The sequence below is a fragment of the Tessaracoccus aquimaris genome (genome assembly GCF_001997345.1).
GTDB classification, from domain to species: domain Bacteria; phylum Actinomycetota; class Actinomycetes; order Propionibacteriales; family Propionibacteriaceae; genus Arachnia; species Arachnia aquimaris.
Genome location: NZ_CP019606.1, coordinates 628,098 through 738,950, shown reverse-complemented (window position 1 = coordinate 738,950; position 110,853 = coordinate 628,098). Strand labels below are relative to the sequence as shown.

Annotated in this window: 113 protein-coding genes, 2 tRNA genes, 3 rRNA genes and 4 pseudogenes (2 of these 122 running past the window's edge); 23 read left to right on the top strand and 99 right to left on the bottom strand. The window is 68.9% G+C overall.

Features of this window, described 5'->3' with window-relative positions:
* Window positions 1-1,444: the 5' portion of a tRNA (N6-isopentenyl adenosine(37)-C2)-methylthiotransferase MiaB gene (gene miaB / locus BW730_RS03475; RefSeq protein WP_077685036.1), read on the bottom strand. Its footprint begins 26 nt before the window's first position; 1,444 of the gene's 1,470 nt are visible here — the first part of the coding sequence; it begins with the start codon at window positions 1,442-1,444; its stop codon lies off the left edge, out of view.
* 104 nt (window positions 1,445-1,548) lie between these two features.
* Between miaB and BW730_RS03470 the strand changes: the two genes are divergently transcribed.
* On the top strand, window positions 1,549-2,427 hold the full coding sequence (locus BW730_RS03470) for an aldose 1-epimerase family protein (protein ID WP_077685035.1): 879 nt from the start codon (window positions 1,549-1,551) through the stop codon (window positions 2,425-2,427).
* A gap of 9 nt (window positions 2,428-2,436) precedes the next feature.
* Here BW730_RS03470 and rny read toward each other — a convergent pair whose 3' ends face one another.
* The 4 genes from rny to BW730_RS03450 form a co-directional block, all read right to left on the bottom strand.
* On the bottom strand, window positions 2,437-4,044 hold the full coding sequence (rny, locus tag BW730_RS03465) for a ribonuclease Y (RefSeq protein WP_077685034.1): 1,608 nt from the start codon (window positions 4,042-4,044) through the stop codon (window positions 2,437-2,439).
* 216 nt (window positions 4,045-4,260) lie between these two features.
* Window positions 4,261-4,779: a regulatory protein RecX gene (locus tag BW730_RS03460; protein ID WP_077685033.1), complete on the bottom strand. Its 519-nt coding sequence runs from the start codon at window positions 4,777-4,779 to the stop codon at window positions 4,261-4,263.
* Window positions 4,769-5,812 carry a recombinase RecA gene (gene recA, locus BW730_RS03455; RefSeq protein ID WP_077685032.1) on the bottom strand — a complete coding sequence of 348 codons (1,044 nt, stop codon included), beginning with the start codon at window positions 5,810-5,812 and terminating at the stop codon, window positions 4,769-4,771. The genes BW730_RS03460 and recA overlap by 11 nt, the downstream gene beginning before the upstream one ends.
* 181 nt (window positions 5,813-5,993) lie before the next feature.
* Window positions 5,994-6,188 carry a DUF3046 domain-containing protein gene (locus tag BW730_RS03450; RefSeq protein ID WP_077685031.1) on the bottom strand — a complete coding sequence of 65 codons (195 nt, stop codon included), beginning with the start codon at window positions 6,186-6,188 and terminating at the stop codon, window positions 5,994-5,996.
* Between the two features lie 163 nt (window positions 6,189-6,351).
* Between BW730_RS03450 and BW730_RS03445 the strand changes: the two genes are divergently transcribed.
* Window positions 6,352-7,173: a DeoR/GlpR family DNA-binding transcription regulator gene (locus tag BW730_RS03445; RefSeq protein ID WP_077685030.1), complete on the top strand. Its 822-nt coding sequence runs from the start codon at window positions 6,352-6,354 to the stop codon at window positions 7,171-7,173.
* Here the strand turns inward: BW730_RS03445 and BW730_RS03440 are convergent.
* The 5 genes from BW730_RS03440 to BW730_RS03420 form a co-directional block, all read right to left on the bottom strand.
* Window positions 7,123-7,398, bottom strand: a complete 276-nt coding sequence (locus BW730_RS03440; RefSeq protein ID WP_077685029.1) for a helix-turn-helix domain-containing protein — start codon at window positions 7,396-7,398, stop codon at window positions 7,123-7,125. The two genes, BW730_RS03445 and BW730_RS03440, sit on opposite strands and share 51 nt — an antisense overlap.
* An 88-nt stretch (window positions 7,399-7,486) precedes the next feature.
* The gene (locus BW730_RS03435; protein WP_077685028.1) at window positions 7,487-7,966 is read right to left on the bottom strand and encodes a CinA family protein; all 480 of its coding nucleotides are present in this window, start codon (window positions 7,964-7,966) and stop codon (window positions 7,487-7,489) included.
* Between the two features lie 31 nt (window positions 7,967-7,997).
* Window positions 7,998-8,606, bottom strand: a complete 609-nt coding sequence (pgsA, locus tag BW730_RS03430) for a CDP-diacylglycerol--glycerol-3-phosphate 3-phosphatidyltransferase (protein ID WP_226997031.1) — start codon at window positions 8,604-8,606, stop codon at window positions 7,998-8,000.
* Entirely contained in the window at window positions 8,603-10,015 is a 1,413-nt protein-coding gene (gene rimO, locus BW730_RS03425; protein ID WP_077685027.1) for a 30S ribosomal protein S12 methylthiotransferase RimO, read from the bottom strand. Before rimO ends, pgsA begins: the two co-directional genes overlap by 4 nt.
* Window positions 10,016-10,030: 15 nt before the next feature.
* On the bottom strand, window positions 10,031-12,547 hold the full coding sequence (locus tag BW730_RS03420; protein WP_077685026.1) for an FtsK/SpoIIIE family DNA translocase: 2,517 nt from the start codon (window positions 12,545-12,547) through the stop codon (window positions 10,031-10,033).
* 161 nt (window positions 12,548-12,708) lie between these two features.
* On the opposite strand from BW730_RS03420, the gene BW730_RS03415 reads away from it, so the two are divergent.
* Window positions 12,709-13,614: a hypothetical protein gene (locus BW730_RS03415; RefSeq protein ID WP_145952703.1), complete on the top strand. Its 906-nt coding sequence runs from the start codon at window positions 12,709-12,711 to the stop codon at window positions 13,612-13,614.
* Between the two features lie 4 nt (window positions 13,615-13,618).
* On the opposite strand, the gene BW730_RS03410 is transcribed toward BW730_RS03415, so the two are convergent.
* Genes BW730_RS03410 through BW730_RS03395 form a run of 5 tightly spaced genes read right to left on the bottom strand, consistent with a single transcriptional unit; the run spans window position 13,619 to window position 17,410 of the window.
* The gene (locus BW730_RS03410; protein WP_077685024.1) at window positions 13,619-14,542 is read right to left on the bottom strand and encodes a thiamine-phosphate kinase; all 924 of its coding nucleotides are present in this window, start codon (window positions 14,540-14,542) and stop codon (window positions 13,619-13,621) included.
* A 1-nt stretch (window position 14,543) separates the two neighbouring features.
* Window positions 14,544-15,656 (bottom strand): D-alanine--D-alanine ligase family protein, encoded by a 1,113-nt coding sequence (locus tag BW730_RS03405; protein WP_269466650.1) that lies wholly within the window; start codon window positions 15,654-15,656, stop codon window positions 14,544-14,546.
* A gap of 50 nt (window positions 15,657-15,706) precedes the next feature.
* Window positions 15,707-16,474, bottom strand: a complete 768-nt coding sequence (locus BW730_RS03400) for a lysophospholipid acyltransferase family protein (RefSeq protein ID WP_158522461.1) — start codon at window positions 16,472-16,474, stop codon at window positions 15,707-15,709.
* 5 nt (window positions 16,475-16,479) lie between these two features.
* The gene (locus tag BW730_RS18420; RefSeq protein ID WP_158522460.1) at window positions 16,480-16,815 is read right to left on the bottom strand and encodes a hypothetical protein; all 336 of its coding nucleotides are present in this window, start codon (window positions 16,813-16,815) and stop codon (window positions 16,480-16,482) included.
* Between the two features lie 10 nt (window positions 16,816-16,825).
* Complete coding sequence (locus tag BW730_RS03395; protein WP_077685021.1) at window positions 16,826-17,410, bottom strand: hypothetical protein; 585 nt, start codon at window positions 17,408-17,410, stop codon at window positions 16,826-16,828.
* 99 nt (window positions 17,411-17,509) lie between these two features.
* Here BW730_RS03395 and BW730_RS03390 point away from each other — a divergent pair, with 99 nt between their 5' ends.
* Both BW730_RS03390 and BW730_RS03385 read left to right on the top strand, forming a co-directional pair.
* Window positions 17,510-18,121, top strand: coding sequence for a ClpP family protease (locus BW730_RS03390; protein ID WP_077685020.1), 612 nt, complete (start codon window positions 17,510-17,512; stop codon window positions 18,119-18,121).
* On the top strand, window positions 18,118-18,708 hold the full coding sequence (locus BW730_RS03385) for a ClpP family protease (protein ID WP_077685019.1): 591 nt from the start codon (window positions 18,118-18,120) through the stop codon (window positions 18,706-18,708). Before BW730_RS03390 ends, BW730_RS03385 begins: the two co-directional genes overlap by 4 nt.
* Window positions 18,709-18,730: 22 nt before the next feature.
* Here BW730_RS03385 and BW730_RS03380 read toward each other — a convergent pair whose 3' ends face one another.
* From BW730_RS03380 to leuC, 6 genes are all read right to left on the bottom strand, one after another.
* The gene (locus BW730_RS03380; protein WP_077685018.1) at window positions 18,731-19,069 is read right to left on the bottom strand and encodes a helix-turn-helix domain-containing protein; all 339 of its coding nucleotides are present in this window, start codon (window positions 19,067-19,069) and stop codon (window positions 18,731-18,733) included.
* Between the two features lie 85 nt (window positions 19,070-19,154).
* Window positions 19,155-21,191 (bottom strand): prolyl oligopeptidase family serine peptidase, encoded by a 2,037-nt coding sequence (locus BW730_RS03375; RefSeq protein ID WP_077685017.1) that lies wholly within the window; start codon window positions 21,189-21,191, stop codon window positions 19,155-19,157.
* A gap of 22 nt (window positions 21,192-21,213) precedes the next feature.
* Window positions 21,214-22,266: a hypothetical protein gene (locus BW730_RS03370; protein WP_077685016.1), complete on the bottom strand. Its 1,053-nt coding sequence runs from the start codon at window positions 22,264-22,266 to the stop codon at window positions 21,214-21,216.
* Entirely contained in the window at window positions 22,263-23,093 is an 831-nt protein-coding gene (locus BW730_RS03365; RefSeq protein ID WP_077685015.1) for a TIGR02452 family protein, read from the bottom strand. Before BW730_RS03365 ends, BW730_RS03370 begins: the two co-directional genes overlap by 4 nt.
* A 114-nt stretch (window positions 23,094-23,207) precedes the next feature.
* A complete protein-coding gene (gene leuD / locus BW730_RS03360) occupies window positions 23,208-23,813 on the bottom strand; it encodes a 3-isopropylmalate dehydratase small subunit (protein WP_077685014.1) in 606 nt (201 codons plus the stop codon).
* Window positions 23,814-23,828: 15 nt separating this feature from the next.
* Window positions 23,829-25,226, bottom strand: a complete 1,398-nt coding sequence (gene leuC / locus BW730_RS03355; RefSeq protein ID WP_077685013.1) for a 3-isopropylmalate dehydratase large subunit — start codon at window positions 25,224-25,226, stop codon at window positions 23,829-23,831.
* A gap of 104 nt (window positions 25,227-25,330) precedes the next feature.
* On the opposite strand from leuC, the gene BW730_RS03350 reads away from it, so the two are divergent.
* Window positions 25,331-26,056, top strand: a complete 726-nt coding sequence (locus BW730_RS03350) for an IclR family transcriptional regulator (protein ID WP_077685012.1) — start codon at window positions 25,331-25,333, stop codon at window positions 26,054-26,056.
* A 111-nt stretch (window positions 26,057-26,167) separates the two neighbouring features.
* Here the strand turns inward: BW730_RS03350 and BW730_RS03345 are convergent, their stop codons facing one another.
* From BW730_RS03345 to cimA, 6 genes are all read right to left on the bottom strand, one after another.
* Window positions 26,168-26,968 (bottom strand): siderophore-interacting protein, encoded by an 801-nt coding sequence (locus BW730_RS03345; protein WP_077685011.1) that lies wholly within the window; start codon window positions 26,966-26,968, stop codon window positions 26,168-26,170.
* Window positions 26,969-27,193: 225 nt separating this feature from the next.
* Window positions 27,194-27,266: transfer RNA gene (locus BW730_RS03340), tRNA-Glu, on the bottom strand.
* Between the two features lie 28 nt (window positions 27,267-27,294).
* A tRNA-Gln gene (locus BW730_RS03335) sits at window positions 27,295-27,366 on the bottom strand.
* An 80-nt stretch (window positions 27,367-27,446) separates the two neighbouring features.
* Window positions 27,447-28,370: a CPBP family intramembrane glutamic endopeptidase gene (locus tag BW730_RS03330; protein ID WP_145952702.1), complete on the bottom strand. Its 924-nt coding sequence runs from the start codon at window positions 28,368-28,370 to the stop codon at window positions 27,447-27,449.
* Entirely contained in the window at window positions 28,367-29,170 is an 804-nt protein-coding gene (locus tag BW730_RS03325; RefSeq protein WP_077685009.1) for a fumarylacetoacetate hydrolase family protein, read from the bottom strand. The genes BW730_RS03330 and BW730_RS03325 overlap by 4 nt, the downstream gene beginning before the upstream one ends.
* Before the next feature lie 34 nt (window positions 29,171-29,204).
* On the bottom strand, window positions 29,205-30,785 hold the full coding sequence (cimA, locus tag BW730_RS03320; RefSeq protein WP_077685008.1) for a citramalate synthase: 1,581 nt from the start codon (window positions 30,783-30,785) through the stop codon (window positions 29,205-29,207).
* Window positions 30,786-30,916: 131 nt separating this feature from the next.
* Between cimA and BW730_RS03315 the strand changes: the two genes are divergently transcribed.
* Both BW730_RS03315 and BW730_RS03310 read left to right on the top strand, forming a co-directional pair.
* Complete coding sequence (locus tag BW730_RS03315) at window positions 30,917-31,969, top strand: 3-isopropylmalate dehydrogenase (protein ID WP_077685007.1); 1,053 nt, start codon at window positions 30,917-30,919, stop codon at window positions 31,967-31,969.
* A gap of 68 nt (window positions 31,970-32,037) precedes the next feature.
* Window positions 32,038-32,388 carry a hypothetical protein gene (locus tag BW730_RS03310; RefSeq protein WP_145952701.1) on the top strand — a complete coding sequence of 117 codons (351 nt, stop codon included), beginning with the start codon at window positions 32,038-32,040 and terminating at the stop codon, window positions 32,386-32,388.
* Here BW730_RS03310 and mgtE read toward each other — a convergent pair.
* On the bottom strand, window positions 32,385-33,662 hold the full coding sequence (gene mgtE / locus BW730_RS03305) for a magnesium transporter (protein WP_077685005.1): 1,278 nt from the start codon (window positions 33,660-33,662) through the stop codon (window positions 32,385-32,387). The genes BW730_RS03310 and mgtE overlap by 4 nt on opposite strands.
* Window positions 33,663-33,774: 112 nt before the next feature.
* Here mgtE and BW730_RS03300 point away from each other — a divergent pair, with 112 nt between their 5' ends.
* Window positions 33,775-34,260 (top strand): RNA polymerase sigma factor, encoded by a 486-nt coding sequence (locus BW730_RS03300; protein ID WP_077685004.1) that lies wholly within the window; start codon window positions 33,775-33,777, stop codon window positions 34,258-34,260.
* A 16-nt stretch (window positions 34,261-34,276) separates the two neighbouring features.
* Window positions 34,277-35,002, top strand: coding sequence for a hypothetical protein (locus tag BW730_RS03295; RefSeq protein ID WP_077685003.1), 726 nt, complete (start codon window positions 34,277-34,279; stop codon window positions 35,000-35,002).
* A gap of 70 nt (window positions 35,003-35,072) precedes the next feature.
* On the opposite strand, the gene BW730_RS03290 is transcribed toward BW730_RS03295, so the two are convergent.
* The 3 genes from BW730_RS03290 to BW730_RS03280 form a co-directional block, all read right to left on the bottom strand.
* A complete protein-coding gene (locus BW730_RS03290) occupies window positions 35,073-35,339 on the bottom strand; it encodes an HPr family phosphocarrier protein (RefSeq protein WP_077685002.1) in 267 nt (88 codons plus the stop codon).
* Window positions 35,340-35,380: 41 nt separating this feature from the next.
* Window positions 35,381-36,349, bottom strand: a complete 969-nt coding sequence (locus BW730_RS03285) for a 1-phosphofructokinase family hexose kinase (protein WP_077685001.1) — start codon at window positions 36,347-36,349, stop codon at window positions 35,381-35,383.
* A gap of 99 nt (window positions 36,350-36,448) precedes the next feature.
* Entirely contained in the window at window positions 36,449-37,228 is a 780-nt protein-coding gene (locus BW730_RS03280; protein ID WP_226997029.1) for a DeoR/GlpR family DNA-binding transcription regulator, read from the bottom strand.
* Window positions 37,229-37,337: 109 nt separating this feature from the next.
* On the opposite strand from BW730_RS03280, the gene ptsP reads away from it, so the two are divergent.
* Window positions 37,338-39,002 carry a phosphoenolpyruvate--protein phosphotransferase gene (ptsP, locus tag BW730_RS03275; protein WP_077684999.1) on the top strand — a complete coding sequence of 555 codons (1,665 nt, stop codon included), beginning with the start codon at window positions 37,338-37,340 and terminating at the stop codon, window positions 39,000-39,002.
* Window positions 39,003-39,143: 141 nt separating this feature from the next.
* Here the strand turns inward: ptsP and BW730_RS03270 are convergent, their stop codons facing one another.
* The 10 genes and pseudogenes from BW730_RS03270 to BW730_RS03230 form a co-directional block, all read right to left on the bottom strand.
* Window positions 39,144-40,190: a zinc-dependent dehydrogenase gene (locus BW730_RS03270; RefSeq protein ID WP_077684998.1), complete on the bottom strand. Its 1,047-nt coding sequence runs from the start codon at window positions 40,188-40,190 to the stop codon at window positions 39,144-39,146.
* A 3-nt stretch (window positions 40,191-40,193) separates the two neighbouring features.
* Window positions 40,194-41,195 carry a PTS sugar transporter subunit IIA gene (locus BW730_RS19020; protein ID WP_226997027.1) on the bottom strand — a complete coding sequence of 334 codons (1,002 nt, stop codon included), beginning with the start codon at window positions 41,193-41,195 and terminating at the stop codon, window positions 40,194-40,196.
* Window positions 41,186-42,199, bottom strand: coding sequence for a PTS transporter subunit EIIC (locus tag BW730_RS19015; RefSeq protein WP_226997025.1), 1,014 nt, complete (start codon window positions 42,197-42,199; stop codon window positions 41,186-41,188). The genes BW730_RS19020 and BW730_RS19015 overlap by 10 nt, the downstream gene beginning before the upstream one ends.
* A gap of 216 nt (window positions 42,200-42,415) precedes the next feature.
* A pseudogene (ilvC, locus tag BW730_RS03260) lies at window positions 42,416-43,440 on the bottom strand (ketol-acid reductoisomerase).
* 24 nt (window positions 43,441-43,464) lie between these two features.
* Window positions 43,465-43,968 (bottom strand): acetolactate synthase small subunit, encoded by a 504-nt coding sequence (gene ilvN / locus BW730_RS03255; protein WP_077684997.1) that lies wholly within the window; start codon window positions 43,966-43,968, stop codon window positions 43,465-43,467.
* Window positions 43,965-45,707: an acetolactate synthase large subunit gene (locus BW730_RS03250; RefSeq protein ID WP_193432359.1), complete on the bottom strand. Its 1,743-nt coding sequence runs from the start codon at window positions 45,705-45,707 to the stop codon at window positions 43,965-43,967. Before BW730_RS03250 ends, ilvN begins: the two co-directional genes overlap by 4 nt.
* Window positions 45,708-45,974: 267 nt before the next feature.
* Window positions 45,975-46,472 (bottom strand): hypothetical protein, encoded by a 498-nt coding sequence (locus BW730_RS03245; RefSeq protein WP_077684996.1) that lies wholly within the window; start codon window positions 46,470-46,472, stop codon window positions 45,975-45,977.
* 113 nt (window positions 46,473-46,585) lie between these two features.
* On the bottom strand, window positions 46,586-46,984 hold the full coding sequence (locus tag BW730_RS03240; protein WP_077684995.1) for an HIT family protein: 399 nt from the start codon (window positions 46,982-46,984) through the stop codon (window positions 46,586-46,588).
* Window positions 46,985-47,001: 17 nt separating this feature from the next.
* Entirely contained in the window at window positions 47,002-47,763 is a 762-nt protein-coding gene (gene hisF / locus BW730_RS03235) for an imidazole glycerol phosphate synthase subunit HisF (protein WP_077684994.1), read from the bottom strand.
* 16 nt (window positions 47,764-47,779) lie between these two features.
* Window positions 47,780-50,530: a DEAD/DEAH box helicase gene (locus tag BW730_RS03230; protein WP_418082044.1), complete on the bottom strand. Its 2,751-nt coding sequence runs from the start codon at window positions 50,528-50,530 to the stop codon at window positions 47,780-47,782.
* A gap of 85 nt (window positions 50,531-50,615) precedes the next feature.
* Here BW730_RS03230 and BW730_RS03225 point away from each other — a divergent pair, with 85 nt between their 5' ends.
* Window positions 50,616-51,623, top strand: a complete 1,008-nt coding sequence (locus tag BW730_RS03225) for an endonuclease/exonuclease/phosphatase family protein (RefSeq protein ID WP_226997021.1) — start codon at window positions 50,616-50,618, stop codon at window positions 51,621-51,623.
* A gap of 16 nt (window positions 51,624-51,639) precedes the next feature.
* Here BW730_RS03225 and BW730_RS03220 read toward each other — a convergent pair whose 3' ends face one another.
* From BW730_RS03220 to BW730_RS03195, 6 genes are all read right to left on the bottom strand, one after another.
* The gene (locus tag BW730_RS03220; protein WP_077684991.1) at window positions 51,640-52,554 is read right to left on the bottom strand and encodes a diacylglycerol/lipid kinase family protein; all 915 of its coding nucleotides are present in this window, start codon (window positions 52,552-52,554) and stop codon (window positions 51,640-51,642) included.
* Window positions 52,551-53,420, bottom strand: a complete 870-nt coding sequence (gene tatC, locus BW730_RS03215; RefSeq protein WP_077684990.1) for a twin-arginine translocase subunit TatC — start codon at window positions 53,418-53,420, stop codon at window positions 52,551-52,553. Before tatC ends, BW730_RS03220 begins: the two co-directional genes overlap by 4 nt.
* 3 nt (window positions 53,421-53,423) lie before the next feature.
* Entirely contained in the window at window positions 53,424-53,597 is a 174-nt protein-coding gene (locus BW730_RS03210) for a Sec-independent protein translocase subunit TatA/TatB (protein ID WP_237267982.1), read from the bottom strand.
* Between the two features lie 92 nt (window positions 53,598-53,689).
* Window positions 53,690-53,875, bottom strand: coding sequence for a hypothetical protein (locus BW730_RS03205; protein WP_077684988.1), 186 nt, complete (start codon window positions 53,873-53,875; stop codon window positions 53,690-53,692).
* 9 nt (window positions 53,876-53,884) lie between these two features.
* The gene (locus BW730_RS03200) at window positions 53,885-54,817 is read right to left on the bottom strand and encodes a helix-turn-helix transcriptional regulator (RefSeq protein ID WP_077684987.1); all 933 of its coding nucleotides are present in this window, start codon (window positions 54,815-54,817) and stop codon (window positions 53,885-53,887) included.
* Window positions 54,814-55,746 carry a helix-turn-helix transcriptional regulator gene (locus BW730_RS03195; protein ID WP_077684986.1) on the bottom strand — a complete coding sequence of 311 codons (933 nt, stop codon included), beginning with the start codon at window positions 55,744-55,746 and terminating at the stop codon, window positions 54,814-54,816. Before BW730_RS03195 ends, BW730_RS03200 begins: the two co-directional genes overlap by 4 nt.
* Window positions 55,747-55,845: 99 nt before the next feature.
* On the opposite strand from BW730_RS03195, the gene BW730_RS19690 reads away from it, so the two are divergent.
* Window positions 55,846-55,956 (top strand): glutamate--tRNA ligase family protein, encoded by a 111-nt coding sequence (locus BW730_RS19690; protein WP_237267981.1) that lies wholly within the window; start codon window positions 55,846-55,848, stop codon window positions 55,954-55,956.
* Window positions 55,956-56,762 (top strand): glutamate--tRNA ligase family protein, encoded by an 807-nt coding sequence (locus BW730_RS03190; protein ID WP_226997020.1) that lies wholly within the window; start codon window positions 55,956-55,958, stop codon window positions 56,760-56,762. Before BW730_RS19690 ends, BW730_RS03190 begins: the two co-directional genes overlap by 1 nt.
* Here the strand turns inward: BW730_RS03190 and BW730_RS03185 are convergent.
* From BW730_RS03185 to BW730_RS03160, 6 genes are read right to left on the bottom strand one after another with little or no spacing between them, the layout of a single operon-like run.
* Window positions 56,723-57,694, bottom strand: coding sequence for an FKBP-type peptidyl-prolyl cis-trans isomerase (locus tag BW730_RS03185; RefSeq protein WP_077684985.1), 972 nt, complete (start codon window positions 57,692-57,694; stop codon window positions 56,723-56,725). The genes BW730_RS03190 and BW730_RS03185 overlap by 40 nt on opposite strands.
* 51 nt (window positions 57,695-57,745) lie before the next feature.
* Window positions 57,746-58,483, bottom strand: coding sequence for a pseudouridine synthase (locus BW730_RS03180; protein WP_077684984.1), 738 nt, complete (start codon window positions 58,481-58,483; stop codon window positions 57,746-57,748).
* The gene (scpB, locus tag BW730_RS03175; RefSeq protein WP_077684983.1) at window positions 58,476-59,066 is read right to left on the bottom strand and encodes an SMC-Scp complex subunit ScpB; all 591 of its coding nucleotides are present in this window, start codon (window positions 59,064-59,066) and stop codon (window positions 58,476-58,478) included. The genes BW730_RS03180 and scpB overlap by 8 nt, the downstream gene beginning before the upstream one ends.
* Window positions 59,063-59,899 carry a segregation and condensation protein A gene (locus BW730_RS03170; RefSeq protein WP_077684982.1) on the bottom strand — a complete coding sequence of 279 codons (837 nt, stop codon included), beginning with the start codon at window positions 59,897-59,899 and terminating at the stop codon, window positions 59,063-59,065. Before BW730_RS03170 ends, scpB begins: the two co-directional genes overlap by 4 nt.
* Window positions 59,896-60,231, bottom strand: coding sequence for a hypothetical protein (locus tag BW730_RS03165; RefSeq protein ID WP_077684981.1), 336 nt, complete (start codon window positions 60,229-60,231; stop codon window positions 59,896-59,898). The genes BW730_RS03170 and BW730_RS03165 overlap by 4 nt, the downstream gene beginning before the upstream one ends.
* Window positions 60,224-61,138, bottom strand: coding sequence for a ParA family protein (locus tag BW730_RS03160; RefSeq protein WP_077687499.1), 915 nt, complete (start codon window positions 61,136-61,138; stop codon window positions 60,224-60,226). Before BW730_RS03160 ends, BW730_RS03165 begins: the two co-directional genes overlap by 8 nt.
* Before the next feature lie 134 nt (window positions 61,139-61,272).
* Here BW730_RS03160 and BW730_RS03155 point away from each other — a divergent pair, with 134 nt between their 5' ends.
* On the top strand, window positions 61,273-62,538 hold the full coding sequence (locus tag BW730_RS03155; protein ID WP_077684980.1) for a GNAT family N-acetyltransferase: 1,266 nt from the start codon (window positions 61,273-61,275) through the stop codon (window positions 62,536-62,538).
* Window positions 62,539-62,553: 15 nt separating this feature from the next.
* Here BW730_RS03155 and xerD read toward each other — a convergent pair whose 3' ends face one another.
* The 10 genes and pseudogenes from xerD to BW730_RS17985 all read right to left on the bottom strand — a co-directional run bounded on the left by xerD (window position 62,554) and on the right by BW730_RS17985 (window position 71,323).
* Entirely contained in the window at window positions 62,554-63,471 is a 918-nt protein-coding gene (gene xerD / locus BW730_RS03150) for a site-specific tyrosine recombinase XerD (RefSeq protein ID WP_077687497.1), read from the bottom strand.
* Entirely contained in the window at window positions 63,468-64,073 is a 606-nt protein-coding gene (locus tag BW730_RS03145) for an NUDIX domain-containing protein (RefSeq protein WP_077687498.1), read from the bottom strand. Before BW730_RS03145 ends, xerD begins: the two co-directional genes overlap by 4 nt.
* A 21-nt stretch (window positions 64,074-64,094) precedes the next feature.
* Window positions 64,095-65,734: pseudogene (locus BW730_RS03140) on the bottom strand (CTP synthase).
* Window positions 65,735-65,787: 53 nt separating this feature from the next.
* Window positions 65,788-67,134 carry a DNA repair protein RecN gene (locus BW730_RS03135; RefSeq protein WP_335340902.1) on the bottom strand — a complete coding sequence of 449 codons (1,347 nt, stop codon included), beginning with the start codon at window positions 67,132-67,134 and terminating at the stop codon, window positions 65,788-65,790.
* Between the two features lie 245 nt (window positions 67,135-67,379).
* Window positions 67,380-67,430, bottom strand: a pseudogene (locus BW730_RS20135) (hypothetical protein); the annotation flags it as partial.
* A gap of 32 nt (window positions 67,431-67,462) precedes the next feature.
* A complete protein-coding gene (locus BW730_RS03130; RefSeq protein WP_077684979.1) occupies window positions 67,463-68,359 on the bottom strand; it encodes an NAD kinase in 897 nt (298 codons plus the stop codon).
* A 9-nt stretch (window positions 68,360-68,368) separates the two neighbouring features.
* A complete protein-coding gene (locus BW730_RS03125) occupies window positions 68,369-69,085 on the bottom strand; it encodes a TlyA family RNA methyltransferase (RefSeq protein WP_077684978.1) in 717 nt (238 codons plus the stop codon).
* On the bottom strand, window positions 69,082-69,291 hold the full coding sequence (locus BW730_RS03120; protein WP_077684977.1) for a hypothetical protein: 210 nt from the start codon (window positions 69,289-69,291) through the stop codon (window positions 69,082-69,084). Before BW730_RS03120 ends, BW730_RS03125 begins: the two co-directional genes overlap by 4 nt.
* A complete protein-coding gene (locus BW730_RS03115; RefSeq protein WP_077684976.1) occupies window positions 69,288-70,277 on the bottom strand; it encodes an HAD-IIA family hydrolase in 990 nt (329 codons plus the stop codon). Before BW730_RS03115 ends, BW730_RS03120 begins: the two co-directional genes overlap by 4 nt.
* Window positions 70,274-71,323 carry a hypothetical protein gene (locus BW730_RS17985; RefSeq protein ID WP_145952699.1) on the bottom strand — a complete coding sequence of 350 codons (1,050 nt, stop codon included), beginning with the start codon at window positions 71,321-71,323 and terminating at the stop codon, window positions 70,274-70,276. The genes BW730_RS03115 and BW730_RS17985 overlap by 4 nt, the downstream gene beginning before the upstream one ends.
* On the opposite strand from BW730_RS17985, the gene BW730_RS17980 reads away from it, so the two are divergent.
* On the top strand, window positions 71,267-72,595 hold the full coding sequence (locus BW730_RS17980) for a hypothetical protein (protein WP_145952698.1): 1,329 nt from the start codon (window positions 71,267-71,269) through the stop codon (window positions 72,593-72,595). The genes BW730_RS17985 and BW730_RS17980 overlap by 57 nt on opposite strands.
* An 85-nt stretch (window positions 72,596-72,680) precedes the next feature.
* Here the strand turns inward: BW730_RS17980 and rrf are convergent.
* The 4 genes from rrf to BW730_RS03090 all read right to left on the bottom strand — a co-directional run bounded on the left by rrf (window position 72,681) and on the right by BW730_RS03090 (window position 80,282).
* Window positions 72,681-72,797: ribosomal RNA gene (gene rrf, locus BW730_RS03105) — 5S ribosomal RNA — on the bottom strand.
* 95 nt (window positions 72,798-72,892) lie between these two features.
* Window positions 72,893-75,987: ribosomal RNA gene (locus BW730_RS03100) — 23S ribosomal RNA — on the bottom strand.
* Window positions 75,988-76,312: 325 nt separating this feature from the next.
* A 16S ribosomal RNA gene (locus tag BW730_RS03095) occupies window positions 76,313-77,831 on the bottom strand.
* Together the 16S, 23S and 5S rRNA genes form the textbook arrangement of a ribosomal RNA operon.
* Window positions 77,832-78,869: 1,038 nt before the next feature.
* Window positions 78,870-80,282, bottom strand: coding sequence for an IS1380 family transposase (locus tag BW730_RS03090; RefSeq protein WP_077684975.1), 1,413 nt, complete (start codon window positions 80,280-80,282; stop codon window positions 78,870-78,872).
* Window positions 80,283-80,416: 134 nt separating this feature from the next.
* Between BW730_RS03090 and BW730_RS03085 the strand changes: the two genes are divergently transcribed.
* A complete protein-coding gene (locus BW730_RS03085; protein WP_077684974.1) occupies window positions 80,417-81,634 on the top strand; it encodes a CapA family protein in 1,218 nt (405 codons plus the stop codon).
* 3 nt (window positions 81,635-81,637) lie between these two features.
* Here the strand turns inward: BW730_RS03085 and tyrS are convergent, their stop codons facing one another.
* The 8 genes from tyrS to argC are packed head-to-tail and all read right to left on the bottom strand — an operon-like array spanning window position 81,638 to window position 89,080.
* Window positions 81,638-82,891, bottom strand: coding sequence for a tyrosine--tRNA ligase (gene tyrS / locus BW730_RS03080; protein WP_077687496.1), 1,254 nt, complete (start codon window positions 82,889-82,891; stop codon window positions 81,638-81,640).
* A gap of 42 nt (window positions 82,892-82,933) precedes the next feature.
* Window positions 82,934-84,292: an argininosuccinate lyase gene (gene argH, locus BW730_RS03075; RefSeq protein ID WP_237268013.1), complete on the bottom strand. Its 1,359-nt coding sequence runs from the start codon at window positions 84,290-84,292 to the stop codon at window positions 82,934-82,936.
* Between the two features lie 50 nt (window positions 84,293-84,342).
* The gene (locus BW730_RS03070) at window positions 84,343-84,837 is read right to left on the bottom strand and encodes an arginine repressor (RefSeq protein ID WP_077684972.1); all 495 of its coding nucleotides are present in this window, start codon (window positions 84,835-84,837) and stop codon (window positions 84,343-84,345) included.
* Window positions 84,830-85,018: a hypothetical protein gene (locus tag BW730_RS20130; RefSeq protein ID WP_335340880.1), complete on the bottom strand. Its 189-nt coding sequence runs from the start codon at window positions 85,016-85,018 to the stop codon at window positions 84,830-84,832. The genes BW730_RS03070 and BW730_RS20130 overlap by 8 nt, the downstream gene beginning before the upstream one ends.
* Window positions 84,997-86,001 (bottom strand): acetylornithine transaminase, encoded by a 1,005-nt coding sequence (locus BW730_RS03065; RefSeq protein ID WP_335340879.1) that lies wholly within the window; start codon window positions 85,999-86,001, stop codon window positions 84,997-84,999. The genes BW730_RS20130 and BW730_RS03065 overlap by 22 nt, the downstream gene beginning before the upstream one ends.
* Before the next feature lie 3 nt (window positions 86,002-86,004).
* Window positions 86,005-86,904, bottom strand: a complete 900-nt coding sequence (gene argB / locus BW730_RS03060; protein WP_077684971.1) for an acetylglutamate kinase — start codon at window positions 86,902-86,904, stop codon at window positions 86,005-86,007.
* Window positions 86,901-88,052 (bottom strand): bifunctional glutamate N-acetyltransferase/amino-acid acetyltransferase ArgJ, encoded by a 1,152-nt coding sequence (argJ, locus tag BW730_RS03055; protein ID WP_077684970.1) that lies wholly within the window; start codon window positions 88,050-88,052, stop codon window positions 86,901-86,903. The genes argB and argJ overlap by 4 nt, the downstream gene beginning before the upstream one ends.
* A complete protein-coding gene (gene argC / locus BW730_RS03050) occupies window positions 88,049-89,080 on the bottom strand; it encodes an N-acetyl-gamma-glutamyl-phosphate reductase (protein WP_077684969.1) in 1,032 nt (343 codons plus the stop codon). Before argC ends, argJ begins: the two co-directional genes overlap by 4 nt.
* A 97-nt stretch (window positions 89,081-89,177) precedes the next feature.
* On the opposite strand from argC, the gene BW730_RS03045 reads away from it, so the two are divergent.
* Complete coding sequence (locus tag BW730_RS03045; protein WP_077684968.1) at window positions 89,178-90,089, top strand: hypothetical protein; 912 nt, start codon at window positions 89,178-89,180, stop codon at window positions 90,087-90,089.
* A 5-nt stretch (window positions 90,090-90,094) separates the two neighbouring features.
* Here the strand turns inward: BW730_RS03045 and BW730_RS03040 are convergent, their stop codons facing one another.
* From BW730_RS03040 to BW730_RS03030, 4 genes are read right to left on the bottom strand one after another with little or no spacing between them, the layout of a single operon-like run.
* Window positions 90,095-90,436 (bottom strand): hypothetical protein, encoded by a 342-nt coding sequence (locus BW730_RS03040; protein WP_158522459.1) that lies wholly within the window; start codon window positions 90,434-90,436, stop codon window positions 90,095-90,097.
* Window positions 90,437-90,455: 19 nt separating this feature from the next.
* Window positions 90,456-91,016: a TetR family transcriptional regulator gene (locus BW730_RS03035; RefSeq protein ID WP_077684966.1), complete on the bottom strand. Its 561-nt coding sequence runs from the start codon at window positions 91,014-91,016 to the stop codon at window positions 90,456-90,458.
* Entirely contained in the window at window positions 91,003-91,179 is a 177-nt protein-coding gene (locus BW730_RS18415; protein ID WP_158522458.1) for a hypothetical protein, read from the bottom strand. Before BW730_RS18415 ends, BW730_RS03035 begins: the two co-directional genes overlap by 14 nt.
* The gene (locus BW730_RS03030) at window positions 91,176-92,081 is read right to left on the bottom strand and encodes a GNAT family N-acetyltransferase (protein ID WP_077684965.1); all 906 of its coding nucleotides are present in this window, start codon (window positions 92,079-92,081) and stop codon (window positions 91,176-91,178) included. The genes BW730_RS18415 and BW730_RS03030 overlap by 4 nt, the downstream gene beginning before the upstream one ends.
* Before the next feature lie 35 nt (window positions 92,082-92,116).
* Here BW730_RS03030 and BW730_RS03025 point away from each other — a divergent pair, with 35 nt between their 5' ends.
* Window positions 92,117-92,734, top strand: a complete 618-nt coding sequence (locus tag BW730_RS03025; RefSeq protein ID WP_077684964.1) for a hypothetical protein — start codon at window positions 92,117-92,119, stop codon at window positions 92,732-92,734.
* 111 nt (window positions 92,735-92,845) lie between these two features.
* Here BW730_RS03025 and BW730_RS03020 read toward each other — a convergent pair whose 3' ends face one another.
* From BW730_RS03020 to BW730_RS03010, 4 genes and pseudogenes are all read right to left on the bottom strand, one after another.
* Window positions 92,846-93,397: a cysteine hydrolase family protein gene (locus tag BW730_RS03020; RefSeq protein ID WP_077684963.1), complete on the bottom strand. Its 552-nt coding sequence runs from the start codon at window positions 93,395-93,397 to the stop codon at window positions 92,846-92,848.
* Between the two features lie 21 nt (window positions 93,398-93,418).
* Window positions 93,419-93,907 carry a PfkB family carbohydrate kinase gene (locus tag BW730_RS19925; RefSeq protein ID WP_250637757.1) on the bottom strand — a complete coding sequence of 163 codons (489 nt, stop codon included), beginning with the start codon at window positions 93,905-93,907 and terminating at the stop codon, window positions 93,419-93,421.
* 92 nt (window positions 93,908-93,999) lie between these two features.
* A pseudogene (locus tag BW730_RS20245) lies at window positions 94,000-94,353 on the bottom strand (PfkB family carbohydrate kinase); the annotation flags it as partial.
* A gap of 42 nt (window positions 94,354-94,395) precedes the next feature.
* Window positions 94,396-94,938, bottom strand: coding sequence for a TetR/AcrR family transcriptional regulator (locus tag BW730_RS03010; RefSeq protein ID WP_077684962.1), 543 nt, complete (start codon window positions 94,936-94,938; stop codon window positions 94,396-94,398).
* Window positions 94,939-95,002: 64 nt separating this feature from the next.
* On the opposite strand from BW730_RS03010, the gene BW730_RS03005 reads away from it, so the two are divergent.
* The gene (locus BW730_RS03005; protein ID WP_077684961.1) at window positions 95,003-95,611 is read left to right on the top strand and encodes a DUF2867 domain-containing protein; all 609 of its coding nucleotides are present in this window, start codon (window positions 95,003-95,005) and stop codon (window positions 95,609-95,611) included.
* A gap of 94 nt (window positions 95,612-95,705) precedes the next feature.
* Complete coding sequence (locus tag BW730_RS03000; RefSeq protein WP_077684960.1) at window positions 95,706-96,527, top strand: rhomboid family intramembrane serine protease; 822 nt, start codon at window positions 95,706-95,708, stop codon at window positions 96,525-96,527.
* A gap of 530 nt (window positions 96,528-97,057) precedes the next feature.
* Here BW730_RS03000 and BW730_RS02995 read toward each other — a convergent pair.
* The 8 genes from BW730_RS02995 to BW730_RS02960 form a co-directional block, all read right to left on the bottom strand.
* Window positions 97,058-97,339 carry a GIY-YIG nuclease family protein gene (locus BW730_RS02995; protein ID WP_077687495.1) on the bottom strand — a complete coding sequence of 94 codons (282 nt, stop codon included), beginning with the start codon at window positions 97,337-97,339 and terminating at the stop codon, window positions 97,058-97,060.
* Between the two features lie 726 nt (window positions 97,340-98,065).
* Window positions 98,066-100,558: a phenylalanine--tRNA ligase subunit beta gene (gene pheT, locus BW730_RS02990; protein ID WP_077684959.1), complete on the bottom strand. Its 2,493-nt coding sequence runs from the start codon at window positions 100,556-100,558 to the stop codon at window positions 98,066-98,068.
* On the bottom strand, window positions 100,555-101,664 hold the full coding sequence (pheS, locus tag BW730_RS02985; RefSeq protein WP_077684958.1) for a phenylalanine--tRNA ligase subunit alpha: 1,110 nt from the start codon (window positions 101,662-101,664) through the stop codon (window positions 100,555-100,557). Before pheS ends, pheT begins: the two co-directional genes overlap by 4 nt.
* A 14-nt stretch (window positions 101,665-101,678) precedes the next feature.
* A complete protein-coding gene (locus tag BW730_RS02980; protein WP_077684957.1) occupies window positions 101,679-102,479 on the bottom strand; it encodes a TrmH family RNA methyltransferase in 801 nt (266 codons plus the stop codon).
* A gap of 11 nt (window positions 102,480-102,490) precedes the next feature.
* Entirely contained in the window at window positions 102,491-102,859 is a 369-nt protein-coding gene (gene rplT, locus BW730_RS02975; RefSeq protein ID WP_077684956.1) for a 50S ribosomal protein L20, read from the bottom strand.
* A gap of 62 nt (window positions 102,860-102,921) precedes the next feature.
* Window positions 102,922-103,128: a 50S ribosomal protein L35 gene (gene rpmI, locus BW730_RS02970; RefSeq protein ID WP_077684955.1), complete on the bottom strand. Its 207-nt coding sequence runs from the start codon at window positions 103,126-103,128 to the stop codon at window positions 102,922-102,924.
* Window positions 103,129-103,166: 38 nt separating this feature from the next.
* Window positions 103,167-103,907, bottom strand: coding sequence for a translation initiation factor IF-3 (infC, locus tag BW730_RS02965; RefSeq protein WP_077684954.1), 741 nt, complete (start codon window positions 103,905-103,907; stop codon window positions 103,167-103,169).
* 296 nt (window positions 103,908-104,203) lie between these two features.
* Entirely contained in the window at window positions 104,204-104,746 is a 543-nt protein-coding gene (locus tag BW730_RS02960) for an SseB family protein (RefSeq protein WP_077684953.1), read from the bottom strand.
* Window positions 104,747-104,803: 57 nt separating this feature from the next.
* On the opposite strand from BW730_RS02960, the gene BW730_RS02955 reads away from it, so the two are divergent.
* On the top strand, window positions 104,804-105,319 hold the full coding sequence (locus tag BW730_RS02955; protein ID WP_077684952.1) for a hypothetical protein: 516 nt from the start codon (window positions 104,804-104,806) through the stop codon (window positions 105,317-105,319).
* Here BW730_RS02955 and BW730_RS02950 read toward each other — a convergent pair.
* From BW730_RS02950 to BW730_RS02915, 8 genes are all read right to left on the bottom strand, one after another.
* Window positions 105,312-105,770 (bottom strand): hypothetical protein, encoded by a 459-nt coding sequence (locus BW730_RS02950; protein WP_077684951.1) that lies wholly within the window; start codon window positions 105,768-105,770, stop codon window positions 105,312-105,314. The genes BW730_RS02955 and BW730_RS02950 overlap by 8 nt on opposite strands.
* 92 nt (window positions 105,771-105,862) lie before the next feature.
* Window positions 105,863-106,402, bottom strand: coding sequence for a PH domain-containing protein (locus BW730_RS02945; protein WP_077684950.1), 540 nt, complete (start codon window positions 106,400-106,402; stop codon window positions 105,863-105,865).
* On the bottom strand, window positions 106,390-107,184 hold the full coding sequence (gene hisG, locus BW730_RS02940; protein ID WP_237268012.1) for an ATP phosphoribosyltransferase: 795 nt from the start codon (window positions 107,182-107,184) through the stop codon (window positions 106,390-106,392). Before hisG ends, BW730_RS02945 begins: the two co-directional genes overlap by 13 nt.
* A gap of 85 nt (window positions 107,185-107,269) precedes the next feature.
* A complete protein-coding gene (locus BW730_RS02935) occupies window positions 107,270-107,533 on the bottom strand; it encodes a phosphoribosyl-ATP diphosphatase (protein WP_077684948.1) in 264 nt (87 codons plus the stop codon).
* A 17-nt stretch (window positions 107,534-107,550) separates the two neighbouring features.
* The gene (mshC, locus tag BW730_RS02930) at window positions 107,551-108,798 is read right to left on the bottom strand and encodes a cysteine--1-D-myo-inosityl 2-amino-2-deoxy-alpha-D-glucopyranoside ligase (RefSeq protein ID WP_077684947.1); all 1,248 of its coding nucleotides are present in this window, start codon (window positions 108,796-108,798) and stop codon (window positions 107,551-107,553) included.
* A 16-nt stretch (window positions 108,799-108,814) separates the two neighbouring features.
* Complete coding sequence (locus BW730_RS02925) at window positions 108,815-109,552, bottom strand: SCO1664 family protein (protein WP_077684946.1); 738 nt, start codon at window positions 109,550-109,552, stop codon at window positions 108,815-108,817.
* Entirely contained in the window at window positions 109,549-110,070 is a 522-nt protein-coding gene (locus tag BW730_RS02920) for a DUF3090 domain-containing protein (RefSeq protein ID WP_077684945.1), read from the bottom strand. Before BW730_RS02920 ends, BW730_RS02925 begins: the two co-directional genes overlap by 4 nt.
* A gap of 10 nt (window positions 110,071-110,080) precedes the next feature.
* Window positions 110,081-110,737, bottom strand: coding sequence for an MSMEG_4193 family putative phosphomutase (locus tag BW730_RS02915; RefSeq protein WP_077684944.1), 657 nt, complete (start codon window positions 110,735-110,737; stop codon window positions 110,081-110,083).
* 77 nt (window positions 110,738-110,814) lie between these two features.
* Here BW730_RS02915 and BW730_RS02910 point away from each other — a divergent pair, with 77 nt between their 5' ends.
* Window positions 110,815-110,853 carry the 5' end (the start) of an undecaprenyl-diphosphate phosphatase gene (locus tag BW730_RS02910; RefSeq protein ID WP_077684943.1) on the top strand. It continues 786 nt past the right edge of the window, so the window shows 39 of its 825 coding nt (coding positions 1-39); it begins with the start codon at window positions 110,815-110,817; its stop codon lies off the right edge, out of view.

The window sequence follows — 110,853 nt, the reverse complement described above, 5'->3', positions numbered from 1 at the left end:
TGCCGAGGCCGACGCCGACCGGGGCAGGCGCGTTGGTGGCGGCCTCCCAGGCGTCGCCTCCGCGGGTGCGACGCAGGTTCGTGAAGCCGTCGTCGGCGTTGAGGTGGTGCGGGGCGGCGTGCGTGATGCGAGCCGTCGCGATGTCGCCGGGGCGCGGCCGCTCGGCGCCCTCGCCCGGGGCGGCGACGTGGACGAGTCGGTTGTCCTTGGCGCGGCCGCTGAGCCGGTTGGTCTCCGCGTCCTTGCGGCCCTCCCCCGTGGCGAACATCACCTCGACCTCTTGGCCGACGAAGCGCTTGTTCTCCTCCCATGACAGGTCGTTGACGAGGCCGACGAGGCGCTCGTAGCGCTCCTGCACGACCGCCTTGGGGATCTGGTTCGGCATCGTCGCGGCGGGGGTGCCGGGGCGGATGGAGTACTGGAACGTGAACGCGGCGGAGAACCGGGCCTGACGCACGACGTCCATCGTGGCTTGGAAGTCCTCCTCGGTCTCGCCGGGGAAGCCGACGATGATGTCGGTGGTGATGGCCGCCTCTGGCATCGCCTCGCGCACCCGGTCGAGGATGCCGAGGAACTTCTGCGACCGGTAGGAGCGGCGCATCGACTTCAGGATGGCGTCCGAGCCGGACTGGAGCGGCATGTGCAGTTGGGGCATCACGTTCGGCGTGGCCGCCATCGCCTCGATGACGTCGTCGGTGAAGTCCTTCGGGTGCGGCGACGTGAAGCGGACGCGCTCCAGCCCCTCGATCCCTCCGCAGGCGCGCAGCAGTTTCGCGAAGGCCTGCCGGTCGCCGAACTCGACGCCGTAGGCGTTCACGTTCTGGCCGAGGAGGGTGATCTCCTGGACCCCTTGGGCGACCAGCATCTCGATCTCGGCGAGGATGTCGCCGGGGCGCCGGTCGGCCTCCTTCCCGCGCAGCGCAGGCACGATGCAGAAGGTGCAGGTGTTGTTGCAGCCGACGCTGACCGACACCCACGCGGAGTAGGGCGACTCGCGACGGCTCGGGAGGTTGCTCGGGAACGTCTCGAGCGCCTCCTTGATCTCGATCTGCGCCTCATGCTCGACGCGGGCGCGCTCCAGTAGGCGTGGAAGGGCGCCGACGTTGTGGGTGCCGAACACCACGTCGACCCATGGTGCCTTCCGCAGGATGGTGTCACGGTCCTTCTGGGCCATGCAGCCACCGACGGCGATCTGCAGGCCGGGATGCTTCGCCTTGACCGACGCCATGTGGCCGAGGTTGCCGTAGAGCCGGTTGTCGGCGTTCTCGCGCACCGCGCAGGTGTTGAACACGACGACGTCTGCCCCGGCGCCGAGCGCGTCGGAGGCGGCCGGGTCGACCCTGGTCAGGCCCGCCTCCTCGAGCAGTCCGCTGATCCGCTCGGAGTCGTGAACGTTCATCTGGCACCCGTAGGTGATGACGTGGTAGGTGCGCTCGGTAGTCATAGCCCGACCATGGTAGACGCCCGCGGCGGAACGCCCCAAGAATCCCCGGTCCCGATCGGCGGGGTCGGGCGCACCCCTCCCCCGGGCGGCCGTAGGCTCGGGGCATGACAACTCTCCCCACCGGGCAACAGTTCCTGATCTCCTCCGGCCGGTACGCGGCCGTCATCACGGAGGTCGGCGCCACGCTGCGAAGCTTCACGGTCGATGGTTCCGAGGTGCTGTGGACGTTCGCGGAAGACGAGGCCCCTCGCGGCTCGATGGGCAGGCAACTGGTGCCGTGGCCCAACCGGATCCGCGACGGTCGCTACAGCTTCGACGGCGTCGCGCACCAGTTGCCGATCACGGAGGTGCCCCGCAACACCGCGCTGCACGGCCTGGGCGAGGGCATGGCGTGGCGTCTCGTGTCGCACACCGACGACGCCGTGACGCTCGCCGCGACGATCTACCCGCAGGCAGGCTGGGCCGGCGTGCTGGACGTGCACATCTCGCACGCCGTCGACGAGGACGGTCTCCGGGTGACGGTGGAGGCCCGCAACATCGGCGCCGCCCCGGCCCCATACGGCTACGGCGCGCACCCCTATGTCGCCGCCGACCTGGCGACCGCCACGCTGACGCTGCCCTTCGAGCACGAACTGGCGGTCGACGCTGAGCGGTTGCTGCCCATCCAGGTTGGCCCCCTGAGCGCCGAGCACGACTTCGTCGAGCCGCGACTGGTGGGCGATGCGGTCTTCGACTCGGCCTTCGTCGACCCGATCGGCGACTGGGAGATCACGCTGGAGACCCCCGAACGCCGAGTGGTGTTCTGGGCGGACCACACGCAGCGCTGGGCGCAGGTGTTCACCACCCCGACGCGCGACGCCATGGCGATCGAGCCGATGACGTGCGGGCCGGACGCCTTCAACGAGGGGCCGACGCACGACGGCGTCATCGTGCTGGAGCCGGGCGAGAGCACCTGCTCCGTGTGGGGCATCCGCGTCGCCTGACGCGGGCGGTCAGTGCGCGGTCTCGGTGGCCCGGGACTCGCGCACGACCGTGATGCGGATCTGGCCCGGGTAGCTGAGGTTCTTCTCCACCTCGGCGGCGATGTCGCGGGCGAGCGCGTGCGCGCCCGCGTCGTCGATCTCCTCGGGGGCGACCATGACGCGCATCTCGCGGCCGGCCTGCATGGCGTAGGCGCGCATCACGCCCTCGTGGGCGGTCGCGATGTGCTCCAGGTTCTCCATCCGCTCGACGTAGGCCTCCAGCGACTCGCGGCGCGCACCGGGGCGGGACCCCGAGATCGCGTCGGCGGCCTGGACGAGGACGGCCTCGACGGTGCGCGGCTCGACCTCGTTGTGGTGGGCCTCGACCGCGTGGACGATGTCCTCGTGTTCGCCGTACTTGCGCAGCAGTTCCGCGCCGATGATGGCGTGGGGGCCCTCGACCTCGTGGGTGAGCGCCTTGCCGATGTCGTGCAGGAACGCGGCCCGCTTGACCACGACGATGTTCAGTCCGAGTTCCGCGGCCATCACGCCCGCGAGGTGGGCGCTCTCCACGAGGTGCCGCAGCACGTTCTGCCCGTAGGACGTCCGGAAGGCGAGCGACCCGAGGATCGGGACGAGTTCCGGGTGCAGGTCGACGATGCCGACCTCGGTGAGGGCGTCCTCTGCTGCACGCTCGACGCGCTCCCCCATCCTGCGCTGGCTGCGCTCGTAGACCTCCTCGATGCGCGCCGGGTGGATGCGCCCGTCTGCGACGAGGTCGACGAGGGTGAGCCGTGCCGTCTCGCGCCGCACCGGGTCGAAACTGCTGAGCAGCACGGACTCGGGTGTGTCGTCGATCAGCAGGTTCACGCCGGTGATCTGCTCGAAGGCGCGGATGTTGCGACCCTCGCGCCCGATGATCCGGCCCTTCATCTCGTCACTCGGCAGGTCGACGGTGCTGACGACCGACTCGTTCGTCTGCTCGGAGGCGACCCGCTGGATGGCGGTGACGATGACCGAGCGGGCGCGCCTGTCGGCCTCCCGCTGCGCGGTGGCCTCGATGTCTCGGGCGATGCCTGCGGCGGTCAGCTTGGCCTGCCGCTCCGCCTCGGCGATCACCTCGTGCTTGGCCTCGTCGACCGATAGGCCCGCGACCCGCTGCAGTTCGTGTTCGACGGCGTCGCGCTTGGCGACGACATCCTCGCGCTGCTCGCGCAGGCTGAGCTTCTGGGCCTCAAGTCGTTCCGCGCGGACGGCCAGGGCCTCAGTGTCGGCCGCGACGCGATCCTCGCGCTCGTGCAGTCGGGTCTCGCGGCGCTCCTGGGCCGCGCGCTCCTCGCGGAGTTCTGCCCGCTTGGTCTCGTGGTGTGCGTCGGCGTCCGTGCGGCGCACCTCTGCCGCCTCGATGATCTCGGCGGCGCGGACCTTTGATTCCTCGACGTTGCGCTCAGCGTCCGCGCGAAGCTGATCGGCGGAGGCCTGGGCCGAGGCCCGCAACTGCGTCGCCTCCACCGTGGCGGCCTCGTTGAGGCCTGCGCGTTCGCGTCGGATCTGCCCGCCTTGGCGCACCAACAGCACGGCCAGCACCACCGCGCAGCCGAGGGCGAGAGCGGCTAGCAACCAACCTAGTTCTGGCACGCGCTTCTCCTCCTGGCAGGTCCTGACTGCACAGGAGACGCACAATCCACGACGCGAGCCACCTTCGGCGGTGGGCACTGCTTCGGCGCCGATTGGGGACAGCGCCGCCTAAGGATGTTCGTGCGGCAACAAGCCGCTGAAGAGATTTTCGGTTCAGCAGGCCAGCTCGGGGCTGGCCGTCAGTTCATGCGGGGTCCTGTGACCTTGCACTAGAGCCTATTGCTCACCTGTGGAAAACTCAACCGGATCTTGCGCGGTGACCTCCGCAAGCACGGCCGCCGTGACCGAGCTGGAGAAGCCGCGCCTGGCCAACACGCCCGCCAACCTGCGCCGCGCGACGTGGGGCTCGAGGCGCGCCATGCTGCGCGCCTTCCTGCGGCCCAACTCGAGCGCCGCGGCGAGCTCCTCCTCGGGGTCGAGCTCGGCGAGCGCCTCCTCGGCGGTCTCCCTGTCGACGCCCTTCTCCCGCAGTTCCTGGCGGATCCGGGCCTTCCCGCGCAGGCTGTTCCTTGCCCGGGATTGCGTCACCGCGGCGGCGAAGGCTGCATCATCGACCAGGCCGACCTCCGTGAACCGCTCGAGGATCTCCTCTGCCACGTCGGCCGGCACGTTCCGCTTGTCCATCGCCTGTCGGAGTTCCTTGGCGGAGCGCTGCCGCACGGCCAGTTGATCGAGCGCGATCTTGCGGGCCACCTCGATCTGGGTGGCCCGCTCGTCGCCCTGCTCAGAAGTCAACTTCGCCCGTCTCCGGGTTCACGCCCTCGGGGATGTCGGACTTGTCGACGCCGAGGTGGAGCCTGATCCGACGCTCGATCTCGTTGGCGACGTCGGGGTTGTTCTTCAGGAACGTGCGGGCGTTCTCCTTGCCCTGACCGAGCTGGTCGGACTCGTAGGTGAACCACGCACCGGCCTTGCGGATGATGCCGGCGTCGACGCCCATGTCGATCAGGCTGCCCTCGCGGGAGATGCCCTCTCCGTAGATGATGTCGAACTCGGCCTGCTTGAAGGGCGGAGCGACCTTGTTCTTGACCACCTTGACGCGGGTGCGGTTGCCGACCATGTCGGTGCCGTCCTTGAGCGTCTCGATGCGACGCACGTCGAGGCGCACCGACGAGTAGAACTTCAGCGCGCGGCCACCGGTGGTGGTCTCGGGGCTGCCGAACATCACGCCGATCTTCTCGCGGAGCTGGTTGATGAAGATCGCGGTGGTGTTGGTGGTCTTGAGCGCGCCGGTCATCTTGCGGAGCGCCTGGCTCATCAGGCGGGCCTGCAGGCCGACGTGCGAGTCGCCCATCTCGCCCTCGATCTCGGCACGGGGCGTCAGGGCGGCGACAGAGTCGATGACGATCAGCGAGAGCGCGCCGGAACGCACCAGGGTGTCGGCGATCTCGAGCGCCTGCTCGCCGTTGTCGGGCTGCGAGACCAACAGTTCGTCTGTGTTGACGCCAAGCTTCTGCGCGTAGTCGGGGTCGAGCGCGTGCTCGGCGTCGATGAAGGCGCAGATGCCGCCGCCGGCTTGGGCGTTGGCGATCGCGTGCAGGGCGACGGTGGTCTTACCGCTGGACTCGGGGCCGTAGACCTCCACGACGCGGCCGCGCGGCAGGCCGCCGATGCCGAGCGCGACATCCAGGGCGACCGATCCGGTGGGGATCACGTCGATCGGTTGGCGGTTGTCCTCCCCCAGCCTCATGACGGAGCCCTTGCCGTGGGCCTTCTCGATCTGGGCGAGCGCTGCCTCGAGCGCCTTGTTACGGTCCGCAACGGCCATCGGATTTCCTTCCTGGGGCTGACCCGGGCGGGCCAGTTATGTCGTCGTCCATCACTCTAGGAAGAGGCACCGACATTTCTTTCACGGCGCCTGGTTCCTGTGGAGAACTGCGCGTCAGCTTACCGAACACCCGTTCGAATGCGTAAGCGACACGCGAGTTTTTTTCGGCGCGGCACTATTTTCAGCGCAGCGTCTCCGGCAGTTCGAGTTGCGCCCAGACGGCGCGCCAGATCCGCTTGCACGGGATGCCCGCGGCGAGCGCCTCGCGCACGGTGCGGCTTCCGAGGGCCTCCATCACGACCTGGTCGGCCCACGCCGCGGCATACCCGCCAGGCAGCACCTCGTTCAGTCGCTGCCACAACTCCACCTCACGCACCCGCCTACCGTACCCGCTGCTGGACGGCGCTGTTCACGACGCTGACCGAAGTGAGTAAGCTATCGCTCACCCGAGTGAGCAGAGCGCTCACAGTGATGGTTCGCGCGAAGGAGCCCGCCGGATGAATGCGCCTGGAACCCCCTCACACAAGCGTTCGGACCGGATGGTCGCGCTGCTCGCCCTGCTCACCGAGCGGGGTCAGTTGCCGCTGGCGTACCTGGCGGAGGCTCTCGACGCGTCGGCCGCGACGATCCGCCGCGACGTGGCGCTGCTCGCCGCCCAGGGCCTCCTGGAGCGCACCCACGGCGGGGCGCGCCCGATGAAGGGGAACCGGGAACTACCGGTCAGGCTGCGCGATGGGCGTAACCAGGAGTCGAAGCGCCGGATAGCGCGGACGGTCGCGTCACTGATCCCGCACGGCAAGCACGCGATAGGGCTGACGGGGGGCACCACCACCGCAGAGGTGCTGCGCGCGCTGCGCAGCCGCGACGACCTGACCATCATCACGAACTCGCTCAGCATCGGCCTCGAGGCCGCCGAGCAGGGCCAGGCGCGTGTGTTGATCGCGGGAGGCGTGCTTCGCTCAAGTTCACTCGAACTGGTCGGCTCGCTCGCCGAGTCGACCATGAAACTGGTCAACGTCGGCACGGCGGTGATCGGCGCGGACGGGGTGAGCGCAACGGGTGGGCTCACGACGCACGACGAGATCGAGGCCCGCACCAATTACGCGATGATCGAGCGCGCACAGCGCGTCATCGTGGCCGTCGACTCGAGCAAGATCGGGAACCGGACGCTGGCGAAAATGGCCGACGTCACGGACTTCCAGGTCCTGGTCACCGATTCGGGTGCACCCGAGGACGAACTGGAAGCGTTCCGTGACGCCGGCATCGAGGTTCATGTCGTCGACGCGGGTCGCGGCGACGAGGGCCCTGTCTCAGGCGGCCGCGGCAACTCGCGGCATGCGCTCGGCTTCGAGGGTAGCTAGCTTTCCGCTGATGCTGATCATCAGATCGGAGAGCGACACATCAAGGGCAGACGCAATGGAGAACAGCACCTCGCTCGACGCCTCCTTGTGACCGCGCTCGATCTCGGACAGGTATCCAAGTGAGACCATGCTGGCCATGGAGACCTCACGCAGGGTCATGCCGGCCGCCATCCGGAGTTCCCGGAGAGTCTCGCCCATTACCTTACGAATAAGAATCGTCTTCACGGCTACCTACCTTGCTGGCGGGCCGGATGCCCGCCGTCGGGTGGTACAACACGAGCGATTCGGGTTTTGTTCCCCGCTGGCGAAACGCTCACAAAACGCGCAGCAACATCTCCATCGAGTAGTCGATCGCGGCGGAGCGGATCTGCTCCCGGTCGCCCTCGAACTGCTTGAGTTCCGTGTACTGCGGCCAGTCGGACATCCCGACGCGCGGGCCGACCACGGCGAACCACACGGTGCCGACCTTCGCGCCGTCGGTCTCGGTCGGGCCCGCCACGCCGGTGGTGGACACGGCCCAGTCGGAGTCGCACGCGGACTGCGCGCCGAGCGCCATCTGCAGAGCCGTCAACTCGTTGACGACGCCCTCGTTCGCGATCAGTTCCTCGTCGACCCCCGCGAGGGAGGCCTTCAGTTCGCGGGCGTAGGTCACCAGCGCCCCGCGGAACACCGCAGATGCGCCGGGCACGGCCGTGAGCGCCGCGCCGATGCCGCCGCCGGTGAGCGATTCACACGTCGACAGGGTGATCGAACGCCCGGTCATCTTCTTGATGACGTCTTCGGCCAGCGACATGTTTCCTCCAGGTCTTAGGTGGTTACCCCATTCAGGCTACCGACTCGTCCGTCCCCTTGAGCGCGTCGCGGCGGATCCGCCAGGCGTGCCGCAGGTAGTCGAACCCCGTTACGACCGTCAGGATCAGTGCGGCCCACATCAGGACCCAGGCGAGCACCTGGAGCGGGCCGGGAAGGAAGTCCAGGTTCAGGTTGAACAGGATCAGCGCGACGGTCTGGGTGACCGTCTTGGCCTTTCCGCCCTTGTTGGCGGCCATCACGGTGCCGTACTTCTTCAACCGTTCGCGCACCCACGTGATGCCCCACTCGCGGAGCAGGATGATGATGGTGAACGCCCACGGCAGTTCACCGAGGATGCTGAGGCAGATGAACGCCGCGCCGGTGAGGGCCTTGTCGGCGATCGGGTCCCAGAGCTTCCCGAAGTCGGTGATCAGGTTGTACTTGCGCGCGATGAAACCGTCGGCCAGGTCCGTCAGCATCGCGACAAGGAACACGATGGTGGCGGCGAGGCGCCAGGAGAACACCTCGGGTCCCATGAACAGCAGCACCACGTAGACCGGCACCAGGATGATCCGGATCACCGTCAGGATGTTTGGCACATTCCAGTTGCTCGGCTTGGCTGCCACCGTGTTGTCGCTCACTTCGCCTCCGCGATCAGGTCGATGCCGTCCGAGTCGGTCACGCGGGCGGAGATGATGTCGCCCACGGCTGCGGGCAGGTCGAGGGTCACGACGCCGTCGGTCTCGGGCGCCTGGTGCATGGCGCGACCGGTGCCGTCGGCCTCCTCAACGAGCACGATCACGTCCTCGCCGATCCGGTCGTCCGCACGGGCCTCGCAGACCTCGATGGCAACGTCGGCGAGCATCGCGCGGCGCTCCTCGATCTCCTCCTCCGGCAGGTGACCGGCGAGGTCGGCCCCCTCGGTGCCCTCCTCGTCGGAGTAGCCGAAGACGCCGAGCACGTCGAGGTTCGCGTCGATGATGAACTGCCGCAGGATCTCCACGTCGGCCTCGGTCTCGCCGGGGAATCCCGCGATGACGTTGCTGCGGATGCCAGCGTGGGGCGAGCGGGAGCGGATCATGCCGATCAGCGACAGGAAGCTGTCCGGGTCGCCGAACCGTCGCATCGAGCGCAGCACCGACTTGGACGCGTGCTGGAAGCTGAGGTCGAAGTAGGGCACCACCTTGTCGATGCCGAACATGGCGTCGATCAGCCCTGGGCGGATCTCGGCGGGCTGCAGGTAGGACACCCGGATCCATTCGAGCCCGTCCACCGCGGAGAGACGCTCCAGCAGTCGCTCAAGGCGATGGTCCGAGCCGAGGTCCTTGCCGTAGGACGAGGTGTTCTCCGAGACGAGGAAGACCTCCTTGACGCCGTCCTCGACGAGCCAGCGGGCCTCCGCCTCCAACTCGTCAAGGGGGCGCGACAGGTAGCTGCCACGGAAGGCGGGGATGGCGCAGAATGCGCAGCGCCGGTCGCAGCCGGAGGCGATCTTCAGCGACGCTGATGGGCCGCGCCCAAGCCTGCGGCGCAGCGTCGGCGGGCCGCTCTGCGGGGCCAGCCCGTCGGGGAGCGGCGCGTGGCCCGGCGTGGCGATGCCCGCCGCTGCGGCAGGGCGGGCCGACGGGGTGAGGGGCAGCAGCTTGCGGCGGTCGCGTGGGACGTGCGAGATCGGCTTCTCGCCGTCGAGGATGGAGCGCAGCCGGTCGGCGATGTCGGTGTAGGCGTCGAAGCCGAACACCGCGTCGGCCTCCGGAAGCGACTGGGCAAGTTCGACGCCGTAGCGTTCCGCCATGCAGCCGACGGCGACCACGGACTTCACCACGCCGTCGTCCTTGAGGTCGGCGGCGGCCAGCAGCGTGTCGATCGAGTCCTTCTTGGCCTGCTCGACGAAGCCGCAGGTGTTGACCACCACCGTCTCGGCGTCCTCGGCGTCGTCGACCAGCACGAAACCCCCGAGCTCGAGCCGTGCGGCGAGCTCCTCGGAGTCGACGTCGTTGCGGGCGCAGCCGAGCGACGCGATGTGGACCGATCTCAGTGGCGTAGACATTGGGCCCATTATTGCTCAGCCCGCCGAAAGGTTCACCAGAACGTCGTCCAGGTCGTCGGGCTTGACGAGCACCTCGCGCGCCTTCGAGCCTTCCGACGGGCCGACCACTCCCCTGCTCTCGAGGATGTCCATGAGGCGGCCTGCCTTGGCGAAGCCGACGCGGAGCTTGCGTTGCAGCATCGAGGTCGACCCGAGCTGCAGTTCGACGACAAGCCGGCAGGCGTCGAGGACGAGTTCCATGTCGTCGCCGATGTCGTCGACGACCTTCTTCTCCGCCCCGGCCGCGACGGTGACGTCCTCGCGGTAGTTGGGCTGCAACTGTTCGCTGATGAAGCCGACGATCTCGCGGATCTCGGACTCGTTGACCCAGGCGCCCTGCACGCGGATCGGCTTGCCCGCGCCCATCGGCAGGAACAGCCCGTCGCCCTTGCCGACGAGCTTCTCGGCGCCGGGCTGGTCGAGGATGACGCGGGAGTCGGTCATCGACGACGTGGCGAACGCGAGGCGCGACGGCACGTTGGCCTTGATGAGGCCCGTCACGACGTCGGTGGAGGGGCGCTGCGTGGCGAGCACCAGGTGGATGCCCGCGGCACGCGCGAGCTGGGTGATCCGCACGACCGACTCCTCGACGTCGCGCGGGGCGACCATCATGAGGTCGGCGAGCTCGTCGACCACCACGAGCAGGTACGGGTACGGCGTCAGCACCCGCTCTGACCCCTCCGGCACCTTCACCTGACCCGCACGGACGGCCTTGTTGAAGTCGTCGACGTGGCGGAAGCCGAACGCGGCGAGGTCGTCGTAGCGCATGTCCATCTCACGCACCACCCACGCGAGGGCCTCCGCGGCCTTCTTGGGGCTGGTGATGATGGGGGTGACGAGGTGCGGGATGCCCTCGTACTGGTTCAGCTCGACGCGCTTCGGGTCGACGAGTAGCAGGCGCACCTCGTCGGGCGTTGAGCGCATCATGATCGAGGTGATCAGCGAGTTGATGAAGCTCGACTTTCCGGAGCCGGTCGCGCCCGCCACGAGAAGGTGAGGCATCTTGGCCATGTTGGCGAGCACGAAGCCTCCCTCGACGTCCTTGCCGAGGCCCACGGTCATGGGGTGATGGTCGCTCTTGGCCTTCTGCGAGCGGAGCACGTCGCCGAGGCTGACGACCTCCTTGTCGAGGTTCGGGATCTCGATGCCGATCGCGGACTTACCCGGGATCGGCGTCAGGATCCGGATCTCGTTGGATCCGACGGCGTAAGCGATGTTGTCCGCAAGGCCGGTGACCTTGCTGACCTTGATCGCCGACCCGAGTTCGACCTCGTAGCGGGTCACTGTCGGGCCACGGGTGTAGCCGGTGACGCGGGCGTCGATCTCGAACTCCGTCAGGACCGCCGCGAGTTGGCGCACGACCTTGTCGGAGGACTCGGTGCGGGCCTTCGGCTTGGTGCCGGACTTGAGCAGCTGCTCCTCGGGGAGCAGGTAGGCGATGTCGCCGCTCAGTTGGAGCTGCTCCGCCCGAGGCGGCGCGGGCGTGTGCTGGGGTGGCTCGAGGTCCCTCGGCTCGTCCTTGGGGAGGCCTGCAGCGGGCCGGGACTTGACGGGCTCGGGCTCGGGCTCCGGGTCGGCAGGCGGGAGATAGAAGTCCTCGGAGGGCTCGTACACCTCGTCGTCGAGATGCTCGACCGGGTCCTCGATCAGCGGCGTGTCGTACGGGACGTCGACGCCCAGCTTGAGCTTCTCCTTGGGCTCGTCGTCGCGCTCGACGAGCGACCCGAACAGGGCACCGATGCCACGCACGATCTCGTTGAGGGGCCTGCCGATCACGATCAGGACGCCGAACAGCGTGATGATGCTGAGGATCGGCACCGAGACCCACGCGGTGAGCAGGTCGGTGAGGATGCTGGAACTGACGTAGCCGACGACGCCGCCTGCCGCGCGCACGGCGTCCATGTCGGTCGGCAGCGGCAGTCCGCGGGCGATGTGGACGAGGCCGAGCACGCCCAGCGTGATCAGGGTCCAGCCGAGGCCCGTGCGCGGTGCGACCTCGACCTCACGCGGGTGGCGAAGCACGCGCCAGGCGCCGTAGAGCAGCACTGCGGGCACCACGACCGACAGCGATCCGAAGACGGTGGAGATGGCGATCCCGAGGCCGTTGCCGACGGGGCCGGGCAGCGCGAACCAGAAGCGCGCGGCCACGATGATGCCGAGCGCGAGCAGCAGCAGGCCCCAGCCGTCGCGGCGGAGCTTAGGATCGACGTCCTTGGCGGCGCCACCGAAGCTGCGCGCGACCCACCCGACGCCGTGGGCCAGGCCCGCGAACGCCTTGCCGATGCCCTTGAGGATCGTGATTCCCACGCCGGGGCCCTGCTTCGGCATCACCTTGGTCTGCGCCGTGGTGCGCTTGGTCGCGGCCGACGACGAACGGGTCGTCGGCCGTGGGGCCGGTTTCTTGCTGGGGGAACGTGCAGCGCCGGACGTGCTTTTCGAGCGCGTCGAAGTGCTGGTATTCCGCGCTGAGGAGGAAGTTCCGCGGGACGCCATGGGCCTAACGCTAACTCACGCGGCCCCGGTCGCCCGGTTCCCCACGCCGCCGCGCGGGCGATTCGATGCCTGGGCGTGTCGCGAAGGCCAACAGGTGAACAGTTGGTGACCACCGAGGGCGACCGCGCGAACTCGGGCTGACTAGCCCATAGCCTCGGGTCGTGCGTCGTTTCACCACACTTGCCATGTCCAGCCTGCTCGTACTGACCGCCTGCTCGAACGGCGGGAGCAACCCGCTGGACGTTCTGACGGGCCGCGGCAATGTCGCGGCTGAGGCCTTAGGCGCCGTGGGCGGCGTCGATCCCGATACGCCGCTTGCGGTCTTCATCTTCGACGCTGCCGGCGCGGCGAAGGCGTGGGGCGCTTCGCCGACCGAGCCGCCACGCCCCGACTCGCAAGCGGGCGCCTGGCTCCGGTACGCCCAGCACCTGGGAACCACGCAGTCCCCAGGCGCGTGGGCAGGACCGGAGAGCCTCGACTACGCCTGGTCGCTCTCCGGGACCGGCGGCGGCCTTCGCCAGTTCGCTGCTTTCGGCTCGCTCGGCGAGTCCGCGCGCGACGAGGCCGTGGCAGCCCTCGAGATGGCGGGGTATACCCGCGACGGTGACCGGTTCGAGCCTGCACCGGGAGCCGACGGGCCCTTCGCGCCGCCTGAGGTCGCGGTCAGGGACGACACCTTGGTCTCCTTCTCCCCGGGGATGGATCAGATCCTGAGCGACGCGTCGCCCGCCTCGAAGGCCCCTGGTGTCACGGACCTGCTGCCCTGTCTGGCGGGCGCCCACGTCGCAGTGGTGTCGACCTTCAACGAGGACCATCCAACGGCGATCGCCGTCAGCGTCAAGGACGGGGCGACCTCGACCTGGGCCTGCATCTCGGGCAGGGACGCGTCTGAAGAGGCCGCCAGGTCCATCGTTCCCGTCACGCCTGGCGTGAAGGTGACGCACGTGCGCGCGGATGACTCCGTGATGCGGCTGACCTTGGAGGTTCCCGACGCCATCGGGGGCGCACCGGCCGGTGGGCTTGGCCTGATCGCAGGCTTCCCGGAGCAGGTCGCGCCGGGCTTCTAGCGGGTCAGGCGAAGTGGTCCCAGCCCGCCGAGCCCTCCCATGGCTCGCCGTCGACCGTGACGGCCCCGGAGTCGTTGACGGTTCCGACGACGCGCCAGCCCTTCGGCACGACGGCCTCGTTGCGGAAGGTCGCGGCGAGCGCGTGATCCTCTCCCCCGGCGATCACGAACCCGAGCGGGTTCTTGCCGGTTGCCGCAGCGACCCGGGAGACGCCGTCGGGGATCTCGAGGAGGCTCGTGTCCACGTCGATCCCGACGCCGGAGCGCTCGCACAGGTGGCCGAGGTCGGCGAGCAGTCCGTCGGAGATGTCGAGCATGGCCGTGGCGCCCGCGTCGCTCGCGACGATGCCCTGGCCGTAGGGCACGCTCGGCGTCAGGTGCTCGGCGACCATGTCCTTCGGCGACCCGAAGCCGCGCTGCAGCACGGTGAGCCCGGCCGCCGACCAGCCCAGGTTGCCCTTCACTGCGACGACCTCGCCGGCCTTCGCGCCGCCGCGGGTGATGGGGCGGCGGCCCTCGAGGTCGCCGATGGCGGTCACGCAGATGGCGATGGCGGACGCGCTGCTGAGGTCGCCCCCGACCAGGCTGACACCCGCGGTGGCGCACTCCTCTTTGACGCCGTCCTCGAACTCGGCGACCCACTCCTGGTCGAGGTCCTTCGGGAACGCGAGAGCGACGACGACCGACGAGGGACGCGCCCCCATCGCCTCGACGTCGGAGACGTTGACGGCGACCGCCTTGCGTCCGACGGCGCGCGCCGAGGACCACTGACGCTTGAAGTGCACGTTCTCGATCAGCAGGTCGGTGGTGACGACCGTGTCGCCGGAGAAGCGCAGCACGGCCGCGTCGTCGCCGACCGACAGCATCACGTCGTCGCCGACGCTCAGGTCGCGGGTGATCCGGTCGATGAGTTCAAACTCGGCGGACACGTCAGCGAAGCCCCACGGGGCGCTCGAGCGCCAGGTCGATGAGCCGGCCCACCAGGTCGGGGTAGCTCATGCCGCCCACCTGCCACAGCGTCGGGAACATCGAGATCTGCGTGAAGCCGGGCATGGTGTTGACCTCGTTGATGTAGATCTCGTCGCCGAGCACGAAGAAGTCGGAGCGAACCAGGCCCTCGGCGTCGACGGCGACGAAGGACTGCTTGGCGAGGCGCCGGAGCCGCTCGGAGAGCTCCTCGGGGATGTCGGCGGGGGCATCGAGGGCCGCGCCGTCCTCGTCGAAGTATTTGGCCTCGTAGTCGTAGAACCCGTCCGCGGCCTGGACGCGGATCTCGCCGATCACGGAGGCGTCACAGCCCAGCGGCGCGGCCGGGTTGCCGAGCACCGCGCACTCCAGTTCGCGGGCGCCGATGAAGCCCTGCTCGACGACGATCTTGGGGTCGAACCGCTGCGCCTCCGCGATGGCGGCGTCGAGTTGGGACGGGTCGGTGACCCGGGAGATCCCGATCGACGAGCCGCCGCGGGCGGGCTTGACGAACAGCGGGTAGCTCAGCTTGTTGATCTCGTCGATGACGTGAGCGCGGTCCTGCTCGAGGCGGAGCGCCGTCGCGACGACGTAGGGGTAGACGGGCAGCCCGGCGGCCTCGAAGGCGACCTTCATGAAGTGCTTGTCCATGCCGATCGCCGAGGCGGTGACGCCGCTGCCGACGTAGCGGATGCCCATCATCTCGAACAGGCCCTGGATGGTGCCGTCCTCGCCGTAGGGGCCGTGCAGCAGCGCGAAGGCAACGTCGACGCCGTGGATGTCGACGAGCGACCCACCGTCGCGGGTGGCGACCTCGCAGCCGTTCTCCCCGACCATCCAGACGGCCTCGCGGTCGGGCTCGGCGACCTGCGGAGCGACGCCGTCGACGATCTGGTAGTCGGCGATGACCTCAAGCGGGACCTGCGACCAGCGGCCGGTCGCCGAGATTCCGACCCCGACGACCTCGAAGCGCTCCTTGTCGATGGCCTTCAAGACGGAGGACGCCGTCAGGCACGAGATGCCGTGCTCGGACGACTGGCCGCCGAAGATCAGCGCGACGCGCTTGCGTGAACTCACAGGGGTACTCCTCATCTTGGGCTACCGGCGGGGCGCCAGCCCGCGACACTTTACTCGTCGGGGCCCGTCACCTGCTCGACGCGTCGCCCCTGCCTCAGATCGAACCGGCCCGCGGGGGGCGTCAGGCCGGTCACCTGGGCACGCATCGAGGTGAGGGTGTCCAGGAACAGGTCGGTGACCTCGTCGAGCACCTGCTTGGTCGGCTCGAGGCCCAGGTAGCGCGTCAGGTCGATCGGCGGGCCCGCCGTCACCGAGACGTCCTTGCGCCGACCGAAGAGGCCCCTCAGCGACACGTGGCGGCCGCCGAGGATCTGGTCGGCCCCCACCTGCACGACGGGGATCACTGGCGCGCCGCTGGCGAGCGCGAGGGTGGCGGCACCGCGTCGCCCGGTCATGGGCCAGCCGTCGGGGTCGGCCGTGATGGTGCCCTCCGGGTAGATGGCGACGAGTTTGCCCGCGTCGAGCGCCTCCGTGGCGTGGACGAGCGACTCGGCGGCGCGCTGCGAGTCGCGGTAGACGGGGATCTGGTCGGCCTTTGCGATGATCCAGCCGAGCACGGGCACCTTCCAGATGCTGGCCTTACCCAGGAAGCGGGGCCATCGGCCGTTCCAGATCAGGAACTCGCCGAGCAGGACCGGGTCGACGTTGGAGATGTGGTTGGCCACCACGATCGCGGGGCCGCTCGTGGGGATGTGCTGCTGCCCCGACCAGCGGGTCCGGGCGCGCAGCGGGATGACGAGCCGGGCGATGGCCGCGAGCGCGCGGTAGGCCCGAGGCGCGGGCTCCCGGTTCGTCTCGTCGAAGTGCGGCTTGAGCATTCCAATCAGGACCCCTCGGGGGCCTTGGGCGCCGCGAGTTCGAGCAAGCCTGCGACGACGACGAGGAAGGCCGACGGGGCGAGGTACAGCGCGGCCCCGAACGGGAGGCTCACCAGCACGGCCACGGCCGCGAGGGCGAAGGCCGCCCACGGCCACCATCCGAAGCCGCGCAGCAGGAGTGGCACGAAGAAGAGGAGGGCGACGAGCACGAGGGGGATCTGGATGCCTGCGGAGCTGCTCTCGACCATGCCCATGCTGAGGGTCGCGGCGACGGCGCCAAGCCCGGCGAGCACGATCAGTGCCACCGCCAGCCAGTTCTGCTTCATGCCGCTCAGCTTCATGGGGGCAAGGCTAGCGGTGCGACGCCCCTGAGGCGTCAGGCAGGGTGCCGGGTGCGCCGCACCATCGGCAGCGACAGGAGTGAGGGGCGGTCGCCCGGGCCGCGGCGGCGCGAGACAGCAGCGCCCCGGCCAGGAGCGCGACGGCCCCACCGATCACCAGCGCGATCCCGAACGGCCGCAGGTCGTGGCCGACGATCGCCAGGACAAGGCCCGCGACGACGGCCACTGCGCCGAGGCCGAGCACGGACCTCGCGGCCCGGCGGGCCTCCCCCGGCGTCGAGACGGAGCGCAGCCCCTGGCGGTCCGAGGGTCCGGTCGTGGCGACCTCGCGTCCGCACGTCGCGCACTGGCAGCGGTGCCCATCGGCACCCACGGCGAACCGCGCCACCTCGGCGCGGTTGCCGAGGCTGGCGTAGACCCCGAGCGCCGCGATTGGAATCAGCGTGGCGCTCAGCGCCGTCTGGATCGGTGGGGCTCCGAGGCCAAGCAGCGCCACCGTCGCCGCGAGGGAGATGGCCGCGAGCGCCGCGAAGACGATGACGGCGTAGGTGGCGGCCCCGAGCGCCTGCTGGGGTGTTCGGTAGGGAGTCTGCACCTGGCAACCGTACCGACGACGCGGCTCGCGCCGCTCAGGGCGGATCCGCTGAGGGCTGCGCGGCCTTGTCCTCAGCGGCGCGCGAGACAGGATCGTTGCATGACTGAGAACCCACTCACCGCCCTCGACGACCGGCTTGCCGCCCGGCTCCTCGAGCAGCGCACCCTGGTGCTCGGCTCGGCGCTGGACGACACGCTCGGAAACCGGCTGTGCGCCGCGCTGATCCTGCTCGCGACCGAGGACCCCACCTCCGACATCTACCTCTGGATCAACTCGCCGGGCGGCTCGGTGCCAGCGATGCTCGCGATCCGCGACACCATGCGGCTGATCCCGAACACGGTGCGCACCGTCAACCTCGGCATGGCCTACAGCGCAGGCCAGTTCCTGCTCAGCGCCGGCTCCCCCGGCAGTCGGTTCGCGCTCGCGCACTCGCGGGTGCTGCTCCACCAGGGGTCGGCGGGCTTCGGCGGCAGCGCAGGAGACGTGGCGATCCAGGCCGACGGGCTGCGCTCCACGCGCGACACCGTGCTCGCTCTGATCGCGGCCGACACGGGCCAGGACGTCGCCCAGGTCGAGCGGGACTCGCGGCGCGACCGCTGGTTCGGGGCCGAGGAGGCGCTCGGGTACGGCTTCGTCGACCGGGTCGTCACCTCGCTCGACGAGATCCGGCCGCGGCCACGTCAGGCGATCGGCCTGGGGGCCGCGGCATGAGCGGCTATCCGATCCCGTACGTCTCGACGCGCACCGAACGGGGCGAGCGGACCACCGACATCTACTCGCGCCTGCTGGCCGACCGGATCCTGTACCTCGGGACGCCCATCGACGACGGGGTCGCCAACGCCGTGATCGCGCAACTCATCCACCTCGAGTCCGACGCCCCGGACACGCCGATCAGCCTGTACCTGAACTCCCCCGGAGGCTCCATCACGGCGATGCTCGCCATCTACGACGCGATGCAGTTCGTCAGGCCGCGCGTCGAGACGACCTGCGTCGGGCAGGCGGTCGCGACCGCTGCCGTGCTGCTCGCGGGTGGGGCGAAGGGATACCGCCAGATCCTGCCGCACGGCCGCGTGGTCCTGCACCAGCCTGCCGCGGAGAGCAGGGGCACGATCCCCGACCTGATCCTGGAGGCCGAGGAGGTCGAGCGGACGCGCAGCCTGCTGGAGGAGTTGCTCGCGGAACACACGGGCCGCAGCGCCGACCAGGTCCGCGAGGACACCGAACGGGACCTGGTGCTGACGCCGGAACGCGCCCTCGAGTACGGCATCGTCGACGCCGTGTTGTCGTCGCGGCCGTAAGGGTCGGCTTGGCCGTGGGCGCTCAGGCCGCGAGGCAGAAGGCCCCGCGCGGCGCGCGTGCGGCTGACGCGGCGGTCAGCGTGCTGGCCTGCCGTGCGAGCACCCGGGAGGCGACGTCAAGGACCGTCAGGTCGAGCGCGCCCGCCACCGCGCCGAGCAGTTCGGATGAGGGGTCCTTCAGGCCGCGCTCCACCTCGGACAGGTACTGGGCCGAGACCCCGGCGCGGCGGGCGACGTCGACGAGGCGCTGCTCGCCCGCGAGTCGTGACTCGCGCAGCACGTCGCCGACGAGTTCGCGCCACAGCGGACCCGGGTCCTCGGTGGGTCCGGGCGTTCGGAGGGGCGATTGCGGTGCCGTCATTTTCCCAGCCTATGCAGCCCTCCCCGGTGGTCGGGGTCGTTCTGCCGTGAGCGGATTCAGAGTCCGAGTTTCAGCGTCCCGAGTTTCAGAGCGCGAGTTGGCCGCGCAGGAAGGTGAGGTAGAGCGCCTCCATGTGCGCGCGCTGGCCGTTGTCGGCCGCTCCCCCGTGGCCGCCCTCGATGTTCTCGAAGTAGCGCACGTCCTTACCGAGGTCCATCAGTCGGGCCATCATCTTGCGGGCGTGGCCCGGGTGGACGCGGTCGTCGCGCGTCGACGTCAGCAGCAGCGCTGGCGGGTAGGAGCGCTCCGCGTCGACGAGGTGATAGGGCGAGAAGCCCTGGATGAAGTCCCAGTCGCCCGGGTCGTCGGGGTCGCCGTACTCGCCCATCCAGGACGCGCCCGCCAGGAGATGGCTGTAGCGGCGCATGTCGAGCAGCGGCACCTGGATGACGACGGCCCCGAACAGTTCCGGGTACTGCGTGAGCATGTTGCCGGTCAGCAGGCCGCCGTTGCTGCCGCCGCGCACGCCGAGGCGCTCGGCCGTGGTGACGCCGGTCGCGACGAGGTCGCGGGCGACCGCGGCGAAGTCCTCGTAGGCGCGGTGCCGGTTCTCGCGGAGCGCGGCCTGGTGCCAGCGGGGGCCGTACTCGCCGCCGCCGCGGATGTTGGCGACGACGAAGCCTCCGCCGCACTCGAGCCAGCCCTTGCCGACGGAGGGCGCGTAGCCGGGCGTCAGCGAGATCTCGAAGCCGCCGTAGCCGTACAGCAGCGTCGGCGTGCTGCCGTCGAGGGGCAGGTCGTCGCGGGCGACGAGGAAGTAGGGAACGCGCGTGCCGTCGTCGGAGGTGGCGAAGCGCTGCGTGACGGCCAGCCCGGTCGCGTCGAAGAAGGCCGGCTCGGACTTCAGCGTCTCGGGGGCCTCGTCGGCGTCGAGGTCGGTGAGCAGCAGCGAGGTGGGAGTCAGGTAGTCGGTGACCACGAGCCAGACGGCGTTGGACTCTTCGTCGTCGACGGCGCCAGCGTGGATGGTGCCCAACCGCGGGACGCCCGGCAGCGGACGGGTGGCCCAGCCGTGGTCGGTCGGGGTGGCGACGGTGAGCGAACTGGCGACGTCGGTGAGCACGTTGAGTACGACGTGGTCGCGGGTGAAGGTGACGTCGGCCAGCGCCGAGGTGTCGGTGGGGGTGAACAGGGCGGTGAGGTCGCGCCCACCTGCCAGGTAGGCGTCGAGTCGGCCGATCAGCAGCGAGCCTGCCGGGTGGGTGACGTCGCCGAGCACCCACGGGTCGCGCAGTTCGAGGGCGAGCCAGTCACGGTGCACCCGGGCGATCGCGGAGGCGGGCGCGTCGAGGCGCGCGTAGCCGCCGTGCGCATCGCCGAGGTAGAGGTGGGAGTCGCGGTTGTCGAGGTAGTGCAGCAGCAGGTCGCGCTCGTAGCCCGGCGTGTGGTCGCGGAGGGCGTGGATGCCGTAGCCGACGTTGTCGGCCGGGCCCTCGAAGACGATCTCGGCCTCGCTCATCGGGGTGCCGCGGTGCCAGACGCGCGCGGTGCGGGCGTAGCCAGCGCGGTTGACTGTGTCGGGGCCGAGGGCGGAGACCAGGAACACCGAGTCGGCGTCGCGCCAGGTCAGGGTGCCCTTGGACTCGGGCCGGGAGAAGCCGTCCTCGACGAAGCTCAGGGTGTCGAGGTCGAACTCGCGGGTGACGTCTGCGTCGGCGCCGCCGCGCGACAGGTCGATCAGGACGCGGGGATGCTCGGGACGAAGCGTCTCGACGCCGTGCCACACCCAGTTCTCACCCTCGGCCTCGTTGAGGGCGTCGAGGTCGAGGACCGTCTCCCACTCGGGCGTCGGGGTGCGGTAGCTCTCCAGGGTGGTGCGCCGCCAGATGCCGCGCGGGTGCTCGGCGTCGCGCCAGAAGTTGTAGTACCGGTCGCCGCGCTTGGTGACCATGGGGATCTGCTGGTCGGAGTCGAAGATGGTCCTGAGTTGGGCCTCGAGGTCGGCGAACCCTGCGTCGCCGGCCAGTTCGGACTCTGCCTCCGCGTTGCGTTCGCGGACCCAGGCGAGGGACTCGTCACCCTCGACGTCTTCGAGCCAACCGAACTCATCAATCTCATGCATCCGGCCAGGGTACTGAACCCTCCTAGTCCCCTTCGATGCGCAGCCTCTCGATTCCCTCGGGCGTGACGACGGAGTCGTTCAGCCACCAGGTGGAGTCGGGGTCGCAACCCGCGATCACGCTCGCGCGGTCCCCGTCGACGGGGATCGCCGTGGTGGCGGCCTCCAGGTAGCAGGCGATCGTGAGATGGACGCCGTCGTAGCGCTCGGCGACGGCGCACCAGTCGGGCACGACCCAGGCGCCGTCGCGTCCGGTCGCCCGGTACCAGTCGTGGCGTCGACTGGCCGTGACGTCGAGGGGATGGTCGCGGCACAGGCGCGCCCAGTCGTCGGCGGAGGCGATCTCGAGGACGCGCGCCTTCGGGTCGATCCGCAGTCGGGTGGCGTCGGCCTCGGTCCAGCCGAGCGCGTCCTCGATGAGGTGCACGCCGAGCGGAAGCCCATCTGACGCCGATCCGGTCGACCTGCGCAGTTCGTGGGGCGGGCACGACCACCAGTTGCCGCTGACGTTGGCATCGGCCCGTGCGGGTCGGTCCTTCAACGCGCGACGCTCCGACGAGAGGGCATCGCTGCGCCAGCGTCGCAGGTCGACGGTTCCCTGCCGGTACCGCTGCGCCTCCCAGACAAGGGAGCGCTGGTCGGCCGGGTCCATCGGCCCCGCCCAGCGTTCGAGCAGCGGGGCGCCGGCCAGGTGGTCGGCGACCCGTGCTAGCCCGTCGCGGACCGCCGGGATCGCGCAGAGCAGGTCGTCGCCGTCTGGCTCCTGCCAGTACATTGCGGCGTCGACGCTGCCCTTCAGGGCATCGACAAGAAGGTCGTCGGTCGGCTCGGCCAACGGCACACCCGGCAGCGCCGCGACGACGTCGGCCACGTCATAGCGCGGCCCCTGGTAGGGCTCGGAACTGAGCACCGAGATCGACCGGCCGCGCCCCACCTCGATCCGGTAGGACGTGTGGAAGACAGCGCGCCGCAGCGGCAACTCGCCCCGGCCTGCCGTCTTGGCCCACTCGCTTCCTTGGGCGAAGCCGAGCAGGAACCGCCGTCCACGGGGGCCACTGAGCAGTCCCTGGGCGATCACGGGCGCCGCCCGAACCGCTTCCGGAACGCCTCGACGGTGTCGCCGCGGCCGTAGACGGCGAAGTGCACAGCGTCGAAAGCGTCGGCGAAGCCGGGCGCGGCGAGCCACCGTGCGAAGGCCTCCGCCACCGCGGCCGGACTGTTGCGGAACACGCCGCATCCCCACGCGCCAAGCAGGACGTTGCGGTGTCCCCGGTCGCGCGCCAAGGCGAGCACCATTCCCGCGCGGCGGAGCAGGCACGCATCGACGTCAGCCTCGCTGCCCTGGCTGTGAGCGAGGAACTGACCGGCGTTCGGTGCGGGTGCGGTGATCACCGATGCGAGGAACGGCCGCTCGAGCAGGGGGCCCCTCGACTCGGTGGCGAACCACACGACGCCCGGGGAGTAGATCATGTGGTCGGTGTAGAGGAGGCTGTCCTGATCGCGGTTGGCCCGGTAGTAGCCGTCCTGTGTCATCAGCGTCGGGTAGAGCCCCGAGCAGCGGCAGAGGTCCTCCTCCTGCGCCTTGGCGCCGTTGATGAACCCGCCTCCCGCATTGCGTGCCGAGGCGAAGTTGAGCAGGACGACGTCGGAGGCGCCCTCCTCGACGAGTCGCCTGGCCGCCGCCTGTGTGCTCTCGTCCGAGACCGTCACCCCGCGCACCGCTGCTCCCGGCGCGGCGGGGTCGTCGGTCAGGAGTTCGGCCAGGTCGCCGGGCCGGAACAGCAGCGTCCGGGCGACGGCCGCCCGCTGCGCATCCCGAATCGAGACGGTGCGGCCTGACGGGGCGACGTAGGTTCCGGCCTCGAGCAGGGCAATGGTCCTGGTCGCGACCCCTTTGAGTGACATCGGCGTTCCTTCCGCGGGTGTGCTGGTCAGCCTACGAGGAACGCCGGGTCCCGTGGGCGGCAACGCCGACGGCCCGCCTCCGGTGGAGGCGGGCCGTGAGGCTGTATCTGGGACTCAGCCGGCGGTGCGGGCCGGGAGCGTCTTAGGCTTGAACGACGGGCGGGTCGCCTCGTAGTCGGAGATGGTGTCGGCGTGCTGCAGCGTCAGCGAGATGTCGTCGAGGCCGTTGAGCAGGCGGTGCTTGGTGTAGTCGTCGATCTCGAAGCCCACCGTCAGGTCGCCCCGGGTGATCGTCTGCGTTGGCAGGTCGACCGTGGTCTCGACGTTGGGGTCGGCCTCGATGGCCTCCCACAGCGCGTCGCGGTCGGCCTCCGAGACGACGGCGACCAGGAGGCCCGCCTTGCCCGAGTTGGAGCGGAAGATGTCGCCGAAGCGGGTGCCGATGACGACCTTGAAGCCGTAGTTCTGCAGCGCCCAGACGGCGTGCTCGCGGGAGGAGCCGGTGCCGAAGTCGGGCCCGGGGATCAGGATCGTGCCGGTGGAGAACGGCTCCTTGTTCAGCACGAACTCGGGATCGTTGCGCCAGGCGGCGAACAACCCGTCCTCGAAGCCTGTGCGCGTGATGCGCTTCAGGTAGACGGCGGGGATGATCTGGTCGGTGTCGACGTTGCTGCGCTGCAGCGGGACCGCGATGCCGGTGTGGTTGATGAAGGCTTCCATGTTCTTCGGTCCCTCTCAGAGATCGGCGGGGGCGGACAGGTGGCCGGTGATGGCCGTTGCGGCGGCGACCGCGGGCGAGACGAGGTGCGTTCGACCGCCCTTGCCCTGGCGACCCTCGAAGTTGCGGTTCGACGTCGACGCGGAGCGCTCGCCCGGGGCCAACTGGTCGGGGTTCATGCCGAGGCACATCGAGCACCCTGCGGCGCGCCACTCGGCACCGAAGTCGAGGAAGATCTTGTCGAGGCCCTCGGTCTCGGCCTGCAGGCGGACGCGGGCGGAGCCCGGCACCACCAGCATCCGGACGGAGTCGGCCTTCTTGCGGCCCTCGAGCACGGATGCGGCCAACCGCAGGTCCTCGATGCGGCCGTTGGTGCAGGACCCCAGGAAGACGGTGTCGACGGCGATCTCGCGCATCGGCGTACCCGGCTTCAGGTCCATGTACTCAAGCGCACGCTTGGCGGTGGCCTGCTCGACCTCCGAGTCGAAGTCCTCCGGTGCGGGGACGGCGCCTCCGAGCGGGACGCCGTGGCCCGGGTTGGTGCCCCAGGTGACGAACGGGGTCAGCTTCGTCGCGTCGATGTCGACCTCGACGTCGAACGTGGCGTCGTCGTCCGACCTCAGCGTCCGCCAGTACTCGACGGCGGCGTCCCAGTCCTCGCCCTCGGGCGCGTGCGGGCGGCCCTTCAGGTAGGCGAACGTGGTGTCATCGGGGGCCATCATGCCCGCCTTCGCGCCCCACTCGATCGACATGTTGCAGATCGTCATGCGGCCCTCCATCGACAGGTTCTCGATGGTGTCGCCGCGGTACTCGACGATGTATCCCTGGCCGCCGCCGGTGCCGACCTTGGCGATCAGCGTCAGCACGATGTCCTTGGCGGTGACGCCGTCGGGCAGTTCGCCGTTGATGTTGACGGCCATGGTCTTCGGCTTTGCCTGGGGCAGCGTCTGGGTGGCCAGGACATGCTCGACCTCGGAGGTGCCGATGCCGTAGGCGAGCGCGCCGAACGCGCCGTGCGTGGAGGTGTGCGAGTCGCCGCACACGATCGTCATGCCGGGCTGCGTGACGCCCAACTGGGGGCCGATGATGTGGACGACGCCCTGGTCCTTGTCGCCGAGCGAGTGGATGCGCACGCCGAAGTCCTTGGCGTTCTGGCGCAGCGTGTCGACCTGCTTCTTCGAGACGGGGTCGGCGATCGGGGCGAGGATGTTCAGCGTGGGGGTGTTGTGATCCTCGGTGGCGAGCGTGAGGTCCGGGCGACGGACGGGGCGACCTGCGAGGCGGAGGCCCTCGAACGCCTGCGGGCTCGTGACCTCGTGCACGAGATGCAGATCGATGTAGAGCAGGTCGGGCTCACCCTCGGCCGACCGGACGACGTGCGCGTCCCATACCTTCTCGCTCAGGGTCTTCCCCATGGCTCCTCGCTTCTGACGAATCATTTTCAACTGCGGTTCAGTATGACCAAGCTGAGCGCGAATCCATGTTGCGTGTCCACTATGCGGATTGATAATCTCACCATATGGACGAAACTTCAGGAGTTGGCGTACTCGACAAAGCGGCGGCCGTCCTCTCGGCTCTCGAGCGCAATCCCTTGACGCTCGCGGGGCTGGTGACGGCGACAGGGCTGGCCCGCCCGACCGCCCACCGGCTTGCGGTCGCGCTCGAGCACCACCGGTTCGTCGGCCGCGATCTGCAGGGCCGCTTCGTGCTCGGGCCGCGCCTGATCGAGTTGGCCGAGTCGGCCGGGGAGGATCCGTTGCTGGCGACCGCCGGCCCGATCCTGAACCGGCTGCGCGACATCACGGGCGAGTCGGTGCAGTTGTTCCGCCGCCAGGGCGACATCCGCATCTGCGTCGCCTCGGTCGAGCGGCCGCACGGCCTGCGCGACACCGTCCCGGTCGGCGCGCAACTTCCCATGACGGCGGGATCGGCCGCGCAGGTGCTGCTCGCGTGGGAGGAACCGGACAAGTTGGAGAAGCTTCTCGACACCGCGTCGTTCACGCTGTCGACGCTGCAGTCGGTGCGCAGGCGCGGCTGGGCCCAGTCGGTCGCCGAGCGTGAGGCGGGCGTCGCGTCGGTGTCGGCGCCGGTGCTCGCACCGTCGGGCAAGCTGATCGCCGCCGTGTCGGTGTCCGGCCCCATCGAGCGGCTTACCCGCTCCCCCGGTCGCCTGCACGCGCCCGCGGTGCTCGCCGCCGCCGAGCGGTTGAGCGAGGTGCTGCGCCGCAGCGGCGCCCCCGAGTGAGATGACACGCGCGAGCTGATCTCACGCGCGCGAGCGGTCCGGTGTGTCCAGCACCGGACCGCTCGTCTTGTGTCGCGGCACGAGAAGGGTGGCCGCGACGTCATGGCTGGCTCAGTCGGCGGCCCTGCCGACCCTCCAGAATCCCGTGAACGCGATCCGCGACTTCGGCACGCCGCAGTCGACGAGGTGTCGACGGCCTCCCGCGGCAAGGCCCTGCTCTCCGACGACGAAGGCCGAGACCCGTTCGGGGCGCTCGGGCCGATGGCCCCGCAACTCCTCGAGCGCGACCGATCCCGGGCGCGCGTCACGGTCGTCGCGCACCACCCAGCGCACCTCGACCCCGGACGGCGCCGGGCCCTCCTGCGCGTCAGCGAGGTCAGGCACCTCGATGATCGCCAGGCCTTGAGCGTTGGAGGGGAGATCACGCAGCACGCCGAGGACGGCGGGCATCGCCGACTCGTCGCCGACCAGCACGTGGTGCTCGGCGTCAGGCAGCAGGTCGAAGCCGCGGCCCTGGTCGATCAGCGCGACCCTCTCCCCCGGCTTCGCCCGGGCGGCCCACGGACCGGCGAGCCCCGCGTCGCCGTGGGCGATGAAGTCGACGTCGATCTCCTGCTCGCGCTGCTGCCGGATCGTGTAACTCCGAACGGCAGGGCGCCCCCCGGAGCGCTGCCTCAGGTACTTCAGGTACCCGGTGACGCCGAAGGTCTCGGGCAGGTGCGAGTAGTCGGCGTCGCCGCGCTCCGGATGCGGGAAGAAGAGCCGCACCCAATGGTCGAAGCCGTGCCGCGGCAGGCTCGCAAGGTCGGCCGATCCGAAGGTCAGCCGGACGAGGTGGGGGCTGATCCGCTCCGTCGCGGCGACCTCGGCGTGGTAGAGACCACGCTCCTTGCGGGCGTCGCTGAAGGCCATCGGGTTCCCTTCGTCGGTTGTCGGGAAAACCCTAGCGGCATTTTAGCAAGCACGCCATAGCGTAATTCGTCGCCGGGGTGGATGAGCATGTCTGGTGAGTCGTTGCGCGACACGCCCTGATTTCCCGGCGTGTCGCGCAACGAGCAACCAAACATGCTCAAATGCGCCCCCAACCCGAGCCCCGGGGACACGAAAAAGACCCGGTCACTACTGACCGGGTCTTCGTAGCCCCGACGGGATTCGAACCCGCGCTACCGCCTTGAGAGGGCGGCGTGCTAGGCCGCTACACAACGGGGCCCTAGCGTGTGGAAGCCTAGCAGCTTCCGCAGGGGTACCAGGACTCGAACCTGAACTAACGGAACCAGAAACCGTCGGGCTGCCAATTACCCCATACCCCTGTGTGCTACCGGTTGCCCGGGCACGAAGAAGAACATTACACCATCGATTCCGTGCGCCACAAACTGAGCGGCGCGCTCCCTCACGGGGTCCGCGTCGCGAGCCGTAAGCGGGTTCCCACCCACCACGCGGCCGCCGCGAAGGCGGCGAATCCGGCGATGTCCCAGGCCGCGTCCGACCATGTGATCCCCGTGACCTGCTTCAACTCGGCGACCGAGGTGGAGAACATCGCGTAGACGTAGGCCGCGATGTTGTTGACGATGTGCGCCGCGATACCCGCCTCCAGGCCGCCCGTGACGACCACGAGGGCCCCAGCGATCAGGCCGAAGGCCAACCGGTGCGTGAACAGGGCCGGGTTCTGCACGCCGTGCAGCAGCGCGAACAGGAGCGCCGAGCCTGCCACGCCGACCCACTTCCTGCCGGTCGCCGACCCGATCGCCTGCAGCAGGTAGCCACGGAAGAAGACCTCCTCCGCCGCCGCCTGCAGCGGCGAGGTGATCAGCATCACGATCAGGAACCCGAGCCAGCCATCCTGCCCCGAATGCCACTGCGGCATCCCCTTTGCGGCGAACGAGAGCCAGAGCACGCCGTTCAGGACGACGGCCGCCACGACGAGCGCGATCAGCAGGTAACGCCACCGCATGCCCGGCTGCACGGAGGCGAGCCAGCGCGGCTTGACGCCCTGCACGAAGCGCACCAGCAGGATCGAGATCGGGATCAGCAGCGCAAGCCCCAACTGCCCCGACGCGGGGCCCTCGGGCAGTTCGTAGGCGTCCGCGCGTGCCAGGTAGGCCTGCCAGTCGCCGCCGCGGTACAGGTGCGTGATCATCAGCACGAACCGGGCCGTCAGCGGAACAAGCAGCGCGAAGGCGGCGAACCCGACGAGGATGCCGAACACCGACTGGAACGCGCTGGCGCCGGGGTGCCGGTAGGCCAGCGGGTAGCTCACTCCCGACGGCGGATCGGCGGGGTCGCCGACCGCCACCAGGCGGGGAACTTCGCTCACTCGTCCGCGACCGGGTTCGACAGCGTGCCAAGCCCTGTCACCGAGACGTGCACCTCGTCGCCGGGCTCCATGGGACCGACGCCCGCCGGCGTGCCCGTGAGGATGACGTCGCCGGGCAGCAGCGTGATCGACTGGGTGATGTAGGACACCAGTTCGGCGACCCCGCGCACCATCTGCGACGTGGAGCCATGCTGCCTGACGTCATCGCCGAGCCGGGTCTCGATCTCGAGCTTGCCCGCCTCGTCCAGCGTCAGATGCGTGTTGATCCACGGCCCGAGCGGCAGGAACGTGTCGGAGCCCTTTGCCCGCGCCCACTGCCCGTCGGTGCGCTGCCAGTCGCGCGCGGTGACGTCGTTGCCGATGGTGTAGCCGAAGATGACATCGGGCACCCGCTCGACCGGCACCTGCTTGCAGATCCGGCCGATCACGACGGCCAGTTCGCCCTCGTACTGCAGGTCGGTGACGCCCGCGGGGCGGATGATCGTCTCGTTTGGCCCGATCACGGAGGTGTTCGGCTTGAAGAACAGCAGCGGCGCCTCAGGCACCTCGCCGCCCATCTCTGCGGCGTGGTCGGCGTAGTTCTTGCCGACGCCGATGACCTTGGAGCGCGGGATCACGGGCGAGAGCAGCCGGACCTCGTCGAGATCGTGGCGCTCCCCCGTGTAATTGACGGCGACGCCTGCCAACGGGTCGGAGGTCAGCGTCGCGATCGAGTCGGGGTTGTCACCACCGTCAATGGCGAGTTCGATGATCCCGTACTGGGGATCCTGGCCTGCGAGGGCGAAACGGGCAATACGCATGCCCGTCAGCCTAGTCGCACCTGCCTCGACGCGCTCAGTGCCGCAGGTGCGTCATGATCCCGTAGGCCAGAGCGTCCGACAACGCCTCCCACGACGCCTCGATGACGTTGGTGCCGACCCCGACCGTCGTCCAGGTGTGCCCGTCGAACGAGGTGTCGATCAGGGTGCGGACGGTGGCGTCGGTGCCGTAGCCCTCGTCGAGGATGCGGACCCGGTAGTCGGTCAGCTCGAAGTCAGCGACGTGCGGGAAGGCGGGGATCAGCGCGGCCCGGAGCGCGCCGTCGAGCGCGTTGACGGGGCCGTTGCCCTCGCCGACGACCATCTGCCGGACGTCCTTCGCGGTGAGCTTGACGGTGGCCTCGGAGATGTTCTCGCCGTGGCGCTCCTCGGTGAAGACCCGCCACGAGTGCACCTCGAACGGCAGGTCGAGCATGCCGAGTTGCTGGCGGAGCAGCATCTCGAAGCTGGCGTCTGCCGACTCGTAGGAGTAGCCCTCGGCCTCGCGCGCCTTGACGACCTCGGTGATGCTGGCGGCCTGCTCGCGGTCGGCCAAGTCGAAGCCGAGTTGCTCGCCCTTGATCTGGATGTTGGCGCGGCCCGCCATGTCGGAGATCAGCATCCGCATGTCGTTGCCGACGAGCGCCGGGTCGATGTGCTGGTAGAGGTTCTCGTCGACCTTGATGGCGGAGGCGTGCAGGCCAGCCTTGTGCGCGAAGCTCGACTGGCCGACGTAGGGCTGGCGGCCGAGCAGCGGCTGGTGCGCCACCAGCGCGATGGCGTGCGCGACCCGCGTCAGGTCGGCGAGCTGAACGGCGGGCAGCACGTCCCAGCCGAACTTGAGCTGCAGGTTGGGGATCACGGCGGACAGGTCGGCGTTGCCGGTGCGCTCCCCGTAGCCGTTGAAGGTGCCCTGGACGTGCATCACGCCCGCCTCGACGGCGGCGATGGTGTTGGCGACGGCGCAGGCCGTGTCGTTGTGGCAGTGGATGCCGAGGTTCGCGCCGGTCGCGGCGGCGGCCTCGACGACCTCGCCCATCCAGCTCGGCAGCATGCCGCCGTTGGTGTCGCACAGCACCACGACCTCCGCGCCCGCGTCGTGGGCGGTCTGGACGACCTTGATGGCGTACTCGGGGTTGGCGCGGTAGCCGTCGAAGAAGTGCTCGCAGTCGACGAAGACGTGCTTGCCCTGCGAGCGCAGGTACTGCACGGTGTCGGTGACCATCTCGAGGTTCTCCTCGAGCGTGGTGCGCAGCGCGCGGGTGACGTGCTCGTCGTGCGACTTCGCCACGATGCAGATGTAGTCGGTGCCCGCGTCGACGAGGGCCTGCGTGAGGGCGTCCTCGCTCGCCTTGGCGCCAGCCTTGCGGGTGGCGCCGAACGCCACGAGCTTTGAGCGCTGCAGGCCGAGCTGAGCGGCCTGCTTGAAGAACTCGGTGTCGTTGGGGTTGGCGCCCGGCCAGCCGCCCTCGATGAACGTGACGCCCAACTCGTCGAGGTAGCCCGCGATCTTGAGCTTGTCCGGCACGGACAGGTGCAGGCCCTCCTGCTGCGCCCCGTCGCGCAGGGAGGTGTCGAACACGTGGAACTCGGCGGGTTGCACGGGCAGCGTCGGCATTGTCACTCCAGATCGGTTTGGCAAACTCTGCGCAGGATACGCCGTGGAACCCCTTCCCGGACGTCTCAACCAGTGGACGGACACCTGAGACGTGAGGCGCCACCCGCGGCCGCTCGCGTAGGGTTCCCGCCATGACTTCAGCCAAGATTGCCGTCATCGGCGGCGACGGAATCGGCCCGGAGGTGACCGCGGAGGCGCTCAAGGCCCTCACCGCGGTTGCCGGGCAGGACGCCTTCGACTTCGTGCACTACGACCTCGGCGCCGAGCGCTGGCAGCGCACCGGCGAGGTGCTCCCCGACTCCGTGCTCGAGGAGTTGAAGGGCGTCGACGCGATCGTGCTTGGCGCCGTCGGGGCCGCCCCCGGCTCGAAGGCGATCCCCAGCGGCCTGCTGGAGCGCGGCCTGCTGCTGAAGTTGCGCTTCGCGTTCGACCACGCCGTCAACCTGCGCCCGTCGAAGCTATACCCGGGCGTCCCGACGCCGCTGGCCCCGCGGATCGTCGACGGCAAGGACGTCGACTTCGTGGTTGTGCGCGAGGGCACCGAGGGCCTGTACTGCGGCAACGGCGGCGCCGTGCGCGTCGGCACCCCCCACGAACTGGCCACCGAGGTGTCCGTCAACACCGCGTACGGCGTCGAGCGGGTGGTGCGCGACGCCTACCGCCGCGCGCAGGCCCGCCGCGGCCACCTGACGCTGCTTCACAAGCACAACGTGCTCGTCAACGCCGGGTCGCTGTGGAACCGGGTCTTCACAGAGGTCGGCGAGGAGTTCCCCGACGTCGAGCGCAGGTACCTCCACATCGACGCCGCGATGATCGCGCTGGTGGTCGACCCGTCGCAGTTCGACGTGATCGTCACCGACAACCTGTTCGGCGACATCGTCACCGACCTGGCCGCGGCAGTGACCGGCGGCATCGGTCTGGCGGCCTCCGCCAACATCAACCCGACCGGCGAGTTCCCGTCGATGTTCGAGCCCGTGCACGGCTCCGCGCCCGACATCGCGGGCAAGGGCATCGCCGACCCGACGGCGGCCATCTCATCGATGGCGTTGCTGCTCGACCACCTGGGTCGAGCGGAGGACGCCGAGCGCATCGACGCGGCCGTCAGCGCCGACATCGCGGCCAGGGGCGACCGCTCCTCGTCGACGGTGGAGACGGGCGACCGGATCGCCGCAGCACTCGCGTAGCACACCTGGTGCGGGTGGTCACGACCCCCACCCGCGCCGCCCGAAGGGCGCGTCGATAGCCTGACGCAATGAGTCGAGCCTTGCACCCCACCGAGGCGGCCTGGGCGCGCCATCTGATCGGCTACGGCGCCTCGTTCGGCGCCTCCCCCAGCGTCGCGCAGCGGCTGCGCTGGCTCGACTACCTGGGTTCCGCGACAGCGGGCAAGGAGTGCGGCTGCGGCACCTGCCCGTCGGTCGAACTGGTCGGCGCTGACGGTGTGACGCCGTCGGGCCCCTCGTGCTACGTCCTTGAGGGCGGCACCCGCGACCTGCTTGTCCTGCTGCACGTGATCGACGACCGGCCTGCCTACCTCGAGGGCGCGCCGAGCCCCGGCCTGTCGATCCCCGAGTTCCCCGAACTCGGCGCCGTCGCGACCTAGACGCCGAGAATCAGCTTCGCGATCAGGAAGTAGATCACCAGGCCGGTCGCGTCGACGAGCGTCGTGACGAGCGGCGCCGACACCACTGCCGGGTCGATGCCGACCTTGCGGGCGATCAGCGGCATCGCTCCCCCGATGGTCGCGGCCCAGGCGCAGACAAGCACCAGGCTGCAGGCGACGACAAGGGCGATCTGCCAGCCCACGAACAGCGAACCGACGATGCCGCCGAGCACGGCGAGCATCAGGCCGAGCAGCAGGCCGACGCGCACCTCGCGCCAGACCACGCGCCACAGGTCGGAGAACCGCAACTCTCCGACGGCGAGCGCACGCACCGAGGCGGTGGCCGCCTGGGCTCCCGCGTTGCCGCCGGCGCCGATCAGCATCGGGATGAACAGCGCAAGGGCGGCGACCTGTTCAAGCGTCGCCTCGAACGCCTGCGTCACCGACACCGTCAGCGTCGCTGCGATCAGCAGCAGGCTCAGCCACAGGGCGCGGTAGCGTGCCAGCCGGAAGACGCCGACCGACATGTAGTGGCCTTCCCATGGCTCCGCGCCTGCCTGGCGCGCGACGTCCTCGGAGTCGGCCTCCTCCAGGACCTCCATGGCGTCGTCGTAGGACAGCAGGCCGACGACGCGACCCTCGCTGTCGACCACAAGCAGGTTGGGCTCGTTGGTCTCCTGGATCAGGCGCGCAGCGCCCTCGGCCTCGTCGGTCGCCGAGAGAGTGACGGCCCCCTCGTCTATCGCCGAGGCGAGCGGCGCCGCGGGATCCGATAGGACCAGGTCGCTGAGCGCGACGGGGCCGACCAGCCGACGCGACCCGTCCACGACGGCGAGCGTGTAGATGTTGTCCGCGTTGAGACCCTTGCCGCGCACCGTTGCCAGCGCCTCCGCGACGCTCAGCCCCTCCCGCAGCGTGACCACCTCGGGCGACATGAACCTGCCGACCGACCCCTTGGGGTAGCCGAGCAGTTGCGCCGTCATCGCGCGTTCGTGGTGGCTGAGGCCGGCGAGGGCCCGCTTGACGATGACCGCGGGGGCCTCCTGCAGCAGCCGGGAGCGGTCGTCGGGGTCCATGGCCTCGAGGATCTGCCGGTACGCGTCGTCGCGCATCCCCGAGAGGAGCCGCTGTTGATCGAACGGGTTGAGTTCCTCGAACACCTCAAGGCCGAGGTCCTTGGGTAAGCGGCGGTACTCCAGTGCCGCGTCAACGTCGTCGAGTCGTGCGATCCGGTCGGCGATCTCGTGCGCCTCCAGGAGCTCTTCGTTCGTCATAGCTTCCACCTCCCGACCGACCACACTAGGCGGCAAGCGCCGCGGGCACGAAACTGGGTGATGTAACGGATCGGGGTGCCGGGAGCGTAGTACAGCTACGAGGAGGTTCGCGATGGATGTCGAAGGGTTCGAGGCCTGGGCTGTGAGGGCCACGCCGCAGCTCTTCCGCTACGCGCGCCACCTCATGACGGACTGGCAGGGCGCGGAGGACCTGGTGCAGGACACGTTGGCGAAGCTCTACGTGCACCGCTCCCGGATGGATGAGGCGGGCAACCTCACCTCCTACGCCCTCCAGACGATGTTCCACCTGTTCGTCTCGCGCCGGCGCAGGCGCTCATCGACGGAGATCGTCTCGGACTGCCTGCCGGAGGCGCTCGACCGTCAGGCGACGCCGGAGACGCGGCTGGTGTTGTCGGAGGCCCTTGCCAGCCTCAAACCGGCCGAGCGAGCGGTGATCGTCGCCCGCTACGCGCACGACCTTTCCGTCGCGGACGTCGCAGCCCTGATGGACCGGTCCGAGGGGTGGGTGCGCACCACCTCGCACCGTGCCCTCGCCCGGCTGCGCGACCTCCCCCACCTCGCAGCACTGACTCCCTGAACCGAAGGACACCACCATGAGCAGCACAGATCAGCACCGACGCGACCTCACCGACGAGGAGACCCGCGCGATCGTCGCGAGGGGCATGTCGAAGGGGCGCCGCTCCCTCGCGCTGCGGCGCGGCATCGGCAGCCTGGCGGCCGTCGCGATCGTCGGAGGGCTCGGCGTCGGCGCCGTCAGCGTCATGAACCGACCCGACGCGGGCCTCGCCCCGGGCGACGGCCCGACAAAGTCGCCCTCCCCTCAGGCGACCAAGCCGCTCCCCACTCCCCTGCCCACGCCGGAGTCCGCGCCCGGGGCCGACGGCGCCGAGGTCTTCTCCGTTGCCGAGCAGATCCTGCCGGAGCGCCTCACTCTGAAGGTCACCAGCCTTGACGAGATCGACGCGGCGCTGTTCACCGCCGGCGACGCGGAGGGCTTCGTCAATGTCGTCGCCTCGGTGTGGGACGCCCCGATGACCGACCCGTGCGAGGCGCCCGCCTGCGTGGCGACCGAGGTCGACGGGGGCGTGGTCTACTTCTTTGACGGCGCCTACGACGGAAAGCGCGGCATCACCAGGATGTGGACCTTCGACCGGGCGGAGGGCGGCAGCGTCTACCTCAGCCAGGACAACGTCGAGTTCACCGGCGAGAAGTCCTGGCGCGAGACGCGCGACTCGCTCCCCCTGACCGACGCGGAGGCGCTCGCCTTCGTCACCGACCCGGCCTGGCAGCCTCTGCTCGACGCGGTCGCGCAGGGCTGACCCGGCCCCACACGCGGGCGGAGCCCCGACCTTGGGGGTCGGGGCTCCGTCGCGTGGTCTTGTGGTCAGGTCACTCGTCGAGGTTCTTCTCGATGAGGGCCGCGATCGCCTCGACGGCCTCCTCGTTGTCGGACTCGACGATGACCTCGTCGCCGTTCTCCGCACCGAGCGTCATGATCATCATGGACGAACCGGCATCGACCGCGTCATCGACATCCATGTCGGTGAGGCGAAGGGTGATGTCGTCGTCGTACTCGGCGGCCGCCTGGGCGACGAGCGAGGCGGGGCGGGCGTGCAGTCCGACGGTCGAACCGACGATGACGGTCTTGGAAGCCATTGGTGTCTCCTTCGAGGGTTTCGTTTGAATGCCTGTCGTGATCATCCCACGGCGGCGACCGGCGGAAGCAAGGGTTGCGCATCTGCCGGGGTCGGGAGGGTCGTGCTCGGCAGCGCCGCGGCCGCGGATCCATACGCGACGGCCGAGGCCAGGCAGTCGGCCGGTCCGAGGCCTGCGAGGTCGGCGAGGATGAACCCGGCCACGGCCGAGTCCCCGGCGCCCACGGTGCTGCGCACCGCTATCTCAGGCGAGTGGGCGAACCAGGCACCCTCGGCGGTGACGAGCACCGCGCCCGAGCCGCCGAGCGTGACGAGCACGTTCGCGATGCCGCGGTCGACGAGGCCGCGCGCCGCCGTGGCGATCGCGTCGACCTGCCCGCGCGCCGCGTCCGCCTCGAAGCGCTCCGCGTCACCGCCGGTCAGTTCGGCCAGTTCGTCCGAGTTCGGCTTCAGCAGGTCGATCGGCGCGTCTCCGAGCCCAGCAACCACCGCCGCGAGGTACCTGCCGGAGGTGTCGACGGCGACCTTGACGCCGCCGAGGCGGCGGGTCAACTGGGGGTACCAGTCGGCGGGGGCGCCGGGCGGGAGCGAACCGCTGAGCACGACCCAGCGCGCTCCATGTGCCTGCTCGGTCAGCAGTTCGGCGGTGGCCGCACGCTCGGCGTCGCTGAGCGGCACGCCCGCCTCGTTGATCTTGGTGGTGGTGCCGTCGGGTTCCGTGATGGCGGTGTTGATCCGCACCCGGTGCCCCTCTGTCAGGTCGCCCGCCCGGAGATTCCCGGCCGGTGGCTCGTCGGCGAGGGCGCGATAGGCGGGGTCGACTGCCGGCGCGATCGCGACGACACGTCGTCCGGCGCCCGCCAGGACGCGTGCGACGTTGAGGCCCTTACCTCCCGCCTGCTCGGTCACATGCGCGGTGCGCTGCACCTGCCCGCGGGACAGTTCCCCGTCCAGCACGATGGTGCGGTCGACGCTCGGGTTTGCGGTGAGCGTGACAACTTCGTCAGCCATGGATGCCTCCACTACTCAGGCGGCCTGAATACCAACGAAACTACCGCGCGACCGGGTCAAAGGCAAGGCAATCAGAAATAAAACAACACAAACTAACATTCAGGCGACCTCTACGTGCAGGTCCGCCTGAGCGAAGGCGGCCCGGGAGGCCTCCTCGAGGCGCGAGTCGGTGATCAGCGCGTCGACGTCCCCGAGGCCCGCGAACTGAACGAGGTAGTCGGCCCCGAACTTGGTGGCGTCGGCCAGCACATAGACGTGCCGCGCGGTGGCGACCATGGCCCGCTTGATGGCGGCCTCGTTCGGGTCGGGCGTCGAGAACCCGTGGTCGACGGAGAACCCGTTGGTGCCGATGAATGCCACATCGACGCGCAGCCGCTCCAGCGCCGCGTACGCCTCGGTGCCGACTGTCGCCTGGGTGATGCCGCGGACCTGGCCGCCGAGCAGCAGCACGTTGAGGTCCTCGCGCTCGGCCAACTCCCCCGCGATCGGCACGGAGTTGGTGACCACCATCGACACCCAGGGCGGCAGCAGCGGGCAGAGCCGCGCCGTGGTGGTGCCTGCGTCGAGCAGGACGGTGAGCTCGGCCCGCTCGGGAAGCAGCGCCACCGCGCGTTCCGCGATCGCCAGCTTCCGCTCCGGCGAGGTGACCTGCCGGTCGTGCAGCGAGGCCTCCGTGAGCCTCAACTTGTCGACGGGCACCGCACCGCCGTGCACCCTGCTCAGCAGCCCCCGGGTCGACAGGGCGTCCAGGTCGCGCCGGATCGTCTCCGAGGTCACCGAGTACCTGGTCGCCAACTCGGTGACCGAGACGCGGCCCAGATTGCGCGCGAGCGTGACTATCTCGTGCTGACGCTCCTCTGCGTACATGACTGACCTCACATCGTTGGGCTACCAATACGGACATAATCCCACAGAAAACCAAGATTGCATGTTGACTTCCGTCAACGTCGTCGCGACGATAGGGGAAACCCCTCACTGTGGAGGCCTCATGGCAACTCAGACTCTCCGCGGCACCGGCGTCGTCTCCGGTTTCGCGTACGCACCAGCAGCTTGGACCAGGCCGGCACCCGTGCCGCCGCCGGTGACCGGCACCGTCCCTGAGGAGGATCGCCCCGCGGAGGTCGAGCGCTTCAAGGCGGCGGCCGAGACCGTGGCCCAGCGCTTCGCCGACCGCGCAAGCGCCGCCACAGGTGTCGCGACCGAGGTACTGGGCGCCACCGCGGCGCTCGCCCGCGACCGCGGCTGGATCCGCTCCGCCACGAAACTCATCAATGCGGGCGGCACCGCCGAGTCGGCCACCACGCAGGCCATCGAGGGCTTCGTCGAGCAGTTCGAGAAGCTCGGCGGCGTGATGGCCGAGCGCACCACCGACCTGCGCGACATCCGAAACCGGGTGATCGCCGAACTGATGGGCCTTCCCGAGCCGGGCGTGCCGCAGCCGACGCACGAGGTGATCCTCTGCGCCGAGGACCTGGCGCCTGCCGACACGGCAGGGCTCGACCCGAGCCTCGTCAAGGCCCTCGTCACGAAGCTCGGCGGGCCGACCAGCCACACCGCGATCATCGCCCGCCAGTTGGGCATCCCGTGTGTCGTCGCCGCGGCGACCCTCGACCTGGTCCCCGAGGGCGAGTTGCTGCTCGTCGACGGCACCAGCGGCATCCTGACGACCTCCCCCGACCCGACGGAGGCGCGTCGCCTCGTCGAGGAGGACGCGGCCCTGCACGCCGAGATCCGCTCCTGGAGCGGCCCGGCGGCCACCTCCGACGGCACCGTCGTCCAACTGCTGGCCAACGTGCAAGACGGCGCGGCCGCCCGCAAGGCGTCCGGCGGCTCCGCGGAGGGCGTCGGCCTGTTCCGCACCGAGCTGTGCTTCCTGACCGCAAAGACCGAGCCGAGCATCGACGAGCAGGCCCGGATCTACGGCGAGGTGTTCGCGGCCTTCCCGGACAAGAAGGTCGTCGTCCGCACGCTCGACGCAGGCTCCGACAAGCCCGTCCCCTTCGCCAACCACGAGCACGAGGAGAACCCGGCGCTCGGCGTCCGCGGCATCCGCCTCGGCTGGACAAACGAGGGCATCATCGACCGCCAGCTCGACGCGATCGCGCAGGCGGCCGAGGACAACGGCGTCACCGACCCGTGGGTGATGGCGCCGATGATCGCGACGGTCGACGAGGCGTTCGAGTTCGCGGGCAAGTGCCGCGAGCGCGATCTGAAGCCAGGCATCATGGTCGAGGTCCCCTCGGCCGCGCTGCTTGCCGACCAGTTCCTGGCGGAGGTCGACTTCTTCTCGATCGGCACCAACGACCTGACGCAGTACACGATGGCAGCCGACCGGATGTCGAGCCACCTGGCGACGCTGACGGACCCGTGGCAGCCCGCGGTGCTCCGGCTGATCCAGATGGCCGCCGACGCGGGAAAGCGGGCGGGCAAGCCCGTTGGCGTCTGCGGAGAGGCCGCCGCCGACCCGCTGCTCGCGTGCGTGCTGATCGGGCTCGGCATCTCGTCGCTGTCGATGGCCACCAACGCCATCCCTGCGGTCGGCGTCCAGCTCGGCAAGGTGACCATGGACCAGTGCCGCGAGGTCGCAGCGCGGGTCGTCGAGGCCCGCAACTCCCGCGACGCGAAGGAGTTGGCCCGCACCGCGCTGATGTGACCGGCGCTCAACCGCGAAGGGGCCGGGCATCCATTCGGGTGCCCGGCCCCTTCGCGCCTCGGCCAGCAAAAACGGTTCGGAACGCGTAAAGGCCGGGTACCCGAAGGGAGGTACCCGGCCTTTACGCCTCCGGAGAGGAGATCAGGGTTCGATCGTCACCTTGATGGCCTCGCCGGCCGCCACGATGTCGAGCGCGTCCGCCGCCCTCTCGAGCGGGAGATGCTCGGTGATGAGGTCTGCGACGGGGATCTTTCCAGTTGAGATGTATTCCAGGGCCCTGCGGTGATGCTCCGGAGCCGACCCGTTGGCTCCATGGATGTGAAGCTGACGATAGTGCACCAGGTTGCTATCCAGGGTGATCGTCGGATTAGTCTTCGGCAACCCGCCGAAGAAGGAGATCCGACCGTTGCGGGCGGCCATCGCGACCGCCTGCTCCTGGACGACGTTCGCGGGCGTCGCGGTGATGATCACATCGGCGCCGCGGCCGTCGGTGAGTTTCATCACCTCGTCCACGACGTCCACCTTGGACGCGTCGATGACGATGTCGGGATGCACGGCGTCGGCGGACATCTTGAGGCGCTCCTCGTTGATGTCGACCAGCACGATCGTGCCCGCCTCGTACAGGCCCCTGGCCACGCGGATGTGCATGCACCCGATCGGGCCTGCGCCGAAGACGACGACGAAGTCGCCCTTCTCGATGCCGATCTGTTCCTGCGCGTTGATGGCGCAGGCGAGCGGCTCGGCGGCCGAGGCCTCGTCGAAGCCGACGCCCTCGGGGATCCGGTTGAGGCCGTCTACCTTGAGCACCTCCTTGGGCACGATCATGTACTCGGCGAACCCGCCGTCGAACTGGTATCCCATCGACAGCTGGTTCTGGCACACCTCCATCCAGCCCTTCCTGCACTCGTGGCACTCGCCACACGGGATGGCGGCGATGACCTGCACCCGATCTCCCGGCGCGAAATCACCGAGCGCGTCGGGGCCGACCTCGACCACCTCTCCCGCGATCTCGTGCCCCATGGTGGTCACGCGGGTGATGTTGACGTGGCCGTTGGCGCGGATCTTGACGTCGGTGCCGCAGGTCGAGCAGTTCCGCACGCGGATCTTGACCTCGTCGGGACCGCAGACCGGTTCCTCGACGTCCTCGATCCGGACGTCGCCGGGCGCGTGGTAGCGAAGTGCCTTCATGGATTAATCCTCCTGGTCGTCTTCGGGGGTGAGCAGGGCAAGGACCTCGTCGACGCTGGTCGCGGTGCGCAGCTTCTCGGAGTTGGCCTTGTCGGACAAGGTGGTGGCGAGCGCAGACAGGATGCCGACGTGCTCGTCACTGTTGGAGGCGATCGGGATCACGACGTGTGCGATCTCGCCGTCCCAGTCGACGCCGTCGGGGAACTGCAGGAACCCCAGCGCCGCCTTGGAGATGAACTGGCGGGCCTCGTTGGTGCCGTGCGGGATCGAGACGCCCTGACCAAGGTACGTCGTCGTCTGGCCCTCGCGCGCGAGCATGCCCTCAATGTAGCCCGCCTGAGCGGCTCCGCTGTCGACAAGAACCTGACCGGCCTGACGGATCGCGTCCTCCTTGGTGTGGGCGTGCAGCCCGAGCCGGACGTTCTCGCGGGGCAGGACGCCCGCCTCGAGGCGCTTCTTGGGGCGGCGCTTCTTGGCGACCGGCGCGGCCTCTGCGACGGCGACCGGAGCGGCTGCTGCCGCGGCGGTTGCAGCGCCGAGCCCGGTCGAGGTGAGCTCGCGACCCTCACGGATCGCGGTCTCGACACGGTCGAACGCCGGGTCGCCCATGTAGGTCTTGAACGGGACGATCAGCGAACTGGGGACCCGCTTGGCCGCGCGGTTGGCGAGGCCCTCCTGGGTCAGGACGACCGTGGTGTCGGCGGGAATCTCGTCGACGGGGGTGTGAATGACCTCGACGCCGTAGGGGGCGAGCTTCTTCTTGAGCTGGCCCGCGACCATCACGGAGGAGCCCATGCCTGCGTCGCACGCGACGACGACCTTGCGGATGTCGGCGCCGTTGACCGCGCCGACATCACCGATCGGGCCGGCGGCGGCGGCAGCGGCGGAGGACGCCTCGGCCGCGGCTGCGACCTCGGCGCTGTCGTCGGAGCCCTTACCGAACTTCAGCAGCGCGGCGGCGATGATGAACGAGACGCCGCTCGCGGTGAGCACGGTCAGCAGCATCGGGATGTAGCCGCCGGGGGCGTGACGGCAAAGTAGGCGAGGATCGAGCCGGGCGACGGCGGGCCGACAAGGCCTGCCCCGGTGATGGTCGCCACGAACAGGCCTGCCATCGAGCCGCCGATGGTCGCAAGCAGCATCACGGGACGCATCAGCACGTAGGGGAAGTAGATCTCGTGGATGCCGCCGAACAGGTGGATCACGATCGCGCCCGATGTCGACGGACGCAGCGACCGTGGGCCGAAGAGCATGAACGCGAGCAGCAGGCCGAAGCCGGCGCCGGGGTTGGACTCGACCATGTAGAGGATGGACTTGCCGGTCTCCTGGACGTCCATCGCCGCGAGCGGCGTGAAGATGCCGTGGTTGATGGCGTTGTTCAGGAAGAGCACCTTCGCGGGCTCGACGAAGATCGACGCAAGCGGCAGCAGGCCCGCGGACACGAGCCAGTTGACGCCGCCAGCCAGGATCGCGATCAGGCCTGCCAGGATCGGGCCGACGCCGAGCGAGCCGAGGATGGCGAGCAGCATGCCGATGATGCCGAGCGAGAAGTTGTCGATCACCATCTCGAAGCCGGCCCGGACCTTGCCCTCGATGAGCTTGTCGAACTGCTTCAGGATCCACGCCGCGAGGGGGCCCATGATCATGGCGCCGAGGAACATCGGCGTGCCCTCGAGCTTCGACATGTCAGTGATGCCGCCCATGATGACGCCCGCCGTGGCGATCGCGCCGATCACGGCGCCTCGCTGGGCGTGCACCATTCGGCCGCCGGTGTAGCCGATCAGGATCGGCAGCAGGAAGAACAGCATCGGGCCGACCATGCCGGCCAGCGTTGCGTTGGGCCACCAGCCCTTCGGGATGAAGAACGCCGTGATGAGGCCCCAGGCGATGAATGCGCCGATGTTGGGCATGATCATCGCGGCGAGCTTGCCGCCGAAACGCTGGACCCTGGCCCGGACTCCCGAACCCTCCAGATTCTTGTTGACGCGTGCGTCAGGAAGCGCCGTCATTGTCGCCCTCCAAAGTCGTACGGACGGTGCGTCTTCGCACCGCCTTGGTTGCTTACCCCCCATCCTCAGGCCAAACACAGATTACGTCAAGCTAAAACCAACAGTTGCCACCTTTGTTTGTGTTGGTTTTACCGCTAAGCCTCGCGACTGCCCCAGGAAACGCCACAGGGCCGCCACCCGGATGGGTGGCGGCCCTGTGAGGATCGGCGACGACGGTCAGCGGGCGGCGGAGCCCTCGGTGTAGTCGTCGGTGCTCTTGACCCAGCTCATCAGCCCGCGAAGTTCGCGGCCGGTGGCCTCGATCGGGTGAGCCTCGCCCTTGGCGCGGAACTCCTTGAACTCGGGAGCGCCCGCGTCCTGGTCGTCAATGAACCGCTTGGCGAAGGTGCCGTCCTGGATGTCGTTGAGGACGGCCTTCATGTTCTCCTTGACGCGGGCGTCGATGACGCGCGGGCCGGAGACATAGTCGCCGAACTCGGCGGTGTCGGAGACGGACCAGCGCTGCTTGGCGATGCCGCCCTCGTACATCAGGTCGACGATCAGCTTCAGCTCGTGCAGGCACTCGAAGTAGGCGACCTCGGGCTGGTAGCCAGCCTCGACGAGGGTCTCGAAGCCGGCCTGGACGAGCGCGGAGGCGCCGCCGCAGAGCACGGCCTGCTCGCCGAATAGGTCGGTCTCGGTCTCCTCGGTGAAGGTGGTCTTGATGCCGCCCGCGCGCAGCGCGCCGATGCCACGTGCGTAGCTGAGCGCCAACTGCCAGGCGTTGCCGGTCGCGTCGACCTCGACGGCGACGATCGCGGGGACGCCGCGGCCGTCAACGTATTCGCGGCGCACGAGGTGGCCGGGGCCCTTCGGGCGACCATGCACACGTCGACGCCCTCAGGAGCCTCGATGTAGCCGTAGCGGATGTTGAAGCCGTGCGCGAAGAACAGGGCGTCACCCTTGGCGAGGAAGGGCTCGATGTCCTCCTTGTAGAGGGTGCGCTGGACCTGATCGGGCGCCAGCACCATGATCAGGTCGGCCTCCTCGACGGCCTCCTGCACGGGCAGCACGCGCAGGCCCTCAGCCTCTGCCTTTGCCGCCGACTTCGAGCCGGGGCGAAGGCCGATCCGCACGTCGACGCCGGAGTCGCGAAGGTTCAGCGCGTGCGCGTGACCCTGCGAGCCGTAGCCGATGACGGCGACGTGACGGCCCTGGATGAGCGACAGGTCGGCGTCGGTGTCGTAGAACATTTCTGCCATGGGTGGGTTCTCCTTGTTCGGTTTCTACTTAGCTTTTTCTGCGAGGATCTTCGTGCCGCGCCCGAGCGCGACCTGACCCGACTGGACGAGTTCGATGATGCCGTGCGGTGCGAGCATCTCCAACAGCGCTGTGAGCTTCTCGTCGCTTCCCGTCGCCTCGACGGTGATGGTCTCGGACGACACGTCGACGGCCTTGCCGCGGAACAGGCTCACGACGTCGATCACCTGGCTGCGGGTGTGCACGTCCGCGCGGACCTTCACGAGCACCATCTCGCGGCGCACGGCGTTGGTGCCGAGCTCGAGCACCTTGCGCACCTCGATCAGCTTGTTGAGCTGCTTGACGATCTGCTCAAGCGTCGCGTCGTCATGCACCTGCGCGACGACGGTCATCCGGGAGACGGAATCGCGTTCCGTCGGGCCGACCGCGAGCGACTGGATGTTGAACCCGCGGCGCGAGAACAGCGACGCGATGCGGGCGAGCACGCCCGGTCGGTTGGAGACCAGGATCGACAGGGTGTGGTTCTTCACAGCACTTCCTCTTCCCACTCGGGCGCCAGGTCGCGGGCGAACTGGATCTCATCGTTGCTGGTGCCTGCGGGCACCATCGGCCACACCATGGCGTCCTTGTGGACGACGAACTCCACCACGACGGGGCGGTCGTTGATCTCGAGCGCCCGCTTGATGGCGGCGTCCATCTCCTCCTCGTTGGTGGCGCGCAGGCCGACGCAGCCCATCGCCTCTGCGAGCAGCGGGAAGTTCGGCACCGACTCGGTGTTGAGGTCGGTGTTGGAGTAGCGGCCGTCGTAGAACAGCGACTGCCACTGGCGCACCATGCCGAGCGCGTTGTTGTTGATGACGGCGATCTTGATGGGGATGTTGTTGACGGCGCAGGTGACCAGTTCCTGGTTCGTCATCTGGAAGCAGCCGTCGCCGTCGATGCCCCACACCGTGGTGTCGGGGTTGGCGACCTTCGCGCCCATCGCCGCTGGCACGCAGAAGCCCATGGTTCCCGCGCCACCGGAGTTGATCCACTTGCCTGCCTGCTCGTGCGGAAGGAAGTGCGCCGCCCACATCTGGTGCTGGCCGACGCCCGCCGCGTAGATCGTGTCGGGCGGGCTGAGCTGCCCGATCCGCTTGATGACCTCCTGCGGGGACAGCCGACCGTCGGGGTCCTCGTCCCAACGCGGCTGGTAGCGCTCCTTCATGGTGGCGAGTTGGCGCCGCCACGCGTCGGCGTCGGGGCGGTCGTAGGCGTCGATGGCCTCGTTGAGCGCCTCGAGCGTCAGCTTGACGTCGCCGACGATGGGCACGTCGACCCACTTGTTCTTCCCGATCTCGGCCGGGTCGACATCGGCGTGGATGACCTTCGCGTCGGGCGCGAAGCTGTCGAGCTTGCCGGTGACGCGGTCGTCGAAGCGGGTGCCGAGCGCGATCAGCAGGTCGGCCTTCTGCAGCGCCCCGACGGCGGCGACCGTGCCGTGCATGCCGGGCATGCCCATGTGCAGTTCGTGGCTGTCGGGGAAGACGCCGCGCGCCATCAGGGTCGTGACGACGGGGATGCTCGTCTTCTCGACGAACGTCGCCAGTTCCTCCTGCGCACGGGCGATCGAGACGCCGCCGCCGACGTAGAGCACCGGGCGCTTGGCGTCGGCGATCAGCTTGGCCGCCGCCCGGATCTGGCGGGCGTGCGGTCGCACCGTCGGCTTGTAGCCGGGCAGGTCGAGATCCTCTGGCCACACGAACGTGGCCTTCGCCACCAGCGCGTCCTTGGCGATGTCGACGAGCACCGGGCCGGGGCGACCGGTGGAGGCGATGTGGAACGCCTCCTTGATCGCGAGCGGGATTCCCTCGACGTTCTTGATCAGGAACGAGTGCTTCGTGATCGGCATCGTGATGCCACGGATGTCGGCCTCTTGGAACGCGTCGGTTCCGATCGAGGCGCTGTTGACCTGACCGGTGATCGCGACGATCGGGGTCGAGTCCATGTAGGCGTTGGCGATCGCGGTGACCAGGTTGGTGGCGCCGGGGCCGGAGGTGGCGATGCAGACGCCGACCTGACCGGAGCTCATGGCGTACCCCTCGGCCGCGTGCCCCGCGCCCTGCTCGTGGCGCACCAGGATGTGGCGGATCTTCGAGTCGTAGAGCGGGTCGTACGCGGGGAGGATCGCACCGCCGGGAATGCCGAAGGCTACGTCGACGCCCATTCGTTCGAGGGACTCGACGAGCGCCTGCGCCCCCGTCATGACCTGACCATCGGTGTCTGCCATAGCCTCTCCCTTCTTTTCGGCCGGCTGAATTGGTGTACCCAAGAAAAAACCCTCGCCGCCCGTTTGGGGCACACGAGGGAGCGCTTCGGAGCTGAACTGAGCCGAAGCGCTATGAGATAAGTACGAGCCGGGCGATGGGCATGGGTACACCTTCCCCGAGGGGCGCACCGGTGTCAAGGGCTGTCCGGCAGCGGTCCGCAATGTAAGACGGCGGGCCGGGACTCGGTGTTCGAGTCCCGGCCCGCCGGTGGTTACGCGTGGGTGTCCTCAGACGACCTTGACCTCTTCGACGGTCTCTGCCACGACGGGCTTCATCGAGGTGAGCGCCCAGCCGATCAGGCCGACGATCAGGCCGAGGCCGATGACAAGCGCCGCGACGCCGTAGGCGATGACGGAGCTGAACAGCGAGGCGCGCAGGAAGGAGCCGTTCATGACGGTGTTGCGCTGGGCCTGGTACTCCTCGGCCTTAGCGGTGTCGCCCGCCTCCTTGGCCTCGGTGGCCAGGGCGCCGAGCTCGGCGTAGGTCTTGCCTTCGGAAGCCTTCATGGCGTGCATGTTGATGGCGTCGGCCTGGGCGTAAGCGGTGAGCGGCCCGGCGACCTCCTTGCCCGCGTAGGCGCCGCCCATGAACTGGGAGTCGCCGGGGACGGTGATCTTCTCAGCCTTGAGCTGCGATCCGACCATGCCCCAGGTGAGGGCGCCAGCGACGATCATGACAATCCCGGCAACGATCGACAGAATGCCGACGATCTTGGTGGCCTTCATTGAGGTCCCTTTCTTTCTGTAAAGGCGCGTCCACGCCTTTCGATGACACAAACCTTTTGAGTCTGAGCCTTACCTAAACAAGGGGGTCCCCTTAAGCTCCGGGGACCCCTCTGCTACGTTGTGTAGTTTATCCGCTTCCAGGTGGTCTCGACATCCTCGTCGACGCGGGTCTTGAGGTTGGCGATCCCGGGCGATGAGGCGTAGCGGGGCAGCACGTGGACGTGGCTGTGGAACACCTCCTGGCCGGAGACGGCGCCCGCGTTCGACATCACGTTGCACGCGTCGGCGCCGAGCCGCTCCTTCAGCAGCCTGCCGACCCGTGCGACCGCCGGGGCGATGGTGGCGAGCACCTCGTCGTCCTCGAGCACGTCGACGCTGTGCGCCTTGGGGATCACCAGCGTGTGGCCGACCTGCCAGGGCGAGATGTCGAGGAAGGCGTAGGCGACGTCGTCCTCATAGATCTTCTTCGACGGGATCTCCCCCGCCACGATGCTGCAGAACAGGCAGTCCATGTCTGAGTTTCCTTTCGTCAGCGGACCTCGAAGCCTGCCTCGGCGAGGCCGGCCTTGACCTGGGAGATGGTGAGCGTCCCGTAGTGGAAGACGCTGGCGGCGAGCAGGGCGTCGACCCCGACGCGGGCCGCCTCGACGAAGTGCTCGACGGTGCCCGCGCCGCCGGAGGCGATCAGCGGGACGTCGACGACGTCGCGGACGGCGGCGGTCATCTCCAGGTCGTACCCGTCGGTGGTGCCGTCGGCGTCCATCGAGTTGAGCAGCACCTCGCCGACGCCACGCTCGACGGCCTCCCTCGCCCAGGCGAGCGCGTCGATGCCTGCGGACTTCCGGCCGCCGTGTGTGGTGACGCCGTAGCCGGAGGCCATGCCCGGTTCGCGCCTGGCGTCGAGCGAGAGGACGAGCACCTGGTTGCCGAAGACGGCGGCGATCTCGTCGATCACGCCCGGGTTGGCCAGCGCCCCGGTGTTGATGCCGACCTTGTCCGCGCCGGAGCGCAGCAGCGCGTCGACGTCGGCGACCGAGCGCACTCCCCCGCCGACGGTCAGCGGGATGAAGACGGTCTCGGCGCAGCGGGCGACCATGTCGCGGGTGGTGGCGCGGGCGTCCGAGGAGGCCGAGATGTCGAGGAAGGTGAGCTCGTCGGCCCCCTCCGCCGAATACCGGGCGGCGAGTTCGACGGGGTCGCCCGCGTCGCGCAGGTTCTGGAAGTTGACGCCCTTGACGACGCGGCCGTCGTGGACGTCGAGGCAGGGAATCACCCTGAGAGCTACTGACATGGCGTCAGGGTACCGGTCAGTCCTCCGACATGTCGGCGGCCACCACGCCGCGCCGCATGGAGTCGGCGGCCGCGTGGCAGGTGCGGCGCAGGTCGCCCGGGCCGACCGCGGTGGCGAGTTGGCCCGCGAGGTCGATCACCTGGCGGACCCAGCGCACGAAGTCGCCCGCGGCCATGCCGGTGGTGGCGAGCACCTTGGCGAGGTCCTGCCCGCTCGACCAGCGCCAGGCAGCCTCCGCGAAGCCGATGTCGGGCTCGCGGCCCCGGTCACGCTTGTGGCTGCGTTCCAGTTGGCCGACCTCGCGCCACACGGCCCGCAGTTCGGACTGGGCGCGCTCGGAGGTCGCGTCTGGCATCCGCGGGTGGACGGCGTCGCGGCTCGGCCTCGACTCGTAGACGAGCGTGGAGAGCACCGCGGCCAGTTGGGCGGGGTCGAGGTCGGCGAACACGTCGCGGCGGACGCATTCGGCGGCGACCAGGTCGAGTTCGTTGTAGATGCGCCTGAGCATCCGGCCCGCGTCGGTGAGGTCGTCTCCATCGAGGTAGCCGAGGTCGCTGAGCACGGCGCAGACCCGGTCGAACTGCACCGCGAGCGAGTTGGCCCTGCCGGTGGTCTGCGCCTCGAGGCGGCGCGCCTCGCGCTCAAGGCGGATGATCCTGGCGGCCTCGACGGCGTGCTGCTCCCGGTCGGGGCACTCGTGGACGGGGTGGGCCTTCAGCTGCCTGCGCAGGTCGGCGATCCGGCGCGCAACGTCGTCGTCGGTGGGGATGGTGGTGTCGGGGATCTCTGGGTCGGTCTGCTCGATCTTGTCCGACATCGACGTGAGCAGCGCGCGGCGGGACTTGCGGTCGCGCATCGAGAAGTCGCGCGGCACCCGCACCCGGCCGACGCCGACCAGCGGGCCGCGCAGGTCGTGGGGCTGCAACTTCAAGACGGTGTGGTCGGCGGAGATGGTCTGCACCCACGGCTCGCCGCCGCGCTGCTGCTTCTGCCCGACGCGCAGCACCACGGACCAGCCCTGGCGCGGGACGTGCACGATGTCGCCGGGCATCAGCATGGTGATCGACTCGGCGACGGCGTCGGCGGCCTCCGCCTTCCGCGCCTTGGACGAGGCGGCCTCCAGGCCCGAGATCTCGTCACGCAGCAGCGCGTACTCCATGGCGTCGCCCAGGTGGCAGTCGATGGCCTCCCGTGCCGCCGTCAGGTCGGCCTGCAGCCCGCGCTCGACGCGGGAGGCCTTGACGACGGACTTGTCGGTCTGGAACTGGGCGAAGGACTGCTCGAGGAGTTCGCGGGATCGCACGGGCCCCATGGTCGCCATCAGGTTGACGGCCATGTTGTACGTCGGCGCGAAGCTGGAGCGCAGCGGGTAGGTGCGGCGCGAGGCGAGGCCCGCGACGGCGCGCGGATCCATCCCCGCCTGCCACAGCACGACGGCGTGGCCCTCGACGTCGATGCCGCGACGCCCTGCCCGCCCCGTCAACTGGGTGTATTCGCCGGGCGTGATGTCGACGTGCGCCTCGCCGTTGTACTTGACCAGCTTCTCGAGGACGACCGTGCGGGCGGGCATGTTGATGCCGAGCGCGAGGGTCTCCGTCGCGAAGACCAGCTTCAGGGCTCCGCTGGTGAAGCCCTCCTCGACGATGGCCTTGAACGCGGGCAACTGGCCCGCGTGGTGGGCGGCGACGCCCGCCATCAGCGCGTCGCGGAACCGCTCGTACTCGAGCGCCTCCAGGTCGGCCTCCTTGAGGCTTGAGGTGTGCCGGTCGGCGATCTCGCCGAGCAGCCGCGCCTCTGAGCGGGTGGTCAGCGTGATGCCTGCGTCGGCGACCTGCCGGACGGCGGAGTCGCAGCCGATCCTGGAGAAGATGAAGTAGATGGCGGGCAGCAGGTCGGCGCGGTCGAGCACGATGGCGACCTCTCCCCTGCTGGTGGGCCGGCCCGCGAACCTGGGGTGGGTGGCGCCGCCGTACTGCCCCGAGCCGCGCCCGCCCCCGCCCTGCTTGCCGCGACCGGAGCGTCCGCGCGGGTTGCGGGAGTCGTCACGGACCCTGGTCGCCTCGCTCTTGGAGACGCGCAGCAGTTCGTGGTTGACCTTCGCGGCCCGGTCGCTCGGCAGTTCCTGCGCGGTGGGGGCGACCCCCTCGAACAGGTCGATCAGCTTGCGCCCGACGAGCACCTGCTGGAAAAGCGGCACGGGTCGACGCTCGGACACCACGACCGCGTAGTGGCCGCGGACGGTTCGCAGCCAGTCGCCGAAGTCCTCGACGTTGCTGACGGTCGCGGACAGGGCCACGATCTGCACCGACTCGGAGAGCGACAAGATGACCTCCTCCCACACTGCTCCGCGGAACTTGTCGGCGAGGTAGTGCACCTCGTCCATCACGACGTAGCCGAGGTTGTTCAGCGTGGGCGAGGAGGCATAGATCATGTTGCGCAGCACCTCGGTGGTCATCACCACGATCTGCGCCTCGGAGTTGACGGAGGTGTCGCCGGTCAGCAGGCCCACGCGTTCGTTGCCGTAGCGCTCGACGAGGTCGTGGTACTTCTGGTTCGACAGTGCCTTGATGGGCGTGGTGTAGAAGCACTTCCGCCCGGTCTCGACGGCGAGGTGGACGGCGAACTCCCCCACAACGGTCTTCCCCGCTCCGGTGGGCGCGGCGACAAGCACGCCCGCCCCGGCCGCGAGTTCACGGCAGGCGGAGATCTGGTAGTCGTCGAGTCGGTAGGGGTAGAGCGCGGCGAAATCGCGCACCTCATCGGGCAGTGCCTCAGTCACCCAGCCAAAGCTACCCGACCGCAGTTCAGGGCGGTGAGCGATGCCGCGGGCGTGCTGCCCGTAGCATCGGGGGATGTGGAGATCGCCGCTCCTCGTCGTCGGCTGGGTGACGGTCGGCACCCTCGCGACGCTCTGGGTGCTGGCGGCCACGCCGCTTCGATCGGTCGAGGGCGTCGCCCCGCTGGTGGCACCCGACCGCGTCGCTGCTCTGATTGCGCTCACGGTCGCCCTCTTGTCCGGGCTGGCGGCTCGGCGCATGGGGCCGGCCCGCCGCAGACTCGTGGTGCTCCTCGTAGCGTCATTGCTGGTGTGTGGCCTGTTCGTCGGGCGGGTCCTCGTGCAGGGAACCCACTCGGTCGTCCCTGCTCACGGCGAGCCGACCCTGCGCGTTCTCTCCTGGAACGCCGCAGGCGTCCATCCCGCCGACATCGCCCAGCGATTCCACGAGGTCGCGGTTCGGCGCGACGTGGACGTCCTCGTGCTGCCTGAGACCGGTGACGAGATCGCGCGGATGGTCTCCGACCGGTTGGACCTCCTCGGCTGGGACCACGCGATGTTCGAGGACGGCGCGACGTCGGTGTTCGTGCGAGACGCCCTCGCCACGGAGGCCGGATATGTGTTGCTCCCGGGCAATCCGCCGTGGGCCGGGATCACCGTGAAGCCGCGGCGGGCATCGGCGGAGACGCCTTTCATCGTCGCCGTCCATGTGCAACAGCCCTCACCCGGGAACGTCGCCGTCCGTGACGAGCACTTGGCCTGGGTCGAATCGCTGTGCGCAGGCAGCGACTTCGTGCTGGCTGTCGGGGACTTCAACAGCACGCCGAACCACCTGGACTCCGGTCGACTCGGCCGCTGCGCGGACGTGGCACTTGCCGTGGAGGCTGGGGCCGCCAGCACCTGGCCCACCTGGCTCCCGAGCTGGCTTGGCATCTCGATCGACCGGGCGATGGTCGGCCCGCCCTACGAGCCGGGCACCTTCGGATTCGAGGTGCTGCGCTCCGTCGACACAGGCGGACCGGGCCTCGGCAGCGACGACGGGGCCGATCACTGGCCGATCCTCATCGAAGTGACCGCGCCCTGACCCGGAAGACCGACGCTCAGGCCACGATCAGGTTGAGGATGCCCGGGATCGCCTCGACCGTCGCTGGCACCTCGCCCATCTCCTCGCCGTCGCCCATCACGAACAGGCCGTCGCCCTCGAACTTGACGACCTTTGCGCGGAACCGCTCGGCGACCGGGTTGGTGACGAACTTGCCGCTGTAGACGCTGGGCAGCAGCCGCAGCAGCTTGCTGCGGGAGGCCTCGTGGATGATCGTCACGTCAAGCAGGCCGTCGGTCGGGTCGGCGTCGGGGGCGATCTGCATGCCGCCGCCGAACACGCCGGTGTTGGCGATCGCGACCATCATGGCGCTCACCTCGCGCTCCACACCGTCCACCGTGAGCCGGTAGTGGAGCGGCGAGAAGGCGGCGAGTTCGCGCAGCGCGATGTAGCCGTAGCTGAGGGCGCCGAAGCGCAGCCGGATGTCGTTGGTGGCCCGGTTCACGCGGGCGTCGTAGCCGCTGGAGACGACGGCTCCGACGTAGCGACTGCCGCTGGAGTTCGTCAGCCGCGACAGGTCGAGCCTGCGGGTCCTGCCCCGCACGAGGGCCTCGACCGACTCGTTGATCGATCCGGGGATGCCTGCGCCGCGGGCCAGGTCGTTGCCGGTGCCTGCCGGGATGACGGCGAGCGTCGCGTCGGTCTCGGCGCAGGCGTTCAGCCCCAGGTGCGCCATGCCGTCGCCGCCCATCACGGCGACCACGTCGCCGGGGCGCGCCGTCAGGGCGACCGAGCGGGTCAGGTCGCGGGCCTGCTCGTAGGAGGTGGAGGTGACGATGTGAAGCTCGGCGTTGGGGAGCCCTTCACGCAGCCGGGCGGCCACCTTCGGGAGCGCCCGCCCCGCCTTGCCGCCGCCGGAACGCTGATTGCACACGACGCTGACGAGGCGCCGTTTCGCGACCTCGCTGCTCACTTGCCGTCGTTGAGGTCGATGGCGAACTCCTCGGCCTGCTCCTCGAGGATGCCGCGCTTCTTGTCCCAGGAGCGGCAGATGATCTCGGCGATGAAGAACATCACCGTGATGGGGACGGCAAGCGCGAGCATCGAGAAGGGGTCGGTGGTGGGGGTCGCGACCGCAGAGAGCACCACGGAGCCGAAGATGACGCCCTTGCGGGCCTTCTTGAGCTGGTAGCCGCGGACGACGCCCGCCATGTTGAGGCCGACGACGACCACTGGCAGGAGGAAGCTGAGCCCGAAGACGAGCATCACCTTGATCTCCATGCCCATGAAGTTGGCCACGTCGAGGATGTTGGTGATCCCCTGGTCCTTGGGGGTGAAGCTCAGCAGCACCTCGATGCCCTTGGGCCACACGTAGTAGCCGAGCGCGCAACCCGCGAAGAACAGCGGGAGCGAGATGCCGACGAAGATCAGGGAGTACTTCTTCTCCTTGGCGACCAGCCCTGGAGCCACGAAGGACCAGACCTGCCAGATCCACACGGGGGCGGCGACGAAGATGCCGCCGACGACACAGAGGATGACGGCGACGGTGAACGCCTGCGTGATGCCGTTGTTGGCGATGATCGTCTCGGCGCCGAGGTTCTCCTCGAGCGTCTGGCGTGCCCTGACCCACGGGGCGAGCACGAACGAGACGAGTTGCTGGTAGAAGAAGGCGCACACGATGGCGCCCACGGTGATCGCTGCCGCCGAGATGGTGATCCGGTAGCGCAACTCCCGCAGGTGGTCGAACAGCGACATGGTGCCGCCGGGACCGCCCTCCGGGGGCCGCAGCCACGCGAACCGGCGGCGCTTGTCCGCCGGTTCAGCGGATGCGGCCGACATGGATCAGCTCTCGGTCTTGTTGCGATCGATCTCCGGCTGGACGATCTCCGCCTCGACGATCTCTTCCTTGGCGGGGCCCTCGGGACCCTTGACCTCGTCCTTGAATTCGCGGATCGAGCGTCCGACACCCTTGCCGACGCCGGCCAGTCGCGAACCGCCGAACAGCAACAGCGCCACGACGAGCACGATCGCCAGTTCCCAACCACCTAGTGGCATGGTCTTTTCCCTTCGTCTGCAACGGCGCGGCGCCGTTGCCTGGTTTCATCAGTCTAGTCGCGCCCGGAGGGGGGCAGCTCAAGCTGTCCCACCAGGGCGGTGATCTGTCCCGCGCGGTCGCCGACGACCTCGATCTCGTGGCGCACATCGGCCGCCTTGTGGGCGAGGCCCACAGCGTAGACGACCAGCGCGACTGCCCCGGCCACTGCCAGGGTCCCGAAGATCACGATCCAGATCACGCCGGAATGCTACTCCACGTTGTCCCGGTAGTGGGCCAGGGCCTCGGCGGCACGCGCCCTCGCGTCGGCGAGGATCTCCGCGTCGGACACTTCGCGCACCGACGCCCCGAGCCGCAGCAGCAGCGCGATGGCCCACTCGCGCGACGCGACGGGGAAGGTCACGCGCAGCCCGTCGTCGACCTCCTCGACCTGCGTGGTCGGGTAGTACTCGGCGATCCAGCGCGCCTCGGCGCCGACCGTGAGGCTGAGCCTCTCGGGCACGTCGTCGAACCATCCGGTCGGCGGCTCGCCGCGCGGATCGAAGCGCTCGTCGCTCACCTCGACGGCCGCGATCCGGTCGAGCCGGTAGCTGCGCCACGCGCCGCGCGCCCTGCTCCAGGCGTCAAGGTAGGAGTAGCCGTCGACCAGTCGGACCCGGGCCGGCTCCACGTCTGCGACGGAGAGGCCGGGGCTGGCGGGCTTGCGGTAGCTGAGCCGCACCGTCCGTGATCCCGTGATCGCCTCGGAAAGCGCCGCGCGGTGCCCGGGGTCGGACGGTGCGACGGCGACGCTGACCCTGTCGTCGTCGCCTCCGACGGCGGCCTCCAACTTGGCGAGCGCGGAGGCGGCGGCGTCGGACTCCCCGGCGACGTCCACGACCAGCCTGAGCGCGGCCAGCAGGCTCGCGGCCTCGGCCGGACGGAGGCGAAGCGGGCGGTTGAGTACCTCCGCGTTGCGGAAGTCGATGTGTCCCTCGTCGCGGACGGCCTCGATGTCTACGTCGAACAGGTCGTCGACATAGCCGCCTGGCAGCCCGCAGAACTGGAGCACCTCCAGGTCGCGGATGATCTGGTTCGGGGTGACCTTGAACGCCTCCGCGACGGTCGCCACCTCGATGCCGGGCCGCGACGACAGGTAGGGCACCAGTCGCAGCAGCCGGGTGAGCTGTTCGCCTGACCTCATGGGGCCACCTCCTCGAGCCGCCGGATCACCTGGGCGCGCAGGTCGGCGGGGGCGAGCAGGATCGCGTCGGGGCCTGCCGCTGCGACCTCGTCGACGATGGCGGCGCCGCTGCCGAGCGCCACCCGGTGCGCGGTGAAGCCCGCGGGAAGCTCGGTGTCCCAGGCCTGCGGCTCGGCGTCGCCGAAGGTGTGTGCGATCCCGTCGCGCAGCGCCACCACCGCCACCGCGTCGTTGACGGGCTCAAGCCGGGCGGCGAGCGTCTGCGCCTCCGGCGGCACCTCGAAGGCCCCTGCCCTGCCCTGCTGCACGGCGGGCGAGGTGAACCTGGACAGCTTGAAGAATCGGTCGGACTGCCTGTCGGTGTCGAAGCCGAAGACGTACCAGCGGCCGCGCCGCTGCAGCATCCGCCACGGCTGCAGGCTGCGGGATGCGCCGCCATAGCCGAAGGTGACCTGCACGCGCCGCAGCACGGCGTCGTAGAGGGCGTCGAAGTCGGGCTCGGCGACGCTGACCTGCGGCCGCACCGTCGGCACCAGCGATGGGTCCGGGGCGGCGCCCCCTGCCTGGAGCGCCTCGAAGGCCTGTGCGGTGTGGTCGGCCGCGACGCTGTCCTGCCACACCTGGCCCGCAAGCGCGAGCGCCGACAACTCGGCGGCGGTGAACGCGATCTCGGGAAGCTCGAAGTCGGCCCTATTGATCCGGTAGCCCTCCTCGTCGTCGAAGAAGGCGTCGTTCGAGCCGGTCTCGACGGCGATGCCCAAGCCGCGCAGCTCCTCCTTGTCGCGCTCGAACTGGCGCTCGAAGGCAACCTCGTTCGAGTCGCGGTAGCCCTCGACGATGTGGCGCAGCTCCTGCTTCGTCAGGAAGCGACGGGTGCTGAGCAGGGCGATGAGCAGGTTGACCAACCGCTCCGACTTCCTCTGCGTCATGGCAGTCAGGCTACAAGATCCGCCGCCGCGGCCCCGTCCGGGCGCGCGGTGTCCGCCAACCCCACATGGCAGGCACTCCCCAGCGGGCAAGATGGTGCCATGCACGTCGACCGGTACGCTCCGAGCCCGACCTCGGACCTGCACCTCGGCAACCTGCGCACCGCGCTGGCCGGGTGGCTGCTGACGAGGCGGGCCGGGGGCGGTGGCTGATGCGCGTCGAGGACCTCGACATGGACCGGGTGCGGGCCGCCGACGGCGTCGAGGCGCGACAACTGGCCGACCTGCGGGCCCTCGGCCTGCTCTGGGACGGCGCCCCGGTGCGGCAGAGCGAGCGCCTCGACGCCTACCGCGACGCCGTGGCGTCGCTTCCGACCTACGAGTGCTTCTGCACCCGCCGCGAGATCGCAGAGGCCGCCTCGGCGCCGCACGACGGCTACCGCGCCTACGCGGGCACCTGCCGGGACCTCACGGACGCGCAGCGCGACGCGCGGCGCGCGGAGCGGGCCCCCGCCATCCGGGTCGACGCGCGCGGAGCACGCTTCACGGTCCTCGACGAGCACGCGGGCGAGGTGACGGGTGTGGTGGACGACTTCGTCCTGGTGCGCGGAGACGGCCAGTTCGCCTACAACCTCGCGGCCGTGGTCGACGACGTCGACGCGGGGGTCACGCACATCACCCGCGGGGCCGACCTGCTGAGCTCCGCCCCCCGGCAGGCGTGGTTGACGAGCCGCCTCGGCGGCGTCCCCGCGACCTACGCGCACATCGGGCTCGTCACCAACGCCCGGGGCGAGCGGCTCGCCAAGCGCGACGGCGCCGTCACGATGCGCGACCTTGGTGGGTACCCGGCCGACGTCCTGGCGGCGCTCAGCGACTCGCTCGGGCTCGGCCCGTGCCGCAGCACGGAAGAAGCGCTGGCCGCCATGCCTGGCGATCAGCGCTTCTTCTCGGGTGTCAGGTTCGACGGTGCCGCCCTGGCTCAGGAGCCGGCGACGGCGTCCACGATCTCGACGACGTAGACCAGCGTCTGGTTCGCGGCCAGCGCCGGCGTGGCTGACGGCTGTCCGTCCGGGTACGCGAGCGCGGGCGGCACGACAAGCAGCACCCGGGAGCCGACCGTCTGGCCGACGAGCCCCTGCTGCCAGCCCTTGATGAGCGAACTCATCATGCCCGCCTGCGGCGTCCAGGCGTCCTGGAACAGCTTGCCGTCGGCGTAGGTCCAACTGCGGTACATCACCTGGACGGTCGACTCCGCGGTGATCGGGTCGCCGACGCCCTTGATGAGCGGCTGGATCTTCAGTTCGGTCGGGGCGGGCACGTCGGCGGGGATCGTGATCTCCGGCTTGTCGTCGGTCATGGTGACCGTCGGAAGGCCAGCGGCGGGGGTGACCGTCTCGGGGTCCTTCGAGGAGAGGATGTCGACGACGAAGATGAGCGAGTCGCCCGCCTTGATGGTGCCGCTCTGGTTGCCCTGCGGGTAGCCGTCGGCGCTGGGGATGCCGATCAGGACGCGTGAACCGACGGCCTGCCCGACGAGGCCCTTCCGGAAGCCCGCGACGACGCGGTCCATGGTGAGGGTGACGGGCTCGCCGGACTCGAAGGAGGACTCGAAGACCTCCCCGGTGGTGGCGTTGACGCCGACGTAGTTGACGGAGACCGCCGACTGCTCGCCGATCTTCTGCGCGTCGGTGCTCGGCTTGAGAACCTTGCTCTGCGTCTCCGCGATCGCCCACGGGGCCTTCACCGTCACCACCGGCGGGGTGGCGTCGGTGACCTCGATGGCGCTCAGGTCGGCGGCGGGGCTGACCGTCGCCGAAGGGCTCGCCGTCGCGGTCGGGGATGCGCTGCCCGATGGGTCGGCCGAGGGCGAGCCCTCACCGCTGGGCGTGCTGCAGGCGCTGAGGGTGATCAGGGCCGCGGTGGCGGCTCCGACCATGAGGCGGCGAAGCATTTTCGAGGATGAGGTCACGAAAGAAAATGGTAGCCGAGCGTGGCAAGGCCCTCACATCCGGATCAGATCGAGCAGCGCGCCCAGTTCCTCTCGGGTCAGCTCGCGGGTCTCCCCCACCGGAAGCACGCCGAGCCGGATCGGGCCGATCCTGGTGCGGGCCAGCCGGTCGACCGGATGCCCGACGGCGTCCATCATGCGCCGCACGATGCGGTTGCGTCCCTCGTGAAGCGTGATCTCGAGCAGCGTCTTGTTCTGGCTCCTGGAGATCAGCTTGACCTTGTCGGGCTTGACGGGGCCGTCCTCCAGCGTGACGCCCTTCTCGAGGCGCTTGATGGTGCGGTTGTCCATCACGCCAGCGGCCTGCACGTGGTACGTCTTTGGCACCTCGTAGCTGGGGTGCGCGAGCCGGTGCGCGAACTCGCCGTCGTTGGTCAGGACGATGAGCCCCTCGGTCTCGGTGTCGAGGCGTCCGACGTGGAACAGCCGCTCCTTGGTGCGGGGCAGGTAGTCGGTCAGCGTCGAGCGGCCTTCCGGGTCGTCCATGGTCGACACGACGCCGCGCGGCTTGTTCAGCACCAGGTACATGTGGCGGCGCGGCGGCGGGATCCTCGACCCGTCGACGCGGATGTGGTCCGTCTCCGGGTTGACGCGCTTGCCCTGCTCGGTGACGACCTTGCCGTTGACCTCGACGCGCCCCTCGTCGATCAGGATCTCGCTGGCGCGGCGCGACGCGATGCCGGCGGACGCCAGCACCTTCTGCAGCCGGATGCCTTCAGCCTCTTCACTCATGGGTGTCCTCCTCTGCCGGGGCGTCGGCGGGCTCGGCGGCCGCGAGCTGCCCCAGTTCAGCCTCCAAGGCTACGGCGTCGGGCAGCAGTGGCGCCAAGTCGGGCAGTTCCTTCAGCGAGTTCACGCCGAGTTTCTGCAGGAACAGTGGTGTGGTGGAGAAGGTCATGGCCCCGGTGACGGCGTCCTCGCCGTCCTCCCGGATGAGGCCGCGCACCAGCAGCGTCTTGACGACGCCGTCGACGTTGACGCCGCGCACCGATGCGACCCGGCCGCGCGAGACGGGCTGCAGGTAGGCGATCACCGAGAGGGTCTCCAGCGCCGCCTGGCTCAGCCGGGAGCGCTGGTCGGAGACGAGCCACGCCTCGATGACGTCGGACACTGCGGGGTCGGTCGCGAACCGCCAGCCTCCGGCGACGGCGCGCAGCCGCACCCCGCGCCCGTGGCCGTCGTAGAAGTCGGCGATCCTGGCCAGTTCCTCCTCGACGGTTGCCGTGGGCACGTCGAGAGCCGCCGCCAACTCGTCTGCCGCGGTGGGTTCGGTCGCCATCAGGAGCATCGCCTCGAGCGCCGGGCCGATCGTCATGGGTCCTCCTGCAGTTCGGGTTGCGGTCCGTAGTCGTCGGTGACCTGCACGGCCTCGTCGTCGCCCGCCGTCCAGCGAACGGTCAGCTCCGACAGCGGCGCCAACTGTTCGAGGGCCACCTGCTGGGCGCGGAACAGTTCGAGGACCGCGAGGAACCGGACGACGGTGGTCAGGGTGTCGCAGCCCGCCACGATGGAGCGGAAGGTGGCCGCGCCGTCGGTGCGGAGTCGCTGCGCGATGTGGGCGACCTCTGCGCTGAGGCTGACGGTGCTGCCGTGCAGGTGGGACAGTTCGACGATGGGCGCGGGGCGGGGCGTCATGGCGGAGGCCGCGAGCCGCGCCAGGTCCTCGGGGCCGAGGTTCAGTTCGACCTCCGGCAGCACGTCGCGGAACTGTTCCTCGAGCCCGCCCGGGCGCCAGTGGGTCGTCTCGGCCGCGATCATGGTGCTGGAGATCCATTCGGCCAGCCGCTTGAACGCGCGGTACTGCAGCAGCCGGGCGAACAGCAGGTCGCGGGCCTCAAGCGCCGCGATGTCCTCGGGGTCGGTGACCTCTCCGCCGGGGAGCAGCCGCGCGGCCTTGAGGTCGAGCAGGGTCGCGGCGACGAGCAGGAACGAGCTGGTCTTCTCCAGGTCCCACAGCTCGCCGCCCGTCTTGACGTAGGAGATGAACTCGTCGGTGACCTGGCTCAGCGCGACCTCGGTGATGTCGAGTTCGCGGCGGGAGATCAGGTTGAGGAGGAGGTCGAATGGGCCCTCGAAGTTGGCGAGGCGCACCTCGAAGCCCGCCACGGAGTCGCGTGGCTCCTTCGGGGCCGCCTTCGTCCGGCTCACTGCTGCCGGAGTTCGTTCACCAGCCGCGACTCGGCGCCGCGCTCTGCCAGGTCGGCGAGGGCCTCTGCGACGGCGATCCGCACGATCCGGCCGCGGTCGACCCTGATCCCGTGGGCGCGGCGCAGGTCGAGGTTGGCGTCCTCGAGCGCGAGCAGTTCGTCCTCGGAGAAGTAGACGGTGATCTTGTGATCGTGCCTGATCCGACCCGACGCGCCCGGCTGCGCGTCGACGGCGGCCGGCTCGGGCGTCGCGGCCGGGGGCTCCGGCGTCGGGACGCGCTTGGTGGGCCGGAACAGTTCGGAGGCCCCGGGAAGCGAGGCGCGCTTAGCCACCGTCGGTCGTCCTCAGCAGCACCTCGCGGGCAAGTTGGCGGTACGCGTCCGCGCCTGGCGAGGCCGAGGCGTAGGTGGTGATCGGCTCGCCCGCCACCGTCGTCTCGGGGAACTTGATGGTGCGCCGGATCACGGTGTGGAAGACGTCGTCTCCGAAGGCCTGCACGACGCGCTCCAGGACCTCGCGGCTGTGCAGCGTCCTTGCGTCGTACATGGTGCCGAGGATGCCGAGCACCTCGAGGTCGGGATTGAGCCGGTCCTGCACCTTGGAGATGGTGTCGGTGAGCAGCGCGATGCCGCGCAGGGCGAAGAACTCGCACTCGAGCGGCATCACGACGTAGTCGCTTGCGGTGAGCGCGTTGATGGTGAGCAGGCCAAGGCTGGGCGCGCAGTCGATGAGGATGTAGTCGTACGAGGGGCGCAGCGGCTTGAGGACGCGGATCAGCGTCTGTTCGCGCGCCACCTCGCTGACCAGTTGCACCTCGGCGGCCGACAGGTCGATGTTGCTCGGCAGGATGTCGAGGCCATCCACGCTGGTGGTCCGGATGACGTCGTCGGCGGTGTGGTCGCGCGAGAGCAGCAGGTTGTAGATGCTGGTCTCGAGGGTGTGCGGGTTCACGCCGAGGCCGACCGAGAGGGAGCCCTGCGGGTCGAAGTCGACGAGCAGCACCTTGAAGCCGAGTTCCGCGAGCGCAGCACCCAGGTTGATGGTCGTGGTGGTCTTGCCGACCCCGCCCTTCTGGTTGCACATCGAGATGATGGTGGCGTGGTGCGCGCGCCCCGGGGTGGGGGGCACCACGCCCGGAAACTTCGGCAGGGGGCGACCCGTCGGGCCGAGTTCCCCTGTGTCGACGAGCGTGGACGACGCTGGCGCGTCCGGCACGGCGTACTGCGGCCGAGCGAACAGCCCTTCTTCTGCCACGTCCTCTTCCCTCCTCTGGATGTGCAACCACCCTAGTATGCCGAAGCCGGAACGACCCAAGGGGGTTCCGGCGGCGATCGGTCAACCGGCGCGCCTGCCCTCCATGTAGCGTGGGCGGCATGCAGTCTCCCTACCGTTACGACGTACTTGCCCTCGACACGGCCGACGACGATCCGATCTGGGCGGCCTACGTCAACATCTTCCGCACCGTCTTCCTCGACGGCCGCGCGACCCCGGAGGGTGTCGGAACGTTCCGCAAGCATCGCCGTGAGGACGGCGCGGTGCTCGGCATGGTCACCACGGAGGGACCCGGCCTCGACGGTCGGCAACCGGTGGCGGGGTTCAACGTCACGCCGACCACCATCAACCAGGGCCGCGGGCTGCGTCCCGCGCTGATCGTCAACACCATCGGGGTGCTGCCGAGCCACCGCAGGCGCGGCCTGTTGAAGGAGATGATGCGCCGCCAACTCGACGCGGCACGCGAGCAGGGCATGGCGGTGGCGGTGCTGACGGCGAGCGAGGCGACGATCTACGGACGGTTCGGTTTCGCGCCGGCGACCCGCGGCCAGCAGTTGCGCATCGACACGCGCCGCTTCGCGTACCGCGACGGGGTCGAGGTCGCGGACGGGGCGATCGAGTTCGTCGAGCCGTCGTTCCTGGCCGACCACTGGGAGCGGATCACCACGGCACACCAGGAGCGCCATCGCGGCGCCGTCGGACACACCCACGCGCACTTCCTGGTCGACACGGGCGCCTGGGACTCGGACGAGGCCGGCCCGTCGAAGAATCTGCGGGCCGTCGTGCACTTCGATGCCGACGGCGTGCCGGACGGTTTCGCCGTGTTCCGGTTCAAGGGCTGGGACGAGGCTCCCCAGGCGACCGTGTTCAAGGTGTGCGCCCCCGACGCCCCCGTCGAGCGGGCCCTGTGGCGAGCGCTCGCCGAGATGGACCTGATCGAGACGCTCACCTACGACCTGTCGAGCCCCTCGGATCACCTGCCCCTCTCGCTTGCCGACGAGCGGGCGTTGAAGGTGACGGGGATCAGCGACTGGGTGTGGCTGCGGATCTTCGATCTGCCCGCCGCGGTCGACGGGAGGGCCTTCGACGGCGACGGCGAGATCGTGCTTCGCGTCGTCGACCGGATGGGCTACGTGGACGGCACCTGGCGGTTGACCGCTTCCGGCGGCCTCGGAAGTGCCGAGGCAACGGACGCCGAGCCGGAGGTCACGTTGGGCGTCGACACGCTCGCCCTGCTGTGGCACAACGACCACACGGCCGCGCAGGCGGCTGAGGCCGGCGTGTTGGATGGCTCCGACGAGGCGGTGCGCAGGCTCGGCCGGATGCTGCGGTGGGACGAGTCTGCGGAGAACCTCGCCACGTTCTGACGGTGATCGCCCGCGTCACCTGGCGCGCGGATGGGCGGCGGCGTGCACCTCGCGCAGGTGCTCGATCGTGACGAGCGTGTAGATCTGGGTGGTCGCCACCGACGAGTGGCCGAGCAGTTCCTGCACGACGCGCAGGTCGGCACCGCCGTCGAGCAGGTGGGTTGCGAACGAGTGCCGCAGCGAGTGCGGGGACACGTCCGCGTCGACCCGCGCGCGCTTGGCGGCGGCCTGCATCACGGCCCACGCCGACTGGCGCGACAGCCGCCTGCCCCGCTGGTTCAGCAGCAGCGCCGGATCGTGCCTGGCCGCCGCTTGCGCGAGGGTCGGCCGGGCGCGCACCAGGTAGTCCCCCACGGCAGCCGCGGCGTAACTGCCGAGCGGAACGATGCGTTCCTTGCCTCCCTTGCCGAGCAGTCTGAGCCCAGCGTCGGGGTCGGCGATGGCGGCGGTCACCTCGTCGACGTCAAGGCCGACAATCTCCGAGACGCGCGCGCCCGTGCCATAGAGCAGTTCGAGCAGGGTGGCGTCGCGCAGCCCGGTGACCTCCGTGCGGTCGGGGGCCTCCAGGATCCGCGTGACCTCGTCGATGCTCAGCGCCTTGGGCAGCCGCTGCGCGATCCGCGGCGGCGACACGTCCGCGGCGGGGTTGGCCGGGCTGAGCCCCTCCTCGTGGGCGAAGGCGTGCAGGTTCCGGACGCTGACGACGTGGCGCGCCACCGATGACGCCGCCTGTTCGGCGCTGAGCGAGCGGACGAACTCGGTGATCTCCACCGCTGTCACGTCGGCGACGCTGGTGATCCCCCGTCCGGCGAGAAACTCCACGTAGCGGCCCAGGTCGCGCCGGTAGGCGGCGACGGTGTTGGCCGCGAGGCCCCGCTCGGCCCGGACGTGGTTGAGGTAGTCGGTGACGGCCGCGGCGAGCGGCGAGGTCACCGCTCGCGCAGCAGCCACGGCGCGTCGGCGGGGCGCAGGTCGTCGAGCCGTCCGGCCAGGCGGGCGGTCTCGAGGGCGAGGACGCCCGCCACCAGCGTCGGAGAGGACGTGTCCCCGCGGAGGACGGCGTCGATGAGGTCGGCGCGCGGCTCCCACGCCCAGGTCATGGCGGCCTCCTCCCCCTCCAGCACGAAGCCCTCCGGCCTGCTGGTCTCGGAGATGCCGCGGGCGAGGAACACCCTCAGGGTCTCGGCGCAGGCGCCCGGCGTGGTGCAGATGTCGACGAGCGTGTCCCACCGCTCCGCCGCAAGCGCCACCTCCTCCGCGAGTTCGCGCTGCGCGCCGACGACATAGGCCTCGCCGTCGAGGTCGAGCAGCCCGGCGGGGATCTCGACCAGTTCGGCGCGAACGGGGTGTCGGTACTGGCGAAGCACCGCGATGTCGTCGGTGTCCTCACGCCAGGCGACCACCGCGACGGCGCCGGGGTGGGTGAGGTACTGGCGCTTGATCTGCTGCCCGTCGGGGGTCTCGATGGTCTCGTTGACGAAGGTCGAGACGTGTCCCTCGGCAAGCACCTCGCGGTCCAGGACGGGCCAGCTCATCGGGGTGTCTGCGCGCAACACTTAGTTCTCCCTTCCCGCGCGGGCCAGTGCGGCCGCGATCAGTGACGAGAATAGGGGGTGGGGGCGCGTCGGGCGGGACTTCAGCTCCGGATGGGCCTGGGTCGCCACGTAGTAGGGGTGCGTCTCGGCTGGCAGTTCGACGAACTCGACGAGGCTCCCGTCAGGAGAGGTCCCCGAGATCACTAGGCCCGCGGCCTCAAGGGCCTCACGGTAGGAGTTGTTGACCTCGTAACGGTGCCGGTGACGCTCGGTCACCTCGGTGGCGCCGTAGGCCAGCGCGACCTGCGAGCCCGGCACCAGCCGCGCCTCATACGAGCCGAGCCGCATCGAGCCGCCGAGGTCTCCCCCGCCGTCGACGATGTCGACCTGCTCCGCCATGGTCGCGATCACCGGGGAGGCGGTGTCGGGGTCGAACTCGGTGGAGGCGGCGTCAGCGATGCCAGCGAGGTTCCTGGCGGCCTCGATCACCATGGTCTGCAGCCCGAGGCACAGGCCGAGGGTGGGGATGCCGTGCTCGCGGGCGTAGCGCAGCGCCCCCAACTTGCCCTCGACGCCTCGGATGCCGAACCCGCCGGGCACGCAGATGGCGTCCACCCCGCCCAGGTGGCGTTCCGCGCCCTCGGGCGTGGCGCAGTCATCGGAGCGAACCCACGTCAAGGTGACGCGGGCGTGGTTGGCGAAGCCGCCTGCCCGCAGCGCCTCGGAGACCGAAAGGTAGGCATCCGGCAGGTCGATGTACTTACCGACGAGGGCGACGGTGACCTGGTGGCGCGGGTAGTCGACGCGGTCGAGCAGGTCGTCCCAACTGGCCCAGTTGACGTCGCGGAACGGCACCCCGAGGCGGCGCACCACGTACGCGTCGAGCCCTCGGCGTGCAGCACCTTCGGGATGGCGTAGATGCTCGGCGCGTCGGCGCAGGAGACGACCGCCTCGGTGTCGACGTCACACATCATGGCGATCTTGCGCTTCAGGGAGGCGCTGACCTCCCGTTCGGCGCGACACACGATGGCGTCGGGCTGGATGCCGACCTGACGCAGCGCCGCGACCGAGTGCTGCGTCGGCTTGGTCTTCATCTCGCCGGACGGCTTGATGTATGGCACCAGCGACACGTGCAGGAAGAAGACGTGTTCGCGGCCGATCTCGTGTCGGACCTGGCGGGCGGCCTCCAGGAAGGGCAGCGACTCGATGTCTCCGACCGTGCCGCCGATCTCGTGGATCACGATGTCGACGTCCTTGTCGAGGGCGAGCATCCGGTCGCGGATCTCGCCGGTGATGTGCGGGATGACCTGGACGGTGTCGCCCAGGAAGTCGCCGCGCCGTTCCTTGGCGATGACCGTCGAGTAGACCTGGCCGGTGGTGACGTTGGCGTCGCGGCTCAGGTCGACGTCGAGGAAGCGTTCGTAGTGGCCGATGTCGAGATCGGTCTCCGCCCCGTCCTCGGTGACGAAGACCTCGCCGTGCTGGAAGGGGTTCATGGTGCCCGGATCGACGTTGAGGTACGGGTCGAGTTTCTGCATGGTGACGCGCAGTCCGCGCGCCACGAGCAGGTTTCCGAGGCTGGAGGCCGTGAGGCCTTTTCCGAGGGAGGAGACGACGCCTCCCGTGACGAAGATGTGCTTGGTGACCTTCGAGTTATCCACGGACCTTCAGCCTACGCCCGCAAAATTGCCATCGTGTTACAGCCGTGGCGCGGTCACTTTCGTCGACGCGAGCCGGCGAGCAGTTCGGCGGCGTGCCTGACGCCCGCCTCCGAGGAGGCGGTGCCGCCCATCATCCTGGCCAGTTCGACCTCGCGTTCGTCGTCGCGGAGGCGGCGCACCCCGGAGGTCGTGACCTGGCCGTCGCTTGCCTTGGCGACGACGAAGTGGGCGTCGGCGAAGGCGGCGACCTGCGCCAGGTGCGTGACGACGATGACCTGGCTGGTGGCGGCGAGCCGCTGCAGCCGCCGTCCGATCTCGAGGCCGACTGCGCCTCCGACGCCCGCGTCGACCTCGTCGAAGACGAAGGTGTGGCCGCGTTCGCCCTCGGCCAGGATCACCTCGAGGGCGAGCCGGACTCGGGACAGTTCGCCTCCCGAGGCGACCTTGCCCAGCGGGGCGGGGTCGGAGCCGGGGTTGGCGGAGAACAGCAGTTCGATCCGGTCGGCGCCGTGCGGGCCGATGGGCGCGTCGCTGACGTCGAAGCGCAGCTCGGCGTGCGGCATGGCAAGGGCGGCCAGTTCGACCTTCACGGCGGTGCCAAGCTCGTCGGCGGCCCGGTGCCTCGCCGCGGAGATGGCGGCGGCGTCGGCCGCGAGCAGGTCGTCGAGTTCGGCGGTCCGGTGGCGCAGCACCCCGATCCGCTCGTCGCTGCCGTCGAGGTCGGCGAGCCGCGCGGCGGAGGACTCGGACCAGGAGAGCACCTCGTCGATGCTCGCCCCGTACTTGCGGGTCAGCCCTGCCAGTTGCTGGCGGCGTTCCCCGACGGCCTCGAGGCGCAGCGGGTCGGCGATCAGGTCGTCGACGTACCCCGCGACGTCGGCGGCGAGGTCGGTGGCGAGCATCCCGAGCTCGGTGGCGCGGGAGGAGAGCTCCCGTGCCGCCTCGTCGCGGTCGGCGAGTTCGCCCAGCAGCTTGCGGGCGGTGCCGACAAGGGAGACGACGCTCGGCGCGTCGTAGTCGGTCTCGCTGCCGCTCAGGGCCTCGTGGGCCCCACCTGCGAGGCGGCGCAGCTCGTCGAGGTCCATCAGCTTGGCCTGCTCGGCCCCCAGCGCGTCGTCCTCGCCCGGCTGGGGCGCGACGGCGGCGATCTCGTCGAGGCCGAAGCGCAGCATGTCGGCCTCGCGGGCCCGTGCCATCGCCTCTGACTCGAGCCGGGCCAGCTCGGCGGCCGCGGCGCGCCGTTCGGCGAAGTTCTCGAGGTAGCGCGGCAGTTCGGCGGGCCGGGCGCGGGCGTCGAGGAGTTCGCGCTGCCGCTCTGGGGTGGAGAGCCGCATCTGGCCCGATTGGCCGTGGATGGTGGCGATGTCGCTGAGCAGCTCGCCGAGCGTCGAGACGGGCACGCCCGCTCCCCGACGACCGCCCGTGAGCGGCCGTTGGCGCCGACCTGGCGCAGGGTGATCAGTTCGCCGTCCTCGACGTCTCCTCCCGCGTCGCCGACGCGCCCGGCGACCCGGTCGTCGACGGCCCAGCGGCCCTCGACGACGGCCTTGTCAGCGCCGCGCCGCACGATGCCCGCGTCGGCGCGGGCGCCTAGCAGATGGCCGAGCCCGGACACGATCATGGTCTTGCCCGCTCCGGTCTCACCGGTGAGCGCCGTCAGGCCGGGCCCGAGTTCCAGCTCGGCCCCGTCGACCACGCCGAAGGCGGTGAGCCGCAGGGTGGTGAGCACTACTGGTCCCGCTTCTCGCGCCAGCCGTTGACGGGCAGCGCGAACTTCTTCACGAGTCGGGTGGTGAACGGCTGCTCGCCGAGCCGCGCGATGCGCACCTTCTGGGAGTTGGACACGATCGTGACGCGTTCCCCGAGGGTCAGTTCGTGGCTTCGCCGCCCGTCGCACCACAAGATGCCCTGGGTTCCCGCGTCGTCCGGGATGTCGAGGGTCACCTTGGAGGTGGGGCTGAGCACCATCGGCCGGTTGAACAGCGCGTGTGCGGCCAGCGGGACCACGAGCATCGCCTGGACGTCGGGCCAGATGACGGGCCCGCCCGCCGAGAAGCCGTAGGCGGTCGAGCCGGTCGGGGTGGACACGAGCACGCCGTCACACCCCCACCGTGAGAGCGGCCGGTCGTCGACGCTGACAAGCACGGTGAGCATCCGCTCCCGGGCGAGCTTCTCCAGCGACACCTCGTTGACGGCGGGTGAGGCCCAGGTCAGCGTCCCCTCGGCGTCGCGTACCTCGACCTTCAAGGTGGTGCGTTCCTCGACGTCGTAGCGGCGCTCGGCGACGACGGAGGGCAGTTCCTCAAGGTCGGACGGTTCCATCTCGGCGAGGAAGCCGACATGGCCGAGGTTGACGCCGAGCAGCGGCACCCCGAGGGGCAGGGACCATTCGGCGGCGCGCAGGATGGTGCCGTCGCCGCCGAAGACGACCGCCAGTTCTGCTGGGCGGTGGTCGAGGTCGGTGATGTGCGCCTCTGGCACGCGTTCGGCCAGTCGCTCGAGGTCGCTCTCGAAGACGAGGAAGCCGAACCCCATGGCGTGGAGGGCCTCCATGAACTGGACGGCCTTGACGATTGCCTCCTCGCGCTCTGGGTGCACGAGCACGGCGACGGTTCGCTGCTTCACGGCCCCAGACTACCGAGTCAGCCGGACAAAGAACTCAACGTTGCCAGCCGAGCCGGGCAGCGGCGACTCGCCGCGCCACCTTTCCACCCAGCCCAGGTCGTTGGCCTTCGCGACGACGGCGTCGACGGCGCGGCGGCGAAGCGTCGCGTCGCGCACCACCCCGCCCGCGCCGAGCCTGCCCCGCCCGACCTCGAACTGCGGCTTGACGAGCAGCAACGCCGTTCCGCCCTCGGCGAGGACGCCGAGCAGCGGCTCGAGAAGCAGCGTCAGCGAGATGAACGACACGTCGCCGACGATCAGGTCGACGGGCTGGCCGTCCACGTCGTCGAGGGTCAGGTCGCGCAGGTTCAGCCCCTCCGCGACGCGCACGCGCGGGTCGGCCCGGACCTCGGGGGCGAGTTGGTCGTGGCCGACGTCGACGGCGTAGACGAGGTCGGCGCCGCGCGCGAGGCAGACCTGCGTGAAGCCACCGGTGGAGGCGCCGGCGTCGAGCGCCCGGCCGCGGACGTCGATGCCGGTGGCGTCGAGGGCGCCGAGCAGTTTGTGGGCGGCGCGCGAGACCCAGGGGTCGACGTCTGCGGTCAGTTCCTGGTCGTCAGAGACGGGTTGGGACGCCTTGGTCGCGGGGACGCCGTCGACCTGGACCTTGCCGTCGCCGATCAGGCCCGCCGCCTGCCCTCGGGAGCGCGCGATGCCGCGCATCACGAGCGCGAGATCGAGTCTCACGTGGTGACGCCTGGGAGGCCTCGCTGGATCGTCAGGGGGTCGTTGCTGAGGACGCCTGCCAGCACCGACTGGGCCTCGGTGAGCCGGGCGGTCTGCTCCTCGAGGGGAAGCTCCTCGACGCCCTCCAGCGCCTCCAAGGCCTCCGCGACCAGTTCCTGACGGCGCTGGTCGGCGGGGGCGGCGCTGCGGGGCGTCGGGAGGCTCATCTCAGGGTGTCGATCGAGTTGAGCACCGCGTCGATGTTCAGGTCGAAACGCCACGCAGCCTGCAGGCCCGCCCACAACGCGTCGAGTTGCTCGTCGCGCGTGACGGGACGGGTGGAGAGGTAGGCGGCGTCGTCGGTGAGGTCGACCTCCTGGTAGCCGCAGACGAACCGCTGGCCGTGGAACTCGGCCACGCGGGGCGGCTCGAGCAGTGCGCTGGCGTCGTAGCCGATGTAGGTCGGCCGGTACTCGGGCGGCGCGGCGGCGAGGTCGTGCTTGCCGTGGGCGCCGGTGAAGACGAACAGCGAGTCCATGCCGACGTTGTTGGCGCCGAGGATGTCGGTGTCGGTGCGGTCGCCGACGAAGATGGGATGGTCGGCCTCGAGCCTGAGGACCGTCTCGTCGAGCAGCGGCCGGTACGGCTTACCCGCGATCTGCGGGTCGACCGTGACGCAGGCACGCACCACGGCGAGCTGCGCTCCGAGCCCGGGCACAAGGCCCCTGTCGGAGGGCCGGGTCATGTCGGGGTTGGTCGCGTACCAGGCGGCGCCGCGCTGGACGGCCAGGGCGGCCTCCTCCAGCTTGGGGAACTCGATGGTGGGGCTGTAACCCTGCACCACGGCGGCCGGGTCGTCGTCGAGGGAGTTGACGACCGTGAAGCCCGCGCCTCGCAACTGCTCCCGGAGCGCGTCGGTGCCGACCGCAAGGATGCGGGTGCCCGGCTCCAGGTCGTCGCCGAGCATCCGGAGCGTGGCCATCGTCGAGTTCACCACGTCATCGGTGTCCGCCTCGATGCCGAGTTCGACGAGGTGCTCGGCGACGGTGGCCGGCGTCCTGGCCGCATTGTTGGTGACGAAGCCGACCCGGTTGCCGCGCGATCGCAACTCCTCCAGCGCCTCAGGGACGCCGTCGATGGCGAACGGGCCGAGGTAGATCACCCCGTCGAGGTCGAACAGGGCAGCGTCGTAGTCCTGTGCCAGAGCCTTCATTCCCGCTCGTCCCCCTCGTCGTCGGTCGGCTCCAGGCTATCGTCGGCAGCCTCGTCCTCGGCCGCCGGGGTCGCCTCGTCCTCCCCTTCCAGGTCCTCTTCGTCGGGGTCGTCCTGGTCGAGGTCCTCATCGGAATCGTCCTCGTCGAGGTCCTCATCGGAATCGTCCTCGTCGAGGTCCTCATCGGAATCGTCCTCGTCAAGGTCCTCATCGGAATCGTCCTCGTCAAGGTCCTCATCGGAATCGTCCTCGTCAAGGTCCTCATCGGAGTCGTCCTCGTCAAGGTCCTCATCGGAGTCGTCCTCGTCAAGGTCCTCATCGGAGTCGTCCTCGTCAAGGTCCTCATCGGAGTCGTCCTCGTCAAGGTCCTCGTCAGAGTCGTCCTCGTCGAGGTCGTCGTCCTCGTCCTCGTCGTCGGCGAAGTCGGGAAGCACGACGCCGTCGATAGACGCGAGCCGGTCGGCGACGTCAAGGTCGGCATGCTGGTCGAGGGCGGCCGCGGAGGTGAACCACTCACGTGCGCCCTGCGCGTCGCCCTGCCGCTCGAGCAGGTCGGCGTACGCGTAGCGCAGTCGCGCCTGCGCGCCGGGCGCCCCGATCTTGCGTCCGATGGCCGCCTTCAGCAGACGCAGAGCCTCGGCACGCTGGCCAAGGTCGTCGCGGATCCCTGCCTCAACAAGGAGGCACTCGATCCGCAGCTCGATGTTGCGGGTCGCGGGATCGAGTTCCGCAAGCACGGCAAGCGCGTCACGATGCCGCCCGAGCGCGCGCTCGCAGTCGGCGATCACCGGCAGCAGGTCGTCGCCGCCGTTCATCCGGCGGATGGCGCGGAACTCGCGCAGCGCGATGGCGTACTCCCCCGCCGCGTACGCGGTCTCTGCGGCCGCCTCCCGCACGATGGGCAGGCGACCCGCGCGGCGGCGCGCGGCCTCCGCGTGGCGGAACGCGAGATCCGGGTCCTCGTCGATCAGGTGGCCGGCCGCCCAGATGTGGGCGCCGACGATGTCCGCCAGGTCCTTGGGGAGGCTCTTCAGCTCGGCACGCACACCGAACGGCAGTTCGTTCTCCACATAGTCCTGCGGGGTGTCAGGCTCGTCGGCGCGTGCCTCGGTGCCCGGGTGGAAGCGACGTTCCCGCTCCTCGCCCTCGCCACGCCAGCCGCGTCGGTCGTCGTCACGGTTGAACGGCCTACGGTCATCGTCACGGCGCGGGCCGCGGTCGTCACGGTTGAACGGCCTGCGGTCATCGTCCCGGCGCGGGCCGCGGTCGTCACGGTTGAACGGCCTACGGTCGTCATCACGGCGCGGGCCGCGGTCGTCACGGTTGAACGGCCTGCGGTCATCGTCCCGGCGCGGTCCACGGTCATCGCGGCCATACGGCTTGCGGTCGTCATCGCGACGAGGACCGCGACGGTCATCGTCTCGACGGTCGCGATTGAACGGCTTACGGTCATCGTCGCGGCGGGGGCCGCGGTCGTCACGGTTGAACGGCCTGCGGTCGTCGTCGCGGCGGGGGCCGCGGTCGTCACGGTTGTAGGGCCTGCGGTTGTCGTCGCTGCGTGGGCCGCGGCGATCGTCGTCTCGACGGTCCCTGTTGAACGGCTTCCTGTCGTCGTCGCGGCGGGGGCCGCGGTCGTCACGGTTGTAGGGCCTGCGGTCGTCATCGCGACGAGGACCGCGACGGTCATCGTCTCGACGGTCCCTGTTGAACGGCTTACGGTCGTCGTCGCGGCGGGGGCCGCGGTCGTCACGGTTGTAGGGCCTGCGGCTGTCGTCGCTGCGTGGGCCGCGGCGATCGTCGTCTCGACGGTCCCTGTTGAACGGCTTACGGTCATCGTCGCGGCGGGGGCCACGGTCGTCGCGGTTGAACGGCTTCCTGTCATCGTCCCGACGGGGGCCACGGTCGTCGCGATTGAACGGCTTCCTGTCGTCATCCCGGCGCGGTCCACGGTCGTCACGGTTGAACGGCCTACGGTCGTCATCGCGACGAGGACCGCGACGGTCATCGTCTCGACGGTCCCGGTTGAACGGCTTACGGTCATCGTCCCGGCGCGGGCCGCGGTCGTCACGGTTGAACGGCTTCCGATCGTCATCACGGCGTGGGCCGCGACGATCGTCATCACGACGATCCCGGTTGAACGGCTTACGGTCGTCATCGCGGCGTGGGCCGCGACGGTCGTCGTCGCGTCGATCCCGGTTGTAGGGCGGCCGGTCGTCGCCGCGGCCGCCGCTCGACGAGGGCCGGCCCTGGGAGGAATCGTTCTGCTCAGACATGCTCCCTATCATCCCAAACCGGCAGCGGATCACCTAACTCACTAGCTGGGACGGGCGGTCGGTCAAGCCGACTCAAAAGGTCCTGGAAATGCAAAAACCCCCCGACATAAGTCGGGGGTTTTTGTAAGAAGTCCGGCGGCGTCCTAGTCTCCCACAGCGTCCCCGCTGCAGTACCATCGGCGCTGAGAGGCTTAACTTCCGGGTTCGGGATGGGACCGGGTGTTTCCCTCTCGCTATGGCCACCGAAACACTATTGAGATAGCGTCAGGGCACAGACATTCAGTTATATCGTGCTCCCGACCGTATCTCGGGAACCTCACAGTGGACGCGTAGCATCTTTGTAGAAACAAGCCCTCGGCCTATTAGTATCGGTCAGCTCCATGCATTGCTGCACTTCCACATCCGACCTATCAACCCTGTGGTCTACAGGGGCCTTACCAGATTATTCTGTGGGAGCCCTCATCTTGAAGTGTGCTTCCCGCTTAGATGCTTTCAGCGGTTATCACTTCCGAACGTAGCCAACCAGCCGTGCTTTTGGTAAACAACTGGCACACCAGAGGTTCGTCCGTCCCGGTCCTCTCGTACTAAGGACAGCTCTTCTCAAGACTCCTACGCGCGCAGCGGATAGGGACCGAACTGTCTCACGACGTTCTAAACCCAGCTCGCGTGCCGCTTTAATGGGCGAACAGCCCAACCCTTGGGACCGACTCCAGCCCCAGGATGCGACGAGCCGACATCGAGGTGCCAAACCATGCCGTCGCTATGGACGCTCGGGCAAGATCAGCCTGTTATCCCCGGGGTACCTTTTATCCGTTGAGTCCTGGCGCTTCCATGTGCCACCAGAAGATCACTAGTCCCGACTTTCGTCCCTGCTCGAGATGTCTCTCTCGCAGTCAAGCTCCCTTGTGCACTTACACTCAAAACCTGATTGCCAACCAGGCTGAGGGAACCTTTGGGCGCCTCCGTTACCTTTTAGGAGGCGACCGCCCCAGTCAAACTACCCATCAGGCACTGTCCCTGATCCAGATAATGGACCTAGGTTAGATAACCAGAGTGACCAGAGTGGTATTTCAACGATGACTCCACCTGAACTGGCGTCCAAGCTTCAAAGTCTCCCACCTATCCTACACAAGTCACACCGATCACCAATACCAAACTATAGTAAAGGTCCCGGGGTCTTTCCGTCCTGCTGCGCGTAACGAGCATCTTTACTCGTAGTGCAATTTCGCCGAGTTCGTGGTGGAGACAGCGCCCAAATCGTTACTCCATTCGTGCAGGTCGGAACTTACCCGACAAGGAATTTCGCTACCTTAGGATGGTTATAGTTACCACCGCCGTTTACTGGGGCTTAAGTTCAAGGCTTCGCCGAAGCTAACCCTTCCCCTTAACCTTCCAGCACCGGGCAGGAGTCAGTCCGTATACGTCGTCTTTCGACTTAGCACGGACCTGTGTTTTTAGTAAACAGTCGCTTGGGCCTGGTCTCTGCGACCCTCGACGCTTTCGAAGTAAATTCTAATACGTCTCAGGTCCCCCTTATTCCGAAGTTACGGGGGTATTTTGCCGAGTTCCTTCACCACGATTCTCTCGATCGCCTTGGTATTCTCTACCTATCCACCTGTGTCGGTTTGGGGTACGGGCGGCTAATATCTCGCTCACGAAGATTTTCTAGGCAGCATAGGATCACTCTTACGTCAGTAATCTGACGACACATCATGTCTCAGGCTATGTGAAACGCGGATTTGCCTACGTTTCGCCCTACACACTTGACCCGGTATAACCATAACCGGGAAGAGCTACCTTCCTGCGTCCCTCCGCAGCTTGCCTAATACGAGATTGGGTCACAGACTCAGTCAAGATCCGTCCGAAGACTTCCTTTGACCTTGCATGTTTAGCATCACTCAGTTCAGCACGGTCGATATTTTGCCGGTACGGGAATATCAACCCGTTGTCCATCGACTACGCCTGTCGGCCTCGCCTTAGGTCCCGACTTACCCAGGGCAGATTAGCTTGACCCTGGAACCCTTGGATATTCGGCGGACGGGTTTCTCACCCGTCTTTCGCTACTCATGCCTGCATTCTCACTCGTGTGCTCTCCACGGCTGGGTCACCCCGCCGCTTCAACGCGCACACGACGCTCCCCTACCCATCCGTACGACGTTACCGTCATTTGTACGAATGCCATAGCTTCGGCGGTTAACTTGAGCCCCGCTAAATTGTCGGCGCAGAATCACTTGACCAGTGAGCTATTACGCACTCTTTCAAGGGTGGCTGCTTCCAAGCCAACCTCCTGGTTGTCTCCGCAACTCCACATCCTTTTCCACTTAGTTAACGCTTAGGGGCCTTAGCTGATGATCTGGGCTGTTTCCCTCTCGACAATGAAGCTTATCCCCCACTGTCTCACTGCCGCGCTCTAACTTACCGGCATTCGGAGTTTGGCTGATTTCGGTAAGCTTGTGGGCCCCCTAGACCATCCAGTGCTCTACCTCCGGTAAGAAACACGCGACGCTGCACCTAAATGCATTTCGGGGAGAACCAGCTATCACGGAGTTTGATTGGCCTTTCACCCCTATCCACAGCTCATCTCCTCGGTTTTCAACCCAAGTGAGTTCGGTCCTCCACGACGTCTTACCGTCGCTTCAACCTGGCCATGGATAGATCACTCCGCTTCGGGTCTAGAGCATGCGACTCAAACGCCCTATTAGGACTTGCTTTCGCTACGGCTTCCCCACACGGGTTAACCTTGCCACATACCACTAACTCGCAGGCTCATTCTTCAAAAGGCACGCCGTCACCCCACTAAAAGTAAGGCTCCGACGGATTGTATGCGATCGGTTTCAGGTACTATTTCACTCCCCTCCCGGGGTACTTTTCACCTTTCCCTCACGGTACTTGTCCGCTATCGGTCACCAAGGAGTATTTAGGCTTAGCGGATGGTCCCGCCAGATTCACACGGAATTTCAGGGGTTCCGTGTTACTTGGGGTTACGCTCGAGAGTGATCAACTTGCGTCTACAGGAGTTTTACCTTCTTTGCTGTAGCTTTCGCAGCGTACTTCGACTTCATTGATCATTTCTTACTCTCTGACTGGTTGACAGCTCAGTCTGAACGGCCCCTCAACACCCCATCTGCAACGCCTGTCAGCTATCACACAAATGAGGTTTGGCCTCTTCCGCGTTCGCTCGCCACTACTTACGGAATCACTGTTGTTTTCTCTTCCTGTGGGTACTGAGATGTTTCACTTCCCCACGTTCCCTCCAACTGCCCTATGTGTTCAGGCAGAGGTTGCCGGACATGACTCCGGTATTTCAAGGTTTCCCTATTCGGAAATCCACGGATCAAAGCTCGTTTACCAGCTCCCCGTGGCTTATCGCAGGTTACAACGTCCTTCTTCGGCTCTTGGTGCCAAGGCATCCACCGATCGCACTTAGTAGCTTGTTATATCTACAAAGATGCTCGCGTCCACTGTGAAGTTCTCAAGATACGGGCGGGCCCAGGTCGTTAGAGGTCTGATTCGACATCCTTCGGCGCTGGTCCGCGTTGAAGGCGTTGCTTGCGCAACCGACCCTTCAGGACCCAACAGCGTGCTCGGGTTTCTCTTTCACCCTCGACTTTCCACTCCCGATTGCTCGGGTTGTACTAACGATGGTTTCTGATCGACTTTAGGTCAATGTTCCACATTCCGGTGCCTGCCTGGCCGAAGACGTTTGCTTCAGAACCAGGCATTGGACAGCAGCGCTAAGCGCTCCTGCCAGAGGCTCCTTAGAAAGGAGGTGATCCAGCCGCACCTTCCGGTACGGCTACCTTGTTACGACTTAGTCCTAATTACCGGTCCCACCTTCGACGGCTCCCTCCACAAGGGTTAGGCCACCGGCTTCGGGTGTTACCGACTTTCATGACTTGACGGGCGGTGTGTACAAGCCCCGGGAACGTATTCACCGCAGCGTTGCTGATCTGCGATTACTAGCGACTCCGACTTCATGGGGTCGAGTTGCAGACCCCAATCCGAACTGAGACCGGCTTTTTGAGATTCGCTCACCCTTACAGGTTTGCAGCTCTTTGTACCGGCCATTGTAGCATGCGTGAAGCCCTGGACATAAGGGGCATGATGACTTGACGTCATCCCCACCTTCCTCCGAGTTGACCCCGGCGGTCTCCTATGAGTCCCCGGCGTTATCCGCTGGCAACATAGGACGAGGGTTGCGCTCGTTGCGGGACTTAACCCAACATCTCACGACACGAGCTGACGACAGCCATGCACCACCTGTATACCGACCATAAAGGGGCACCTATCTCTAGGTGTTTCCGGCATATGTCAAACCCAGGTAAGGTTCTTCGCGTTGCATCGAATTAATCCGCATGCTCCGCCGCTTGTGCGGGGCCCCGTCAATTCCTTTGAGTTTTAGCCTTGCGGCCGTACTCCCCAGGCGGGGTACTTAATGCGTTAGCTGCGGCACGGAGAACGTGGAATGTTCCCCACACCTAGTACCCACCGTTTACGGCGTGGACTACCAGGGTATCTAAGCCTGTTTGCTCCCCACGCTTTCGCTTCTCAGCGTCAGGAAAGGTCCAGAGATCCGCCTTCGCCACTGGTGTTCCTCCTGATATCTACGCATTCCACCGCTTCACCAGGAATTCCAATCTCCCCTACCTTCCTCAAGTCTGCCCGTATCGGAAGCAGGCTCAGGGTTAAGCCCTGAGTTTTCACTCCCGACGCGACAAACCGCCTACAAGCTCTTTACGCCCAATAAATCCGGACAACGCTCGCACCCTACGTATCACCGCGGCTGCTGGCACGTAGTTAGCCGGTGCTTCTTCTGCAGGTACCGTCACTTTCGCTTCGTCCCTGCTGAAAGCGGTTTACAACCCGAAGGCCGTCATCCCGCACGCGGCGTTGCTGCATCAGGCTTTCGCCCATTGTGCAATATTCCCCACTGCTGCCTCCCGTAGGAGTTTGGGCCGTATCTCAGTCCCAATGTGGCCGGTCGCCCTCTCAGGCCGGCTACCCGTCGGAGCCTTGGTGAGCCGTTACCTCACCAACAAGCTGATAGGCCGCGAGTCCATCCTTGACCGCCGGAGCTTTCCAACCTCCTCGATGCCGAGGAGGTTCGTATCCGGTATTAGCATCTGTTTCCAGATGTTATCCCAGAGTCAAGGGCAGGTTACTCACGTGTTACTCACCCGTTCGCCACTCGTGTACCCCCGAAGGGGCCTTACCGTTCGACTTGCATGTGTTAAGCACGCCGCCAGCGTTCGTCCTGAGCCAGGATCAAACTCTCCGTTGAAAAATTATTGGCACGGTCTCCGAAGAGACCGCTTAACCATCAACTTAGTTTGATACTGACAGAGTTCCATTGCTGGATCTATCAATATTTTCAAAGGAATCCGTTACATGATTTGCATCATGTAGACGGGTTCGCAACTGCAAGGCAAGCCTTGCAATGTGCATTTTATTTGGCATTGACTTTAAGCACGCTGTTGAGTTCTCAAGTTTCGGGTGCGTCCCGCGCTTCCATCGAGCTGTTTTTCGCTCGTTTTCCGCTTGGGGCAACTCGATCAACTTTACTTGCTTGAATCTCGCTTGTCAAACTTGCTTGATTCTCGCTAGCTCAGTTGAGTTGTGTTTAAGTCGCTAGGCGACTCGTCCAACTTTACTTGCTGGCGTTCGGCCTGTCAAATCGCTTCGACGTGGCTGAGATGCTCCGAAGTAGTAGTGAAACCCTAGTTGACTAGGTGTTTTACTGTTGGTCCGTTGCTTGGCGCAACCTGACCAACTTTACTTTGTCGATCTCGGCTTGTCAAACCGTCTGGTTCGAGGCCGACCGCTGTTGAGTTGTTGGTGACTGCCGAAGCAGCCTGGCTAACACTACCGTTCCCCTGCCTGCCGATCAAATCGGCCCTGCTGAGGCCATGCTCGTAGCCCGGACCTTGAGCGGGTTCGTTTCGAACGCACACTCGCCCGCGACATTGAGATGGGGTGGTGGCTCCTGGTCCGGCCGTTTCCGTCCGGTTCACCGAGGGAGCTTGAGAAACTATACACAGCCCTCAGGACCCCCGCAAATCGAGGCTGCCGTGCTCGCGCCTACCCTTGTCAGCGCGGATTTGGGACCTGACCGCCCCGCTGTCGGGCCTAGTCGGGGTGCCGCCTAGCCTCGATGTTTCATCGGGTTGGTGAGCGGGGGCGTTCGGCGTCGTTGCCGGTGTTCAGCTGCTGATTCTGGCATGTGGGTGTGACAGATCGTCGCAGTGTCCGTTGCGGGCGGTCGGGTTCCACTCCCGAGAGGAGGATTCTGCTGGTCGGTGGGGCGGGTGGAGCCGCCTGGTCAGGTCTGTGCGACGGCGGTGCGGAGCCGGTTCATGCCGGTTAGGACGGTTCGGGCTTCGGGGGCGTGTTCGGCGAGATGGAGGACCTTGTGCCGGCAGCGGCGCACGAGAGTCGCGGGGATCTCGAACAAGCGTGCGCGGAGCCGTTTGGGTTCCCACTTCCTCGCGTCATGGCCGGTCAGAGCTATGGTCTGCATCCAGGCGACGAGCTCGGAGGCGAGCTGGATGATCTGGCACCAGATCTGGTTCTGCGCGAAGCCCTGCAGCGGGAACTTCATCAAGCCCAGGTCCTTGGCGTTGCGGATCCGGTCTTCGCATCGTGCGCGGCGGCGGTGACGCAGCTCGAGGACGGGTAGCTGGCCGCGCGGGGTGTTGGTGGCGAACGCGGTGATGCGCATTCCTTCGTGATCGGTGATCCGTAGTTGCGCTCCGGGGTGGGGGCGTTCCTTCCGCACGATCACCCGCATCCCGGCAGGCCACCCGGACAGGTCCAGCAGTCCGGTCAGCTCCGCCACCCACGCCCCCTCGCGGATCCCGTCGGTATCGGTGTCATAGGCCGGAGTCCACGCCTGCGCCTCATCGATATGTTCCAGCAGGTCAGGAGTGTGCGCGGGGAGAGTGAACCCGACGGAGTAGGCCAGCCGCCGCCTGGTCAGCCACTTGACGAAGTCCTTGGTGCCGCCGGCTCCGTCGGTGCGGATCAGAATCTTCTTCGACCCCCGCCTGCTCCGGGCCAGCAGGGCTGGTGGGAGCTGCGCGAGCGCGGCCTTGGTGACGGTGATGTGATCAGCCGCGGTGTTCGAGCCGGCGTTGCCGGGGCGGAGATGGATCGCCAGCGGTTCCCCAGTCCCTTCGCTGCCGTGGTCGAGGAACGCGCACAGCGGGTGATAGCCGAAGCCGCGTTTGAACGTCGGTGCGGCCTGCTCCTTCTCGCTGTGGACGTTGATCAGGGTGGCGTCGAGGTCGATGACCAGCGGGCTCTTCGCACTGGCCCCCGCGGCGGGGGAGTGCTCCCCGGCCAAGGCCCAGGCCCGTTCCCGCGCGGCGCGACGGGCATTCGAGATCGCCTCGATCACGGCGGGCGCGTCCTCAGCCAGCGTGGTGAGCATGCGGGAGATCGTGGGGGCCGAGGCGACGTCACCGAACAGGTCCGGTTCGCACCGCAGCAGATCAGCATCCGAAGCGTGCTCGCCGCCGATCGCGAGAGTGAGTGCGAGATCCAGCAGGACCTTCGAGCTGTGATGCTCTGCCAGCGGTTTCGTCCACGAATCCAGCGCCTCACGCAGCGAAGCAGCGAGGCCAGTGGCGTGAATCGTGTCGGTCAGCAGCACAGCGCCCGCATGCGCGAGGGCCGGAACCTCGGCGACGTCCACCCGCGGACGGGGGTAGAAGAACAAGGTAGGGTGGGACACCTGAAAGGTGCTCCTTCCAGCGGATGGCTACGGGTCTCAACACCTCGTATCATCCCAGGCCAGGAGCACCTTTCGCCATTCATTCCGCCGGTCGAGACCACACCCCCGTGAAATCTCGAGGCTAGTGTTGTGTTGTGAAGTTCTGGTCTGTGTCGCGTGCGCTCGCGGCCGTCGTTGCGGTGGCCGTCACCGCCTCCTGTGCACCGGACCTCTCCCCACCGGGAGGGACGGCTCCGGCGCTCCCACCGTGGCCGCCGTCCCCGTCAGCGTCCGCACCGGCTGCGGGTTCACCGGGCGGTGCGGACGGACCTGACGGGACGACCGAGGCGCCGGCCGCCCGGACCGCCACCATCAACATCAGCGGCGACCTTCTCTGGCACAACACACTGTGGCAGCAGGCGAAGGCGGACGGGGGCGGCAGGATGGACTTCGCGCCCCAGCTCGCGAGCCTGCGCGAGTATGTCAGCGCGGCGGACCTGGCGGTGTGCCATTCGGAGGTGCCGTTCGCGCCCCCGGGCGGCCCATACGCGAACTACCCCACGTTCGCCGTGCCTCAGGAGGCCGCGGCGGGCATCGCGGCGACCGGATGGGATCTGTGCACCACAGCCTCCAACCACACCATGGACGCCGGTTGGGACGGCCTAGTGCGTACGCTCGCGGTGCACCGCGCGAACGCGATCATGACGAGCGGCAGCTTCGCGACCGAGGCCGAGTCGCGCACCCCGGTGATCTTCACCACCAAGGGCGGGGTCCGGATCGCGGTGATCAGCCAGACCTTCGGGCTCAACGGCATCGCCCGGCCCAAGGGACGCGAGTGGGCCGTCAACCTCCTGGACGCCGACGCGACCCTCGCGATGGCGCGCCAGGCACGTGAGGCCGGCGCCGACATCGTCGCAGTACACATGCACGCGGGCGAGGAGTACTCCCCCACTCTCAGCAAGCAGCAGACCGACTTCGCCACCGCGGTCACCGCCTCCCCCGACGTCGACCTCGTCTTCGGCCAGCACGCCCATGTCGTGCAACCGGTCGACCGGGTCAACGGGAAGTGGGTCTTCTACGGGATGGGGAACCTGATCGCAGCGAGCGGACCAGGGCAGCCGTACACCTATGACGGCTATGTGGCGCAGGTCCGCTTCACGCAGCAGGGCGACGGCCGCTTCGCTGCGACCGAGGCCGAGTTCGCCCCCACGATGATCACCAAGCGCAGCGGCGGCCGGCCCGCGCGCGTGCTGCTGATCCCCGACGAACTGAAGAAGGGGGCCGCCGGCTCCAACGCGATGCTGGAGTCGGCGGCCCGTACCCGTGCCCGCGTCAACGCCCTCCACGTGGAGGGGCTGACCGAGCGGGGCTGATCCTCAGATGCGCTCGGCGATGCCGACCGTCTTGCGACCCCTGCGAAGGACCGCGTACCTGCCGTGCAGCAGGGCCTCAGGGGCCAGCACCAGGTCGGCGTCCTCGATGCGCTCGTTGTTGAGGTAGGCGCCGCCCTCGGCGATGGCGCGGCGCGCCGCCCCCTTTGATTCCACAACGCCGGCCGCAACGAGCGCGTCGACGACGGTCGCGTCGGAGTCGACCTGTGAGCCGCCGACCTCACTCAGCACCGAGGCGAGGGTCGCCTCGCTGAGCTCGCCCAACTCGCCGCGTCCGAAGATGGCCCCGGAGGCCGCGACCGCCGCGTCGCGCTCGGCGCGACCGTGCACGATGTCGGTGACGTCGTCGGCGAGCGCCCGCTGCGCCTCGCGCTTGAACGGGGCCTCGAGCGTCGCCCGCTCCAGCGCCTCGATCTCCTCGCGGCTGCGGAACGAGAACACCTTGAGGTAGTCGACGACCTTCGCGTCCTCCGCGTTCAGGAAGAACTGGTACATCGCGTAGGGCGAGGTGAGGCTCGGGTCGAGCCAGACGGTGCCTGCCTCGGTCTTGCCGAACTTGGTGCCGTCGGCCTTCGTGAGCAGCGGCGTCGCCATCGCGTGCACCCGCACCTGGTCGCTGCGGCGCAGCAGTTCGACGCCAGCGGCGATGTTGCCCCACTGGTCGGAGCCGCCGGTCTGCATCGTGATGCCGTACCTGCGGTTCAGCTCGCGGTAGTCCATCGACTGCAGCAGCACGTAGGAGAACTCGGTGTAGGAGATGCCCGCCTCCAGGCGACGCGCGACCACGTCACGGGCGAGCATCCGGTTCACCGGGAAGTGCTTGCCGACGTCGCGCAGGAAGTCGAGCACCGACATCTCGGCGGTCCAGTCGTAGTTGTTCACCATGGTCGCGGCGTTGTCCCCCTCGAAGGAGACGAAGCGGCTCACCTGGGAGCGGATCTTGTCGACCCACTCGTGCACCAGTTCCTTGGAGTTCATGACCCGCTCGCCCGACTCCTTCGGGTCGCCGATCAGGCCGGTCGCGCCACCCACCAGCAGGAACGGTTGATGGCCCGCATCCTGGAGTCGCTTGGCGAGCAGGATCTGGACGAGGTTGCCGGTGTGCACGCTCTGGGCGGTCGGGTCGAAGCCCACATAGAACTTGACGGAACCCTCGTCCAGGTGCGCGCCGAGGGCGTCCAGGTCGGTCGAGTGGGCGATCAGCCCACGCCATTGAAGGTCATCAAGCAGTGCATTCACGCGCCACAGCATACTGATCGCCCGGCGATAAGGCCCGTCGGCTCAGGCCGATGCGCCCGCCCACGCCCGCAGTTGCGCCTTCACGCCACGCAGTTCGTCGGCCTGCTCGCGGACCCGACCGGGGGCCGTGCCGCCGCGCCCGTCGCGCGAGGCGACCGAGCCCTCGACGGTGAGCACCCCGAGGACGCCGGGGTCGAGATGCTCGGAGATCGACGGCAGGTCCTCGGCCGTCAGGTCCTGCAGCGTGATGGCCTTCCCCTCGCAGTAGCGCACGGACTCGCCAGCCACCTCGTGCGCGACGGCGAACGGCACGCCCTGCCGGACGAGGTGGTCGGCGATGTCGGTGGCGAGCGAGAAGCCCTTCGGTGCGACCTCGGCCATCCGGTCGGCGTGGAACGTCAGCGTCGCGACCATGCCAGCGACGGCGGGAAGCAGCACGTGCAACTGGTCGATTCCGTCGAAGATCGGCTCCTTGTCCTCCTGCAGGTCGCGGTTGTAGGCGAGCGGGAGCCCCTTGAGCGTGGCGAGGAGCCCGGACAGGTTGCCGATCAGGCGACCCGCCTTGCCGCGGGCCAACTCGGCCACGTCGGGGTTCTTCTTCTGCGGCATGATCGAACTGCCCGTCGACCACGCGTCGTGCAGCGTGGCGAAGCCGAACTCGGCGGTGCACCACAAGATGACGTCCTCGCTGAGCCGCGAGAGGTCGACGCCGATCTGGGCGAGCACATAGGCGGCCTCGGCGATCAGGTCACGGGCCGCGGTGCCGTCGATCGAGTTGGGCACCGACGACGAGAACCCGAGTTCCGCGGCGACCAGTTCGGGGCTGAGGCCGAGCGAGGTGCCCGCCAGCGCCGCGGAGCCGTACGGGCTGACCGCCAGCCGCGCGTCAAGGTCGCGCAGTCGCTGGATGTCGCGCACCAGCGGCCACGCGTGCGCGAGCAGGTGGTGGCTGAGCAGGATCGGCTGGGCCGACTGCAGGTGCGTGCGCCCCGGCATCACCGCGCCGAGGTTCGCGTCGGCCTGCGAGAGGAGGGCGTCGACGACACCGTCGACGTCGAGGGCGATCAGCCGGATCTCGTCGCGCAGGTAGCCGCGGATCAGCGTCGCGATCTGGTCGTTGCGGGACCGGCCCGCGCGGATCCGGCCGCCGAGGTCGTCGCCGACGATGAGCTTCAGGCCGCGCTCGAGAGCGCCGTGCACGTCCTCGTCGGTGTCGGCAGCGACGAACTCGCCCGCCTCGACCTGGCGCGCCAACTCGGCGAGGCCCTCGTCCATGGCGGCCGCCTGAGCGTCGTCCAGGTAGCCCGCGGCGCGCAGCGCCTTCGCATGGGCGCGGGAGCCCGCGATGTCGTGCAGCGCGAGCCGCCAGTCGAACTGCGTCGACTTCGACAGCGCGAACATCGCCTCGCTCGGCCCACCCTCGAATCGGCCGCCCCAGAGTCGTCCTGTGCTCACGAATGCTTCCTCACTGCCGGCTTGCCGGTCTTCGTCATCTCCGAGATGCTGCCGACCGTGCGGTCGGCTGCCTCGTTGTCCGTGGCGATCACCAGGACGGTGTCGTCGCCCGCGATCGTACCGAGGACTCCCGGCAGGCCCGCAAGGTCCAGGTAGGACGCAAAGTACTGGGCCGCCCCTGGCGGTGTCTTGACCAGGATCTGGGTGCCCGCGTGGCGGATCGACTGCAGCAACTCCGCACACAGCCGCGCCAACTTGTCGAGCGCCTCGTTCTCCCCCGCCTCCGCGGCGGCGGCGTAGACCAGCGCGCCGCCGACGGCCCGCTGCCTGACGGCCCCCAACTCGAGGAGGTCCTTCGACAGCGTCGGTTGGCTGACGGTGATGCCGTGCTCTGCGAGCGCGTCCATCAACTCGGCCTGCGACGTGTAGCAGGCCTCCCCGAGCAGTTGCCGCAGCGTCGCGAGGCGACCTGCCCGCGTCGGGCTAGCCATGGCCTTCGAGCAGTCCGGGCAGGGCGTCGACGAAACCCTGCAGGTCGTCCGGGGTGGCGATCAGCGGAGGGGCCAGCCGCAGCACCCCGGGACGGGGCGCGTTGATGACCCAGCCCGCGTCGAGCGCGGCGTCGGCGACCTGCGGCGCGATGTCGGAGGTCAGCACGACGCCCAGCAGCATGCCCCGCCCCGGACGGACTCGATCAGCGGGTGGCCGAGACCCTCGATCGCCGCGGCGAGCCAGGCGCCGACCTCGCGCGCGTTGTCCAGCGCGCCCGCCTCGAGGGCGTCGAGCACCGCGTTGCCTGCGGCCGCCGCGACCGGATTGCCTCCGAAGGTGGTGCCGTGCTGGCCGGGCTGCAGCAGGTCGGCCGCCCTGCCGGTGGCGATGCACGCCCCGACGGGGAACCCGTTGCCGAGCCCCTTGGCCAGCGTGATCAGGTCGGCCGCGACGCCGTCGGCCGTGTGTGCGAGGAACTCGCCGCAGCGGCCGAGGCCCGTCTGCACCTCGTCGATCCACAGCAGCGCGCCGACGCCGTCGGCGATCCCACGGGCGGCCTTCAGGAAGCCGTCAGGCACCGGCACGACGCCGTTCTCGCCCTGCACGGTCTCGATGAGGATGGCCGCGGTCCGGTCGTCGGCCGCCTCGCTGAGCGCCGCCTCGTCGCCGAATGGCACGAAGACGACCTCGCCGGGGAGCGGCTCGAATGGCTCGCGGTACTTGGGGTTGGCCGTCAGGGCAAGGGCCCCCATGGTGCGACCGTGGAAGGAGCCCTCCATGGCGATCACCTTGGTGCGGCCCGTCAGACGGGTCAGCTTGAAGGCTGCCTCATTGGCCTCGGTGCCCGAGTTGGTGAAGAAGACGCGCGCGCCGGGGTCTCCGGTGAGCGCCGCCAACCGCTCGGCGAGCCGCACCTGGGGTTCGCTCGCGAAGAAGTTCGAGACGTGACCGAGCGATCCCAACTGCCCTGCGATGGCGGCCGTGACGCCGGGATGCGCGTGCCCGAGCGCCGTCACGGCGAGCCCCGAGAGCAGGTCGGTGTAGCGGTTTCCGTCCTCGTCCCACAGGTGGACGCCCTCGCCGCGGGCGAAGACCCGCTTCGGGGCGCCGAACGCGTTCATCATGACCGCCGCGTAGCGGCCCTGCAGATCGGCCTGGCTCATGCCCTACTCCTCGTTGGTGACCATGGTGCCGACGCCCTCGTCCGTGAAGATCTCGAGCAGCAGGCAGTGCGGGACGCGGCCGTCGATCACGGTCGCCGACGCGACGCCGCCCTCGACGGCGCGCAGGCAGGCCTCCATCTTGGGGATCATCCCCGAGTCGAGGCTCGGCAGCAGGCCACGCACCTCGTCGGTGTTGATCTGCGTGATGATCGAGTCCTCGTCGGGGTAGTCGGCGTAGACGCCTGCCACGTTGGTGAGCATCACGAGGCGCTTAGCCTTGAGCGCGACGGCGAGCGCGGCTGCCGCCGTGTCGCCGTTGACGTTGTGGACCTGGCCGTTGGCGTCGGGGGCGACCGTCGCGACGACCGGGATCCGACCCGCCGCGATCAGGTCGTTCAGCGAGCTGGGGTCGACCTTCTTGACGTCGCCGACGAGCCCGAGGTCCACCTCCTCGTCGTCAACGACAAGGCCCCGCTTCCGCGCGGTGAACAGCCCGCCGTCCTCGCCGGACATCCCGACGGCGAAAGGCCCGTGCTGGTTGATCAGGTTGACCAGCTCCCTGCCGACCTGGCCGACGAGCACCATCCGCACCACATCCATCGCCTCAGGCGTGGTGACCCGCAGGCCGCCGCGGAACTCGGAGTCGATGTGCAACTTGTCGAGCATCGACGAGATCTGCGGGCCGCCGCCGTGCACCACGACCGGCTTGAGCCCGACCCTGCGCAGGAACACCACGTCCTCGGCGAACGCCCGCTTGAGCGCGTCGTCGGTCATGGCGTTGCCGCCGTACTTGATCACGACGGTCTCGCCCGCGTACTCCGCGAGCCACGGAAGGGCCTCGATCAGCGTGTTGGCCTTTGCCAGCAGCTCGGGGTGGCGCTGCGTCACGGTCCTGGGGCTCATGTGGAGTACTCCGCGTTCTCTTTCACGTAGTCGTAGGTGAGGTCGTTCGTCAGGATGGTCGCGCTGTCGTGACCCGCGTGCAGGTCGACGGTGACGCGCACGTAGCGCTCACTGAGGTCGACCTTCGAGCGGTCCTCCCCGATCTGTCCGCCCCGGCACAGCATCACACCGTTGAAGGAGACATCCAGTTCATCCGCGTGGAACGCCGCGTCGGTGACGCCGATCGCGGAGAGCACCCGACCCCAGTTCGGGTCGTTGCCGAAGATGGCGCACTTGAACAGGTTGGACCGGGCGATCTCGCGCCCCACGACCACCGCGTCGCGCTCGGACGCCGCACCGATCACCTCGACGGCGATCTCGTGCGACGCGCCCTCGGCGTCGGCGATCAACTGGCGGGCCAGGTCGACGCAGATGCCGGTCAGCGCCTCCTGGAAGGTCGCCGCGTCGGGCGTCACCCCGCTGGCGCCGGAGGACATCGCGATCACGGTGTCGTTGGTCGACATGCAGCCGTCGGAGTCGGCGCGGTCGAAGCTGACGCGGCTCGCCTCGCGCAGCGCGGCGTCGAGGGCCCCGGCGTCGACGACCGCGTCGGTGGTGAGCACCACCAGCATGGTGGCGAGCCCGGGCGCGAGCATGCCTGCGCCCTTGGCCATGCCGCCGATGGACCAGCCGTCGACGCTCACGCTTGCCTGCTTCGCGACGGTGTCGGTGGTCATGATCGCCTCGGCCGCCGAGGCGCCGCCGTCCGTGGAGACGGCCGTGCAGGCGGCGTCGACGCCGGGCAGCAGCGTTTCCATCGGCAGCCGGACGCCGATCAGCCCCGTCGAGCAGACGGCGACGTTGTCGATGATCAGGCCGAGCCGGTCGGCGACCCGGGAGGCCGTCGCGGCTGAGTCGGCGTAGCCCTCGCTTCCGGTGCAGGCGTTTGCGCCGCCCGAGTTGAGCACGACGGCGTTGAGTTGGCCGTCGGCGACCGCCTCGCGCGACCATTTGATGGGGGCCGCGAAGACGCGGTTGGTGGTGAACACGGCGGCTGCCGCCTGGTCGGGGCCCTGGTTGACGACGACGGCGACGTCAGGCTTTCCGCTCGGCTTCAGGCCGGCGGTCACGCCTGCGGCCGCGAACCCCTTGGGGGTGGTGACGCTCATGGCGCGACTCCTACTGTGCTGAGCCCGGTGGCCTCTGGCAGGCCGAGGGCGATGTTCATGGACTGGATGGCGCCGCCCGCGGTGCCCTTCGTGAGGTTGTCGATGGCGGAGATGACGATCAGCCGGCGCGCCGTGGGGTCGACGACGACCTGCACTGTTGCACGGTTGGACCCGACGATCGCGGCGGTCTGGGGCCACTGCCCGTCGTCGAGTAGCGTCACGAATGGCTCCTCGGCATAGAACGCCGCGTAGGCCTCCCGCGCGTCGGCGGTGGTCACGTCGCCGACGATCGGAGCGGAGCAGGTCGCAAGGATGCCGCGCGGCATCGGAGCGAGCAGCGGGGTGAAGCTGACGGTGACGTCGCCGTCGGTGACCGTGCGGAGGTTCTGCGCGATCTCGGGGGTGTGGCGGTGCAACCCGCCGACGCCGTAGGGGCTCATGTTGCCCATCACCTCGGAGCCGAGCAGGTGCGGCTTTGCCGCCTTCCCCGCGCCGGAGGTGCCGCTGGCGGCGACGATCGAGACCTGGGTCGCGTCGATCAGGCCCGCAGCGACGGCGGGCAGCAGCGCGAGGGTGCTGGCCGTCGGATAGCAACCGGGCACCGCGATGCGCCGTGCGCCGGCGAGCGCCTCCCGGGCGCCAGGCAGTTCCGGCAGCCCGTAGGGCCAGGTGCCCGCGTGCGGGGAACCGTAGAACCGCTCCCACTCGTCCGCGTCGCTGAGCCGGAAGTCGGCGCCCGCGTCGACGATGAGCGCGTCGTCGCCCAGTTGCTGCGCGATCGCGGCGGAGGTGCCGTGCGGCAGGGCGAGGAACACGACGTCATGGCCGGAGAGTTCTTCCGCGGTGGTGGGGGCGACCACGCGGTCGGCCAGCGGGGCGAGATGCGGCTGCAGAGCACCGAGCCTCTCCCCCGCGCTCGAGTTGCCGGTAAGGGCCCCGATCTCCACCTCGGGATGCTGCAGGAGCAGGCGCAGCAGCTCGCCGCCCGCGTAGCCCGTGCATCCGGCCACCGCCACCTTGTACGTCATGGTCGAAACTATTCCACATTCACAATAGATATTCAATCGTGGGGCCCGGCTAGTCTGTCCGGAACCGCAACGCCGCGGCCCGACCATTGGAGGCCTCGTGAGCGCAGTCCGCTCCTTCCTCGCATTCGTGATCCTGCTGATGGCCGTCGCGTCCGCCGTCGCCGGCGTGGGTGCCCGGTGGGTCGACGCCGTGGCAAGGACGCAGGAGCCTGCGGAAATGATCGTCGCGCCGCTTGCCACCGATCGTTCGGTGCGCTCCGCGATCGCGTCCGAACTGGAGACAGCGGCGAAACGGGAGATCCCGGAGGCCGTCGACCAGATCCCGAACCTGCGCGCGACGCTGGAGGCGCTGCTTGCCACGGCCGTCGACAACGCCCTCGAGGACCCTGGCGTCGAGAACGCGTGGAAGCAGACGATCACGGCCTCGCGGGTCGCGCTGGTGGAGGACCTCGACGCGTACCGTAGCGATGCGGCCGAGACCCCCACCATCTGGCTCGACCTCTCGCCATTCGTGACGCTCGGCAGGGAGAAACTGCTGGCGGCCGCCGACGAGACGGTCCGCCCGTACCTGGAGCAGGTGGCGTGGGACAAGGACGTGCGGGTCGCGCTGGGTCGCCCGGACGCCACCGTGACCAAACTGGCGAGCGAGACCATCGCGATGGCCCAGCACTGGAAGTGGATGTTCGTGGCCACGGCGCTGCTCGGGGTGCTCGGCCTGCTGATCGGCTCGCGTCGAGGCCGGTGGGTCGCCTCGATCCTCGCGGCGCTGCTCGGGTTGGGCGGTGTCGTCCTGGGGCGCTTCGCGCTCGGCCGGTTCCGGATGCCGCGCGCCGACTCCGTCGAGGGCGCCGTCACCGGGAGGCTGGCCGACGGGGCTGTCGCGTCGCTCCTGGAGTGGACGGCGCAGGTGCCGTGGTGGCTGCTCGGGGTGGTCGGCGTCTCGGTGGTCGCACTCTCGGTGGCTGCCATGACCAAGAAGCCGCCTGCCCCGGAACCAGACCCGGGCTGAGGCGGCTACGACTCGGGGATCGCCCGGCCCTCCTGATCGACGACCTGGCGGCCGCCGAGCGGCTTGTCGAGTCGCACCTCGGCCTCGAGCACCTCGATGGTGGCGTCCTTGCTGGCGTCGGAGCCGTCGATGCGGACCTCAACGACGACCTGCTGGTCGTCCTCCTGTGTCACGCGGGCCTCGGCGATCTTGGCGTCGTCGGACGCCTCGACGAGCAGCACCACATCCGGGGAATCGGGGGAGCCGGCGTAGGTGGACGGCGTCACCTGGCGCGTTCCACAGCCAGTGAGAGCGAGCAACACCACTGCGGCCACTACCGCAGCGAACCGACGACTTTGCCGATGCATGGTGTCAGCCTAACTCTCATCAAGGCGTTGTGGGAACGGTTTGTTTCACACCGCGCACAATCAGGCCGAGTCCCCAGCCGAAGCTGGCCTCCGAGCCGGCCGCGTCGAAGTCGGCGAGGACGCCGAGCGAGTGCATCTGGGCGCGCGTCTGCTCCTCGACGACGTGGCCGAGCACGAAGTGCAGCAGCGCCGCCATGGTCGCCTCCGGCTGCTCGACGCCTTCCATCGTCAGCCTCTCCCGACCCGACGCGGCCGGGTCGACGGCGCCGAGGCCGAGCGCGAGCGACGAGGCGACCAGTTCCGCGGCGTCGCGCCTCGCGAGCAGCACCTTGCGCAGCGTCGCTGCCCACTCGACCAGCCAGTCCGCGACCGGCTCGTCTGGCCGCGGGTCGGACACCTCGGAGAGGATCTCGTCGCCGAGCGCCGCGAGCAGCGACTGCTTGTTGGGCACGTGGTAGTACAGCGCCCCCGCCTGCACGCCGAGCACGTCGGCGACCCGGCGCATGCTGAGGTCGCCGAGGCCGTACGCGTCCAGGATGCCGAGCCCCGCCTCGACGATCGCCCGCCTACTGAGCGCCATCGCCACCCGCGCGTCGCTCGAACCAACCGGACGCGGCGATCGGGCGGTAGCCGAGCCTGCGGTTGATGGCGAGCATCCACCGGTTCTCCGACGCGTTGCCCGTCACCAGCGTCGCCACCTCCGGCCAGGCGCCGCGGATCGCGGCGTGATTGGCGGTCTTCATGAGCCAGCCGAGCCCGTTGCCCCGATGTGCCCGAGCACGAGCGTGTCCCACTGGTCGCCGACCTGTGGGCGGGCCGTGTCGCGGACGAGGCGCGTGATGCCGACCAGGGTTCCGTCGTGCTCGACGGACGTGACGAGTTGGTCGAGGCCGCCCGCGCGTCGGCCCCGGTCGATGGCCCTGATCCGGTCGGCGTCGATGACCTCGGCACGCAGGTCCGAGCCGCCGATTGGCGCGTCCGTGCTCATCGCCACCTGCAGCAGCGCCGCGTCGCCGACCCAGCGTTCCGGGGTGTCGCCGTGCCACTGGACGAGGCGGTACCCCTCGGGCGTCGCCGCACGGGCCTCCGCCGCGGCCGCCTCAAGGCCCGCCTGTGGGGGCAGGTCCCAGCCGGACATGGTGTCGACCTGGACGAGCTGGAAGCCTCGCTTGAGCAGGAACCTGGCGCCCGGAGCAGCGGCGTCGATGGCCCCGTCGCCCTGTCGCGCGGAGATGGTGCCGGGGCCGGGCTCGACAAGGGTGTCCCAGGTCCAGATCTCGAGGTTGTCTCTGCCTTCGGAGGCGGCGAGCGCGGCCGCGTCGTCGAACAGCGCCGCCCCGATCCCGTGCCCGCGGTGGGCAGCGGGCACGACGATCGACACGAAGGCGAGGTGGGTGTTGTCGCGCTGGGGCAGTTCGAGCAGCGCCACGCCGACGAGTTCGCCGTCCTCGCGCGCCGACACGAAGCGGTGCACGGTGATGGACGGGTCGAGGCCCTCGGCCCAGCGGCGACGGGCCGACTGGCCGAGCAGGCTGGTGCCGAAGAGGTCCTCCAGGACCGCGTCCCACTCCCGGGCGTCGAACTCGTACAGCGCGTAGCCTGACCCGCCCTCGTCGGCGGGAGGCTCTTCGCGGGAGATCAACACGGGCCCAGCGTAGCGGCGCGACGTAGGATCGGCCCGTGACGAACTTCCACAAGCCAGTCAAGCGCCCCGGCGACGTCATCGAGATGATGGGGGGCGGGGGCGACCCCGCCGAGCTGGGCGAGTTGGCGCACGACACCGCTGCGGCGCTGCTGCATCGGGTACGTCGCGCGCCTGACGCCGCGGTGGTGGATCGCGTGATCGCCTTCGCGGACGGGGCGGGCATCGAGGACCTGGCCGAGATGTGGGCGGAGGCCCCCGCCGATTCGCTTCCCGGCGCACTGTGGCGGCTGTATCTGCTGCGCCATGCGGTACGCGAGGCGCCGTCGGCGGCCGGCTACCGCTTCAAGAGGGGCGTCGAGGTCGATACGGTCGGGCAGGCGATCGCCGGGTCGGGCAGCGCCCCCTCCCCTGAGGAGGTCGTGGTCCTGTCGACCCGGATCCTGCGGGGCGCCTTCACTGGCGACTTCGCCATCGCACTGGAGCGCGCGGCCGCGTTCGCGCGGGTGATGGCCGTCGGATCCGCGGAACTGGTCTCCGAGGGTGGGCTGACCGAGCGGGTCGCAGACGAGCGCCGCCGCTGGGAGGGCTACGAGGCCGTCTCGGCCGAGCTGACCAAAGCCGCCGCGCTGTGGCGCGACGGCGCTTTGCACTGATCTCTTGGGTCAGCCGCTAGAATCGTCAGCGGTCGGGCCGTGGTAACCCCGGGCTCCACTATTTGCCGCTATGAGCGGCCACGCGCCGAGAGGCGTTCCGCGGTCCGGCCATCATTCATCCGCGAGCACGTCGTCGACGGTGCGCAGTTCCACCTGCGGGGGATACAGTCCGAGCACTGTCAGCGCCGCCGCCTGGTTCTCGGGACTCGATCCGGCGCAGCCGTTGGTGACGACCGTGACGCGTGCCCCGGCGTCGGCCGCGGGCAACACCGTCGAGATCACGCAGCAGTCGGTCGAGACGCCGGTGACCACGAGGCTCGGGGCCTCCCCCACCAAGTCGCGTAGCCTCTCCCACTTCCCGAACGTCGGCGCGTCCACCACCGGCGCGTCGAGGCCGGCGAGTTCGTCGACGAGGTCGAAGTACGGGTCGTCGGCCGGCCGGTCGGCAAACGGCCAGGCGGCCATGTAGTCGGCCCACGACCCGGCCCGCTCGTCAGCGGCGGGCGGCACCCAGCGGGTCAGGATGGTGCGACCCTCGAAGCTGGGCAAGAGGCGTCGGATCGACTCGACGGTGCCCGGCCACATGGGTGAACCCCAGTCGCTTTCGGGGTCGGCGAAGATGCGTTGTGCGTCGATGACGATCAGCCAGGGTTCAGCGGTCATGGCGCCAGTGTGGCACCGCCGTCAGGCCCGCGCCTCGAACGCGTCGATCTCGGCCCTCGTCGAGGCGGTCGCCGGCCCGCGCCTGGTGACCTTGATGGCCCCGGCGATGTTGGCCCTGCGGCAGGCGGTGACCCAGTCGGCGCCGCGGGCGATCTCTGCGCACAGCACGCCGGTGTGGGCGTCGCCCGCGCCGTTGGTGTCGACCGGCTTCTGCGGGAAGCCGGGCACCTCGGTGACGACGCCGTCGACGCAGACGGCGCAGCCCGCGGGCCCGTCGCGCACGATCGCAACGGCGCCGGAGGGAAGCAACCGGGCGATCCGCTTGGCCGCCTCGGCCATGGTCGACGGGCCACCGGTCTTGGTGCGGCAGAGCGCCTCCGCCTCCTCCTGGTTGGAGGTCCACACCGTGGTGCGGTCGAGCATCGCGTCGCGCACGTCGTCGGGGAGGTCGGCGAAGGCTGCGCCTGGGTCGAGCACGACGTGCACGCCCTCGGGAGGCCCTTCAGCCATTCCTGGAGGGGAAGGCGGGTCGAGTCGACCGCGAGCGTGTAGCCCGTGACGCACACCAGGTCGCCCGGCCGTGGATCCGAGCTCTGCAGGGCCTCGACGCTCAGCCGCCGCTCGGCTCCCTGCATGGTGATGAAGGTGCGCTCGGCGCTCGGCTCGACGAGCACGACGCACAGCGCGGTGTCGGCGTCGGGGACTGCGGGCGCGCTGTAGGCAATCGACTCGGCCTCGAGCGCGTCGCGGACAAGGTCGCCGTTGGGGCCGGTGCCGATGGCCCCAGCGTGCACGCAGTCGGCGTCCGAGCGGGCGGCCGCGACGAGGATGTTGACCGCTCCCCCCGCGGCCTGGCCCCACCCGTCGGCCATCACGTTCTGGCCGCGCAGCGGGAGGGAGCCGACCTGCGCTGTCGCGTCGACGAGCGCCTGGCCCGTATGGATCACCCGTGGCATGGAGGCAGCCTAACGGTGCGCGCGACCGGTTCGGCCGACGACTCAGCGGATCAGTTGCTGCACGACGAACTCGATCCGCCCGGCCGGATCGCCGTCGGGACCACCCTCAAGCATCGGCGTCGCGAGGCGCGCCGACATCGCCACGACGCTGCGGTAGGTGGCCTCACGCTCGTCGCAGAACTCAGAGAAGATCTGCATCAGCAGGTCCCACTGGATCGCCTGCACCCGGCGCACGCACTCATCAACCTCCGGGGCCTTGCGGGCCCACTCACGGACGGCCAGTTCCGTGTGCACGGTGCGGTTGGGATGCGAGACAAGGGCTACGGCCAACTGCCGCATCCGCTTCCTGGGGTCTCCGTCCTTGGCGACCTGGGCGAGGATCCCCTCGGTGACGTCGATCTCCCAGACGCGGATGACCTCCACGAGGAAGACCTCCAGACCCGTGAAATAGCCGTAGAAGCTGCCCTTGGTGACGCCGAGCCTGCGCGCCAGCGGCTCGACCCGGACCGCGTCGATGCCCTCGTCCGTCAGCAGGGCGAGCGCCGCGTCGATCCAGTCGTGCCTGGTCAGCTTCACGTTGGCCATGTACCGATCCTCCCACCGTCATGCTAGGTTCCAACTATACGCAAGCGAATATTTGGGAGGCGTCATGTACCAACGTCCTGCGTCAGAGCATCTTCAGAGGCCGTGGCTCGTGCACGGCATTGCCGACGACTTCACGCTGGAGGACGTCTGGCTGGTGCCCGCACCCGGCTCCAGCCCTACCGACATGGCACGATTCCTGGCCCTCCTGAAGCGCCGCGGGGAACACAGCACCGCGGTCGTCCGGTTCCTCTTCGCGGCACGCTGGAAGCTCGGCAAGTGGTTCGGCTGGGACAGGTCAGGATCCGGGCTCGACGGCCGGGTCGCGTCCCTGAGGGAGCGGGTGTCGCCGGAACTGCGGGCGGCGCCGGACCCCTCGTCCGGCCTGTTGCGGCCGGTGTACGTGCTGCCGACCGAGATGGCGGCGGAGACGGCCAACGCGACCGTCCACGGGGTCATGCACTGCGGTTGGGTGCCGACCGGCGACGGCTACGGCCTCGAGTTGGCGGTCTACACCAAGCCCAACGGCCGGCTCGGTCGCATCTACATGGCGTTCATCCGGCCGTTTCGACGGTTCATCGTGTGGCCCGCGATGCTGCGGGAGTGGGCACGGGCTTGGGAGGATCGCGCCGATGTGGGTGACGAAGGAGACGCCGACGGGACCGCGCAGGGCTGAGCGGCGGCGCCGACGATGCAGGCAATGGCGCGCCTCGGGCCGGTTGGCGGAACGCTCGGCGGCGGGGGCTTCGCTCGTCTGGCACGCTTGGGGTGTGAGTTCCTATCAGCAGCAGAGCGAGCCCTGGTTCAAGATCGGGCGCCTCGATGTCACCACGACGATCGCCGTGGCCCTCCTCGGCGCCGTCGGCATGCTCGCCTGGGTGTTCGTCCCCTCGCTGCCGCAGTGGCTGGTCTACGCGCCGCAGCAGATGCTCGGCGGCGAGGTGTGGCGGCTGTTCACGTGGCCTCTCGCCGACACCATCAGCCTGTGGAGCGTCCTGAACCTCGCGCTGCTGTGGCTGTTCGGCCGCGACCTCGAGGCGCAGATCGGCCGCAGCCAGATGGCGCTGCTGTTCCTGGGGATCTGGGGCTCGCTCACGCTGACGACCACGCTGGTCGGGATCGTCGTGCCAGGCTCGGTCATCGCCGGATTGCAGATGGTGGAGTTCTGCCTGCTGCTGTTGTGGATCGCCGAGTGGCCGACCCGTCGCTTCTTCTTCAACATCCCAGCGTGGGTCTTCGGGCTGGTCATGCTGGCCCTGCAGGTGCTGCCGATGCTGGCCTTCCGCGCCTGGGGCAACCTGCTCGGCCTGCTGCTCTCGCTCGTGCTGGTCGCGATGGCGGCCCGCAGCGTCGGCCTCCTCGGCCAGTACTCCTGGATCCCCGGTGGTAGGCGCAAGAAGACCACGAGCCGGACCCAGCACCGCCCCCGCACGCACCAGTCGACCCGGACGCAGCAGCGCCACGCCGACCGCCGCGCCTCAGACGAGGAGCGCATCGACCAGTTGCTCGACAAGATCAACGCAAGCGGCATCCACTCGTTGACGAAGCAGGAGCGGGCGGAGTTGGAGAAGCTGCGCCAGCGTCGCCGCTGACGAACGATCCCCCGAAACGCAAACAGACGCCCCCGTTCGTCGAGCTTGTCGAGACGTCCGCAACCACAGCGCCACTGAGGCTTCCCACCGCTCGGCCGCATTCGCTGGGCGCGACCACCGTTCGTCGAGCTTGTCGAGACGTCCGCAACCACAGCGCCACTGAGGCTTACCACCGCTCGGTTGCCGTTTCGCTGGCGCGCGACCACCGTTCATCGAGCTTGTCGAGACGTCCGCAACCACAGCGCCACTGAGGCTTACCACCGCTCGGCTACCGTTCGCTGGGGCGCGACCACCGTTCATCGAGCTTGTCGAGACGTCCGCAACCACAGCGCCACGGAGGCCTCCCATCCCTCGGTTGCCGTTCGCTGGGGCGCGCCCCCCGTTCGTCGAGCTTGTCGAGACGTCCGCAACCACAGCGCCACTGAGGCCTCCCATCCCTCGGTTGCCGTTCGCTGGGGCGCGCCCCCCGTTCGTCGAGCTTGTCGAGACGTCCGCAACCACAGCGCCACCGCCGCTTGCCCAACGCCCCGCTACCGTCGCCTCCCCCGCGCCAGACCAGGTAGCAGGTGGAAATCCCCGTTGACGAGGGCCTCCTTCTTGGCGTGACTCCAGCCGTGCACCTTACGTTCAAGCGACCAAGCCTCACCGATGTTGTCGCACTCCTGGGCGTAGACGAGCTCCACCGGCAGCCGTCTGCGGGTGAACTTCGCTCCCTTACCCGCCATGTGGGCGTCCATTCGGGCCTCAAGATTCCTGGCGCTGCCGACGTAGTAGAAGCCGTCGGCACACCTCAAGATGTAGATCCATGCCATGCCCAATGCTTCGCCATCGGCCAGCCGACTTCTCACGGATCCATTTCGCTGGGGACAAGGCCGTCGCACACCGGATCGCGTGTGGTTTCGGACGTCTCGACAAGCTCGACGAACGATCCCCGAGCCCGTCGAAGGGTCCGACACCACCACGCCGCACCACCACTCGGACGTCTCGACAAGCTCGACGAACGGCTTCCGAGCCCGTCGAGGGGTCCGAACCCACAACCCAGCAACCACCAACGAACACCAGCCGACCCCCTCCAAACCCGTCACTGAGCCGTCCCCGACGCCTCAAGACCTCGTCACACGGACCACCTGTGGTCTCGGACGTCTCGACAAGCTCGACGAACGGCCCGCGAGCCCGTCGAGGGGTCCGACACCACCACGCCGCACCACCACTCGGACGTCTCGACAAGCTCGACGAACGGCTTCCGAGCCCGTCGAGGGGTCCGAACCCACAACCCAGCAACCACCAACGAACACCAGCCGGCCCCCTCCAAACCCGTCACTGAGCCGCCCCGGACGCCTCAAGACCTCGTCACACGGACCACCTGTGGTCTCGGACGTCTCGACAAGCTCGACGAACGACCCACGAGCCCGTCGATGGGTCCCCAGACCCGGACCGCGCGAGGTCTCGGACGTCTCGACAAGCTTGACGAACGATCCGCCGAAACGCAACGGACGCCCGACCTGCTGGTCGGGCGTCCGTCGTTTTCGTCGGCAATCTCAGGCGCGCTGGACCGCCCCGAAGCGCTCGACAGCGACAGCTACCGCGTTCTGGCGGGCAGCGGCCGCGTCGGCGTCGGTGAGCGTCGTGTCGCCACGGAAACGCAGCGCAAACGCAAGCGATTTCTTGCCCTCGCCCGCTTGGTCGCCCGTGTAGACGTCGAACAGCGAGATCGACTCCAGCAGGTCGCCCGCGCCCTCGGTGAGCGCCGCCTGCACGTCCGAGGCGGCGACGTCGGCGTCGACGATCAGCGCGACGTCCTCCTTCGCGAGCGGGAACGCCGAGAGGGTGCCGATCCGGCCACCGTCCGTGGCGAGCTTCAGGACCAGTTCCAGGTTCAGCTCGACGGCGCACGCGTGCTCGGGGAGCCGGAACGCCTTGACGACGGCCGGGTGCAGTTCGCCGGCGTGGCCGAGCACGACCCCGCCGAGGGACAGCTCGGCGCCGCGGCCGGGATGCCACGGCGCGACCGAGGCGTTGCGACGGTCCAGGCGAGCCCCCACCGCGGCAGCGGCGCGCTCAGCGAACGCGACGACGTGCGTCCAGTCGGCTGGCACGGCAGGACCCCACCAGCCCGCGGGACGCCAGTTGCCCGTCACGACGGCGGCGATGGTCTCCGGCTGGCCGGGCAGCGCAGCCTCGATCGCGGCAAGGTCGTCCTCGCTCGGACGGTGCGCGACGCTCGGGCGGGGCGCGACGGCGTCGCCACGGTCGAAGTAGACCCGTCCCTGCTCGAACAGCGCGAGGTCGCCCATGCTGCGGCTCGTGTTCCTGGCGACCGCGGCGAACAGCCCGGGCAGCAGCGAGGTGCGCAGGTACGCGTGGGTCTCCGACAGCGGGTTGGCGAGCCTCACGAGCGAGCGGCGCGGGTCGGTCTCCGGGACGCCCAACTGGTCGAGCTCATCGGTGGCGGCGAACGGCAGCGACAGCACCTCGGTGAAGCCGAGCGCTGCGACGGCGCGCAGCGCGGCCCTCCGGTTGCGGATCAGCGGGTCGAGTCCACGGGTCACCGGCGGGACCGGCAGCCGCAGACCGATCCGGTCGTAGCCGATGTGGCGGCCGATCTCCTCGACGACGTCGTACGGGTCGACAAGGTCGCCGCGCCAGCTCGGCGCGTCCACCGTCAGCGAGTCACCGAGCACGGTCACCGGGATCGCGGCGGCGCGCAGCAGCCGGGTGATCTCGTCCTGTTCGACCTTGGTGCCGAGCACGGCCGACACGAGGCCGGAGCGCAGCGAGATGTGCCTGGTCGCGGGCGCGGAGCCGACGACCGTCTCGGCGGTCACCTCTCCCCCGCCGCTGGCGATCAGCAGCTTCGCGGCGCGCTTAGCTGCCGCGTAGCCGAGCTGCGGGTCGACGCCGCGCTCGAAGCGCTTGGACGCCTCAGAAGGCAGGCCGTGGCGGCGGAAGGTGCGCGACACGGATGCGGGCGCGAAGCTGGCCGCCTCCAGCACGATGGCGGTGGTCGCGTCGGAGACCTCGGTCGTCTCGCCGCCCATCACGCCCGCCAGCCCGATGGGGCCGGAGTCGTCGGTGATGAGCAGGTCGTCGGCGTCGAGGTCGCGGTCCTGGCCGTCGAGCGTGCGCAACTTCTCGCCATCCCGGGCGAGCCGGACGACGATCGGGCCGGACAGCTTGGCGGCGTCGTAGGCGTGCAGCGGCTGACCGGACTCGAGCATCACGTAGTTGGTGACGTCGACGGGCAGCGAGATCGAGCGGACGCCGGAGGCGCGCAGCCGGTCGACCATCCACGACGGTGACGCGGCGGTCGGGTCGATGCCCTGGATCGTCAGCGCGACGAAGGCGGAGCAGCGGTCGGAGTCGAGGACGACCGGGTGGCCGCCGTCGACCGGCTCGGGCAGGTGCGCCCGGTAGCGGTCCTCGTAGCTCACGCCGTTCGCGATGGCCGCCTCGCGGGCCAGCCCTCGCAGCGACAGGCAGTAGCTCAGGTCGGGGGTCACGTCGATGTCGAGCACCTCGTCGGCGCTCCACAGCAGGTCGATCGCGTCGGTGCCGGGATCCGCCGTGTCCGAGGCGAGCACCATGATGCCGCTATGGTCCTCGCCGAGGCCCAGTTCGTCCTCGGCGCAGATCATGCCGTCGGAGACGTGGCCGTAGGTCTTGCGGGCCGCGATGGAGAAGTCGCCGGGCAGCACCGAGCCGGGCAGCGCCACGACGACGAGGTCGCCGACGGCGAAGTTGTCGGCGCCGCAGACGATGCCGCGGCTCGCGGGGAACTCGTCCGTCGCGTCGTCGTTGAGTTCCGCTCCGACATCGACGCGGCAGTAGCGGATCGTCTTGCCGTTCTTCTGCGGCTCCTCGACGAGGCTGAGCACCCGGCCGACCACGAGGGGCCCGGTGACGGGCGAGCCGGTCTGCTCGATGTGCTCGACGGTCAGGCCGACCTTGGTGAACTGGTCGGCGAGCCGCGCGGTGTCGGTGTCTGCGGGCAGCGTGACGAGGTCACGCAGCCACGAGATCGGGGCCTTCATCGGGCACCTCCAAGGATCGAACGGCTGAAGCGGATGTCGCCCTCGACGAAGTCGCGAAGGTCGGGCGCTCCGGTGCGGAACATCACGGTGCGGTCGACGCCCATGCCGAACGCGAAGCCCGAGTACACCTCGGGGTCGACGCCGCAGGCGGCGAGCACACGCGGGTTGACGACGCCGCAGCCGCCCCACTCGATCCAGCCCTCGGAGCGGCAGGTGCGGCAGGGACGCTCGGGATTGCCGACGGACTCGCCGTGGCACACGAAGCACTGCAGGTCGACCTCGGCCGACGGCTCCGTGAACGGGAAGTAGTGCGGGCGCATCCGGGTGCGGACGTCGCCGAACATGGCCTGCGCGAGGTGGTCGAGCGTGCCGCGCAGGTCGGCCATCGAGATGCCCTTGTCGACGACGAGGCCCTCGAGTTGGTGGAAGACGGGAAGGTGGGTCGCGTCGTACTCGTCGGCGCGGAAAACCTTGCCGGGGCTGATGATGTACAGCGGGACGCCGCGCTCAAGCATCGCGCGGATCTGCACCGGCGACGTCTGGGTGCGCAGCAGTTTGCCCGCCGACGGCGGGTCGATCCACAGGGTGTCCTGCAGGGCGCGGGCGGGGTGGTCGGGGGCGAGGTTGAGGGCGTCGAAGTTGTGCCACTCCGACTCCACCTGCGGGCCGTCTGCGACCTCCCAGCCCATCGCGACGAACACGTCGATCATCTCGTCGATCAGGTTGGTGACGGGGTGCAGTGCTCCGCGGGGGCCGAGGTCGACCGGCAGGGTCATGTCGACGCGCTCCGCGACCAGGGTGGCCTCCTCCTCGGCGACCGAGAGGGCCTCCTGGCGGGCGGCGAACGCCTGGTTCAGCCTGCCGCGCGCCTGTCCGACGCGCTGGCCGGCCTCCTTGCGCGCATGCGGGGGCAGCGCGCCGATCTCGCGGTTGGCGAGCGCGAGCGGGGAGACCTCTCCCGCATGGTCGTGGCGCGCCTGCTTCAGTTCCGCGGTCGTCGAGGAGGCCTCGATCGCGGAGAGCGCCTCCGTCACGAAGCCGTCGATCTGCGCCGGATCGAGCGCGGCGACCTGCTTGGGATCGAAGTTGTCGTTAGGCCCTGACATGGGACCCTCCCTCTTCACCGTTGTCGTCGTTGGGCCGAGGCGGTGGCGTAGAGGCACACCGCCGCGGCGCTGGAGAGATTGAGGCTCTCCGCCTTTCCCCACATCGGGACGGCCACGATCTGGTCGGCCAGTTGGGCGTCCTCGTCGGGAAGTCCCCACGCCTCGTTGCCCATGATCCAGGCGACGGGGCCAGCGAGGCCGCCGTCCGCCGCGAGCAGGTCGAGGGGTGCGCCGACGCCGTCGGCCGCGAGCACCTTCATGCCCATCGCCTTGACCCGGTCGACCGCCTCGGAGAGCGGGATCCCGGTCAGGATGGGCATGTGGAACAGGCTTCCGACGGTTGAGCGCACCGTCTTGGGGTTGTAGATCTCGACGCTGCCGGCGGTGAGGATCACCGCATCGGCGCCGAACGCGTCGGCGCAGCGGATCACGGTGCCCGCGTTTCCGGGGTCGCGGACCTGCGCGCAGATCACCACGAGCCGGGCGCCGTCGAGTGCGTCCCAGTCGTAGCGCAACTGCCTGCAGACCGCGATGATCCCCTGCGGCGTCACCGTGTCGCTGAGCTGGCGCATCTGATGCTCCGTGGCCTGCCAGATCGGGACGTCGACCCCTTCGAGGAGGTCGGCGTGCCGGTCGGCGTCGATCACGATGACTTCCTCGACGAGGTCGTCGGTGGCGAGCGCCTCGCGGACCGCCTGGCGGCCCTCTGCGAGGAACTTGCCCGTGAGATCACGGCCACGGCGCTGCGTCAGACGACGAACCGAACGCAGCACCGAGGCGTTGAGGCCAAGGGCGGCGTTCGGTTCGTGAGTCACTGTCGCGCCCTTCAGGCGGCAGCAGCGGGCTGGTTGTCCTTGGCGACGGCGACCAGAGCGTTGAACGTGGCAACGTCGTTGACGGCCAGCTCGGCCAGGATCTTGCGATCCACCTCGACGCCTGCGTTCTTCAGACCGTTGATGAAACGGTTGTAGGTCATGCCCTCGGCGCGGACAGCGGCGTTGATGCGCTGGATCCAGAGGCTGCGGAAGTCGCCCTTCTTGGCGCGACGGTCGCGGTAGCTGTAGGTGGCGGAGTGGAGCATCTGCTCCTTCGCCTTGCGGTACAGACGCGAACGCTGGCCGCGGTAACCGGAGGCGAGCTCAAGTACTTCGCGACGCTTCTTCTTCGCATTCACAGAACGCTTCACGCGTGCCATGGATAACTCCTAGTGGGTGTGTCGGTTCTCCGACGGATGGATGTGGGACGGGTGGTGAGGGCTCAGCGGCCCTTGTGCTTGCCAAGGAGCTTGCGCATCTTCTTGGCGTCGGCGGGGGCCACGGCCTCGTCGCCCTGCAGGCTACGGATGCGCCGCGACGACTTGTGCTCGTTCAGGTGGCCCAGGTTGGCCTTGCGGCGCAGGAGCTTGCCCGTTCCGGTGGTCTTGAACCGCTTCTTCGCGCCGGAGTGCGACTTCATCTTCGGCATTGTTTGGCTCGCTTTCTTACTTATTCGGCTCGATCTCGTCAGAGATCGATGTCGGGGTCCATGTTGTCTGCAGGACCGCGCTTCTTCTTGGGTGTGTCGTCCGAGTGGGCTGCCCGGAGCTCGGCCTCTGCGGCCCTGTCCAGTTCGGCGTTCGACTTGCGCTGCGCCATGCGGCGGTCGCGGTCGGCGGCCTGGTCCACGCGGGCCTCGGTCTTCTTCTTGGTCGGGCCGAGCACCATGAGCATGTTGCGGCCGTCCTGCTTGGGGGACGACTCGACGAAGCCGAACTCCGCCACGTCCTCGGCGAGCCTGCGCAGCAGGTCCATGCCGAGCTCGGGACGGGACTGCTCACGTCCGCGGAACATGATGGTGATCTTGACCTTGTCGCCGCCCTTGAGGAAGCGGACGACGTGGCCCTTCTTGGTCTCGTAATCGTGGTTGTCGATCTTGAGACGGAGCTTCATCTCCTTGGTGCTGACGTTCGACTGGTTACGTCGGGCGTCGCGCTCCTTCTGAGCGGCCTCGAACTTGAACTTGCCGTAGTCCATCAGCTTCGCGACCGGCGGGCGTGCCATCGGCGCGACTTCGACTAGATCCAGATCGTTCTCCGCCGCAAGACGCAATGCGTCCTCGACGCGCACGATGCCGACCTGCTCGCCGTTGGGGCCGACGAGCCGGACTTCGGGTACTCGGATGCGATCATTGATCCGCGGTTCAGTGCTGATGGGTCCTCCAGTGTGTGAGTTTCTCGTGTCCAACGACGAAAGGCCCCCGCGCATGCGGAGGCCCTGGCACCTGAAGCGGCGCACGACGGATCGTGCCCGTTCGGTGACCCGGCTGCCGGTGGCTGCTCGGGTGGGAGGGTGAGCTCCGCTTGCTGGGCGGCCGAAGCCGCCGATGAACGCACGTCAGTCTACGGGCTGGGACTTCGATGTCCAAACCGGCTTGGTTGGCTGGCCCGGGGTGGTTCCTTGAGCATGTTCGGTTGCTCGTTGCGCGACACGCCGTGTTTTCGCGGCGTGTCGGCAAACGAGTTACCAAACATGCTCAAGTTCAGGACCGCACCGCGCCCGGATCAGGCCTCGGCTTCCGGCTCCGGCGCGGCGTCGGCTTCTGGCTCGGCGTCGGCGTACTTCACCCAGGCGAAGTCTTCGCCCTCGAACTCGACGAGGGCGTTGCCGTCGGCGAGCAGCCGCAGCGCATCCCCGGAGATGACGAACGGGACGGGGCCCGCGACGTCGAGCAGCAACTGCTCGGCGCCGGCCGCCTCGACGGTTGCGCACAGTTCGTCGAGCAGGCACGGCACGGGGCGCGCGTCGGCGTTCCACTGCTGCATCGAGTCGATGCCCGTGAAGGCGAGCAGGTAGCTGCCTGTGTCGTCGGTCAGCGTGACGGCGGCCATCTCCGCGTGCCTGTCCGGGTCGGGCCCGTCCATCGACTCGTCGCCGCTCGCGACGATCGGCATCAGCAGCCTGCTGGTGCACAGCGCGACGATCGCGCGGATGTAGCTCTTGTGGTCGCGCACCCTGCCGAGGGCCTCTCGGGTCAGCGGGTCGGGCGACCCGTCGTCCCCCGCGAACCGCGAGTTGGGCTGGGCAAGCGAACGCAGCTCATTCATGGGTCACGACACTAGCGCCCATGGGGCCAGCCACCTGCATGTGACAGACTTGGGCGCATGCCAATCTCGCTGATCATCACCGTCGGCCTCTCCATCGTCATCGTCGCGATCGCGGCGGGTCTGATGGCGCGCCACCGCAGCGTCCGCGCCCTGGTGATGGGCATCGGGCTCGGCGCGATCCCCGTCGGGCTGTACCTCACGGGCGTCACCGACCTGACGATCAACGGCATCCGAAGCCTGGTCGACTGGTTCCAGCGCACCCCTTTCACCAACCTGACGGCGTGGGGCCTCGGCCTCGCGATCGGCGGCCTGGTGCTGTTCGTGATCGGCACGTTCCTGCCGAAGGGCCAGAAGCGCGTCGCCCAGCCGGAGCAGCCCAAGGCGGTGCCGACCAAGGGTGACGCCGCCCCGAAGCCCTCGATCGCCGCAGGCAAGTCCGCTCCTGCCGCGCCAGCCTCTCCCGCGGCCACCGCGCAGGCCAAGCCGGCGGGCAAGGCCCAGCCTCAGCAGAAGGGCCTCGACGCGGAGGACGCCGAGATCGAGGCGCTGCTGCGCAAGCGCGGCATCATGTGACCTCGGCGCCGGATCGACCACCTGCGCCACCGACGCCCTGCGGTCGCCCGCGCTCGCGCGCCCAGGTCACGTAACCCCCGAGCGACGCGAGGCCGGCGAACGCGACCAGCCCGAAGCCGAACCAGGCCACGAACTCCGGGTAGCTGCTGTCATAGTCAAGGCCGATCGGCAGCGCGAACAGCGAAACAAGCAGCACGACGGCGGGCCACAGCATCTGGGCCTCCCGCGCCATGTTCATCGCCAACCCGACGGTCGCCACGATCGCGAGCGCCCACACGATGAAGGGCCCGAGGATCCCGTGCGCGAACGCGGTGGCCCACGAGATCTCGTTCCAGAACATGATCGTTCCCTCGGCATTGCCCGAGGACGCCAACTGCCAGGACGGCGCGATGCCGACGACCAACGCCATCAGCGCCGAGCCGATGGCCAGCAGCCTGAGCAGATCCGACATGTGCGACTCCCGTCTCCTGTGAAGGAAGCCTAATCACGCAGAAACCGCCCCCGCAGGAAAGTCGCGGGGGCGGTCACCGAAAGTGACGGGGATCAGTCCTCGTCGAGCGGCGGCTCGTCCTCCTCGCGGATCACGACGTCGCGCGAGGTGGCGCCGTGCTCGACCAGCCAGCGGCGCAGTTCGATCAGCTTGCGCTCCCCCGCTTCACCCTCAAGTGACTGGATGGCGAGCACCGGCTTGCGCTTGAGTTCGCCCTCGCCCTTCAGCAGCAGGGAGCTCCACGGGTCGCCCTTGCGCAGCCGCACGCCCGCAATCTTGTCGATCGGGTACTTGCGCAGGATCGGCCCGTTGCGCACCGTGATGCCCTGCTCGTTCGCCCAAAGCCGCGAGTAGCCGACCGAGAGCATCACGCCGATCATCACGAACACGAAGAACAGCAGCGTCGCGGCCTGCAGCCACGTCACCTGGTTGCGGATCTCCTTGCCGAGCGCCCACCAGCCGAACATCGAGAAGGACAGCAGCACGATCGACAGCACCACGGCCGTCATCAGGGCGGGCGGGCTGGTGTAGGCCAAACGCTCTGGCACCTCGGACGGGGTCGGGGCGCTCTGTTCCTCGGTCACAGCCTGCACGCCGCCAACTCCGTCAGCAGGATGCCGCGGGCACCCGCCTCGTACAGCTCATCCATCAGCAGGTGAACGCCCTTGCGGGGCACGAGCACCCGGACGGCGCACCAGCCCTGCTTTGCGAGGTTCGACACCGTCGGGCCCTCAACGCCGGGTGCGAGCCCGATGGTCATCTCGAGGTTGGCCTGCTCGACGTTGTAGTCGAGCATCAGGTAGTTCTGGGCGACGAGCACAGAGTTCAGGCGGGTGCGCAGCGCCTCGGCCTGCGGGGGCAGGTCGCCGCCGCCGTTGCGCTGGATGAGGACCGCCTCGGAGGTGCAGATAGCGTCGCCGAATAGCTCGAGGCCCGCGCGGCGAAGAGTGGTGCCCGTATCGACGACGTCGGCGACCACGTCGGCGACGCCGAGCCGGATGGCCGACTCGACGGCACCGTCCAGCTTGACGAGTTCGGCGTCGATGCCCTGGTCCGCGAGGTAGGTCTGCAGCAGCCCGGGGTAGGACGTGGCGATCCGCTTGCCCTGCAGGTCGGCGACCGACATGACGGCCCCGCCGCGGGCGGCGAACCGGAACCGGGAACCGCCGAAACCGAGCTGCATGATCTCGGTGGCGTCGGCCTCCGAGTCGAGCAGCATGTCGCGGCCGGTGATGCCGAGGTCGAGGTGGCCGCGGCCGATGTAGACCGCGATGTCGCGGGGGCGCAGGTAGTAGAACTCGACGGTGTGGTCGGCGTCGATGAGGGTCAGGTCCTTGGCGTCCGTGCGCTGCCGGTAGCCGGCTGCGCGCAGCATGGCGGCGGCGGGTTCGGCGAGGGCGCCCTTGTTGGGGACGGCGATGCGAAGCAGGCGTTCAGAGGTCACGATGGGCCAGTTTCTCTCAGAGGTAGCGGTAGACGTCTTCGAGCTTCAGGTCGAGCGCGAGCATCATGACCTGAGCGTGGTACAGCAGTTGGCTGATCTCCTCGGCCGCCTGCTCCTTCGTCTCGTACTCGGCGGCCATCCACACCTCGGCGGCCTCCTCGACGACCTTCTTGCCGATCGAATGGACGCCGGCGTCGAGGCGCGCGATGGTGCCCGACCCCTCAGGGCGGGTCTCTTTGGTCTCGGACAGCTGCTCGAAGAGTTCGTCGAACGTTTTCACGGTCGGCAGCCTACCCGTTACAGCGCGATGCCCAGCAGCGCGTCGACGGCGGTGGTCATCTCGACGATCGCTGCGGGATCGTCCTGGTCGATCGCCTGCGAGGCCGCGACCCAGGTGTCCACCGCGGCGAGCGCTGTCGGGGTGTCGAGATCGCCGCGCAGCGCGGCCCGCATCGCCTCGATCGTCTCGGCGGCGGGCACCGCGCCAGGCAGGTCGAGGACCGAGCGCCACAGCGCGAGCCTCCGGGTGGCCGCCTCCAACTGATCGGGAGTCCACTCCCAGTTCTCGCGGTAGTGGTGGTCCAGCAGCGCGAGCCGGATGGCCATCGGGTCGGCGCCGCCATGGCGCAGCCTGCTGACCAGTTCGAGGTTGCCCTTTGACTTGCTCATCTTCTCGCCGTCCAGGCCGACGAGGCCGGAGTGCACGTAGGCCCTCGCGAGGGGGGCGCCCGAGGCGACGATCGCCTCCGCCGCGCACATCTCGTGGTGCGGGAAGATCAGGTCGGAGCCGCCGCCCTGGATGTCGAAGTCGCGCCCGAGGAACTTCAGCGCGATGGCGGTGCACTCGATGTGCCAGCCGGGGCGGCCAGCGCCCAGCGACGACGTCCAACTCGGCTCATCCGGGCGCGCGTAGCGCCACACAAGGCAATCGAGCGGGTGACGCTTTCCCGGCCGGTCGGGGTCTCCCCCGTTGTCGCGGAACTTCGCGATCATCTCGGCCTCGTCCAGGTGGCTGATCTCGCCGAACCCTGGTGCGGCGACCGTGTTGAAGTACCAGTCCGGGTGCTCGGGGTCGTCCAACTGGTAGACGAGCCCGGTCGGCAGCATCGACTCGATCAGGGACACCACGAGTGCGATGGACTCGACGGCGCCCACATAGTGCTCCGGCGGGATGACGCGCAGGTCCTGCATGTCGCTGCGGAACAGTTCGGTCTGGTCCTCGGCGAGTTCCTCCCATTCCTGCCCGGTCTGCGCGGCGCGTTCGAGGAGCGGATCGTCGACATCTGTGACGTTCTGGGTGTAGTTGACCTTGGCGCCGAGGTCGCGCCAGACGCGGTTGATCAGGTCGAAGGTGACATACGTGTTGGCGTGGCCGAGGTGGGTCGCGTCGTATGGCGTGATGCCACACACATACATCCGCGCCTCGCCGCCGTCGGCGGGGCCGACCTCCAACTGGCCGAGGGTGCGACTGTCGAAGACGCTGAGCCGCTTGCCGCTCGGGGATGGCTTCAGGGTCGGAACGGCGACTGGGGCCCACGCATACATGCGGCCAATTTAGCGCCTACAACGGCGGCCACGGGATTCCGGGCCACCTGCCAGACGGCTCCGGCAGGCATCCAGAGGCCAGGATCGCGCTGGCTCTGCCCCTCAGAGCCTCCCATTCCTCGTCGGTCAACCCGGGTGCGAGCGGGGCCTCCAAGGAGGCGACCACCGCGGCGCGACTGGCCTCTTCGGGCGTGAGCGGGTCCCCCGCCCAGCCCCACAGGACGGTGCGGAGCTTGTCGTCGACGTGCATGCTGACGCCGTGGTCGACCCCGCGAAGCTGTTCGCCATCAGCGATCAGATGGCTCGCCTTGCGGTCGGAATTGTTGAGCAGCGCGTCGAACAGCGCCACCTCACGCAGCCTCGGGTCGTCGCGGTGCGCAAGGACAACTGGCCGGTCGTCCTCGGTGGTGGCTGCCAGGATCGGCAACCACTGCTCGGTGACGGCCTCCGGCTCGATCAGGTCGATCAGGTCAGTGGCCTCACCCTCGACCCACGCCTGCGCGGAGCCCTCGCCGAGCGGCCCGTCGACCCACACCGTCAGCGGGACCAGGCCGAGGCCGAGGTGCCTGGACAGCTCGTAGGCCGCGACCTCGCGTCGGCTCAGGGTGCCCGCCGGGAAGTCCCACAAGGGCGCCTCCCCGGCGACAGGCTTGTAGACCCACGCGTTGTGGTCGTCGTCGACGCCGAGGAAGGTGCCGTTGGAGGCGTCCACCAGGCGGCCGACGAGGCTCAGGTCGCCGACGGGGCCGGTCATGTGAACAGGTCGCCCCGGTAGCCGTTGGACCGGGGGCAGATGTGGCCTCCCGGGTCGAGGGGCTGTCCGCAGGCCGGGCAGGCCGGCCGACCGGAGGCGACGATCAGGGCGGCCCTTCCGGAGAACTCGCGGGCCATGGCCGGGGTGAGGCGCACCTGCAGCAGCGAGTTCTCGCCCGAGTCGTCGTCGGACTCGACGGAGAACAGTTCGAGGACGAGGCGCTGCGTCTCCGCGTCCCAGGCCATCCCGATGGCGGCCGCGCGGAAGTCGACCGAGACGGGCGCGTCGAGGGGCCCCATGTCGGCGGGCGGCTGCTCCGGCGGCACGTCGTGGCCGAGGTCGGCGAGTTGGTCGAGGACCTCCCCGACGCGCACTCCGAGCAGTTGGGCCTGCTGCTTCTCCACCGCGACCGCGGCGAGCTTGCCGCCCTGGGCGACCTGGATGAGGAACAGGCGGTTGCCCGGCTGGCCGACGGTGCCGACGACGCACCGGTCCGGTCGATCAAACTCCAGCATCATGGCTCGAAGCCTACGCGGGTTTCGCGACGTCGCCGCCGCCCACCGCTGGCGCGTTGTGGGCGCTCAGCAACTTCGTGAGGTCTCCCCCGGCGTTGACGCAGACCACCAGGGGACGGTCGCCGTGGTACTCGATGATGCTGACGCCTGCCGGGCCGACGTGCAGGCGCTGGAAGTCGTCCAGCCGCATGCCGAACGCGTCGGCGAGAATGGCCTTGATGGGGTCGCCGTGCGAGAACACCACGACGGTGTCGTGCTCGGCGTGCCTGCCTGCCAGGTCCCGCACTGCCGCGGTGGTCCTCGCGAACATCTCCAGCATCGACTCACCGTCGGGGAAGGTGACGCGCGAGGGGGCGACCTGGATGTCTCCCCACACGTCCTCGTCGCGCAGCGCCTCCAACTTGGCGCCCGTCCACGTCCCGTAGTCGCATTCGCTGAGGCCGTCCACGACCGTGGCATCGGGGAAGCCCGCGAGTTCGGCCGTCTCGCGGCAGCGTTGCACCGGGGACGTGAAGGCGGCGGCGACGGGAACGCCCGCGAAGATCGCGGCGAGGGCCTCCGCCTGGGCGCGGCCGACCTCATCGAGCGCGACGCCGGGCGCGCGGCCCGCGAGCACCCCGTCGGCGTTGGCAGTGGAGCGCCCGTGGCGAATCAGGACCACCTTCGTCATGGCGGCAAGCCTAACCCGACCCCACCGGAGCCCGGAGTACAGTTGCGCTGGTTTCGCCAATCGAGAGGAATACCCACATGGACTGGCTGCAGGCCATCGTGCTCGGCATCGTTCAG

What these genes read in the sequence shown, in the direction of transcription:
- BW730_RS03470 (WP_077685035.1), top strand. Translation starts at nt 1,549, where the DNA reads ATGACAACTCTCCCCACCGGGCAACAGTTCCTGATCTCCTCCGGCCGG.
- recA (WP_077685032.1), bottom strand. Translation starts at nt 5,812, where the DNA reads ATGGCCGTTGCGGACCGTAACAAGGCGCTCGAGGCAGCGCTCGCCCAG.
- BW730_RS03445 (WP_077685030.1), top strand. Translation starts at nt 6,352, where the DNA reads ATGGTCGCGCTGCTCGCCCTGCTCACCGAGCGGGGTCAGTTGCCGCTG.
- BW730_RS03435 (WP_077685028.1), bottom strand. Translation starts at nt 7,966, where the DNA reads ATGTCGCTGGCCGAAGACGTCATCAAGAAGATGACCGGGCGTTCGATC.
- rimO (WP_077685027.1), bottom strand. Translation starts at nt 10,015, where the DNA reads ATGTCTACGCCACTGAGATCGGTCCACATCGCGTCGCTCGGCTGCGCC.
- BW730_RS03420 (WP_077685026.1), bottom strand. Translation starts at nt 12,547, where the DNA reads ATGGCGTCCCGCGGAACTTCCTCCTCAGCGCGGAATACCAGCACTTCG.
- BW730_RS03400 (WP_158522461.1), bottom strand. Translation starts at nt 16,474, where the DNA reads ATGCTCAAGCCGCACTTCGACGAGACGAACCGGGAGCCCGCGCCTCGG.
- BW730_RS18420 (WP_158522460.1), bottom strand. Translation starts at nt 16,815, where the DNA reads ATGAAGCTGAGCGGCATGAAGCAGAACTGGCTGGCGGTGGCACTGATC.
- BW730_RS03390 (WP_077685020.1), top strand. Translation starts at nt 17,510, where the DNA reads ATGACTGAGAACCCACTCACCGCCCTCGACGACCGGCTTGCCGCCCGG.
- BW730_RS03385 (WP_077685019.1), top strand. Translation starts at nt 18,118, where the DNA reads ATGAGCGGCTATCCGATCCCGTACGTCTCGACGCGCACCGAACGGGGC.
- BW730_RS03380 (WP_077685018.1), bottom strand. Translation starts at nt 19,069, where the DNA reads ATGACGGCACCGCAATCGCCCCTCCGAACGCCCGGACCCACCGAGGAC.
- BW730_RS03375 (WP_077685017.1), bottom strand. Translation starts at nt 21,191, where the DNA reads ATGCATGAGATTGATGAGTTCGGTTGGCTCGAAGACGTCGAGGGTGAC.
- BW730_RS03365 (WP_077685015.1), bottom strand. Translation starts at nt 23,093, where the DNA reads ATGTCACTCAAAGGGGTCGCGACCAGGACCATTGCCCTGCTCGAGGCC.
- leuD (WP_077685014.1), bottom strand. Translation starts at nt 23,813, where the DNA reads ATGGAAGCCTTCATCAACCACACCGGCATCGCGGTCCCGCTGCAGCGC.
- leuC (WP_077685013.1), bottom strand. Translation starts at nt 25,226, where the DNA reads ATGGGGAAGACCCTGAGCGAGAAGGTATGGGACGCGCACGTCGTCCGG.
- BW730_RS03350 (WP_077685012.1), top strand. Translation starts at nt 25,331, where the DNA reads ATGGACGAAACTTCAGGAGTTGGCGTACTCGACAAAGCGGCGGCCGTC.
- BW730_RS03345 (WP_077685011.1), bottom strand. Translation starts at nt 26,968, where the DNA reads ATGGCCTTCAGCGACGCCCGCAAGGAGCGTGGTCTCTACCACGCCGAG.
- BW730_RS03325 (WP_077685009.1), bottom strand. Translation starts at nt 29,170, where the DNA reads ATGCGTATTGCCCGTTTCGCCCTCGCAGGCCAGGATCCCCAGTACGGG.
- cimA (WP_077685008.1), bottom strand. Translation starts at nt 30,785, where the DNA reads ATGCCGACGCTGCCCGTGCAACCCGCCGAGTTCCACGTGTTCGACACC.
- BW730_RS03315 (WP_077685007.1), top strand. Translation starts at nt 30,917, where the DNA reads ATGACTTCAGCCAAGATTGCCGTCATCGGCGGCGACGGAATCGGCCCG.
- BW730_RS03310 (WP_145952701.1), top strand. Translation starts at nt 32,038, where the DNA reads ATGAGTCGAGCCTTGCACCCCACCGAGGCGGCCTGGGCGCGCCATCTG.
- mgtE (WP_077685005.1), bottom strand. Translation starts at nt 33,662, where the DNA reads ATGACGAACGAAGAGCTCCTGGAGGCGCACGAGATCGCCGACCGGATC.
- BW730_RS03300 (WP_077685004.1), top strand. Translation starts at nt 33,775, where the DNA reads ATGGATGTCGAAGGGTTCGAGGCCTGGGCTGTGAGGGCCACGCCGCAG.
- BW730_RS03295 (WP_077685003.1), top strand. Translation starts at nt 34,277, where the DNA reads ATGAGCAGCACAGATCAGCACCGACGCGACCTCACCGACGAGGAGACC.
- BW730_RS03290 (WP_077685002.1), bottom strand. Translation starts at nt 35,339, where the DNA reads ATGGCTTCCAAGACCGTCATCGTCGGTTCGACCGTCGGACTGCACGCC.
- BW730_RS03285 (WP_077685001.1), bottom strand. Translation starts at nt 36,349, where the DNA reads ATGGCTGACGAAGTTGTCACGCTCACCGCAAACCCGAGCGTCGACCGC.
- ptsP (WP_077684999.1), top strand. Translation starts at nt 37,338, where the DNA reads ATGGCAACTCAGACTCTCCGCGGCACCGGCGTCGTCTCCGGTTTCGCG.
- BW730_RS03270 (WP_077684998.1), bottom strand. Translation starts at nt 40,190, where the DNA reads ATGAAGGCACTTCGCTACCACGCGCCCGGCGACGTCCGGATCGAGGAC.
- BW730_RS19020 (WP_226997027.1), bottom strand. Translation starts at nt 41,195, where the DNA reads ATGCTGCTGACCGTGCTCACCGCGAGCGGCGTCTCGTTCATCATCGCC.
- BW730_RS19015 (WP_226997025.1), bottom strand. Translation starts at nt 42,199, where the DNA reads ATGACGGCGCTTCCTGACGCACGCGTCAACAAGAATCTGGAGGGTTCG.
- BW730_RS03250 (WP_193432359.1), bottom strand. Translation starts at nt 45,707, where the DNA reads ATGGCAGACACCGATGGTCAGGTCATGACGGGGGCGCAGGCGCTCGTC.
- BW730_RS03245 (WP_077684996.1), bottom strand. Translation starts at nt 46,472, where the DNA reads ATGAAGGCCACCAAGATCGTCGGCATTCTGTCGATCGTTGCCGGGATT.
- BW730_RS03240 (WP_077684995.1), bottom strand. Translation starts at nt 46,984, where the DNA reads ATGGACTGCCTGTTCTGCAGCATCGTGGCGGGGGAGATCCCGTCGAAG.
- hisF (WP_077684994.1), bottom strand. Translation starts at nt 47,763, where the DNA reads ATGTCAGTAGCTCTCAGGGTGATTCCCTGCCTCGACGTCCACGACGGC.
- BW730_RS03225 (WP_226997021.1), top strand. Translation starts at nt 50,616, where the DNA reads ATGTGGAGATCGCCGCTCCTCGTCGTCGGCTGGGTGACGGTCGGCACC.
- tatC (WP_077684990.1), bottom strand. Translation starts at nt 53,420, where the DNA reads ATGTCGGCCGCATCCGCTGAACCGGCGGACAAGCGCCGCCGGTTCGCG.
- BW730_RS03200 (WP_077684987.1), bottom strand. Translation starts at nt 54,817, where the DNA reads ATGAGGTCAGGCGAACAGCTCACCCGGCTGCTGCGACTGGTGCCCTAC.
- BW730_RS03195 (WP_077684986.1), bottom strand. Translation starts at nt 55,746, where the DNA reads ATGACGCAGAGGAAGTCGGAGCGGTTGGTCAACCTGCTCATCGCCCTG.
- BW730_RS19690 (WP_237267981.1), top strand. Translation starts at nt 55,846, where the DNA reads ATGCACGTCGACCGGTACGCTCCGAGCCCGACCTCGGACCTGCACCTC.
- BW730_RS03190 (WP_226997020.1), top strand. Translation starts at nt 55,956, where the DNA reads ATGCGCGTCGAGGACCTCGACATGGACCGGGTGCGGGCCGCCGACGGC.
- BW730_RS03185 (WP_077684985.1), bottom strand. Translation starts at nt 57,694, where the DNA reads ATGCTTCGCCGCCTCATGGTCGGAGCCGCCACCGCGGCCCTGATCACC.
- BW730_RS03180 (WP_077684984.1), bottom strand. Translation starts at nt 58,483, where the DNA reads ATGAGTGAAGAGGCTGAAGGCATCCGGCTGCAGAAGGTGCTGGCGTCC.
- scpB (WP_077684983.1), bottom strand. Translation starts at nt 59,066, where the DNA reads ATGACGATCGGCCCGGCGCTCGAGGCGATGCTCCTGATGGCGACCGAA.
- BW730_RS03155 (WP_077684980.1), top strand. Translation starts at nt 61,273, where the DNA reads ATGCAGTCTCCCTACCGTTACGACGTACTTGCCCTCGACACGGCCGAC.
- BW730_RS03145 (WP_077687498.1), bottom strand. Translation starts at nt 64,073, where the DNA reads ATGAGCTGGCCCGTCCTGGACCGCGAGGTGCTTGCCGAGGGACACGTC.
- BW730_RS03120 (WP_077684977.1), bottom strand. Translation starts at nt 69,291, where the DNA reads ATGAGCCTCCCGACGCCCCGCAGCGCCGCCCCCGCCGACCAGCGCCGT.
- BW730_RS03115 (WP_077684976.1), bottom strand. Translation starts at nt 70,277, where the DNA reads ATGAAGGCTCTGGCACAGGACTACGACGCTGCCCTGTTCGACCTCGAC.
- argH (WP_237268013.1), bottom strand. Translation starts at nt 84,292, where the DNA reads ATGTTCGCGCTGTCGAAGTCGACGCAGTTCGACTGGCGGCTCGCGCTG.
- BW730_RS03070 (WP_077684972.1), bottom strand. Translation starts at nt 84,837, where the DNA reads ATGGCTAGCCCGACGCGGGCAGGTCGCCTCGCGACGCTGCGGCAACTG.
- BW730_RS20130 (WP_335340880.1), bottom strand. Translation starts at nt 85,018, where the DNA reads ATGCTGCTGGGCGTCGTGCTGACCTCCGACATCGCGCCGCAGGTCGCC.
- BW730_RS03065 (WP_335340879.1), bottom strand. Translation starts at nt 86,001, where the DNA reads ATGAGCCAGGCCGATCTGCAGGGCCGCTACGCGGCGGTCATGATGAAC.
- argB (WP_077684971.1), bottom strand. Translation starts at nt 86,904, where the DNA reads ATGAGCCCCAGGACCGTGACGCAGCGCCACCCCGAGCTGCTGGCAAAG.
- argJ (WP_077684970.1), bottom strand. Translation starts at nt 88,052, where the DNA reads ATGAGCGTCACCACCCCCAAGGGGTTCGCGGCCGCAGGCGTGACCGCC.
- argC (WP_077684969.1), bottom strand. Translation starts at nt 89,080, where the DNA reads ATGACGTACAAGGTGGCGGTGGCCGGATGCACGGGCTACGCGGGCGGC.
- BW730_RS03040 (WP_158522459.1), bottom strand. Translation starts at nt 90,436, where the DNA reads ATGCATCGGCAAAGTCGTCGGTTCGCTGCGGTAGTGGCCGCAGTGGTG.
- BW730_RS03035 (WP_077684966.1), bottom strand. Translation starts at nt 91,016, where the DNA reads ATGGCGCTCAGTAGGCGGGCGATCGTCGAGGCGGGGCTCGGCATCCTG.
- BW730_RS18415 (WP_158522458.1), bottom strand. Translation starts at nt 91,179, where the DNA reads ATGAAGACCGCCAATCACGCCGCGATCCGCGGCGCCTGGCCGGAGGTG.
- BW730_RS03020 (WP_077684963.1), bottom strand. Translation starts at nt 93,397, where the DNA reads ATGACCGCTGAACCCTGGCTGATCGTCATCGACGCACAACGCATCTTC.
- BW730_RS19925 (WP_250637757.1), bottom strand. Translation starts at nt 93,907, where the DNA reads ATGGCTGAAGGGCCTCCCGAGGGCGTGCACGTCGTGCTCGACCCAGGC.
- BW730_RS03010 (WP_077684962.1), bottom strand. Translation starts at nt 94,938, where the DNA reads ATGGCCAACGTGAAGCTGACCAGGCACGACTGGATCGACGCGGCGCTC.
- BW730_RS03005 (WP_077684961.1), top strand. Translation starts at nt 95,003, where the DNA reads ATGTACCAACGTCCTGCGTCAGAGCATCTTCAGAGGCCGTGGCTCGTG.
- BW730_RS02995 (WP_077687495.1), bottom strand. Translation starts at nt 97,339, where the DNA reads ATGGCATGGATCTACATCTTGAGGTGTGCCGACGGCTTCTACTACGTC.
- pheT (WP_077684959.1), bottom strand. Translation starts at nt 100,558, where the DNA reads ATGAAGGCCCCGATCTCGTGGCTGCGTGACCTCGTCACGCTGCCCGCA.
- pheS (WP_077684958.1), bottom strand. Translation starts at nt 101,664, where the DNA reads ATGTCAGGGCCTAACGACAACTTCGATCCCAAGCAGGTCGCCGCGCTC.
- rplT (WP_077684956.1), bottom strand. Translation starts at nt 102,859, where the DNA reads ATGGCACGCGTGAAGCGTTCTGTGAATGCGAAGAAGAAGCGTCGCGAA.
- rpmI (WP_077684955.1), bottom strand. Translation starts at nt 103,128, where the DNA reads ATGCCGAAGATGAAGTCGCACTCCGGCGCGAAGAAGCGGTTCAAGACC.
- infC (WP_077684954.1), bottom strand. Translation starts at nt 103,907, where the DNA reads ATGCGCGGGGGCCTTTCGTCGTTGGACACGAGAAACTCACACACTGGA.
- BW730_RS02960 (WP_077684953.1), bottom strand. Translation starts at nt 104,746, where the DNA reads ATGAATGAGCTGCGTTCGCTTGCCCAGCCCAACTCGCGGTTCGCGGGG.
- BW730_RS02955 (WP_077684952.1), top strand. Translation starts at nt 104,804, where the DNA reads ATGCCAATCTCGCTGATCATCACCGTCGGCCTCTCCATCGTCATCGTC.
- BW730_RS02950 (WP_077684951.1), bottom strand. Translation starts at nt 105,770, where the DNA reads ATGTCGGATCTGCTCAGGCTGCTGGCCATCGGCTCGGCGCTGATGGCG.
- hisG (WP_237268012.1), bottom strand. Translation starts at nt 107,184, where the DNA reads ATGCTGCGCGCAGCCGGCTACCGGCAGCGCACGGACGCCAAGGACCTG.
- mshC (WP_077684947.1), bottom strand. Translation starts at nt 108,798, where the DNA reads ATGTATGCGTGGGCCCCAGTCGCCGTTCCGACCCTGAAGCCATCCCCG.
- BW730_RS02925 (WP_077684946.1), bottom strand. Translation starts at nt 109,552, where the DNA reads ATGACCGGCCCCGTCGGCGACCTGAGCCTCGTCGGCCGCCTGGTGGAC.
- BW730_RS02920 (WP_077684945.1), bottom strand. Translation starts at nt 110,070, where the DNA reads ATGATGCTGGAGTTTGATCGACCGGACCGGTGCGTCGTCGGCACCGTC.
- BW730_RS02915 (WP_077684944.1), bottom strand. Translation starts at nt 110,737, where the DNA reads ATGACGAAGGTGGTCCTGATTCGCCACGGGCGCTCCACTGCCAACGCC.